The sequence below is a fragment of the Pseudomonas sp. GD04158 genome, from assembly GCF_029834875.1.
Lineage (GTDB): Bacteria > Pseudomonadota > Gammaproteobacteria > Pseudomonadales > Pseudomonadaceae > Aquipseudomonas > Aquipseudomonas hydrolytica.
On record NZ_JAODYT010000015.1, the window covers coordinates 1 to 82,729 of the forward strand.

Below are 82,729 nucleotides of genomic sequence, written 5' to 3' on the forward strand. Positions count from 1 at the left end.
AAACGCCGGCACGCCGGTACAGCGCCCCGGATTGCATCCGGGCTACAAAAGATATCCGCCGCGTCGGAGCACCCGGGCGGCACAGACAACCGTAGCCCGGATGCAATCCGGGGAATGAACACCACTGCGCTCAATACGAACGCAGTAACAGGAGCGCCGATGGCCCTGCCCCGCATCACATCGCCCCACGCCAAGGGCAGCAACCGTACCCAGCAGGTCATGCTGCAGGTGCTGCTGGCCACCGTGCCGGGCATCCTCGCGCTGACCTGGCTGTTCGGCGCCGGCACCCTGTTCAACCTGCTCTGGGCCAGCCTCTGCGCGCTGGGCTTCGAGGCCGCGCTGCTGGCCGCACGCAAGCGCCCGGTGGCCTTCTTCCTCAAGGACTACAGCGCCCTGGTCACCGCCGTGCTGTTGGCCCTGGCCCTGCCGCCCTACTCGCCCTGGTGGCTGACCCTGATCGCCTGCGGCTTCGCCATCGGCTTCGGCAAGCAGCTCTATGGTGGCCTCGGGCAGAACCCCTTCAACCCGGCCATGCTCGGCTATGTGGTGGTGCTGATCTCCTTCCCGGTGGAGATGACCAGTTGGCCCGCGCCGCACGGCGTCGCTGCGCTGGACGGCATCAAGCACATACTCGGTATCGCCAGCCTGCCCGATGGCTGGGCCCAGGCCACCGCGCTGGACGCGCTGAAAGTGAACAAGAGCCTGACCATCGACGAGCTGCGCGCCGCCAATCCGGCCTTCGGCCATTTCGGCGGTGCCGGCAGCGAGGCGGTCAACCTGGCGTTCCTCGCCGGCGGCCTGTACCTGCTGCACAAACGCCTGATCACCTGGCACGCGCCGGTGGGCATGCTCGCTGCGCTGTTCGTCATGAGCCTGCTGTTCTGGAATGGTAGCGGCTCGGACTCCAACGGCTCGCCGCTGTTCCACCTGCTTACCGGCGCCACCATGCTCGGCGCCTTCTTCATCGTCACCGACCCGGTTTCCGGCGCGACCAGCAATCGCGGGCGTCTGGTGTTCGGCATCGGCGTCGGCGTACTGGTCTACGTGATCCGCGCCTGGGGCGGCTACCCGGACGCGGTGGCCTTCGCCGTGCTGCTGATGAACCTCGCGGCGCCGACCATCGATTACTACACCCGGCCGCGCAGCTACGGCCATCGCAAGCCCAACAGCGGCTTCAAGCTGGGAGAATGAGCATGCTGCCGGAAATCAGCCGCTCGATGCTGAAGAACGCCCTGGTGCTCGGCCTGTTCGCCATTGGCACCGTCGGCAGCGTGGCCCTGCTGCAACAGGGCACCGCCACGCGTATCGCCGCCGCCGAGCGCGAAGCGCAGGTGCGCGCCCTGGCCGAAATCCTGCCGGCAGGCAGCTACGACAACCACCTGCTGGACAACCGCATCGAACTCAATGCCCCCGAGCTGGGCCACCGCAGCCCGCAGTCGGCCTACCTGGCATTGAAGGGCGAGCAGCCCAGCGCGCTGATTCTGCCGGTGACCGCACCGGACGGTTACAGCGGCGCCATCCACCTGCTGGTGGGCATCTTCGCCGACGGCCGTCTGGCCGGCGTGCGTGTGCTTGGCCACCGGGAAACCCCGGGCCTGGGCGACAAGATCGAACTGGCCAAGAGCGACTGGGTGCGCAGCTTCGAGGGCAAGTCCCTGAACAACCCTGGCGAAGACGGCTGGGCGGTGAAGAAGGATCGCGGCGAGTTCGACCAGTTCGCCGGCGCCACCATCACCCCGCGCGCCGTGGTCAAGGCCGTGCACGGCGCCCTGCGCTACTTCGACAAGCACCGCGCCCAGTTGCTGGGCCTGGCGGAGGACGAGCAATGACCAGTTATCGCGAAATCAGCTTCAACGGCCTGTGGAAGAACAACCCGGCGCTGGTGCAGCTGCTCGGCCTGTGCCCGCTGCTGGGGGTGAGCAACTCCACGGTCAACGCCCTCGGCCTGGCCCTGGCCAGCGCGGTGGTGCTGGTGTGCTCCAACACCGCCGTGTCGCTGGTGCGCGGCGTGGTCAACACCGCCGTGCGCCTGCCTGCCTTCGTCATGATCATCGCCGCGCTGACCACCTGCATCGAGCTGCTGATGCAGGCCTTCACCTACGAGCTGTACCAGATCCTCGGCATCTTCATCCCGCTGATCACCACCAACTGCGTGATCCTCGGCCGCGCCGACGGCTTCGCCGCCAAGCACGACCCGGCCCGCGCCGCCTATGACGGTCTGATGATGGGGCTGGGCTTCGGCCTGGTGCTGGTCATGATCGGCGCCATCCGCGAGCTGCTCGGCACCGGCGCCCTGTTCGCCAACATGCACCTGCTGTTCGGCCCGATTGCCGCCGAGTGGAAGCTCACCCTGGTACAGGATTACAAGGGCTTTCTGCTGGCCATCCTGCCGCCGGGCGCCTTTATCGTCCTGGGCCTGCTGATCGCCGGCAAGAACCGCATCGACCAGATCGCCGCGGAACGGGCCAAGGCCACCGCGCCCGAAGCCCCTGCACAAAGCCGTCGGGTTCGAGTGACCGGAGTCATCGAATGAACGCCGCCAAACGCCTGGAAATCTTCCGCCGCCTGCACGAGGACAACCCCGAGCCGAAGACCGAGCTGGCCTACAGCACGCCGTTCGAGCTGCTGGTAGCCGTGACGCTATCGGCCCAGGCCACCGACGTCAGCGTCAACAAGGCCACGGCCAAGCTGTTCCCGGTGGCCAATACGCCGGAGGCCATCTACGCCCTGGGCGTCGAGGGACTTTCCGAGTACATCAAGACCATCGGCCTGTACAACAGCAAGGCGAAGAACGTCATCGAGGCCTGCCGCATCCTCATCGAGAAACACGGCAGTCAGGTGCCGGACAACCGCGAGGACCTCGAAGCCCTGCCCGGCGTCGGCCGCAAGACTGCCAACGTGGTGCTCAATACGGCTTTTCGCCAGCTGGCCATGGCCGTGGACACGCACATCTTCCGCGTCAGCAACCGCACCGGCATCGCGCCGGGCAAGAACGTGGTCGAGGTGGAGAAGAAGCTGCTCAAGTTCGTGCCCAAGGATTATCTGCTCGACGCCCACCACTGGCTGATCCTGCACGGACGCTACGTCTGCACCGCACGCAAACCGCGCTGTGGCGCCTGCCGCATCGAGGATCTGTGCGAGTACAAGGCCAAGACTTCCGACGATTGATCGGTCATAGAAAGCAGCGATGCTCTGATTGAAAAAATCTTTTTTACCCGCTCATTTTTTGCCGCTATAAGGTGCGCAAATGGCCCCGGTAACTGGCCTGGAGTGGAATAGATGAGCACTGACAAAGAAGACCTCGAGCTGGACGAAGACTTTGTCGCGGATGAATCGGACGATGCCGAGCCTGCGGTGGAAGTCGCCAAGACCAACCTGACCAAGCGCCGCATCATCGACAACTTCCTCGAAGAGCGTCGCCTGCACAAGCAGCTGGCCGAATACGATTTCGATATCTGATCGCGCCACGCAAGAAGCCCCGCCAACCGCGGGGCTTTTTCGTTTCAGCTCACCGCGCGCAAGGCACGGCGCGCGCACTTGTTGGCGTACATCGCCGCATCGGCCTGGACCAGCAGGCTGTCGAGCCCCTCGTCGGGATTCAGCGACGACTCGCTGACCCCCATGCTCATCGACAGACGCTGCCCGGCGCCGCCCTCTCTGCCACGCAATGCCTGCTCCAGACGCCGCAGCACCTCTTCGCTGTCGCTGTAGTCGCTGGCCAGCACGACGAATTCGTCGCCGCCCAGCCGGGCGATCACGTCGGTGTTGCGGAACTGCGCCTTGAGCACGTCGGCCGCCGCCTTGAGCAAGCGATCCCCGGCGCCGTGGCCGAAGCGATCATTGACCGGCTTGAGCTCGTCGAGGTCGGCATACAGCAGCAGGCAGCGCCCCTTGCGCCGCCGCGCCGCGCGCAGTTCGCGCTCGGCCAGCAGGCGAAAGCCGCGACGGTTGTACAAACCGGTCAGGTCGTCGATCAGCGACAGCTGGCGCACTGCCTGCTCGGCCAGTTGGCGTTCCCGCACCTCTTCCTGCAAGCGTCGATTGGCTTCGGCCAGCTGCGCCGTGCGCTCTTCGACGCGGCGCTCCAGCTCGGCATAGACCTGGACATTCTCCAGAGCCACCGAGGTGGAATCGGCCAACGCCTGTAGCAGTTGCACCTGCTCGTCGGTGGCGTGGCAGTACTCGGCCCAGTAGGTACCGATGGCGCCGATCGGCTCCAGGGTACGGATCGGCACCATGACCAGGCTCTTGACGAAGGTCGGCCGATACGCCTCATGGGGAATGCGCGGGTCGGCGTAGATGTCGGGAATCACGGTAGCACTGCGGTTGAGCATGGCCCAACCGCTGATGCAGGCACTCAAGGGGAAACGTTGGCCTTTCCACAGGGGCGAGATGGCGTCCTCGTCGCGATAGAAGCATTGCAGCCCATCGCGCAGGACGAAGGTGGCGCCGTCGGCACCGGTCAGCTCGCGGGCCGCGCTTCGGACGATCTCCGCTACGCGGTCCACATCCTTCGCCATAGAAAGCTCCTGAACCACACGAACGAGGCGCAGAGCTTGGGAATCGGTCTTCATGGAGGCACCTCGCCAGTCAGCGAATGGCCACTATTTTTGTAAGCATTTACTTACAAAGACCGATGACTGTCAATCGTTTCGCTTGGGCGAGAGCAACTCGATCTTGTAGCCGTCCGGGTCCTCGACAAAGGCCAGGATGCTGTTGCCATGCTTCATCGGGCCTGGCTCGCGGGTGATCTTGCCGCCGCGCGAACGGATGTCCTCGCAGGCCTTGTAGACGTCTTCCACTTCCAGGGCGATATGGCCGTAGCCGGTGCCCAGCTCGTAGCTGTCAACGCCCCAGTTGTGGGTCAGCTCGATCACGCTGTTGTGCGCCTCGTCGCCATAGCCGACGAATGCGAGGGTGAACTGACCGTCCGGGTAGTCCTTGCGGCGCAGCAGGGTCATGCCCAGCACCTCGGTGTAGAAGGCGATGGACTTGTCCAGATCGCCAACGCGCAGCATGGTATGCAGCAGTCTCATCAGTTTTTCCTCTTCTAAAAGCAGAACCCCGGCTTGTGGCCGGGGTTCGTCTCACAAGGCGCTCAGCTTATCAGATCAGCTTGCGGCCCTTGCCGGCAGCGATGCGCATGCGCAGGGCGTTGAGCTTGATGAAGCCCGCCGCGTCCTGCTGGTTGTAGGCGCCGCCGTCTTCCTCGAAGGTGGCGATGTTGGCGTCGAACAGCGAATCGTCGGACTTGCGCCCGGTGACGATGACGTTGCCCTTGTACAGCTTCAGGCGCACCACACCGTTCACGTTGGCCTGGGAGGCGTCGATCATCTGCTGCAGCATCAGACGCTCCGGGCTCCACCAGAAACCGTTGTAGATCAGGCTGGCGTACTTGGGCATCAGCTCGTCTTTCAGGTGGGCCACTTCGCGGTCGAGGGTGATCGACTCGATGGCGCGGTGGGCCTTGAGCATGATGGTGCCGCCGGGGGTCTCGTAGCAGCCGCGCGACTTCATGCCGACGTAGCGGTTCTCGACGATGTCCAGGCGACCGATGCCGTTCTCACCGCCGATGCGGTTCAGCTCGGCCAGCACCTGGGCCGGGGTCATCGCCTTGCCGTCAATGGCGACGATGTCACCGGCCTGGTAGGTCAGCTCGATGTAGGTCGGGGTGTCCGGCGCCGCTTCCGGCGACTTGGTCCAACGCCACATGTCTTCTTCGTGCTCGGTCCAGGTGTCTTCCAGCACACCGCCCTCGTAGGATATGTGCAGCAGGTTGGCGTCCATGGAGTACGGCGACTTCTTCTTGCCGTGGCGCTCGATCGGGATGGCGTGCTTCTCGGCGTAGTCCATCAGCTTCTCGCGCGACAGCAGGTCCCACTCGCGCCAGGGGGCGATGACCTTGACGCCCGGCTTCAGGGCATAGGCGCCCAGCTCGAAACGCACCTGGTCGTTGCCCTTGCCGGTGGCGCCGTGGGAGATGGCGTCAGCGCCGGTCTCGTTGGCGATCTCGATCAGGCGCTTGGCGATCAGCGGACGGGCGATGGAGGTACCCAGCAGGTACTCGCCTTCGTAGATGGTGTTGGCGCGGAACATCGGGTAGACGAAATCGCGGACGAACTCTTCGCGCAGGTCGTCGATGTAGATTTCCTTGACGCCCAGGGCCTGAGCCTTGGCGCGGGCCGGCTCGACCTCCTCGCCCTGGCCGAGATCGGCGGTGAAGGTCACCACTTCGCAGTTATAGGTATCTTGCAGCCACTTGAGGATCACCGAGGTGTCCAGGCCACCGGAATAGGCCAGAACTACCTTTTTGACGTCCGCCATGCCATCACTCCACGGGTTGTACGGTAAAACCGGTGATTCTACTGACCCCGCGGGCCAATTTACAGTGGCGCGACAGCTTGTGACGATGAAGCGACCAAAGCTGCGCTCCGAAGGGTCAGGACGGCGTGCTGCCAGCCGGGTCGGCCGGCGCGGTCGGGGCAGGGTCTGCGGGAGCGCTGGGCGGCGCGACTTCGGCCGGCGCCGCGCGGTCCAGACGCAGGGTGGCACGGCGGTTCTTGGCGCGGTTGGCCTCGTTGTTGTTGGGCACCAGCGGGTAGCGCTCGCCATGAAAACGGACGGTAATCTGCTCCGTCGGCACACCGCCGGCCACCAGATACTCCTGCACGGCCAATGCGCGGCGGCGGGACAGGTCGCGATTGGTCAGGCGATTGCCGCTGTTGTCGGCGTGACCGTCGATCTGGAAGCTGTTGATGCTGGGGTCGGCCTTGACGAAGTCCAGAATGATGTCGAGCTTGGCCTTGGCCATGGCATCCAGTTCGATCCCGCCGCCGGGAAAGCCGATCTGCGCCTGGCGAATCTGCTCGAAGTTGACCGGCAGCAGCTTGGCGGTGCACGCCTGGTATTCCTCGTAGGCCTTGTGGAACTTCACCGGCAGCAGGCGCACCTCGAGGTTGTCGCCGCCATTGAGGGTGCGGTGACGCACCAGCGGGCTACGCCCTTCCAGCAGACCGGTGAGCAGCCGCGCACCCTGCTCCTGCGAGCTATTGAACGGCACCTCGCCGTTGCCAACACTGACCACGCCGAGATTGATGTCACCACGCCCCGGTTGCCAGGGCGCCGCTGCCGCCAGCAAGGTCGCCGAGCCGGCGCCCATCCAGCGCTCGCGCGCCTTGAGACGGAAGGTCACCTGCTCACCGGCACGGCGCACGAACTCGCCGCTGCCGAAGTTGCTGATCGACTGACTGAGGCGGCACTCGAACTGATCGCCCTCTACCTTCCATTCCACCTGCTCGATCCGCGTCTGGAAACTGATGGCGTGCGCCGACAGGCACAGAGGCATGCTCGCCAGCAGGCTGATGAGAAGAGATTGGGGCGCACGCACGGTCGGCTCCAGGAAAACGTCGTTCGCTTTGCTATCGGTACGAGCGCGGAAAACTGTAGGGGCGAATTCGTTCGGGAAAGCGCAGAACTCAGCGCAGCGCCAAGGCGAACAAATTGCCTGGCGCACCCTCACAGCGCATTTTCCGACGGTTTCCGGTAGCATTCCGCTCACGTTTTACCCGCCTGGAAACCCCCATGTCCGACCGCCTGACTCTCCTGCGTCCCGATGACTGGCACATTCACCTGCGCGATGGTGCGGTGCTGCCACACACCGTCGGCGATGCCGCGCGCACTTTCGGCCGCGCCATCATCATGCCCAACCTGGTTCCGCCGGTACGCAATGCCGCCGAGGCCGACGCCTATCGCCAGCGCATTCTCGCTGCGCGCCCGGCCGGCAGCCGCTTCGAGCCGCTGATGGTGCTCTACCTCACCGACAACACCAGCCCCGAGGACGTCCGCGCGGCCAAGGCCAGCGGCTTCGTGCATGCGGCCAAGCTCTATCCGGCCGGTGCCACCACCAACTCCGACTCGGGCGTCACCAGCATCGACAAGATCTTCCCGGCGCTGGAAGCCATGGCCGAAGTCGGCATGCTGCTGCTGGTGCATGGCGAGGTGACCCGCGCCGAGATCGACGTGTTCGACCGCGAAAAGGCCTTCATCGACGAGCATCTGACCCGCGTGGTCGAGCGCTTCCCCACGCTGAAAGTGGTGTTCGAGCACATCACCACCCGTGACGCGGTGCAGTTCGTCGAGGCGGCCTCGGCCAACGTCGGCGCCACCATCACCGCGCACCACCTGCTGTACAACCGCAACCACATGCTAGTTGGCGGTATTCGCCCGCACTTCTACTGCCTGCCGATCCTCAAGCGCAACGTGCACCAGGAAGCCCTGCTCGACGCGGCCACCAGCGGCAACGTCAAGTTCTTCCTCGGCACCGACTCGGCTCCGCACGCCAAGCACGCCAAGGAAGCCGCCTGCGGCTGCGCCGGCTGCTACACCGCCTTCGCCGCCATCGAGCTGTACGCCGAGGCGTTCGAACAGCGCAAGGCGCTGGACAAGCTGGAAGCCTTTGCCAGCTTCCACGGCCCGGACTTCTACGGCCTGCCGCGCAACAGCGACAGCATCACCCTGGCGCGTGAGGAATGGACCGTGCCGGCCAGCCTGCCGCTGGGCGACAACAGCGTGGTACCGCTGCGTGCCGGCGAAACCCTGCGCTGGAAGCTGCTGGAGGGCCAGGCGTGAGCGAAGACAGCTACGACGACGAGCTCGAACCCAGCCTGCCTGCCGGCCCGCGCACCCCGATGGCCGCGCGCTTTCGCGGCTACCTGCCGGTGGTAGTGGACGTCGAGACCGGTGGCTTCAATTGCGCCACCGACGCCCTGCTGGAAATCGCCGCGACCACCATCGCCATGGACGAGGGCGGCTTTCTCTATCCGGATCACACGCACTTCTTCCGCATCGAGCCCTTCGAGGGCGCCAATATCGAGGCGGCAGCGCTGGAGTTCACCGGCATCAAGCTCGATCACCCGCTGCGCATGGCGGTGAGCGAGGAGCATGCCCTGGGCGAGATCTTCAAGGGCCTGCGCAAGTCGATCAAATCGGCCGGCTGCAAGCGCGCCATCCTGGTGGGCCACAACAGCAGCTTCGATCTGGGCTTTCTCAACGCCGCGGTGGCGCGTTGCGGAATCAAGCGCAACCCCTTCCATCCCTTCTCCAGTTTCGATACCGCCACCCTGGCCGGCCTCGCCTACGGCCAGACCGTGCTTGCCAAGGCCTGCCAGGCCGCCGGCATCGAGTTCGATGGCAAGGAGGCGCACTCGGCGCGCTACGACACCGAAAAGACGGCCGAGCTGTTCTGCGGCATCGTCAACCGCTGGAAGGAAATGGGCGGCTGGGACGAGTTCGATCAGTAGGGGCAACCCGCTCATGAAAAAACCGGCGCACGCCGGTTTTTTCATATCAGGCCTGGGGCCTGCACCGTTCGTCAGGAGATGCGAGCATTCGCAATCGATCTTTGACAAGCATTCTCATTAACATTAGTATCCGACCCATCGAACAGAACTACCAAGACGAGCCTTGCTTATGTACGTCTGCCTCTGTGAAGGTGTCACCGATACGCAAATCCGCGACGCGGTCTATGAAGGCTGCTGCAGCTACCGTGAAGTCCGCGGCACCCTGGGCATCGCCAGCCAGTGCGGCAAGTGCGCCTGCCTGGCCAAGCAGGTGGTACGCGAGACCATCGCCGAAGTGCAGAGCAGCCAGGCCAGCCTGGCCTACCCCGCCGGTTTCGCGGCCGCCTGATAGATGAATGAAACAAAAAACCGGATCGAATGATCCGGTTTTTTTTCGCCCGAACGTTGGTCGCGCGCGAAGGCTACAGGCCGTCGCGCTCCACATGGTCGAGGTTCACCGCCTCGCCCGGCTTGGCGTGCAGCTTGGCGCGGATGTCCTCGAAGATCGCGTCATACTCCTTGTGCGCACGCATGATCGGGCTGTTGTTGGGGTGCAGACCATGCTTGGCCACCAGCCGGGATATCACGCTGGCGAAGTTGAAGGCTGTATCGCGGTGCATCTCGAAGACTTCCTCGAAGGCCTTGCCGTCGATCTCGCCCACCAGGCGCCCATGCAGCATGGGACCCTCCGGGGAGTCCTTGCGGACCTCGTAGTAGAAATCGATGCTGTACGCCGGCTGCCCGCCCAGGCCAGGCGGATTGCTGCGGTGCAGATGGCCAGGTTCGAACATGGTCCCCTCCTTTGAAACTGCGCGTCTGGAACTCCCTGACGGGAGCGTTCGCAGAGTCTAGACCGATCGCCGCTGCGCTGCTGCGCCCTCGTTCAGTGCAGCGTCCCGTCCCCTGCCCTTTCCTGCACCAGCACCCAGGGCGCCACCACCACGGCCCAGAGCTGCGGATCGCGCGTCAGCAGATCTTCGGCACGCGCATCCTCGAGGCGGCCCACCAGCCCCTCGCTCATCCACTGCGCGACACGTGCCTGATCGTTCTCGGCCACGGCCTGCGCGACCGCGACCAGATCCTGATTGCCCTCGACCCAGAGCAACGCGCCACGGGCGAAGAAAGGCTGCAATTCCTGCCAGCGAATCGGCGCGGTTTCGCCAAGCAGCTTGGCATAGAGGGTGCTAGATTGATCCGTCATGGTGTGGCCTGTGTCGATGGCGTGAATGAGGGCGCGCAATGATAGCGTCAGCAGCCCCTCTGGCAACCGCACGACGCTCGCCAACCGACTGAAGCCACGCCGTTTTTCTATACATTCCTTGCAATTACGCGACACCCCCGTGTTTCGCCTCCAGCTACCGGCTTTTCAAGGCGCAAATTCGCGCTCTAAACTGCTCCGGTACAGTTGCCGGAGGCTTTACCGGGATAATGGACCCGGTTCTGCAGCTTCGGCCGCAAGAACTACAACAACGATAAACACAAGAGTGGAGCACTCATGAACAAGGCTACTAAGCAGATTTCCAAGCTGTTCGCGGCAATGGCACTGGCGGGGGCGGCCAGCTATTCGATGGCGGCCGACAACATCAAGATCGGCCTGGCCGGTCCGGTGACCGGTGCCGTCGCTCAGTACGGTGAGATGCAATTCATCGGCGCCAAGATGGCCATCGAGCAGATCAACAAGGCTGGCGGCGTGAACGGCGCCCAGCTCGAAGGCGTGGTCTATGACGACGCTTGCGATCCGAAGCAGGCCGTGGCCGTTGCCAACAAGATCGTCAACGACGGCGTCAAGTTCGTGGTTGGCCACCTGTGCTCCAGCTCCACTCAACCGGCTTCCGACATCTACGAAGATGAAGGCATCCTGATGATCACCGCGGCTTCCACCAGCCCGGACATCACCGCTCGTGGCTACGAGCTGGTGTTCCGCACCATCGGTCTGGACAGCCTGCAGGGCCCGACCGCCGGTAACTTCATCGCCGACCACGTCAAGCCGAAGAACGTTGCCGTCATCCACGACAAGCAGCAGTACGGCGAAGGCATCGCCACCGCGGTCAAGCAGACCCTGGAAGGCAAAGGCGTGAAGGTTTCCCTGTTCGAAGGCATCAACGCCGGCGACAAGGACTTCTCCGCTCTGATCGCCAAGCTGAATCAGGCTGGCGTCGACTTCGTCTACTACGGCGGCTACCACCCGGAACTGGGCCTGCTGCTGCGCCAGACCAAGGAGCGTGGCCTGAACGTCAAGTTCATGGGTCCGGAAGGCGTGGGTAACAAGGAAATCTCCGCCATCGCAGGTCCCGCCTCCGAAGGTCTGCTGGTGACCCTGCCGAAGTCCTTCGACCAGGATCCGAAGAACCAGGCGCTGGTCGAGGCCTTCAAGGCCAAGAACGAAGACCCGAGCGGTCCGTTCGTGTTCCCAGCCTACGCTGCCGTTCAGGTCATCGCTGAAGGCATCGAGAAAGCCGGCGATACCGACACCGCCAAAGTGGCCGCAGCCCTGCGCGCCAACAGCTTCGACACCCCCACCGGCACCCTGGCCTTCGACGAGAAGGGCGATCTGAAGGACTTCAGCTTCGTGGTGTACGAGTGGCACCAGGACGGCACCAAGTCCGAAGCCAAGTAAGCTTCCTGTCTGAGCCAAAGCCCACTGCCTCCAGCAGTGGGCTTTGTTTATTAGAAGAATTCCGGCCTCGCGCTGCGCCACAAGCGCCGCTTTACGCAAGCGCCCAGGAGTTAGGCAATGCCTGATCTTTATCACTACCTGCAACAGCTGCTCAATGGGCTGACCATTGGCAGCACCTATGCCCTGATCGCCATCGGCTACACCATGGTCTACGGCATCATCGGCATGATCAACTTCGCCCATGGCGAGGTTTACATGATTGGCTCGTACGTAGCCTTCACCGTGATCGCCGGCCTCGCCATGTTCGGCCTGGAAGCCGTGCCCTTCGTGATGATCGCGGCGTTCGCCGCCACCATGATCGTCACCAGTGCCTACGGTTACAGCATCGAACGGGTGGCCTACCGCCCACTGCGCGGCGGCAACCGTCTCATCCCGCTGATCTCCGCGATCGGCATGTCGATCTTCCTGCAAAACGCCGTGTTGCTTTCACAGGACTCCAAGGACAAGGCCATCCCCAGCCTGCTGCCTGGCAATTTCATCCTCGGTGAAAGCGCCGCCAACGGCGTGGTGGTGTCCTACATGCAGGTGCTGATCTTCATCGTGACCTTCGTCGCCATGATCGGTCTGACCCTGTTCATCTCCCGTTCGCGCCTGGGCCGCGCCTGCCGCGCCTGCGCCGAAGACCTGAAGATGGCCAACCTGCTCGGCATCAACACCAACAACATCATTGCCCTGACCTTCGTCATCGGCGCGGCGCTGGCCGCCATCGCCTCGGTGCTGCTGGGCATGAACTACGGCGTGATCAACCCGCACCTGGGCTTCCTCGCCGGCATCAAGGCCTTCACCGCCGCGGTACTCGGCGGTATCGGCAGCATTCCGGGCGCGGTGCTCGGCGGCTTGCTGCTGGGTGTGGCCGAAGCCTTCGGCGCCGATATCTTCGGCGATCAATACAAGGACGTGGTGGCGTTCAGCCTGCTGGTGCTGGTGCTGCTGTTCCGTCCCACCGGCATCCTTGGCCGCCCGGAGGTGGAAAAGGTATGAGCCTCACCACCATCAAGAGCCTCAAATCCGCGATTTTCAGCGCCCTGCTGGTGCTGATCATCTCCTACCCGGTCCTGGGCCTGAAGCTGACCACCGTGGGCATCAGCCTGCGCGTGGAAGGCGCCACCGCCTTCGAACTCTGGTGCATCGGCGGCGCCGCCGCGCTGATCTTCCTCTGGCAACTGCTGCGTGACCGCATCACCCCGGCCTGGGCCCAACTGCCCAAGCTGCCCAGCGGCTCCGGCCAGATCGGCAACTTCCTCACCCTGCCCTCCACCCAGCGCTGGATCATCCTGGCGATGGTCATGGTGGCACTGGTGTGGCCGTTCTTCGCCAGCCGCGGCGCGGTGGACATCGCCACGCTGATCCTGATCTACGTGATGCTCGGCCTCGGCCTGAACATCGTCGTGGGCCTGGCCGGTCTGCTCGACCTGGGCTACGTCGGTTTCTACGCCGTCGGCGCCTACAGCTACGCGATCCTGGCGCACTACTTCGGTCTGGGCTTCTGGATCTGCCTGCCGCTGGCCGGCATGATGGCGGCGCTGTTCGGCTTCCTGCTGGGCTTCCCGGTGCTGCGCCTGCGCGGTGACTACCTGGCCATCGTCACCCTCGGTTTCGGCGAGATCATCCGCATCCTGCTGCGCAACATGACCGAGTACACCGGTGGCCCCAACGGTCTGAGCATCGCCAACGAAAACAAGCCGACCCTGTTCGGTCTGTCCTTCGAGCGCCGCGTGCCGGCGGACATGCCGACCTTCCATGGCTTCTTCGAGATCGCCTACAACTCGCAGTACAAGGTGATCTTCCTCTACCTGATCGCCCTGCTGCTGGTGCTGCTGACCCTGTTCCTGGTCAACCGCCTGCTGCGCATGCCGATCGGTCGCGCCTGGGAAGCCCTGCGCGAGGACGAGATCGCCTGCCGTGCACTGGGTCTGAACCCGACCGTGATCAAGCTCTCGGCCTTCACCATCGGCGCCAGCCTGGCAGGTTTCGCCGGCAGCTTCTTCGCCGCGCGTCAGGGCCTAGTGACGCCGGAGTCGTTCACCTTCATCGAGTCGGCGATGATCCTCGCCATCGTGGTACTCGGCGGCATGGGCTCGCAGCTGGGCGTGATCCTCGCTGCCATCGTCATGGTGATGCTGCAGGAAATGCGGGAACTGAGTGAGTACCGCATGCTGTTCTTCGGTCTGGTCATGATCTTCATGATGATCTGGCGCCCGCAAGGGTTGCTGCCGATGCAACGTCCCCACCTGGAGCTGAAGCGATGAGCCGCACGATTCTCGAAGTAAGCGGCCTGACCATGCGTTTCGGCGGCCTGCTGGCCGTCAACGAGGTGGGCCTCAACGTCAAGGAAAAGCAGGTGGTCTCGATGATCGGCCCGAACGGCGCCGGCAAGACCACCGTGTTCAACTGCCTGACCGGCTTCTACCAGCCGACCTCCGGCAGCATCCGCCTGAACGGCGAGTCGATCGAAGGCCTGCCGGGCCACAAGATCGCGCGCAAGGGCGTGGTGCGGACCTTCCAGAACGTGCGTCTGTTCAAGGACATGACCGCGGTGGAAAACCTGCTGGTGGCCCAGCATCGCCACCTCAACACCAGCTACCTGGCCGGCCTGTTCAAGACCCCGGGCTTTCGCCGCAGCGAACGCGAGGCCATGGATTTTGCCGCCTACTGGCTGGAGCAGGTCAACCTGGTGGACTTCGCCAACCGCAGTGCCGGTACCCTGGCCTACGGTCAGCAGCGTCGCCTGGAAATCGCCCGCTGCATGATGACGCGCCCGAGCATCCTGATGCTCGACGAGCCGGCCGCCGGCCTCAACCCGCGCGAGACCGAAGACCTCAAGGCGCTGATCGGCGTGCTGCGTGACGAACACAACGTCACCGTGCTGCTGATCGAGCACGACATGAAGCTGGTGATGAGCATTTCCGACCACATCTACGTGATCAACCAGGGCACTCCCCTGGCCGACGGCACGCCGGACGACATCCGCAACAACCCGGACGTGATCAAAGCCTATCTGGGGGAGGCGTAATCCATGCTGAGCTTCAACAACGTCTCAACCTTCTACGGCAAGATCCAGGCGCTGCACGATGTCAGCATCGAAGTGCAGAAAGGCGAGATCGTCACCCTGATCGGTGCCAACGGCGCCGGCAAGTCGACCCTGCTGATGACCCTGTGCGGCAACCCGCGCGCCACCAGCGGCAGCATCCGTTACCTGGGTGAAGAGCTGGTGGGCATGGATACCCCGGAGATCATGCGCAAGAGCATCGCCATCGTGCCGGAAGGCCGTCGCGTGTTCGCCCGCCTGACCGTCGAGGAAAACCTGGCCATGGGCGGCTTCTTCGGCGACAAGGCGGAGAATCAGGCGCAACTGGACAAGGTCCTGCACCTGTTCCCGCGCCTGAAGGAGCGCTTCGCCCAGCGTGCCGGCACCATGAGCGGTGGCGAGCAGCAGATGCTCGCCATCGGCCGTGCCTTGATGAGCAAGCCCAACCTGCTGCTGCTCGACGAGCCGTCGCTGGGTCTGGCGCCGATCATCATCCAGCAGATCTTCGACATCATCGAGCAACTGCGCAAAGACGGCGTGACCATCTTCCTGGTCGAGCAGAACGCCAACCAGGCGCTGAAGCTGGCCGATCGTGGCTATGTGCTGGAGAACGGCCACATCGTCATGCAAGGTAGCGGCGAAGAGCTGCTCAACGACCCGAAGGTACGCGACGCCTACCTCGGTGGCTGAGCGCAACCTGCGACATGGAAACCGCCCTTCGGGGCGGTTTTTTTATTTTCCGGGATGCATTTGGACGACGCCTGGCTGGTGCGCGGGGCGTAGCCAACGAAACGGCAAAGTCTTAAGCGAATATTTCCGCCCCCTTGCACCCTCCTCCCCGGGGATTAGGCTCAGGGTCTCAAGCCTTGCGAGACCACGCCCATGCGCAAATCCCTGCTCCTGCTACTGGTCCTCAGCCTGCTGCTCGGTGCCTGCAGCCGCATCGACCTGGCCTACCGCAATCTGGACCGGCTGATTCCCTGGAAGCTCGGCGACTACGTGGCCCTGAACAGCGAACAGAAGGCCTGGCTCAAACCGCAGCTGCAGGAGCACCTGAGCTGGCACTGCAGCGTGGAGTTGCCGCGCTATGTGGATTGGCTGGAGCGTAGCCGGCAAGCGCTGAGCAGCCGCGACAGCCAGGCTCTGGCCGGCCAGCTGGAAGCCTTCGACAGCGCCATGCAGCGCATCGCCGTGGAGATCACCCCGAGCGCCACCGAGCTGCTGCGCGGCCTGAGCCCGCGCCAGGTGGAGCAACTGTTCGCCGCCCTCGACGAGCAGAACGCCGAACTGCGCGAAGAGTTTCTCGAACCGCCGCTGGAGCAGCAGATCGCCCGCCGCGCCGAGCGCATGAGCGAGCGCCTGCAGCCCTGGTTCGGCAAGCTCAACGCGGCGCAGCGCCAACGGGTCGACGACTGGGCCGAGGGCCTGGGCGCGCAGAATCGGGTGTGGCTGGACAACCGCCTGGCCTGGCAGCAGGCCCTGCGCGAAGCGCTCGAGGCACGCCGCGGCGATGACTTCGACGCACGCATGGCGGCGCTGCTGCAGGAGCGCGAACGGTTCTACACCGACGCCTACAAGGCCAGCTACCAGGCCAATCGCCAGGCCATGGCCGAGATGATCGTCGACCTCATCGCGCAGGCCGACGACTCGCAGCTCAGACGGGCACAGCAGCGCCTGAGCAGCCTGCAGGCCGACCTGGCCGCGCAGCAGTGCCAAGCGGGCGAGTCGGTAGCCAGCCGTTGAAACGACGGGCGCGCGCAGCCTGCCCCTGAGCCATAGGCTGCAATCGCGGCTATAGCGCCGGCAGACGCCAGTCGATGGGGCTCATGCCGTTCTGTGCGAGGAACTGGTTGCAGCGGCTGAAATGACCGTTGCCGATGAAACCGCGATGGGCGGACAACGGCGATGGATGCGGCGAACGCAGCACCAGATGCTTGGTCGGGTCGATCAGGCGCTGCTTGCTCTGCGCATGGCTGCCCCAGAGCAGGAACACCACCTTGGGCTGATGCTCGCTGACCACCTCGATCACCCGGTCGGTGAACGGCTGCCAGCCCTTGGCCGCGTGCGAGCCGGCATTGCCGCGCTCCACCGTCAGCGAGGTGTTGAGCAGCAGCACGCCCTGATCGGCCCAGCTCTGCAGGTAGCCGTGGGCGGGGATGTCGAGATTGAGGTCGCGCTTGAGTTCCTTGTAGATGTTCACCAGCGACGGCGGCGTCTGCACGCCCGGCTGCACCGAGAAGCACAGCCCGTGCGCCTGACCCGGCCCGTGGTATGGATCCTGGCCGATGATCACCACCTTGACCTGGTCCAGCGGCGTGGAATTGAGGGCGTTGAAGATCAGCGGGCCCGGCGGATAGATCTCCTTGCCGGCGGCCTTCTCCGCCCGCAGGAACTCGCGCAGCTCCTTCATGTAGGGCTTGTCGAACTCCTCGCGCAGCGCGTGTTTCCAGCTGGCTTCGAGCTTGATGCGATCTTCGGTCATGACAGTTCCTGCAGCGACAAAACGAGTGCAGGCACGCTAGAGAAGGGGGGGATGCAAGTCAAGAAAGCGCTTGCCGGCGCCACGCAGGATGCTTTGCTAGCCTTTCCGGCATCGCCTCAACCGATGAACCCAAGCCGATGCCCACCTCTACCGATACCCTGCGCATGGCGTTGCTCAACCGCTTCCTCAAGGGCGAAGCCAGGATTCCGCAGATGCCTGAAGCCGCCGTTCGCATCCGCAAGCTGCTGGATGACCCGCGAACCTCCCTGGAACAGCTGACCCGGGTGATCACCGGCGACCCGCCGCTGGCCGCGTACCTGATGCAGTTTTCCAACACGCCCCTGCTGCGTGGCGACCGCGCCTGCAGCTCGCTGCGCGAACTGCTGAGCCGCCTGGGCACCCGCCAGCTGGCCGATCTGGTGCTGGGCTTCAGCCTGCAGCATCTGTTCACCAGTACCGAACCGGCCCTGCAGCAGGCCTTTCGCACGCGCTGGCGCAGCGCCCGAGAGCGCGCCGCCCACTGCGCGGTCCTGGCCCAGCGCACCGGCCTGTCGCTGGACGACGCCATGCTCGGCGGCCTGCTGCAGGACATCGGCAGCCTGCCGCTGCTCTCGGAGCTGGAGCACTGGCCGAACGTGCCGCGCGAGAGCGATACGCTGCACGAGCTGTGCGACCAGCTGTCCGGTGACCTCGGCGCTCTGATTCTGACGCGCTGGCAGCTGCCCTCGGCAGTGATCGAATCCACGCGCCTCTTTGGCCAATGGCAACGCCAGCATGACGGCGCTGCCGACCTGGCGGATCTGGTACTGCTGGCCAGCGCTCTGCAGAGCAACCGGTCGCTGCCCGAGCCGCTGCCGGCGCAGGCGAAGCTGGGTCTGGAGCAACCGCTCGGCGAACTGAGACAGGAGCTCGCCGACGAGCTGAACCTGTGGAAGCGCCTGCTCGCCTGAAGCCTCTGCTATGCAGCCTCATCAGGCAACTGGATGCAGCTTGCCCATGCCCACGCGGCGGTCGAGACTCTCTCGCACAGCCCGCGCAGGAGGTCACATGAGCGACTCCATCGGCATCAGCCGCGAGCGTCTGGAACAGGCGCTCGCCCACTCCACCTTCGCCCAACTGCTCGGCGCCGAGCTGCTCGACTTCGCGCCGGGCCGGGTCAGCCTGCAGGTACGCAGCCGCCCCGACCTGTGCCAGCACCATGGCTACATGCACGGCGCGGTGGTCGGTTTCATGGTCGACAGCGGTTGCGCCTGGGCCGCGGCGTCGATGGTCGGCGACGTGGTCACCAGCGAATACAAACTCAACCTGCTTGCCCCGGCGCTCGGCGAACGCCTGCTGTGCCGCGCCGAAGTGCTCAAGGCCGGGCAGCGCCAGGCAGTCTGCCGGGCCGATGTGTTCGCCCTGAAAGATGGCCAGGAGAAGCTGGTGGCCACCGGCCTGGCGACCATCGCGCGGGTGTAGCGGACGCGCGACTAGCAGGCCGTTGAAAAACGTAGGCGAGGCAGCCAGTGCAATACCGATGGCGGCCCCGCAAAAACAGCCGAAAAACGACCGGGGTCGCGTCCGACTTTACGTGTTGTAAATGAGCATTTTGATGGGGGCGCCTAGCTCGGACTCGCGCACGAGGCTGTTTTTAACGCAGCAATGGCAACGCAGGTAGTTTTCAACAGCCTGCTAGCCCTGATGCAGCGCCCGGTAATGGCTGGGCGCCATGCCCACCACCTTGCGAAACAGCCGCGAGAAGTAATAGGGGTCCTCGTAACCCAGCTGCTCGGCGACCTGACGCACCTCGATATCGCCACGGTCGAGCAGACGGCAGGCCAGCGCCATCTTCAGCTGGATGAAGTCCTGGATCGGCGCATGGCCGGTCAGCGCGCGGTAGGTCTTGGCGAAGTGAAAGCGCGAGAGCTTGAACTGCGCCGCCAGTTCGTCGAGGTTGAGGTTGCCGTGCAGGTGGGCGCGCATCACCGCCTGCACCGCTTCGATATCCAGCACCCGCCCGGATTTCAGACTGACCCGCGCCGGCAGCACCGCCAGGGAGCTGAGCATCGCCTGCAGGCGGTGCGCAGCATGGATGAAGGGCAAGGCGTTGAGGCCCTGCCGCTGCAGACCCAGCAGCGCCTCGAAGTCGCCGAGCAAACGCGGCTGCACACCGATGCGCCGCAGCGTCTGCGCGCCCAGCAGACGCAGGAAGTCCTCGCTGAGGCTGCCGTCGAAGTGCACCCAATAGATCGTCCAGGGGCTTTGCCCATCGGCGCCATAGGCATGCGGCACGTCCTTGGGCAGCAGCAGCAGATCGCCAGCAGCAACCTCGAATCGTCCATCCGTCGCTTCCAGCCAGCCCCTGCCGGAGCGGCAATAGATCAGTAGGTGATCGTCCGGCTGCAGGCGCCGCATCTGGTGTCCGGCCGCGTCAGGGTAGAAGCCCATGGCCAGGGGATAGCAGCCCGAGCTGAGCGGATGGCGTACCAGCAGGCGGCGCAGGCGCGGCGGCGTGATGAAGCGCTGCCCGCCGAGTGGCAGCGGCCAGTTGGAGGTTTCCACCCGCAGGCCCATGACGATCATTCCTTGCAAACGCTCATGAATGACAAGATCGTCCATCCGCAGGCCAAGATCGTCAATCCACAAGGCGGCGTCGAGTGGCTATAAAGAGACGGTACAAGAACAAAGGAGGCGAGCATGCCCCGTACCCTGCCGCAACTGATCGACGGTCAATGGCGCGCCAGCCAGGCTCACGAACTGATCGAAGTCACTGACCCGGCCACCCAGGAGGTGCTCGCCCTCGCCCCCAAGGCCACCGCCGAGGAAATCGAGGCGGCCGTGGCCAGCGCCCAGCAGGCCTTTCTCGCCTGGCGCGAGGTGCCGGTATCGGAGCGGGCCCGCTTGATGCTGCGCTACCAGCATCTGCTCAAGGAACATCACGACGAGTTGGCGGAGATTCTCGCCGCGGAAACCGGCAAGACCTTCGCCGATGCCAAGGGCGATGTGTGGCGCGGCATCGAAGTGGCCGAGCATGCCGCCAACATCGCCAGCCTGGTGATGGGCGAGACGGTGGAGAACGTCGCTCGCGAGATCGACACCGCCAGCTGGATTCAGCCGCTGGGCGTGTGCGTCGGCATCACCCCGTTCAATTTCCCGGCGATGATCCCGCTGTGGATGTTTCCGCTGGCCATCGCCTGCGGCAATACCTTCATCCTCAAGCCGTCGGAACAGGACCCGATGACGCCCAACCGTCTGGCCGAACTCTTCCTCGAGGCCGGCGCGCCGGCCGGGGTGCTGCAGGTGCTGCATGGCGGTCGCGAGCAGGTCGACGCCCTGCTGGTGCACCCGGCGGTACGCGCGGTGTCCTTCGTCGGCTCGGTAACGGTGGGCCAGCACGTCTACCGCACCGGCACCCAGCACCTGAAACGGGTGCAGGCCTTCGCCGGAGCCAAGAACCATATGGTGATCATGCCGGACGCGCCGAAGGATCAGGTGCTCAGCAACCTGCTCGGCGCCAGTTGCGGCGCCGCCGGGCAGCGCTGCATGGCGATCAGCGTGGCGGTGTTCGTCGGCGAGGCAAAACAGTGGATCGACGAGTTGGCGACGCAGATGGCCGCACTGCGCCCCGGTCACTGGCAGGATGGCGGCGCCGCCTACGGCCCGCTGATCAGCCCGCAGGCACGCCAGCGCGTGCTGCGCCTGATCGATGAAGGCAAGGCCGAGGGCGCCGAGTGCCTGCTCGACGGTTCGCAGTGCACGGTGGAGGGCTACCCGGACGGCAACTGGGTCGGGCCGACCCTGTTCCGCGGCGTGACGTCGAAGATGGGCCTGTACCGCGAGGAGATCTTCGGCCCGGTGCTGGTGTGCATGGAGGTGGACAGCCTGGAAGAGGCCATCGAACTGGTCAACGCCAGCCCCTACGGCAACGGCACCAGCCTGTTCACCCGCTCCGGCGGCGCCGCGCGGCACTTCCAGCACGCGGTGGAGGTCGGCCAGGTCGGCATCAACGTGCCGATTCCGGTGCCGCTGCCGTTCTTTTCCTTCACCGGCTGGAAGGGTTCGTTCTACGGCGACCTGCACGCCTACGGCAAGCAGGCGGTGCGTTTCTACACCGAAACCAAGACGGTCACGACCCGCTGGTTCGACGACAAGCCACTCGGCGAGGGTCCGAACATGACTATCCAGCTGAAATGAGAACTGGGTGATGCTTTCTTAGACTAATAGACGATCACCCGAACTGGACGAGCGGCGTAAAACGGTTCTCTGCAGAACAAAAACAAGGAGAACTGCAATGCGCCAACTCACAGCCATCCTGGCCCTGTGGGCCGGGGTTACCGCCTGCGTGCAAGCTGCCGAGCCGATCACCCTCGGGCTCAACTACCCGCGCACAGGACCATACAAGGAGGAGGGATTGGCGCAGATGCGTGGAGCCCTGCTGGCCATCGACGAGATCAATGCCGCTGGCGGCGTGCTGGGAAGGCCCCTGCGCCTGTCCAGCAAGGACACCGCCTCGCGCCCGGCCAAGGCGGAAAAGAACGTCGACAAGCTGGCCGCCGAAGGCGCGGTGATGCTCTTCGGCGGTGCCTCCAGCGCCGTGGCCATCGCCGCCGGCAAACGCGCCAAGCAGCATGGCCTGCTGTATTTCGGCACCCTCACCTACTCCAACGACACCACCGGCAAGGACGGCCACCGCTACATGTTCCGCGAGTGCAACAACGCCTGGATGAGCGCCAAGGTGCTCGGCCAGTACCTGAGCAAGACCTTGCCGAACAAGCGCTACTTCTACGTCACGGCCGATTACACCTGGGGCCATACCAGCGAGGCTTCGTTGCGCCAGGCCACTTCGAGCGACAACGCCGCCCAGCACGCCGGCGTGCGCGTCCCCTTCCCTGGCGCGCGCCTGGCCGATTATCAGGATGCCCTGACCCAGGCCGCCGCGAGCAAGGCCGACATCCTCGCCCTGGTGCTGTTCGGCGAGGACCTGGTGCGCGCCATGCGCATCGCCAAGGACCTGGGCCTGACCGAGCGCATGCAGATCGTCGCCCCCAACCTCACCCAGAGCATGGTCGAACAAGCCGGCCCGGACCTGATGCAGGGCGTGATCGGCACCGAACCCTGGACCTGGCGCGTGCCGGCGCTGGAGAAGTCCGCGCGTGGCGAAGCCTTCGTCCAGGCCTTCAAGACCCGCTACCAGATGTACCCCTCCAGCTCCGCCGCTTCGGCCTACAGCATCGTCCAGCAGTGGGCCGATGCCGCCAAGCGCGCCAACAGCCTCGATAGCGAAGCGCTGATCAAGGCGCTGGAGGGCCACCGCTACAGCCTGCTGAAGGGCGAGCAGCAATGGCGCGCCTTCGATCACCAGAACCTGCAGACGGTCTACGCGGTGAAAGTGAAGCCGCGCGACGAGGTGCTCAAGGACCCGCTCAAGCAGGACTACTTCGAAATCGTCGACCGCCTCGACGCCAGCACGGCGCTGCCCAGCCTCGCCGACTGGCAGGCCGAGCGCCGGGCCGGCGGCCAACCCCTGACCTTGCAATGAGATGCCATGGACTTCGAACTCAATGACGAGCAACGCCTGCTGACCGACAGTGCCCGCGCCTTTGCCACGCGGGAACTGGCGCCCCATGCCGCGGACTGGGACCGCGACCACCACTTCCCCCTGGAGGTGATCCGCCGCGCCGCCGAGCAGGGCTATCTGGCCCTCTATCTGAAGGAGGAGGATGGCGGGCTGGGGCTGTCACGGCTGTCCAGTTCATTGATCTTCGAACAGCTGGCGGCCGGTTGCGTAGCCACCACCGCCTACCTGACCATCCACAACATGGCCACCTGGATGCTCGCCAGCTTCGCCAGTGCCGAGCTCAAGGACGCCTGGCTACCGGGCCTGGCCTCCGGCCAGTTGCTCGCCTCCTACTGCCTGACCGAGCCGGATGCCGGCTCGGACGCCGCCAACCTGCGCACCCGCGCGCGGCGTGACGGCGACGATTACGTCATCGATGGCAGCAAATGCTTCATCTCCGGCGCGGGTTCGACCGATGTGCTGATCGTCATGGCGCGCACCGGCGAGGACGGCGCCAAGGGCATCTCCTGCTTCCTGGTGCCGGCCGATGCCCCTGGCGTGCGCTACGGACGCAACGAGGACAAGATGGGCTGGAAGGCGCAGCCGACCCGCACCATCACCTTCGACGGCGTGCGCATCCCCGCCAGCCACCGCATCGGCCCCGAGGGCGAAGGCTTCGTCTACGCCATGAAGGGCCTCGACGGCGGGCGTCTGAATATCGCCAGCTGCTCGCTCGGCGCGGCCCAGGCGGCGCTGCAGCAGAGCCTGCGCTACGTCGAGGAACGCAAACAGTTCGGCAAGCCCCTCAGCGAATTCCAGGCGCTGCAGTTCAAGCTCGCCGACATGCTCACCGACCTCACCGCCAGCCGGCAGATGGTGCGCCTGGCCGCGCACAAGCTCGACCGCGGCCATGGCGAGGCCAGCCTCTACTGCGCCATGGCCAAGCGCTTCGCCACCGATCACTGCTTCAGCGTCTGCAACGAAGCCCTGCAACTGCACGGCGGCTACGGCTATCTGAATGACTATCCACTGGAACGCTGGGTACGCGATGCCCGTGTACACCAGATACTGGAAGGCACCAACGAGATCATGCGGGTGATCGTCGCGCGCCGCCTGCTGCAGCAGGGCGGCATGCTCGATCGCCTGCTCTGAACCAGACAGCGCACCCGCAGGCGCCGGTGGCCGGCGATCTCGACGAGGTCGCCAACACCTGGGCTCCTACAATGAAGCCATAACGGGGAATCTCATGACTACCGCACTGGAAACCTACAAATCCGGCATCTTCGACCTGACCCACAAGCTGACCGTGGAAAAGCACGGCCATACCGCGCTGATCACCATCAACCATCCGCCGGCCAACACCTGGGACCGCGACTCGCTGATCGGCCTCAAGCAGGTGGTCGAGCACCTCAACCGTGACGACGAGGTCTACGCCCTGGTGGTGACCGGCCAGGGACCGAAGTTCTTCTCCGCCGGCGCCGACCTGAACATGTTCGCCGACGGCGACAAGGCGCGCGCCCGCGAGATGGCCCGACGCTTCGGCGAAGCCTTCGAGACCCTGCGCGATTTCCGCGGCGTGTCCATCGCCGCGATCAACGGCTACGCCATGGGCGGCGGCCTGGAATGCGCCCTGGCCTGCGACATCCGCATCGCCGAACGCCAGGCGCAGATGGCCCTGCCGGAAGCGGCCGTGGGCCTGCTGCCGTGCGCCGGCGGCACCCAGGCGCTACCCTGGCTGGTGGGTGAAGGCTGGGCCAAGCGCATGATCCTCTGCGGCGAGCGTATCGACGCCGAAACCGCCCTGCGCATCGGCCTGGTCGAGCAGGTGGTGGATACCGGCGAGGCGCGCGGCAGCGCCCTGCTGCTGGCCGCCAAGGTGGCGCGGCAGAGCCCGGTGGCGGTGCGCACCATCAAGCCGCTGATCCAGGGCGCGCGCGAGCGCGGCCCGAACACCTGGCTGCCGGAAGAGCGCGAGCGCTTCGTCGACCTGTTCGACGCCGACGATACCCGCGAGGGCGTCAACGCCTTCCTGGAAAAACGCGACCCGCAGTGGCGCAACAAATGAGTCGCGGCTCCGTAGGGTGCCGCGGGGCCGCCCAGGCCGTGCGCACCACAATCGGCAACCCAATAACCGCACGGTGGATGGATAAAGTGTCATCCGCCCTACGCTGGAAACCCCTATGAACCTGCAATTCGAAGAACGCCCCAGCCTGCATGGCTACCGCATCGGCATCGCCAGCCTGGACGCCGAGAAGAGCCTCAACGCTCTCACCCTGCCGATGATCCAGGCGCTCGATGCGCGCCTGCAAGCCTGGGCCGAAGACCCGACCATCGCCTGCGTGATGCTGCGCGGCAACGGCCCGAAAGCCTTCTGCGCCGGCGGCGACGTGGTGCAGCTGGTGCAGCGGTGCCGCGAACACCCCGGTGAGGTGCCGCCGCTGGCGCGGCGCTTCTTCGCCGACGAATACCGCCTCGACCACCGCATCCACAGCTATCCCAAACCCTTCATCTGCTGGGCCCACGGCCACGTGCTGGGCGGCGGCATGGGCCTGATGCAGGGCGCCGGCGTCCGCATCGTCACGCCGAGCAGCCGACTGGGCATGCCGGAAATCAATATCGGCCTGTATCCGGATGTCGGCGGCAGCTGGTTCCTTGCCCGTCTGCCGGGGCGTCTGGGCCTGTTTCTCGGCCTCACCGCCGCCAGCATCAACGCCCGCGATGCGCTGGACCTGAACCTGGCCGACCACTTTCTGCGCGACGACCAGCAGGATGCCCTGCTCGAAGGCCTGGTGCAGCTGAACTGGCGCGAGCAGCCGGCCGCGCAACTGCACAGCCTGCTGCGCGCACTGGAGAACGAGGCGCGCGGCGAACTGCCGGCGGCCCAGTGGCTGCCGCGCCGCGAGCGTATCGACGAGCTGCTCGATGTCGCCGACCTGCCGGCGGCGGTTCAGGCCATCAGCGCCCTGCAGCAGGATGACGACGCCCTGCTCGCCCGCGCCGCCAAGACCCTGGCCCATGGCTGCCCGCTGACCGCGCACCTGGTCTGGCAGCAGATCCGCCGCGCGCGGCACCTGTCGCCGGCCGAGGTGTTCCGCATGGAATACGCCATGAGCCTGAATTGCTGCCGCCACCCGGACTTCCCCGAAGGCGTGCGCGCTCGCCTGATCGACAAGGACCAGACGCCGCACTGGCATTGGCCGGACGTGGCCGCGATTCCCGAGGCGGTGATCGAAGCGCACTTCGCGCCGGCCTGGGAGGGTGAACATCCGTTGGCGGATCTGTAGGAACCTGCGCCGACTCGGTGCGCACGGCGCACCCTACATATGCCCCGTAGCCCGAGTGCAATCCGGGGTATCGGTCACGGAGCGAATTCATTCGCGATAGAGCAGACACGACGCCCTCAGAGGAGTACCGGCATGGACGACAAGCAGTTGCAAAAAGCCCTGACCTTCCGGGCCCTGCATCAACGCGACGAGCTGCTGGTACTGCCCAACCCCTGGGATGCCGGCTCGGCGAAGATACTCGCGGCCCTGGGTTTCGAAGCCCTGGCCACCACCAGCGCCGGCCTGGCCTTTGCGCTTGGCCGCCCCGATGGCGAAGGTCTGATCAGCCGCGAGGAAACCCTGGCCAATGCTCGCGCCATCGTGGCCGCCACGCCCTTGCCGGTGGCAGCCGACCTGGAGAACGGCTTCGCCGACGACCCGTCAGGCTGTGCGGACACCCTGCTGCAGGCCGCCGCCTGCGGACTGGTGGGCGGCTCCATCGAAGATGCCAGCGGACGTGTGGATGCGCCCATCTATCCCCTGGAGCTGGCGGTGGAACGCATCCGCGCCTCGGTGGCCGCGGCGCGCAGCCTGCCCTTTCCTTTCACCCTCTGCGCCCGCGCGGAGAACTTCCTGCACGGGCGCCAGGACCTGCGCGACACCCTCAAGCGGCTCGAGGCCTATGCTGAAGCCGGAGCGGACGTGCTCTATGCGCCAGGGCTGACCACGCGCGAGCAGATCGACGCCGTGGTGCGCGCCGTTGCGCCACGGCCGGTCAACGTACTGATGGGCCTGCCCGGGATCGCGCTGACCCTGGATGACCTGAGTGAGCTGGGCGTACGCCGGGTCAGCGTCGGCTCCAGCCTGGCACGCACAGCCCTGGGCGGCTTCCTGCGCGCCGCGCGAGAGCTGCGGCGCGGCAACTGCGACTTCGCCAGGGATGCCACCTCCTTCGCCGAACTCAACGACCTGTTCAAAGCCGGGCAATAGCTGGCAAAAACACGAAAGGAGAACCGAGATGACCCAGATCGCCTTTATCGGCCTCGGCCATATGGGCCTGCCCATGGCCCGAAACCTGCTCAAGGCGGGTTATCCGCTGAAAGTCTTCGACCTGGTGCGCAGCGCCGTCGACACCCTGGCCGGCGAAGGCGCGGTGGCAGCCGAGAGCGCCGCCGAGGCCAGCGATCAGGCACAGGTGGTGATCAGCATGCTGCCGGCCAGCCGCCATGTGGAAGGCCTGTACCTGGGCGAAGACGGCCTGCTCGCGCGGCTGCCCGCCGACACGCTGGTGATCGAGTGCTCGACCATCGCCCCGGAGTCCGCGCGCAAGGTACATGCCGCTGCCCGTGAGCGCGGCGTCGCCCTGCTCGATGCGCCGGTGTCCGGCGGCACGGCTGGCGCTGCCGCCGGCACCCTGACCTTCATGGTCGGCGGCGAGGCCCAGGCGCTGGAGAAAGCCCGGCCGATCCTCGCCACCATGGGCAGAAACATCTTCCATGCCGGCCCGGACGGCGCCGGCCAGGTGGCCAAGGTGTGCAACAACCAGGTGCTCGCCGTGCAGATGATCGCCACTGCCGAAGCCATGGCCATGGGCGTGGCCAATGGCCTGGAGCCGGCGGTGCTGGCCGAGATCATGCGGCAGAGCTCCGGCGGCAACTGGACACTGGAGAAGTACAACCCCTGGCCCGGGGTGATGGAGAACGTCCCGGCGTCCAAGGGCTACAGCGGCGGCTTCATGGCCGAGCTGATGGCCAAGGACCTCGGCCTGGCCCAGGAAACCGCCAGCCACAGCGGCAACAGCACGCCCATGGGCGCTTTGGCGCTGCAGCTGTATCGCCTGCTGCTCAAACAGGGCAAGGGCAAGCAGGATTTCTCGGTGGTGCAGCAGCTGTTCGTGCAATAGCGCCCGTAGGGTGCGCTGCGCGCACCGTAGCGTTTCCCGGTAGAGCTGGTGCGCACGGCGCACCCTACGGAGCCGCCCCCATCGTAGGGTGCGCTGTGCGCACCGGGGCGTTTCCCGGTAGAGCTGGTGCGCATGGCGCACCCTACGGAAGCCGCGCCCTCCTCGTAGGGTGCGCTGCGCGCACCATGGCGTTTCCCGGTAGAGCTGGTGCGCATGGCGCACCCTACGGGAGCCGAGCCCCATCGTAGGGTGCGCTGCGCGCACCATGGCGTTTCCCGGTAGAGCTGGTGCGCATGGCGCACCCTACGGGGCCGCCCCATCGTAGGGTGCGCTGCGCGCACCAGGACCATCGGAGCTCAACGCAGCGTCTGCAAATGCAAAACACCAAACAGCAGCACCTGCAGGCGCTGCCACCACAACAGCGGCAGGCCCCGCAGGCGCGAGCCGAACAGCACCAGCTCGCCCACATGCGCCAGCAGCACCGCCAGGGCGGCCCAGTTGACCCAGCCGCCCAGCGGCGCGGCGAAGGGGTAGAAGAGATTGAGCAGCGCCACCAGCCAGAACATGGCCAGGGCGCCCTTGGCGAAAGACAGCAGGTTCATCGTCAGCCTCCGAATGGATGAACCTGCAGTGTGCCCAGCCGAACGGCAGCACACCGCCCTTCTTTCGACTGGCGCGCCCTAGCGCAGCGTCAATCCGAACGCCTCGTCGGCGAAGTCGAAGCAGGCGAGGAAACGACGAATCTCCAGCAGGTTGCCATCGACTTTCACATCGCCCAGCAGCCCCCCCTTGACCAGGCCGCCCTCGCCGGTCAGCAGGGTTTCCATGAAGCGCTTGTCCATGCTCAGGCGCAGCTCGGTGCCTTCGGGAATACCCTTGTGCAGCTGCGCGACGCCGCGCCGAACCTCCAGCGCCCACTGCTCGTCCACATCGGGAAAGCTGAAGCCCAGGGTCAGTTCCAGATCGCCGGCCTTCTGCGGGTCGATGCGGGTCACCCAGTTCTGCAGGAAGCTCTGCGGGGTGAAGCTGCGCACCATGTCCGGCGAGAGGAACACCTTGCGCATTTCCAGCGAGCGCTGACGGATGGCGTCGCCGTCGAGCTTGCCCTCCAGTTCCATGGCGCTCATCAGGTACCAGTTGCGCCAGTTGATGTTCATGCTGGCGTAACCCAGCTTGCGAAAGCTGCGCGCCTTGATTTCGCGCGCCAGCTTGTCGTCGTGGTCGACGCGGATGGCGTAGCCGGCCAGCTCGGCGGCCCACTGATAGTCGCCCTTCAGATAGGCGTTGCCGGCCTCCAGCAACAGCTTTTCACGACCGCCGGCCAGGGCGATCAGCCGCTCGGCCTGCAGCCGCGGCGGGGTCGGGTCGAGGGCCACCGGGTCGCCCTGGAACCAGCCCAGGTAGCCGTTGTAGATCTGCCGTACGCTGTGCTTCACCGTGCCGTAGTACTCGCGCAGATAAGGCGTGTAGCCGGCCAGGTGCGGCGGCAGCTTGACCTGCTCAACCAGCTCGTCCGGGGTCAGGCCCTTGTTCATCCAGCGCACGGTCTGGTCATGGATGTAGGCGATACCGTCGCGGGTCATGCGTAGCACTTCCTCGACCCTGTCCTGGCCGCTGACCGGGCGACCATGCAGCGGCACCATATGCTCGGCCCGGTAGGCGCGCAGCTTGTCCAGGCTCTCGACCCACTGCACCGGGTCGCGGAACCTGGTGCCGCGCAGCGTATGGATGTTCGGCAGGGTCGGCCCCTGATCGACCTCGGCACTGATCAGCACGCGGTTGTCCGGCAGGTACAGGATGATCTCATCCGGCGCCTCGCTGGGGACGTGCAGAAACTGCACGTCGAGACCGGCGATCCTGGTGTCCAGGCGTTCGCCAAAGGTCACGGTCGGAGCGATGAACGACGACGGCTCGGCCTTGGCCAGCGGACCGATACCGGCGTTCATCCCCTCCTGATCGCTGGCCGGCAGGAACGAGCCGAAGCTGTAGGCCGAGCGCACGCCGAGGATCGGCCCGACCAGCGCGCCCTGCGCCACCACGTTCTGCAGCAGCGTCTCGTGGGCATAGATCTGCACCTCGCCGCGCTCGACCTGCTCGCGGCTGACGAACGCCTGCACGCCGTTGATGTGATCCGGGTGGAAGTGGGTGTAGACCACCGCCTTGATCGGCTTGTCGCTGAGCTTGCGGAACTCGGCCATGATCTTACGCGACTCGCTGACCGACTCGCCGGTGTCGACGATGATCAGCCCCTCGGGCGCCTCGATCATTACCACGTTGCCCAACTGCCAGCCGACCGCCGAATAGACATTGCCCGCGACGCGGTAGATCTGCTGGGCGAAGTGCCTGGTGTGCGCGGCCAGCTCGGCGTGAATGCTCGGCTCGATACGCTCGGCCGGCAGTTCGGCCTGTGCGCCCAGGGGCAAGGCAGCGGCCAGCAGCAGGCCGCCAAAGCGAGAGAAGGTGCTCATGGCGATAGGACGTCTTGTTGTTGAAGTACTGGCAGGTTGGCAAAGGCCAGCTGATAATTCCAATGCATTCGAACCCAAGAACCAATGCAGAGCACGCATGAACGACCTACGCCAGCTTCGTCACTTCGTGGCCCTCGCCGAACACGGTCACTTCGCCCGTGCCGCCGAGGCCGTGCACCTCAGCCAGCCGGCGTTGAGCCGCAGCATCCAGGCCCTGGAGGCGCAGCTCGGCTGCAGCCTGGTGGACCGCCATAGCCGCGGCATCAGCCTGACCGCCCACGGCCAACTGGTGCTGGAACATGCCCGCCGCCTGTTGGCCGGCAGCCTGGCGTTGAGCAATGCGGTCAACCAGCTGGGCAATCTTGAAGCCGGCGAGCTGCGCCTCGGCGCCGGCCCCTACCCGGCCGCGCGGTTGATACCGCAGGCCCTCGGGCAATTGCTGCAGCGGTATCCGCGGGTGCAGGTGAAGCTGGACATCGGCAACTGGCTGGAACTGCGCGACAGCCTGCTGGACTCGGCCATCGAGCTGTTCGTCGCCGATATCCGCGAGCTGCAGGGTGATACGCAGCTGCAGATCGAACCGCTGCGCGTGCATCGGGGCGTGCTGTTCTGCCGCCCGGCGCACCCGTTACTGCAGCGGCGCGATCTGCAACCGCGCGACCTGCTGGACTTTCCCCTGGCCGGCACGCAGTTGCCGCAGGCGGTCGAGCGCAGCCTGGGTCACGCCAGCGGACGCGCGCAACCCTTGAGCGTGCAGTGCGACAACTTTCTCGTGCTCAAGCGCCTGGTGGCCGACAGCGACGTGCTGAGCATGGCGCCTTGGGACGTGATCGCCGAAGAGGTCGCAGCCGGCCAACTGAGCCTGCTGCCGCTGGCCCCGGCGAGCCTGCAGCAGCAGTCGGCCTATGGCCTGGTCAGCCGCGCCGGACACAGCCTGTCGCCGGCGGCGCAGGCCATGGTCGAGGAGATTCGTCAGCTGGATGCAGCGACTCCGCGCGTGGCGGGTTGAGCCTCACCAGCGCCGCTCGCCGCTACGCTGCTGGCGCTCATTGGCGCGTCCGTTGGAAAACTGCAGCTGGGTGCTGCGGCTGGTGCCCCAACTGCGCTGCGTCTGCTGATTGCGATGTTCCTGGCGACGCTGGTCGCGGCGGTAGTCGTGGCGCGGCGGCTGGTGGTACTTGTGGCCGTCGCGATGACGATGATCGTGGCCATAGTGATGACGCGGCGGCGGTGCCGGCACATAACGCTTGGAATCGTGGCGATGACGGTCGTACCGGCGGTCGTCGTAATAGTAGTAACGCGGCGTGACATAGACCGGCGGCGAGTAATCGCGGCGGTAGCCGTCGTAATAGTGGTGCGAGTGATGATGGCCGCGGTAGCCACGGTCGTAGCCGTCACCGTACACGGTGCAGCCACTGAGCGGGATGAACAGCAAGGCAGCGATCAGGGTTCTGTAGGACATGAAAGCCTCCGCAGGGGAAGCGGGGGACGCGCACCGCGCCCCCGAGGGAAGAGGCCGGACCGCCAGGCCCGGGACTGGATCAGCAACGACCTTTCTTGGCCTGCCCCGGCGGACAGTGGGGAGGCCCACCGCCGCCATCGCCGATATCGATGCCAATACCCGGCAGCCTCACACTGCAGCCGGAAAGACCGAAAGCCAGGCTCATCGCCAGCAGCAACATGCCGAAGGTTTTCATCAGCAGCGCCCCTGCATGCGCAGCCCCGGCGGACAGAAGTGACCGCCGCCGTGGTAGCCGCGGCCACCCACGTCGACACGAATCACATCGGGATCGCCGACCCGGGCATGCACGCCCGGGGCACTGAAACTACAACCGCCCAGCAACAACGCCAGCGCCATCACAGTCAAACCACGCATTTGGAATACTCCTCGAATTTCCAGTATCTGCTGGACGCCCGACCACCGCAGCCGGCATGGCTCCATCAGCATGCTCGTTCGACAATCTGCGCTGGATCACGTTCCGTGCAGCCGAGTGACGGCGATCACGGGCTCGTCACGGTCACTGGCACGCTCCTCGCTTGGCAAGGCGCCGCAGCGGGAAGGCGATCAGTGCTGCTAACAGAAATGGCCGACTAGGGTTCCGGCCCACCCGCACGGGTGGGTGACTGGTCCGAGAGTGGGCGACCTCGGAGCGGCGGGAAGCCGCGGGGTTACACGGCGGGATAAAAGCCCGGGAGAACGCGCAGCACGGCTGCCCGCCTTCCCGCTTTCGTCCATAACCCGAGGTTTTCCATGTCCATTCGCTCCCTGCTCACCGCCCTGCTCTGCGCCTGTCTGCTCGGCGCTCCAACGGCCCAGGCCGCGCCCAAGACCTTCAAGCTGTGCTGGTCGATCTTCGCCGGCTGGATGCCCTGGGGCTATGCCGCCGAACAGGGCATCGTGAAGAAGTGGGCAGACAAGTACGGCATCGACATTCAGGTGCAGGAAGTGCCGGATTACGTCGGTTCCATCGAGCGCTACAGCGCCGGCCAGTTCGACGCCTGCACCATGACCAACATGGATGCCCTGACCATTCCCGCCGCCGCCGGCAAGGACAGCACCGCGCTGATCATCGGCGACTTCTCCAACGGCGCCGACGGCCTGCTGCTGCGCGGCAGCGGCCTGCGAATCCAGGACCTCAAGGGCAAGAGCGTGCTGCTGGTGGAGAACTCGGTGTCGCATTACCTGCTCAGCCGCGCGCTGGAGTGGGCCCTGCTCGAGGAGAGCGACGTGACCATCATCAACGTCTCCGACACCGAAATCGCCGAGGCCTTCCTCGCCGGCAAGGGCGACGCGGTGATCACCTGGAACCCGATCCTCTCCGAGATCCGCCGCAAGGCCGAGGTCAGCCAGGTGTTCAGCTCCAATCTGATTCCCGGTGAAATCCTCGACCTCACCGTGGTCGACAGCCAGACCCTGGCGCAGCACCCGGAGTTCGGCCGCGCACTGACCGGCGCCTGGTTCGAGACCCAGCGCCTGCTCGGCCTGCCCACCCCGGCCGGGCGCGAGGCCCGGGCCAGAATGGCGGCCGCTGCCGACACCACCGCAGAAGATTTCGAGGCCCAGTTGGGCACCCTGCGCTCGTTCTACTCGCCGCGCACCGCGCTGAACTTCGCGCGCACCGGCAAGCTGCCGGATCTGATGCAACGGGTGGCGCGCTTCGCCGATGCCCACGGCCTGCTGGGCAAGAGCGGCTTGGGGCTGACCAATCTGGGGATCGCCTTTAGCGGCGAACGGACTTTGGGTAACCCACAGCGCATCCTGCTGCGTTTCAATCACGACTACATGCAGTTGGCCGCCGACGGCGCACTCTGACGCCCCAGCAGGCAGCACGACCCGAGCCCAATGCACCAGCAGAGCGCATCGCATGCCCCGACGCCAGCCGAGCGAGCGCCGCCTGCTGCGCTTCGCGGTGCATGGCACGATGTTCGCTAAGAACAGCCCGTGCAGGAACAACCCGGCTCGCCGGGATCGCGGCACCACAATTTGCCAATAGCCGGCTAGGGTTCCGGCTCGCCACCCGCGAGCGACTGGTCCGAGAGCTGGCGACCTCCAGCGAGGTTACACGGCGGGACAAAAGCCCGGGAGAACGCGCCCCATCCGTGGGGAACCGCCGCGCACTCCTGCCCGCCCCTGTCCAACTGGAGGTTCACCATGGGTATGCCCCACTCGTTTCAGCGGCCATCGGCCACCCATCCCAAAGGCCCGATGCCCGCACGCCCTTGCGCCCGCTAGCGGCGCAGGCATTTCGCTCCAGGCCCGACGAGGACTCCCCATGCGCCTGATCAATCGCCACCCGGATCGCAGCGGCCGCCTGCTGCTGATCCTGCTGCCCTTCGCCCTGCTGCTGTTCGTCTACTTCAGTGCCTCGACCACCCGCCTGGCCGAAAACCCCAACGACAAGCTGCTGCCCAGCGCCAGCCAGATGGTCGATGCCATCGACCGCCTGGCCTTCACCGAGGACAAACGCAGCGGCCAGTACCTGTTCTGGCAGGACACCGCCTCCAGCCTGCAACGCCTGGGCATGGGCCTGGGCATCGCCGCGCTGCTGGGCCTGGTGCTGGGCATCGCCGCCGGCAGCATCCCGCTGTTCGGCGCACCGCTGTCACCGCTGCTCACGGTGCTGTCGATGATTCCGCCACTGGCCATCCTGCCGATCCTGTTCATCGTCTTCGGCCTGGGCGAGCTGTCCAAGGTGATGCTGATCGCCATCGGCATCACCCCCTGCATCGCCCGCGATATCGAACAGCGCGCCCGCGAGATTCCCGGCGAGCTGCTGATCAAGGCGCAGACCCTCGGCGCCAACACCTGGACGCTGATCCTGCGCCTGGTGCTGCCGCAGCTGCTGCCGCGCCTGCTGATCTCGCTGCGCCTGATGCTCGGCTCGGCCTGGCTGTTTCTGATCGCCGCCGAGGCCATCGCCTCGACCGACGGCCTCGGCTATCGCATCTTCCTGGTGCGCCGCTACATGGCCATGGACGTGATCCTGCCCTACGTGGTGTGGATCACCCTGCTGGCCTGGCTGATGGACCTGGGCCTGCGTCAGGTGCTGCGCCTGTGCTTCCCCTGGCATGAAGGAGGCAAGGCATGACCCTGTTCAGCCAACATATCGTCCCGCTGAGGGAACCTGCCATGAGCGAATCCAGCGCTACGGCCGCGAGCCCGGCGACAACCGCCTTTATCGAAGCGCGCAACCTGTGGCAGGAGTACGGCGACCAGGTCGTGCTCGAACGCCTCAACCTCAAGGTGAATGAAGGCGAATTCTGCACCCTGGTCGGCGCCTCCGGCTGTGGCAAGTCCACCTTCCTGCGCATGCTCCTCGGCCAGGAACGCCCGAGCCGCGGCGAACTGCTGCTGCGTGGTCAGGTGCTGCCCAACGAGCCCGATCCGAGCCGGGGTGTGGTGTTCCAGCGTTACTCGGTATTTCCGCATCTGAGCGTGCTGGACAACGTCGCCCTCGGTCTGGAGCTGCCGAAGTCGAAGCTGCTGGGCCGGCTGTTCGGTGCCGCCAAGCGCGAGGCCCGCGAGCGCGCTGCGGAAATCCTCACCAAGGTCGGCCTCGGCCATGCCCTGAACAGATACCCCAGCGCACTCTCCGGTGGCATGCAGCAACGCCTGGCCATCGCCCAGGCGCTGGTGATGCAACCGCGCATGCTGCTGCTCGACGAGCCCTTCGGCGCCCTCGACCCCGGCATCCGCAAGGACATGCACGCACTGCTGCTGGAGCTGTGGCAGGAAACCCGCCTGACCGTGTTCATGGTCACCCACGACCTGTCCGAAGGCTTCAGCCTCGGCACCCGCCTGCTGGTGTTCGACAAGGTACGCCACGACCCGCAGGCGCCCGGTGCATACGGGGCGCGGATCACCTATGACATTCCGCTGAACGCGGCGCGCCGGGCGCAGGTGCAACTGCCCAGCGAGCTGGCCGAGCGTATCGCCGCGCGCAACGAACCGTAGCCCGGATGAAATCCGGGGATAGCCGGCACCTTTTCCCCGGATTGCATCCGGGCTACGGAGCGGCCAGCCTGGTGCGCACAGCGCACCCTACGAAGCGCACACCGCGTTGCAGAACGTAGGGTGCGCCGTGCGCACCACCTGTGCCTCCGGCAAGGAAGCTCCCCTAGCTCAACACCTCGAGATAGCGCGCCAGCGTTTCCCCCTCCGTGGCAAACCAGCGCTGCGCCTCGTCGGTACAGGGCGTGGCGAGATCGGCGCGCCAGTCCGGCTCCAGCGTATCGATAAGGAAGGTGCGCACCACCGCACGGCCGTCCGGCCTTTGCAGGTGCTGGCACACGCGCCCGGCCGCCGGGATCTCGTAGCCTTCCAGCGAAACGCGCTGCCCGACCCGCGCCGGCTGGGTGGACAGCACCACCCGATACCGGCCCGGCTGATCGGCATAGGCCAGCGAGGTTTCGCAGTCGAATAGCGCGGCCAGGGCCTGTCCATCACCCTGCGCCCGCTCCGCTCGCTCGCGCAGCTGCAGCGCTGACTCACCCGGCTCCACCGCCCGCCCGTGCATCCAGCCAAGCCGGTCGCCGCAGAGAATCAGGCCACCGCCGCGCTGCAGCACCTGGCCGGTTTCGGCATCGCACTCCTCCAGCAGACGCAGGCTGATCAACGGCCCGCCGCTGGCCTGCAGGCGCCAGTCCTCGACATAGGCACCACTGGTGCCGAACTCGATCATGCAGTTGCCGATGCGCTGCAACTGCGCCGGCTCCGGCCAGCGGTTGTGCAGTTGCAGGGACACCCCGCCGCGCCAGCTCAAGTAGCCGTTCTCCCAGATACTGTCAGCCACCCAGCCCTCATGATTGGCAAGCTGGCGCAGCTCGGCGGCATCGTAGTCCTGCCAGGCCCGCACCGGCAGCGCGGGTGCGTCCGGCAGGCGCAGGTCGATGGTGAAGCTGCGGCTCTGCAGCCAGTGCACCTGGGTGCGCTCATCGCTGCGGCCATCGGCGAAGCTGATGGTGCGCCGACGAAAGTGCCCGAGCATCCAGTCCGGCACACCGCCCTCGGCGCGCTGCGGGTAACGTGCAGCCAGTTCCAGCAGGTTCATGCCGTCACCTCCCGGCCGCCTTGACCAAAGCTGGACAAACCCGCCGCACCATCCGGCAATTGCAGTGAGCCGTCCTCCAGCCGCTCTCGCAGATAGCGGAAGGTCTGCGCCGTCTGCGCGAACAGGTGGTCGCCACAGCTCACCGGCGCGTACACCCGCTCACCGCGCGGCGGCAGACCGGGGATCGGCGCGATGCGCGTCGGGTAGTCGCAGGCGCAGAACAGTGGGAAGGCGAAGCGCTCCTCGCTGACCTTGCGCACGCGGTGCGAGGTGGCGACGAAATGGCCGTTGCTGAGCACCTCCAGCATGTCGCCGATATTGATCACGAAGGCGTCCTCCACCAGCGGCACGTCGATCCACTGCCCGTCGCCGTTGAGCACCTGCAAACCTTCGGCGGTGGGTAGCAGGATGGTGAAGCATTCGTAGTCGGTGTGCGCGCCGATACCGGGACGGTCGGCCACCGGATCGGGGGCGAGCGGGTAATGGATCATGCGCAGCTGGCTGGTGGGCTGCCGGGTGATGCCGGCGAAGGTGTCCTCGGCCAGCCCCAGCGCCAGGGCGAAGCCGCGAAACAGCGTGTCGCCCAGCGCCAGCGCGGCGCGGTAGTAGGCACTGACCTCGCGCTTGAAGTCCGCCGAGTCCGGCCACTGCGTCGGGCCCAGCAGCGGATAGACCTGAGCCGCCTCGGTGTAGTCGTAATTGACGTCGTAGGCCTCTTTCAGATCCTTGCTGCCGCCGACAAACTGCTCCTCGCCCTCCGGCACGTAGCCGCTGTGGTTGCTCGACTGGCCGATGTAAAAGCGCATCTTCTCCTCCAGCGGGCGTGCGAAGAAGCGGCGCGCCTGGTCGACCAAACCGTCGCGCAGCTCACGCGCAATGCCGTGCCCGGTGATCTGCAGAAAGCCGACCTCGCGCGCGGCACGGCCCAGCTCATCGGCTACGAGCCGGCGCTCGGCAGGATGCTCGCTATACAAGCCCGAGACGTCGATCAGGGGAATCGAGGTGAAATGGGTATGCGCCATGGCAATCTCCCTTGAACAAGTGAGTTACCTGGTCGTCCAGACGAGCAGCGGGTCGGGTCGTCCCGAGGGCGGCAGCAAGGCCGCCCCTGCAACGGGGTCGATAGCGATTTCCATGCCACCGCCATCATGCCGCCAAGGCGCGGTGCTTTGAGCCGAATTGCCCCCGAACGGTGCAATGAACACCGCCCAGGCCCCATCAGGCAGCACGCAAACCGCGAGCAGCATCACCCAAGCGCGCAGTCACGGGCTCCGGCGAGCTGGCACGCTATTCGCTAAAGCTCAGGTGTGCAGGTTACAACCGGGTTTTCCCGGAATCGCGGCACCACAATTTGCGAAATGGATGACTAGGGTTCCGATCCGCGCAGGCGGGTGACTGGTCCGAGAGTCATCGACCTCCAGTGAGGTTACACGGCGGGATAAAAGCCCGGGAGAACGCGCCTTTCGAACCATTCGAAACGTGCCGCGACTCCTGCCCGTACTCAACAAGACTGGAGGTTCCAATGCGCAAGTACCGTCTGCTCTCCTTCGCCGCTGCCGGTCTGGCCGCGCTGCTCAGCTTCAGCGCCCACGCCGAGAAGAAAGACAGCTTCAGTGTCTGCTGGACGCTCTACGCCGGCTGGATGCCCTGGGGCTATGCCAGCACCTCCGGCATCATCGACAAATGGGCGAAGAAGTACGGCATCGACATCGATGTCGTGCAGCTCAACGACTACGTGGAATCCATCAACCAGTACAGCGTCGGCCAGTTCGACGGCTGCACCATGACCAACATGGACGCCCTGACCATTCCCGCCGCCGGCGGCGTGGACAGCACCGCGCTGATCGTCGGCGATTACTCCAACGGCAACGACGGCCTGCTGATCAAGGGCGAAGGCAAGACCCTGGCCGACCTCAAGGGCATGCAGGTCAACCTGGTGGAGCTGTCGGTATCCCACTACTTCCTCGCCCGCGCGCTGGAAAGCGCCGGCATGAGCGAGCGCGACGTGAGCGTGGTGAACACCTCCGACGCCGACATCATCGCCGCCTTCTCCACCCCCAGCGTGCAGGCCGCCGCCACCTGGAACCCGATGCTCGCCGAGATCAAGGCCCAGCCGGGCAGCACCGAGGTGTTCGACTCCTCGAAGATCCCCGGTGAAATCCTCGACATGATGGTGGTCAACACCCAGACGCTGAAGGACAACCCGGACTTCGGCAAAGCCCTGGTCGGCGCCTGGTTCGAGATTCTCGACCTGATGCAGTCCGGCACCCCGCAAGCCACCGAAGCGCTGACCGAAATGGCCAAGGCCTCCGGTACCGACCTGGCCGGATTCCAGGCCCAGCTGGCGACTACCAAGCTGTTCTACACACCCAAGGAAACCCTGGACTTCGTCACCAGCCCGGCCCTGCCGGAGACCATGACCAAGGTCGCCAACTTCAGCTTCGAGCACGGCATCCTCGGTGAAGGCGCGCGCAGCGCTGACGCCATCGGCATGACCTTCGCGGGCGACGTGACTACCGGCGACAGCGCCAACATCAAGCTGCGCTTCGACCCGAGCTACATACAGATGGCCGTCGACGGCAAGCTCTGACCCTCACGCCCCTCACAACGATGATCAGGCGCCACTGCCGGCGCCTGACGATACGGCTTTGATCCCGAGGTACCCATGACAACTGCCCTCACCCTCCGCCCTACCCTCTATGAGGAAACTGTCCCCGGCGGCGGCCACACGTCCTTCGTGCTCAAGCGCGGCCAGTTGCTGCGCATCACCGATATCGAAGGCGGCGCCAACGTCAGCCTGCTGCTGTTCAACGCCCTCGAGAAAAGCGAGCGGCTGAACCTGCCCGATACCTTGAAATGCCAGCACACCGCCAAACTCACCGCCGGCCACTGCCTGTATTCGGACATGGGCCGCGTGCTGGCCGCCATCACCGCGGATACCTGTGGCTGGCACGACAGCTTCGGTGGAGTGCTATCGGCCTCCGAAGTGCTGGAGAAATACGGCCAGGGCCGCTATCAGGAACTGCGCAACGGCTTCTTCCGCAACGGCATGGACAACCTGCTGGTGGAAATGGGCAAGTGGGACCTCAACCTGCAAGACCTGTTGATGAACCTCAACCTGTTCAGCCGCGTGGACGTCGACGCCGATGGCGTATTCCACTTCCAGCCGAACAACTCCAAGGCCGGCGACCATATCGAGCTGTATGCGCCGATGGACACGCTGGTGGTGCTCACCGCCCTGCAGCACCCGATGGACCCCAACCCGCAGTACGCGCCCAAGCCGGTGCAATTGACCTGGAGCAAGGTCGCCAGCGACGGCATCACCCTGCTCTGCCGCACCTCGCGCCCGGAGAACGGCCGCGGCTTTCACAACACCGAACGTCAGTATCTCTGAGGGCGCACACATGAGCCTGACCGCAAGCAACCTGCATCCCGAGACCGCCAGCTTCCGCCACACCATCCCGGCGGGCGAGCCCTACCTGTTCGAGGTCAAGGCCGGGCAGACCCTGCGCCTGCATGACCTGGAAGGCAACCAGGCGATCGACACCCTGTTCTTCGCCGCGAAGAACCCGCGCGAACGCTTCGACCCGCAGCGCACCCTGCGCAAGCAGAACAAGGTTTACCTCACCACCGGCACGGTGCTCTACTCCAACCTCGGCAAACCGCTGCTGACCATAGTCGCCGACACCTGCGGCCGCCACGACACCCTCGGCGGCGCCTGCGCGCAGGAGAGCAACACCGTCAGGTATGCACTCGAGAAGCGCTATATGCACAGCTGCCGCGACAACTTCCTGCGCGCCAGCCTGCACGACGGCCGTCTGAGCAAGCGCGACCTCGGCGCCAATATCAATTTCTTCATGAACGTGCCGGTAACGCCGGAAGGCGGCCTGACCTTCGAGGACGGCCTCTCCGCGCCCGGCAAGTACGTGGAGCTCAAGGCCGAGACCGATGTCATCGTGCTGATCTCCAACTGCCCGCAACTGAACAACCCCTGCAACGGCTGGAACCCGACCCCGGCCGAAGTGCTGGTGTGGAACTGACGCAGGGCGGGTGAAACCCGCCAAGGCCCGGCGGGTTTTCACCCGCCCTGCAAAATTTGTCCCCAGCACGCGCAACACGCATCACCCGGATTTCCACCACGGACGACCGTGGCACATGACGAATGACGGCGGGACGGCCCGCCACGCCCTTCGAGGGTCAATGAAGATGTTCGACAAACTCCTGATCGCCAACCGTGGCGCCATTGCCTGCCGCATCCTGCGCACCCTGCGTCAACTGAACGTCAGCGGCGTAGCCGTGTATGCCGAGGCAGACGCTGCCAGCCTGCATATCCAGCAGGCCGATGAAGCCTTCTGCCTCGGCGACGGCCCCGCCGCGCAGACCTACCTGGTGGTCGACAAGATTCTCGCCGCGGCCAAGGCCTGCGGCGCGCAGGCCATCCATCCCGGCTACGGCTTTCTCTCCGAGAACGCCGCCTTCGCCGAAGCCTGCGAAGCCGCCGGCATAGCCTTCGTCGGCCCCACGCCCGAGCAACTGCGCGTATTCGGCCTCAAGCACACCGCCCGCGCCCTGGCCAAGCAACATGGCGTGCCCATGCTCGAAGGCACCGAATTGCTGGAAAACCTCGACGCCGCGCTCAAGGCCGGCGAACAGGTCGGCTACCCGGTGATGCTGAAAAGCACTGCCGGCGGTGGCGGCATCGGCATGCGCGTCTGCCGCTCGGCCGCCGAACTCAGCGAAGCCTTCGAGGCGGTCAAGCGCCTGGGGCAGAACAACTTCAGCGACAGCGGCGTATTTATCGAGAAGTACATCCAGCGCGCCCGCCACCTGGAAGTGCAGGTATTCGGCGACGGCCAGGGCGAGGTGCTCGCCCTCGGCGTGCGCGACTGCTCGGTACAACGGCGCAACCAGAAGGTGCTGGAAGAAACACCGGCACCGAACCTGCCCGCCGGCATGAATGAGGCGCTGTGCGCGGCGGCGATCAAGCTGGCCAAGGCGGTGAATTACCGTAGCGCCGGCACCGTCGAATTCGTCTACGACAGCGAGGCCGAGCGCTTCTACTTCCTCGAAGTGAACACCCGTCTGCAGGTCGAGCACGGCGTCACCGAACAGGTGTGGGGCGTCGACCTGGTGCGCTGGATGATCGAACTGGCGGCCGGCGATCTACCGCCGCTGAGCGAACTGGCCAAAGGCCTGAAGCCCAACGGCCACGCCATCCAGGCACGCCTGTACGCCGAAGATCCGGGCCGGGATTTTCAGCCCAGCCCCGGCCTGCTGACTGCCGTGACCTTCCCGCCCACTGACGGCGAGGCCCTGCGTATCGACACCTGGGTCGAAGCCGGCTGCGAGATTCCGCCCTACTTCGACCCGATGATCGCCAAGCTGATCACCTGGGCGCAAAGCCGCGAAGAAGCCTCCCATGCGCTGGATCAGGCCCTGGCAGGCACCCTGCTCTACGGCGTGGAATGCAACCGCGACTACCTGCGCCAGATCCTTAGCGATGCGCCTTTCGCCAGCGGCCATCCCTGGACCCGCTGCCTGGAAAACCTCGTCTATCAGGCCAGCACCTTCGAAGTGCTCGGCGCCGGCACCCAAACCAGCGTGCAGGACTATCCCGGCCGCCTCGGCTACTGGGCCGTGGGCGTACCGCCGTCCGGGCCGATGGATGATCGCGCCCTGCGCCTGGGCAACCGCCTGCTGGGCAACGCAGAGGGCGCCGCCGGCCTGGAAATCACCATGAGCGGCCCGACCCTGCGCTTCAATACGGACGCCGTGGTCGCCGTCACCGGCGCCGAGATTCCGCTGAGCATCGATGGCTTAGAACAGCCGATGAACACCGCCCTGCTGATCGAGGCCGGCAGCACCCTGACGCTCGGCACCATCGCAGGCAGCGGCGCGCGCAGCTACCTGAGCGTTCGCGGCGGCATTCAGGTGCCGGATTACCTGGGCAGCAAGAGCACCTTTACCCTCGGCCAGTTCGGCGGCCATGGCGGCCGTGCACTGCGCGCCGGCGACGTGCTGCACCTGCTGCCGCTGGCCGATACCGGCAGCGGCGCGCAACTGCCCGCCGAACTCTGCCCATCCCTGCCGGCCGTACGCGAACTGCGCGTGATCTACGGCCCGCACGGCACGCCGGAATACTTCACACCCGCCTATGTCGACAGCTTCCTCGCCACCGAGTGGGAAGTGCACTTCAACTCCAGCCGCACCGGCGTGCGCCTGATCGGGCCGAAACCGGAATGGGTGCGCGACAGCGGCGGCGAAGCCGGCCTGCACCCGTCCAATATTCACGACAACCCCTACGCCATCGGCGCGGTAGATTTTACCGGCGACATGCCGGTGATCCTCGGCCCGGACGGCCCCAGCCTGGGCGGCTTCGTCTGCCTGGTGACTATCATCGAGGCCGACCTGTGGCAGCTCGGCCAGCTCAAGGCCGGCGACAAGGTACGCTTCGTGCCGGTGGATATCGCCACGGCACGGGAGTTGGCCAAAGCCAGTGCCAGCGAATGCACCAGCCTTTGTGGGAGCGGCTTCAGCCGCGATGCAGGCAACACCGAAATCGCGGATAAATCCGCTCCTACAGACGCGACCGTAGCCCGGATGCAATCCGGGGAAAACGCAGCGCCTGAATCCCGGATTGCATCCGGGCTACAAAGCCCCATCGTCCTCGACATCGGCCAGGCCGACACCCGCCTGGTCGCACGCCTGTCCGGCGACACCCACCTGCTGCTGGAAATTGGCCAGCCGGAACTGGACCTGGTGCTGCGCTTCCGTGGCCACGCGCTGATGCAGGCGCTGGAGGCCAAGCGGCTCGCCGGCGTGATCGACCTCACCCCCGGCATTCGCTCGCTGCAGGTGCACTACCAGCCGGAAACCCTGCCGCTGCAGCGCCTGCTCGACCTAGTCGCCGGCGAGTGGGACGCGGTATGCGCCGCCAAGGATCTGAAGGTGCCGTCGCGCATCGTCCACCTGCCGCTGTCCTGGGACGACCCGGCCTGCCAGCTGGCCATCGAGAAATACATGACCACCGTGCGCAAGGACGCCCCCTGGTGCCCGAGCAACCTGGAGTTCATCCGCCGCATCAACGACCTGCCGAACCTCGACGAGGTGTACCGCACCGTGTTCGACGCCAGCTACCTGGTGATGGGCCTGGGCGACGTCTATCTCGGCGCGCCGGTGGCCACGCCGCTGGACCCGCGCCATCGCCTGGTCACCACCAAGTACAACCCGGCGCGCACCTGGACGGCGGAGAACTCCGTCGGCATCGGCGGCGCCTATATGTGCGTGTACGGCATGGAAGGCCCCGGCGGCTATCAGTTCGTCGGCCGTACCCTGCAGATGTGGAACCGCTACCGCGAGGTCGAGGCCTTCGACGGCAAGCCCTGGCTGCTGCGCTTCTTCGACCAGATCCGCTTCTACCCGGTGAGTGCCGACGAACTGCTGCGCATCCGCCGCGACTTCCCACTGGGCCGCTACCCGCTGCGCATCGAGCACAGCGAACTGGCCCTGGCCGACTACCAGCAGTTTCTCGATGAAGAAGCAGAGGGCATCGCCGCCTTCCGCCAGCAGCAGCGCGCGGCTTTCGATGCCGAGCGCCAGCGATGGATCGAATCGGGTCAGGCGCATTTCGAAGTCGAGGAAGTGGCCGCCGAGCTTGGCGATGATGCGCCGCTGGGGGCCGGTCAGCACGGCATCGACAGCCATATCGCCGGCAACCTCTGGCAGGTGCAGGTGGAAGCCGGCGCACAGGTGCAGGCCGGCGACGTGCTGGTGATTCTCGAATCGATGAAGATGGAGATTCCGCTGACCGCACCGGTGGCCGGCACCGTGCGCGAGGTGCGTGTGCAGCCCGGCTCGCCGGTACGCGCCGGGCAGCGCGTGGTGGTGCTGGAAGAGGCCTGAAGCGTAGGCGACAGGTCAACGGAAAATCAGGGCCGCCGGACCGAACCGGTGGCCCTGAAGTACGCAGAAGAGGGTTAATACCAAAGGCAACGATGACGCGTCGGCGACGGCACGCTAGCATTGGGCCACGCAATCAAGGCTCGGACCTCATGCCACTCAGCACTTCCCGCAAGGCCCAGTTCACCCTTCTGCTACTGCTGGGCACCCTGCTGCTGGGGGGCTTTCTCGCCACCAGCCTGGCCAGTTACCACGCCTCGCGCGAAAGCATTCGCCACAACATCGTCAACACCGAGCTGCCGCTGACCTCGGACAACATCTACTCCGAGATCCAGAAAGACCTGATCCGCCCGACGCAGATCGCCTCGATGATGTCGCGCGATACCTTCCTGCGCGACTGGGCGCTGGCCGGCGAGCTCGATCCCGAGCCCATCACCCGCTACCTGCGTGAAATCCAGGACCACTACGGCACCTTCACCAGTTTCTTCATCTCCGAACGCACCCGCACCTACTATCAGGCCAAGGGCGTGCTCAAGCAGGTCCGCGAGGACGAGCCACGCGACGCCTGGTACTTCCGCGTGCGCCAGATGAGCGAACCTTACGAAATCAGCGTCGACCCGGACATGGCCAATGCGGATCAGCTGACCTTCTTCATCAACTTCAAGGTGTTCGACTATGAGGAACGCTTTATCGGCGTGGCCGGCGTCGGCCTCACCGTGGATGCCGTGGTCAAGCTGGTGGACGACTACCAGCGGCGCTACGACCGCAGCATCTTCTTCACCGACCGCAGCGGCCTGCTGGTACTGACCGGTGCCGATGGCGGCCCAATGGGATCTCGCCGTGGCCAGGCGCTCAATACCATCGACGGCCTGGAGAACCTGCTGTTCGAACTGCCGCGCCCCGAGAGCGGCAACTTCAGCTATCAGGAGCACGGCCGCGGCCATTTCCTCAACGTGCGCTACATCCCCGAACTGGACTGGTACCTGTTCGTTGACAAGCACGAGGAAGGCGCCCTGGCCGGCATCCGCAAGAGCCTCTACCTCAACCTGCTGATCTGCACCCTGATCACCCTGGCCGTGCTGCTTCTGGTCTACCTCGCCACACGCCGCTACCAGCGCCGCATCGCCGCCCTGGCCACCACCGACAGCCTCACCGAACTGCCCAACCGCCGCGGCTTCGACATCCTCGCCGCGCAGGCACTGCAGGAGGCCCAGCGAGACAGCAGCCCGCTGTGCGCGGTGCTGCTGGACCTGGACAACTTCAAGGCCCTTAACGACGCCCATGGCCATCTGGCCGGCGACGACGTGCTGCGCCGCTTCGCCCGCCAGCTGCGCGGCAGCCTGCGCCAGGCGGACATCCTCTGCCGCTGGGGCGGCGAGGAATTCATCCTGCTGCTGAAGAACACCGACCGCAACGCCGCCCATGAGCTGGCCGAGAAACTGCGCCAGCAATGCGCCGAGCAGCGCTACCCGGTTGCAGGCGAGGCCCTGCAGGTCACCGTCAGCCTCGGCCTCAGCCAGTGGCAAGAGGGCGAAACCCTGCACGACCTGCTCGGCCGTACCGATCGCGCGCTGTATCGCGCCAAGCAGGCCGGGCGCGACCGCGTCTGCGTCGATCCCTGATGGATAGCCAACACTGCCCGCTGTGCGGCCGCAGCAACCAGTGCAGCCTGGCCAACGGTCGCCAGGACGAACCCTGCAGGTGCTTCGACGTGCAGATCGATCCGGCCGCGCTGCAGCGCCTGACGCCCGAGCAGCGCAACCAGGCCTGCCTGTGCCCGGCCTGCGCCGGCGCAGTGAAAGCCGCCGAGCGCCGCGAGCAGAACTGAGCCATGCGCCTGGATCGCTTTCTCAGCAACTTCCCCCGTTTCAGCCGGCAGGACAGCCGCCTGCTGATCTGCGCCGGGCGCCTGCGCGTGGATGGCGAGACCGTCCGCGACCCGCGTTTCGACGTGCGCGATTTCCAGCGCGTGGAGCTGGACGACGAACTGCTCCAGGCCGGACGCAGCGCGCGCTACTGGATGCTGCACAAACCGGTCGGCGTGGTCAGCGCCACCGCGCATGACGAACACCGCACCGTGCTCGACCTGCTCGACGAACCGGACAAGCACGACCTGCACCTGGCCGGGCGCCTGGACCTCAACACCAGCGGCCTGCTGCTGATCACCAACGACGGTCGCTGGTCGCGGCGTATCACCCAGCCGCAGCAGCGCAAGCCCAAGGTCTACCACGTCAGCACCGAACAGCCGATCACCGCCGAATACGCCGAAGTGTTCGAGCGCGGCCTGTACTTCGCCTTCGAAGACCTCACCACCCTGCCCGCCCGGCTCGAACTGCTGGGCAGCCACAGCGCCCGCCTGACCCTGTTCGAGGGCCGTTACCATCAGGTCAAGCGCATGTTCGGCCACTTCCGCAATCGCGTGGTCGCGCTGCATCGCGAGAGCATGGGCGAGATCGTCCTCGACCCGCGGCTGGCGCCCGGCCAGTACCGCGCGCTGACCGCCGCAGAAATCGCCAGCGTCTGATCGCACAGGCGCCGAACCTTACAACCCGACCAACGGTATCCAGAAACCGCGATAAAGATGTGACTCGCCCTTGCATGGCTGCAAGGCAACTGCTTGAATCGAATCACAAGTCCTGAGATGACCAATCGGTCACTACCGGACATCTAAGCGTTTCTTCGGTTACTGGCGTTCTGCGCCGACTGGATTCCTGCCTGGTAACACCGCCCCCTCTCCGGCCTCCGAAAAGGCTTGGAGCGCTCGCCTGTTTCGATCCTAACTGTTTGAAAATAAAAGAATTCCAAAAATCTCTCGCCTGACATCAGCTTGTCACGTCCAGGCGTTTTCCTGACTGCCCGAAGCTTGCGAACGGCCACCCGCTCGCCTTGACCCATTTGCGCCAGGAGGAAACGACATGAGGCCAGAAACCGCAGTCGTCGAGATCAACAGGAAGCACAAGGTTCACACGGAGTTCTACGGCAACCCGGCAGCAAGCAAGACCGTAATCCTGGTCAACGGCTCCCTGGCCACAACAGCCTCGTTCACCCAGACCGTCAAATACCTGCAACCGCAGTTCAACGTGGTCGCCTTCGACCTGCCCTACGCCGGCCAGTCGAAACCGTACAACAGCGACTTCACCCCCATCAGCAAGGAAGACGAAGCCGCGATCCTGCTCAAGCTGATCGACCACTACGGCGCCAACTACCTGATGTCCTTCTCCTGGGGCGGCGTCGCCTCCATGCTCGCCCTGGCCCAGCGCCCGGCCACCCTGGAACGGGCGGCGATCTGCTCCTTCTCGCCAATCCTCAACGTGCCGATGCTCGACTACCTGCACAAGGGCCTGCGCTTTCTCAACGCGGTGGATCGCGACAACATCGCCCTGCTGGTCAACAGCACCATCGGCAAGCACCTGCCATCGCTGTTCAAGCGCTTCAACCACAAGCACGTCAGCACCCTGGACGAGCACGAATACCGGCAGATGTACGCGCACATCAAGCAGGTCCTGAGCATGGAAGCGCACTGCGGCAAGGAATGCCTGCAGGCCATCGATATCCCGCTGATATTCGTCAACGGCGACCGCGACGAATACACCTCGGTGGAAGACGCCTGCCTGTTCGCCCAGCATATCGAGCACGCCGAATTCGCCGTAATCAACGACGCCGGCCACTTCCTCGACATGGAACACAAGGCTGCCTGGCTGCAGACCCAGCGCGTGCTGCTGGACTTCTTCAACGCCCCCAGCAAGCGCCTGCAACTGCCGACGCGCGGCGAGCTGCAGGAACTGCAGGCCATGGCAGTATGAGCGGCCTCAAGCGCGGAGCGAATGTACCTGTCGCTCTGCTCCGCGCTTCATTTCCGCCGCAGGTTCCGGTATAAAGGCACCCGCTGCGGGTGTCGTATAATGGTAATACCCTAGCTTCCCAAGCTAGAGCCGTGGGTTCGATTCCCATCACCCGCTCCAGCCAAGCAAAAGCCTCGTCATCACTGACGGGGCTTTTTCGTTTCTGGCGTTTGAAGGGCTTGACCGCAAGGGTTCGGGCCGGGAGGGATGGCGCTTTTTTGCGATCACACAAAAAGGCGCTGGAGAGAAAAATAAATCTGTCCCCTTTTCTCACAAATGAGGCAAGACAAGCCAGCCCATGAGAAAAAACCTATCGAAAGCGCTGTAAGACATCGTCAGAAATACCGCAGCCAACGAGACCATCATACTAACGGTGCTTGTCCGTTTCCCGCGTTTGTATTCGGTAAATAAGGTGGATGTCCTCTGGCTCCAACCGATACAGCTCCTCATCCGGTTTAGCACATAGGCTGCAACCGAGTCTTCGATAGAAATCCACCGTGTTCTGCGACGGCGTAGCCGAAACGTAGAGCGCGCTGGCGCCCAGCAGGCGGGCCTGCGCCGCGGCGCGGCGGAAGAGATGAGCACCGAGGCCGCGGCTGCGGTAAGCATGGCTGATATGGAGAAACTTCAGTTGCAGACAGTCGCCGTCTGGGCCGAGACGACGCGTGTCGAGTACCACCGCGCCTATCAGGCGTCCCTGATCGTAGAGGCCCAAAAACCATCCACCGCGGTCGAAGCAATCGAGCAGGATCGGCGTGTAGTGCTCGGCCTCCCCCTGCGGCCAGCCGCGCATGTCGTAAAACTCCGGGCGCAGCACTAGTTGGCCGGCCTCGACGGAATAAAGCTGTTCGATCACTTCGCTACGGTCTATCTCCCAGAGCTGTGGAATTTCTTCACGGCGCAGCAGGCGCTCTTCGCTCATCGTGGTTTCCTTGCAGGGGTATACCCTCGGTGGTAGCTGGAGCCGGTACGGTCCTACATGACGTCAAAGCCGGCCAGGCCCTGAGCTTCATGGGGAATGCTGCAGGCCCAGGTGAAGAATGACTCAGCACCTCCAACCAAAGCCACTCGTTCCCCGGAACTTCTGCCCACCAACGCCACCAGAAACCTATATGTCCTTTTCTGGAGGCCCCTGGCGATGGAACAGTGGAATATCTGGCTTGACCGCGATCTCTGGCTCAACGTGGCAATCGTGGTAGTGGCCACCGCGCTGATCTACAGCGTGCTGCGCACCCTGGTCAGCACCCTGCACAAGCGATTGATGGCCTGGTCGAAGGAACAGGACGGCAGTTGGCCGCACTTCGTGGCGGTGGTGATCGGCCGTACCAGCCGCCTGTTGCTGCTGGCCTTTTCCCTGTTGCTGGCGTTGCGCCTGCCGGAGCTGCCCGGCAGTTGGCAGAGCGCGTTGAGCCATACCTGGTTCGTCGCCCTGGCCTTGCAGGTGGCGCTGTGGGTGGATACCGGCGTGCGCCTGTGGTCGCGCAGCCTGGTGATGAAGAAAGGCGGCACCTACAACCCGGTGATGACCACCATCATCAGCATCATGATCCTGATCGTGGTGTGGTCGGTGATGCTGCTGTCGATCCTGGCCAACCTGGGGGTGGATATCACCGCGCTGGTGGCCAGCCTGGGTGTTGGCGGTATCGCCGTGGCGCTGGCGGTGCAGACGGTGCTCAGCGACGTGTTCGCCTCGCTGTCGATCGGCGTCGACAAGCCCTTCGAGATCGGCGACTTCGTGGTGTTCGGCGAGGTGGCCGGGACCATCGAGCATATCGGCCTGAAGACCACGCGCATCCGCAGCCTCAGCGGTGAACAGGTGGTGTGCGCCAATGCCGACCTGCTGCGGCAGGTGGTGCGCAACTACAAGCGCATGAATACCCGACGCATCGTCTTCAAGTTCGGCATCAACTACGACACGCCCAGCGACAAGGTGCGTCAGGTGGCCGAGAAGGTCGGCGACATCATCCGCGCCACGCCCAAGGCCAGGTTCGACCGCGCGCACTTTCTCGGCTTCGATGAAAGCCAGCTGACCTTCGAGGTGGTGTATATCGTGCTGACCTCGGACTACAACCAGTACATGGACATCCAGCAGGAGATCAACCTGCAACTGCTCGATGCCCTGCGCGAACTGGATGTGCGCTTCGCCCTGCCGCGTCGCGACCTGCGCCTGGTGGGCGAGAAGATGCCGGTACTCAAGGTCGCCGGCCTGCCGCAGCAGTTGGAAAACGAGGGCAGCGACTCGGATCAGCGCCTGCCGAGGTTCAGCTAGGCGCTGGCCACGGATCTGCTCGATCCGTGCAACAGACCTGCCACCCGGGTGCTGTATATCACCGCGCGAGGCAACCTTAGAGTGGGGCGCCCAGGAGACCCCGACCATGGCGCCCCACTCTTTCGAACTGCAGTATTTCTTCGACCCGCTGTGTGGCTGGTGCTATGCCAGCGCCCCCGCGCTGGCAGGTTTGGCCGAGCGCCATGGCGCCGCGCTGCGCATGATGCCGGTGGGCCTGTTCATGCAACCACGCCCGGTGGCGGCCATCGCCGAGCATGCCTGGCACAACGACCAGCGCATCGTCGCGTTGACCGGGCAGCGCTTTACCGAGGCTTATCGCAGCCGGGTGCTGCTGGCAGCGGATGGCGTGTTCGACTCCACCCCGCTGACCCGCGCGCTGGTGGCACTGGGCGCACTGGACACGGCACTGGAGCCACAGCTGCTGCATGTGGCGCAGCTCGCCCGTTACGTCGACGGGATGGATACCTGCACGGTCGATGCCGTCAGCCGCATTACCGCCGATGTCGCGGCCAGCGCCGGCCACGGGCTCGATGCCGATGAACTGGCCGCTCGCCTGCGCGATGACCGCGTGCTGGCCGAGAATACGGCCCGCCGCGTCGCCGCTGCGCGGCAAGCGATGCCGGCCGGCGGTGTGCCACAGCTGCTGTTGCGGGCTGACGGGGTAAATCAGGTGATCGCTGGGCAGGACCTCTACACAGGCCCGCAACGGCTGCTCGCGCGGATCGTTTCCCTGCTCTGAGCGCCCCGATGGCGCTTCATGCTGGCCCGACCGACCCACCATCGAAACAGCCCATAAGGCCTCTGGCCATCATATAAATTATTGATAAAACTGGACTTTTTACCTTCACAGCGGCGATGACCACGGCTAATCTGCCGCCCCATGATTCGACGTCTACTGCCCCTGCTCTGCTGTTTCACAGCCCTTTCCCTGCACGCCGCACCCGCCACTTTCGCCGAGGCCAAGCGCCTGGCCTGGCCGCTGTACGCCAAGCAGTCCACCGAGTTCTATTGCGGCTGCAAGTACAGCGGCAAGCGGGTCGATCTGCGCTCCTGTGGTTACACACCCCGCAAGAACGCCAATCGCGCCCAGCGCATCGAGTGGGAACATATCGTCCCGGCCTGGGTGATCGGCCATCAGCGCCAGTGCTGGCAGAAAGGCGGCCGCAAGAACTGCGCGGCCAACGATGCGCAGTTCCGCAAGGCCGAGGCCGACCTGCACAACCTGGTGCCGAGCATCGGCGAGGTGAACGGCGACCGCAGCAACTACAGCTTCGCCTGGCTGCCGCAGAAACCGCATCAGTACGGGCAATGCGAGACGGTGGTGGACTTCAAGGCGCGCAAGGTGATGCCGCGTCCGGCCATCCGCGGGATGATCGCGCGCACCTACTTCTACATGTCCGACCGCTACCAACTGCGCCTGTCGAAGCAGGATCGCCAGCTCTACGAAGCCTGGAGCAAGGCCTACCCGGTCAAACCCTGGGAGCAGCAGCGCAACCAGCAGGTGGCCTGCGTGATGGGCTGGGGCAATCCGTACGTGAGCAAGGTGGATATGAGCCGGTGCGCGCGGGGGCGTGGCTAACGCAGGGAGCGCCGTGCGCAGCGCATTTCACCCGATATTCCACGATCGCCACCGAATCGCTGAGAGCAGGTGCCCATGGCGCACCCTACGGCAGCAGGTCCCGATAGCGCGCGAGATCGGCGGGGAAAAGAGGCCCGTAGGGTGCGCCGTGCGCACCGACCAAAACGGCAATTGCAGGAGTTGGCCAGCGATCATGGGTCGCGGCTAGAGCCCCTGCCACAGCCTAGGTGCCGGTAGCGGGAAGGGTGTTCGCCGGCAACCGTGGGTCGGTGCGCGCGGCGCACCCTACGAAGAGCTCGTCAACCGCTGCAGCTCGCGCCGCACCATGTTGGCGAACTCCGGCGGGCTGAGCTGGTACAGCTCCTGCGCCACCCAGGGCAGCCAGCGCTCCTGCAGCTCGGCCCTGCGCGCCAGCAGGCGCTGGGCCTCGGCGTCGGCGCGGGCCTGGTGCTCGCGGTGGTAGTCGGCGCGGCTCGGTTTTTCTGTGCTCACGGTGTTGCCCTTTTCCTCATGCGCGGCGGAGCAGGCATAATCGCCGCCTGTTCGCCCATTTCGACCGTCATCAATGCGCATCCACGTCAGTTTCATCGACCGCGTCGGCATCACCCAGGAAGTCCTGGCGCTGCTTGGCGGGCGCAATCTGAACCTCGATGCGGTGGAGATGGTACCGCCAAACGTCTACATCGACGCACCGACCCTGAGCGCCGCGGTGCTCGAGGAGCTGCGCGGCGCGCTGCTGCAGGTGCATGGCGTGCAGAGCGTGGAGGTGGTGGACATTCTGCCCGGCCAGCGTCGCCGCCTGCAGCTCGATGCCCTGCTCGCGGCCATGCCCGACCCGGTGCTGGCGGTGGATGACCGCGCCACCGTGCTGCTGGCCAACCCGGCGCTGGTGGAGCTGTGCGGTCGCACGCCCGAAGGCCTGAGCATCGCCGCGCTGTTCGCCGATGACGCACTGCAGCAATCGCTGCTCGCCGCCGGTTTCCACCAGCCGCTGCGCGAGGTGCATTTCGCCGGCCAGCCGCTGCTGCTCGATGCCCAGCCGATCACCGAAGACGGACGCCTGACCGGCGGCCTGCTCACCCTGTATGCACCAAGCCGCATGGGTCAGCGCCTGGCCGCCCTGCATCATGATCATGCAGAGGGCTTCGACTCGCTGCTCGGCGAGTCCGCTCCGATTCGTGCGCTCAAGGCCCGCGCCCTGCGCGTGGCGTCGCTCGACGCACCGCTCTTGATCCATGGCGAAACCGGTACCGGCAAGGAGCTGGTGGCACGCGCCTGTCATACCGTCAGCGTGCGCCGCAATGCGCCCTTCCTCGCCCTGAACTGCGCCGCCCTGCCGGAGAACCTGGCCGAGAGCGAACTGTTCGGCTACGCCCCCGGCGCCTTTACCGGCGCCCAGCGCGGCGGCAAGCCGGGGCTGTTGGAGCTGGCCAACCAGGGCACGGTGTTTCTCGACGAAATCGGCGAAATGTCGCCCTATCTGCAGGCCAAGTTGCTGCGCTTTTTGAGCGACGGCAGCTTCCGCCGCGTCGGTGGCGACCGCGAGGTGAAGGTGGACGTGCGTATCCTCAGCGCCACCCACCGCGACCTGGAAAAGATGGTGGCCGAAGGCAGCTTCCGCGAAGACCTGTTCTACCGCCTCAATGTGCTCAATCTGGAAGTGCCGCCGCTGCGCGAGCGCGGCCAGGACATCCTGCTGCTGGCCCAGCACTTCATGGCCCAGGCCTGCGCGCAGATCCAGCGCCTGCCCTGCCGCCTGGCGCCGACCACCTTCCCCGCCCTGCTGGCCGGACGCTGGCCGGGCAACGTGCGCCAGTTGCAGAACGTGATCTTCCGCGCCGCCGCGATCTGCGACAGCAACTGGGTGGAGATGGACGATCTGGATATCGCCGGCACCGAAGTGGCGCCGAAGGTGGAAGGGGAAGTCGCCAGCCTGGAACAGGCCATGGACGAGTACGAGAAGGCGCTGCTGGAAAAGCTCTACGACAGCCACCCCTCCAGCCGCCAGTTGGCCGCACGCCTGGGTACATCGCACACCGCCATCGCCAAGCGCCTGCGCAAGTACGGGATTCCGGGCAAGCATTAAGGCCAGGCTTAACAAGCGGGCCACTCGCCCTTGTAGGGAGGGTTAGGCACCTGTCTTAAATACGGAAATCCCGCAGGTTCAGATGCGCCGTAACCCACCATCGGCGCAACGCGGAAGATCGCCCGGTGGGTTACGCGGCGCACCACGACCGCGGCGTCAGATCGTTCATCGGCCAGCGCCGCTAACCCACCCTACGGTTCCGTAGCGTACGCTCACTCTGCGGTAGTCCGAATCTGTAGGGTGGGTTAGGCGCATATCGCAAACACTCGTCATCCCACTGGGCCTGTCGCGCCGTAACCCACCATCGGCGCAACGCGGAGGATCGCACGGTGGGTTACGCGGCGCACCACGACCGCGGCGTCAGATCGTTCATCGGCCAGCGCCGCTACCCCACCCTACGGTTCCCGGCGCTGGATCAGATCGGCGTGGTGCTGGTCGGCACCTTGATCACCCCGCAGGCCACACGCGCCCCGCCGCCGCCCAGCGGCTGCGGATGATCGGCATGGTTGTCGCCGCCAGCGTGAATCATCAGCGAACGATTGTGCAGATCCTGCAGGCTCTTGAGCCGTGGCGCCAGCACCGGCTGGCTGGCCTTGCCGTCCTCGGTCACCAGCAGTGCGGGCAGGTCGCCAAGGTGGGCATTGTCTTCCCAGGGGAAGCCATGACGGCCGGCATTCTGCGGGTCCCAGTGGCCACCTGCTGCGCCGGCCGGCGTCAGCTTGCCATCCACCTCGGCGGCGTTGCAGTTGGGCTCGGTGTGCACGTGAAAGCCATGCACGCCGGGTTCCAGCCCCTGCAGATCAGGGGTGAATACCAGCCCGTAGGCCGACTGGCTGATGGTCACGGTGCCGATGGATGCGCCAGTACCTTTCTCCGTGGCCTGCTCCAGCGTCACGGTAACCGTCTCGCTGGCCTGCAGACTGGTGGCGCCAAGCAGCGCGAATGCCAGGGGAATCAGGGGTTTCATGTCGATCTATCTCCTTGTCGATAAAGCCTCCCCCTTACCGACCCTCGATGCCCCGGAGCGGTTCCAGCTAGTTGCCGTATCGATAACGATCCACCGTAACGATTCAGCAACAATCGCCCGAAAGCCGCGCCGCGCCTCGTGCGACTTCAACTTTTCCATTTGCGACACGCCTATTCGTATCGATATCGTTCCAGACAATCGTATACAGGCCTGGGATATATTAATAACTTATTGATTTTATTTAATATTTTTCCATTGGCACTGGCATTGCAAACGCTTGCCCACCTGCCCGCCACCCAAGAAGCGGACACCTTTACCCCCTGAGGAGTTGACATGAGCGAGTTGCGTTTCACCGCCGATCACGAATGGCTGCGTCTGGACAACGATGGTCTGGTTACCGTCGGCATCACCCATTACGCCCAGGACGCGCTCGGCGACGTGGTGTACGTACAGCTGCCGGAAGTGAAGGCCTACGCCCAGGGCGAAGAGGTGGCGGTGCTGGAGTCAGTGAAGGCTGCCAGCAACATCGTCATGCCGCTGGACGGCGAGATCGTCGAAATCAACGCCGACCTGGAAGGCAGCCCGGAGCTGGTCAACGAATCGCCGCTGGACAAGGCCTGGTTCTTCCGCATGCGCCTGGCCGACAACGCCGTGCTGGCCGACCTGCTGGACAAGGCCGGCTATGATCGTCTGTTGAACGCCAACGCCGACGCCTGAGTGACCGCCATGACCAAGCTCGATACCCAGAACGAATTCATCGCCCGCCACATCGGCCCGCGCGATGCCGACACCGCCGCCATGCTCGAACTGCTCGGCTATGACTCGGTCGACGCGCTGACCAATGCGGTGATCCCCGAGAGCATCAAGGGCACCAGCATCCTCGGTGAGCAGCCGGGCCTGTCGGAAGCCGACGCCCTGGCCAAGATCAAGGCCATCGCCGCGAAGAACCAGCAGTTCAAGAACTACATCGGCCAGGGTTACTACGGCACCCACACGCCGAGCCCGATCCTGCGCAACCTGCTGGAAAACCCGGCCTGGTACACCGCCTACACCCCGTACCAGCCGGAGATTTCCCAGGGCCGCCTGGAAGCGCTGCTGAACTTCCAGACCCTGATCAGCGACCTCACCGGCATGCAGATCGCCAACGCATCCCTGCTCGACGAAGCCACCGCTGCCGCCGAGGCCATGACCTTCTGCAAGCGTCTGTCGAAGAACAAAGCCGCCAACACCTTCTTCGTTTCCCAGCATTGCCACCCGCAGACCCTCGACGTGCTGCGCACCCGTGCCGAGCCGCTGGGCATCGATATCGAAGTCGGCGACGAAGCCACCATTACCGACGCCAGCGCCTACTTCGGCGCGCTGCTGCAGTACCCGGCGAGCAACGGCGACATCTTCGACTACCGCGCCCTGGTCGAGCGTTTCCACGCCGCCAATGCCCTGGTCGCCGTAGCCGCCGACCTGCTGGCCCTGACCCTGCTCACCCCGCCGGGCGAGTTCGGCGCCGACGTCGCCCTGGGCAGCGCCCAGCGCTTCGGAGTGCCGCTGGGCTTCGGTGGCCCGCACGCCGCCTACTTCGCCACCCGCGACGCATTCAAGCGCGACATGCCGGGCCGCCTGGTCGGCATGTCGGTGGACCGCTTCGGCAAGCCGGCCCTGCGCCTGGCCATGCAGACCCGCGAGCAGCACATCCGCCGCGAGAAGGCCACCAGCAACATCTGCACCGCGCAGGTGCTGCTGGCCAACATCGCCAGCATGTACGCCGTGTACCACGGCCCGAAAGGCCTGACCGCCATCGCGCAGCGCGTGCACAGCTTCACCGCCATCCTCGCCCTGGGCCTGACCAAGCTGGGCCACAGCGTCGAGCAGCAGCACTTCTTCGACACCCTGAGCATCAAGACCGGCGCCAAAACCGCCGAGCTGCATGCCAAGGCCCGTGCTGCCGGCATCAATCTGCGCGAGATCGACGCCGAGCGTCTGGGTCTATCGCTGGACGAAACCACCGACCAGGCGGCCGTCGAGGCGCTGCTGGCACTGTTCGCCGGCGATCAGGCCGCCCCTGCCGTCGCCGACCTGGCCGCACAGGTCGCCACCCGCCTGCCGCAGAATCTGCTGCGCCAGTCGGCGATCCTGCAGCACGAAGTGTTCAACCGCTACCACAGCGAAACCGAGCTGATGCGCTACCTGCGCAAGCTGGCCGACAAGGACCTGGCGCTGGACCGCAGCATGATCCCGCTGGGCTCCTGCACCATGAAGCTCAACGCCGCCAGCGAGATGATCCCGGTCACCTGGCCGGAGTTCGGCAACCTGCACCCCTTCGCTCCGGTCGAGCAGGCCGCGGGTTACACCCAGCTGACCACTGAGCTGGAAGCCATGCTCTGCGCCGCCACCGGCTACGACGCCGTGTCGCTGCAGCCCAACGCCGGTTCCCAGGGCGAGTACGCGGGCCTCTTGGCCATCCGTGCCTATCACCTGAGCCGTGGCGACGATCAGCGCGACATCTGCCTGATCCCGCAATCGGCCCACGGCACCAACCCGGCGACCGCCTCCATGGCCGGCATGCGCGTGGTGGTCACCGCCTGTGACGCGCGCGGCAACGTCGACATCGCCGATCTGAAGGCCAAGGCCGAAGAGCACAAGGATCGCCTGGCCGCGATCATGATCACCTACCCGTCCACCCACGGTGTGTTCGAGGAAGGCATCCGCGAGATCTGCCAGATCATCCACGACAACGGCGGCCAGGTTTACATCGACGGCGCCAACATGAACGCCATGGTCGGCCTCTGCGCACCAGGTCAGTTCGGCGGCGACGTCTCCCACCTGAACCTGCACAAGACCTTCTGCATCCCGCACGGCGGTGGCGGCCCGGGCGTCGGCCCGATTGGCGTCAAGTCGCACCTGGCACCGTTCCTGCCGGGTCATGGCCACATGGCCCGCAAGGAAGGCGCAGTGAGCGCCGCGCCGTTCGGCAGCGCCAGCATCCTGCCGATCACCTGGATGTACATCACCATGATGGGCGGCAACGGCCTCAAGCGCGCGTCGCAGATGGCCATTCTCAACGCCAACTACATCGCCCGTCGTCTGGAAGAGCACTACCCGGTGCTGTACTCCGGCGAAGGCGGCCTGGTGGCGCACGAGTGCATCCTCGACATCCGTCCGCTCAAGGACAGCAGCGGCATCAGCGTCGACGACGTGGCCAAGCGCCTGATCGACTTCGGCTTCCACGCCCCGACCATGTCCTTCCCGGTAGCCGGTACCCTGATGATCGAGCCGACCGAGAGCGAGTCCAAGGAAGAGCTGGATCGCTTCTGCGACGCCATGATCGCCATCCGCGAGGAAATCCGCGCGGTCGAGCAGGGCCGTCTGGACAAGGACGACAACCCGCTGAAGAACGCCCCGCACACTGCCCTGGAACTGGTCGGCGAATGGCACCACGCCTACAGCCGCGAGCAGGCCGTGTACCCGGTGGCGAGCCTGATCGAGGCCAAGTACTGGCCGCCGGTTGGCCGCGTGGACAACGTCTACGGCGACCGCAACCTGGTCTGCGCCTGCCCGTCCATCGAGGCGTATCAGGACGCGTAAGCGCCAAGCCGTAGCCCGGATGAAATCCGGGAGCTTTCAACAGCTTCCCCGGATTGCATCCGGGCTACATCCACCCCGATTCCTTTCGGCTCCCCTCACCGGGGCGGGCCGACTGCATCCCGAGAAAAACGATAAAGAGGGCCTCACCATGTTCAGCAAGCACGACCAACTGCAGGGCTATGACGACGCCCTGCTCGCGGCGATCCAGGCCGAGCAGCAGCGCCAGGAAGACCATATCGAGCTGATCGCCTCGGAGAACTACTGCAGCCAGCGCGTGATGCAGGCGCAAGGCAGCGGTCTGACCAACAAGTACGCCGAAGGCTATCCGGGCAAGCGCTACTACGGTGGCTGCGAGCATGTGGATAAGGTCGAGGCGCTGGCCATCGAGCGCGCCAAGCAGCTGTTCGGCGCCGACTACGCCAACGTGCAGCCGCACTCCGGCTCTTCGGCTAACAGCGCCGTCTACCTGGCGCTGCTCAATGCCAGCGATACCATCCTCGGCATGAGCCTGACCCATGGCGGCCACCTGACCCACGGCGCCAAGGTGTCGTCCTCGGGCAAGCTGTACAACGCCGTGCAGTACGGCATCGACGAGAACGGCCTGATCGATTACGACGAGGTCGAGCGTCTGGCCATCGAGCACAAGCCGAAGATGATCGTCGCCGGCTTCTCGGCCTACTCGCGCGTGCTGGACTTCCCGCGTTTTCGCGCCATCGCCGACAAGGTGGACGCTCTGCTGTTCGTCGATATGGCCCATGTGGCGGGGCTCGTGGCCGCCGGCCTGTACCCGAACCCGGTGCCGTTCGCCGACGTGGTCACCACCACCACCCACAAGACCCTGCGCGGCCCACGTGGCGGCCTGATCCTCGCGCGCGGCAACGAAGAGATCGAGAAGAAGCTCAACTCCGCCGTGTTCCCCGGCGCCCAGGGCGGCCCGCTGATGCACGTCATCGCGGCCAAGGCGGTGTGCTTCAAGGAGGCGCTGGAGCCCGGCTTCAAGGCCTACCAGCAGCAGGTGATCGACAACGCCCGCGCCATGGCCGAAGTGTTCGTCGAGCGCGGCTATGACGTGGTCTCCGGCGGCACCGACAACCACCTGATGCTGATCAGCCTGGTCAAGCAGGGCCTGACCGGCAAGGCGGCCGACGCGGCGCTGGGCGATGCCCACATCACGGTGAACAAGAACGCCGTGCCGAACGACCCGCAGTCGCCGTTCGTCACCTCCGGCATCCGCATCGGTACCCCGGCGGTGACCACCCGCGGCTTCAAGGAAGGCGAATGCCGCACCCTGGCCGGCTGGATCTGCGACATCCTGGGCGACCTGGACAACCCGGCCGTGATCGAGCGCGTGCGCAGCCAGGTCGCAGACCTGTGCGCCACCTTCCCGGTCTACGCTGACTGACACCCAACGTACAACGGGCCGCACCGCGGCCCCAACCGGTGCGCGCGGCGCACCCAACAGGAAATCGACATGACCACTGAAACTCTCGCCAAGACTCCGCTGCACGCCCTGCACCTCGAACTCGGCGCGCGCATGGTGCCCTTCGCCGGCTATGACATGCCCGTGCAGTACCCGCTGGGCGTGATGAAGGAGCACATGCACACCCGCGAGGCCGCCGGCCTGTTCGACGTCTCGCACATGGGCCAGATCCTGCTGCGTGGCGAGAACGCCGCGCGCGCCCTGGAAACCCTGGTGCCGGTGGACATCATCGAGCTGCCGGTGGGCCTGCAGCGCTACGCCATGTTCACCGATGCCCAGGGCGGCATCCTCGACGACCTGATGGTCGCCAACCTGGGTGACGACACCCTGTACCTGGTGGTCAACGCCGCCTGCAAGGATCAGGACCTGGCCCACCTGAAGAAGCACATCGGCGAGCAGTGCCAGATCGAGTGCCTGTTCGAGGAGCGCGCCCTGCTCGCCCTCCAAGGCCCGAAAGCGGTCGACGTGCTGGCCCGCCTGGCGCCTGAAGTGAGCAAGATGACCTTCATGCAGGTGGCCCGCGTGCGCCTGCTGGGCAGCGAATGCATCGTCAGCCGCAGCGGCTACACCGGCGAAGACGGTTTCGAGATTTCCGTCGCCGTCGATCAGGCCGAAACCCTGGCGCGCAGCCTGCTGGCCGAAGCGGAAGTCGAGGCCATCGGTCTGGGTGCGCGCGACTCGCTGCGCCTGGAAGCCGGCCTGTGCCTGTACGGCCACGACATGAGCAGCGCCACCACGCCGATCGAAGCCAGCCTGCTGTGGGCCATCTCCAAGGTGCGCCGTGCCGATGGCGAGCGTGCCGGCAACTTCCCGGGCGCCGAGCGCGTATTCGAGCAGCAGCAAAAAGGCGTAGCGCGCAAGCGCGTCGGCCTGCTGCCGCAAGAGCGCGTACCGGTGCGTGAAGGCGCGGAAATCGTCGACGCCGACGGTACCGTGATCGGCCAGGTATGCAGCGGCGGCTTCGGCCCGACCCTCGGCGCACCGGTGGCCATGGGTTACGTCAATGCCAGCCACACCGCCGTCGACAGCGACGTCTGGGCCGTGGTGCGCGGCAAGCGCGTGGCGATGAAAGTGGCCAAGACCCCGTTCGTGCCGCAGCGCTACTACCGCGGCTGATCAGCGCCCGACTCCCCTCTCCCATTTATTGGGGGCACGCCTAGTGGAGAGGGGTTGGGAGAGAGGGCAAAAGTAGGACCGCAGGACCGCAACGTGCGTAGGGCGGGTGAAACCCGCCACATAGCCCTGGCGGGTTGCACCCGCCCTACAGATGACTACTCCGTAGCCCGGATGCAATCCGCGGATGCCCTCAAAAGCTCCCGGCCTGCATCCGGGCTACGTCGTTTCTAACCCCTGATCCGCTCGTAAGGCACCCGCTCGCGCCCGGCGCGCAGCGTCTGCGCCCACCAGTTCAGTTGCACCAGCGTATGCGCCAGCGCCGAGTTGGCGCGTCGCGGCTCGCTCAACCGCCCCTGATCATCGAATTGTTCCCAGGCATTGGTGAAGCTCACCGAGCCGCGCACCGTCATCGCATGCAGCTCCGCCAGCACCTGGCGCAGCTGTTCCACCGCACGCAGCCCGCCGGATACCCCACCATAACTGACGAATCCTACCGGCCGCGCCTCCCAGGATGCCGGCACCTCGTCGATGAATTGCTTGAGCGCCGCCGGATAGCCGTGGTTGTACTCCGGGGTGACGATCAGAAAGGCATCGGCGCGGAGCAGCTGCTGCAGCGACTGATGGCGCTGCTCCGCGATCTCCTGCGGCTCGCCGGGCTGGCGGAACATCACGGCCGGGTCGACCAGGCTCAGCTCGAATTCGCTGCGCTGTTCGATCTGCTCGCGCGCCCAGGCCACCACCTGGTCGCAGAAGCGCTCTTCACGCACGCTGCCGTATATCAGTACCAGTCGAATGCGGTCCTGCATGGAAAAACCCTCGGAGTTGTGTATCAGGGCCTGCGAGGGTAAAACCTCAACTTAACTTAAGGTCAAGAGGGATTTTCCATGTCCATTCACGAACGCCCGCTAAGCGTCGGCCAGGTCGCCGAACGCAGCGGCGTGGCGGTTTCCACACTGCATTTCTACGAAACCAAGGGGCTGATCCACAGCCAGCGCAACGCCGGCAATCAGCGGCGTTACCGGCGCGACGTGCTGCGCCGCGTGGCGATCATCAAGGTGGCGCAGCGCCTGGGCATCCCGCTGGCCGATATCGGCGCGGCGCTGGCCACCCTGCCCTGCGACCACATGCCCACGGCTGCCGACTGGCAACAGCTCTCGGCGCAATGGCAGCGCGATCTGAATGCGCGCATCGAGCAACTGACGCGGCTGCGCGACCAGCTCACCGGCTGTATCGGTTGTGGCTGTCTGTCGATGCAGGACTGCCCGCTGCGCAACCCCCGGGACGAACTCGGCGAACAGGGCGCCGGCGCCCGCCTGCTGGAGACGGATTAATCCTCCTGGCAGTTGCGCCGGTTGCCGAACACCTCACGGCGAATGTCGCGCACGTCCAGGGAGATCGCCGGCACCTGCGGCAGGCGCTGCACCAGCGCCCGCACGATGCGCCGCGACAGCGCGCGCTTGTCGTCATCGCTGCGCCCCGCCAGCAGATAGAAGATCAGGTGCACGAACGGCCCCGCCTCGCCGCCGACGCAGTGGTGCTCGTACAGACTCAGGCGCACCTTGACTTCACCGGGCTGGAACAGGCCAGTGCCTGCCGCCTGATCGTGCACCAACTGCACCAGTGCCTGCGGCGCGATGTACTCGGCCACTTCGCTGGCGGCCTCGATCAAGCAATGCGGCATGGATAGCCCTCGATGTAAGCAAATTTGTCATACGTTATCACACAACAATATCGATACCAGATTAGCTGTCCTACCCTGCACTGCACCTCTTCACAGCGGCCATAGCGCCGTTATACGCGCCATAGCCACTCATACTTTGGTCTAGCCAGGCGTTGACAAGCGCCAAAAAGGCTGTCGATAATCGAGCGAGTTGTATGACGACATATGACATTGATAACAACAATAATCAGGACCAGAGCATGACAATCCTCGCCTCTGCTTCAGCGCAGCCGCTGCGCGCTCGCTCCGCATTCAACGCCACCACAGGCCCTGGAACCGGATTCGCCGGAGGCTGACGCCAGCCACCAGCAATGACCGGTCGCGTTCGGCCGGCCTGCCCCACGGGGCATTCACACCCTCCCGCCATGCAGGCTGCCATCAGGCCAGCAGGGGATGGTTCGTTCAAAAACTGGGAGCACAACAACAATGACCGCACGCAACACCCTTCCCCTGGCCCTGCTCGGCAGCACCGCGCTGGCGCTCGTGATGCCCACCGCCACCCATGCCGCCGGCTTCGTCGAAGACGCCAAGGTCACCCTCGGCCTGCGCAACTACTACTTCAACCGCAACTTCCTCAACCACTCCGGCCCGTCGGTGCAGGGCAGCGATCAGGGCCAGGCGGCCGAGTGGACCCAGAGCTTCATCCTCGATGCCCGCTCCGGTTTCACCCAAGGCACCGTCGGCTTCGGTCTGGACGTACTCGGCCTGTATGCAGTCAAGCTCGATGGCGGCAAGGGCAGCATCAACAGCGGCCTGCTGCCGGTACATGGCACGGGCAATGACCGTCATGCCCCCGATGATTACGGTCGCACCGCCGTTGCCGCCAAGGCCAGGTTGTCCAAGACCGAGCTGAAGGTGGGCGAGTGGTTCGCCGTGCTGCCGATCCTGCGCGCGGACGACGGCCGTGCGCTGCCGCAGACCTTCCAGGGCGCACAGATCACCTCCAGTGAAATCGACGGTCTGAACCTGTACGGCGGCCAGTTCTGGAAGAACAGCCAGCGTAACGACGCCAGCCGCGAGGACATGTCGTTCAACGGTATCGAGGGCGATGACTTCAACTTCGGCGGCGGTGAGTACCGCTTCAACGGCAACAACACCATGGTCGGCGCATGGCATGCGCGCCTGGAGGACGTGTACCAGCAGAGCTTCCTGCAGCTGACCCACAGCCAACCGGTCGGCGACTGGGTGCTGGGCGCCAACCTGGGTTACTTCAATGGCAAGGAAGAAGGCGCAGCCAAGGCCGGCAACCTGGACAACAAGGTCTATCAGGGCAGCCTCTCCGCCAAGACCGGCAACAACACCTTCATGGTGGCCTACCAGCGCCTGAGCGGCGATACCAAGTTCCTGCGCATTGACGGCTCCAGCGGCGGCACCCTGGTCAACGACGGCTTCACCGCCAGCTTCGACGCGCCCGAAGAGCGCTCCTGGCAGGTGCGTCACGACTACAATTTCGCCGGCCTCGGCATCCCCGGCCTGACCCTGATGAACCGCTACACCAGCGGCTCCAACATCCACACCGGCGGCCGTACCGATGCCGAGGAATGGGCGCGCGAATCGGAGCTGGCCTACACCATTCAGGAAGGCGGCCTGAAGAACCTGAGCATTCGCTGGCGTAACTCCAACGTCCGCCGTGACGTTGGTCAGGATGCCCACGAGAACCGACTGATCATCAACTACCCGCTGTCGATCCTGTAATTCCAGGCGCGCTCGCGCGTCCGATTGTCTCCATGTGTTTACGGCACTTTACGCCCGTCCTCGTGACGGGCTTTTTTTGCCCGCCAACTTTGACGCTCCCTGCGCGACGTTAACCCGTAGGGTGCGCCGTGCGCACCAGCTCCAATGCCGAACCCTTGGGTGAATGTCGCTTTTTACATCCACCAGAGCGACGGATCGGTAAAGCCTGTCCACCCTGGGCGCCATACGATGGCTCGCGAGGAGCCCCCGGTGCGCGCGGCGCACCCTACCGCAAGCGCCCTACCATCTGCGCCAGCACCGTCAGCACATCCTGCCCCAGCTTTTTCGAGCGCGCGCCATTCCAGCCGGTGCGCGGCTGCGGGTTGTCATCGTGATCCTTGAACGGCATCTCGATGGTGAACGACAGGCAATCGAAGGCCTCGCCCACCGCGTTGCAGGCCAGGGTCAGGTTGGCCTGGCCGGGCTCGTCGCGCGGGTAGCCGAAACGGGTCTGGAACTCGGCGCCGATGCTCACCAGGCGCTGGCGGAAATCTTCCTCCAGCGCGGCCAGGCGCGGCGTATAGCCGGGGTTACCCTCGCAGCCCGCGGTGAATACGTGGGGGATCTCCTCGTCGCCGTGGATATCGAGGAACAGGTCGACGCCGATGCGCTGCATATGCTGCAACGCGAACAGCACCTCGGGGCTGCGCTCGACACTGGCCGACTGCCAGGCGCGATTGAGGTCCTGCCCCGCCAGGTTGGTACGCAGATGGCCGCGGAAGGCACCGTCCGGATTCATGTTCGGTATCAGGTAGAACTCGGCCTGGCTGAGCAGCGCCTGGACCTCGGCGTCATGCGGGTCCTGCAGGCGTTCGATCAGCCCCTCCATGAACCACTCGGCCATATGCTCGCCGGGATGCTGCTGGGCGATGAGCCACAGCTTGCTCGGCGCGGCAGCCTGAGCGCCAATGCGCAGCAGCTGGATATCGCGGCCTTCCAGACTTCGGCCGCAGGCCACCAGTTCGGCCCCCCGCTCCAGGGCCTGGGCGACGAGGCGCTCGTGGCGCGCTCGCGGATAGGGCTCGAAATAGGCGAACCAGGCCTGCTCGCGCTCGGCAAGCAGCTCGAAGTGCAGTTGACCGTCCTCGAAACGGGTGGGCACGCGGAACCAGTCCTGCTGGTCGTAGCTGGCCACGGCCTGGTAGCCGTCCCAGGCCTTGTTGTAGGCCGACTGCCCGGCGTTGGTCAGGCTGAAGGCATGGCGCTGGCCTGGCTGCAGGCCCTCGACCCGGAAATGAAACCACTGGAAGTGATAGCTGTTGAGATCCGGCCGCATGGCCAGCTGCACCCGCAGCGGGTCGCTGGCATCGATGACCTGGATGTTGCCGCTGTCGAAATCCGCGCTGATCTTCATGGCTGCCTCGAGAACGAAATCAGCGCTCAGGATTGCAGCTCACCGCGGCAGTGGGAAGTCACGAGCGCGACAGACAGATAAGGCCAGGCGAACTAAGGTGAGCTAGGCAAGCCTAATAGCGACTTTGCCTCTTGCCCACGGAGTTCAACGCATGCCCAGCCCGACAGCCCCGTTACACACCACCCTGGCCCTGCTCGCCCTGGCGCTGCTGGCCGGATGCGCCGGCCGCGAGCCCACGACCGCTACTCCCTCGCAGACGCCTACGCCGCAACAGAGCGAACAGCCCGCCATCCAGGATGCGCAGAGCCAGCTGCGCCAGCAGGCCCAGCGCGGCGACCTGGACAGCCAGTTCCAGCTCGGCAGCAGCTACTTCGTCGGCCAGCCGGAGAAGAACCTCAAGCAGGCCGAATACTGGTGGAAGCAGGCCGCCGACAAGGGCCACGCCATGGCGGCGGTGAGCCTGGCCTATCTCTATACCGGGCGCGATGCCCCTGAGTTCGCCAACCAGCGCGACATGCTCAAGTACCTCAATCAGTCGGCCGCTGCAGGCAACCCCATGGCCCAGCATGTGCTGGGCAACCTCTACCGTCGCGGTGAAGGCGGCGTACCACGCGACCCTGACCAGGCCCAGCGCCTGTACCAGAGCGCCTGCCAGCAGCGCTACGAGCCTTCCTGCGCGGCGCTGGGTGGTCAGTAAGTCGAATGCCCGTTCCTAGGGTTGAAGGTCAAACAGCGCCTTGCCGCTTTCCATGTCGCTCGGGGCGGAGAAGTGTTCGTGGAAGATCAGCCAGCGGCCACCCTGGCGGCGCAGGCACTGGGTCACGCGCATCCAGCAGGTCTGCAGCTCGCCCTTCTCATTGCTGCCACCGCAGTGCAACAGGTAATGGGTCACGCCGAGATCGCCGCTGGCGGTGTAGGTCGGCTCGTGGGGCTCGAACATACCTGGGCCGCTGCACATCTCCATGCAGGCCTGCCAATGTGCCTGGTATGCCGGGCGCCCCTGGAAGCGCAAGGGGCCCACGGCATCGTAGGACACCACGTCCTCGGCGTAGTGACTCATGATGCGCGCCACGTCCTTGCTGCGGCAGGCTTCGGTCCAGTCGTTCAGAGCATCTTGCAGTTCGTGCTGACTCATGTCGTTCTCCTTCGCTGAAGTCAGGCCTTGTGGCCGCAGCAGTCGTGGGTGGGCGCGCTCTGTTCGTACTCGTCGTGCAGGCGCGTCCAGTTGAGCCCCTTGCCGTCCAGATCGGGCATGCCGTCCCAACCCTCGCCGCGGCCAAAAGGCGTGAAGTCGAGGAAATGGAAGCTGCTCATCAGCATCTCCAGCCCTCGGCCGTAACAGGAATAGGTGTGGTAGATCCGCCCGCCGTCGCGCAGGAACACGCTGACGCCGGGCTGCTCGCCCTGGATGTGATAGGTCAGGCCCAGGCGCTCGAGCTCGTCCTTATCGCGGTAGTTGTATTCGACCGGCGCGACCTGCTCGTCGGTGGTGGCGTGGTAGTCGTAGTTGAAGCGGCTGCCGTAGGAGCTGTACCAGGGCAGGGTCCAGCCCATGCGCCGCTTGAAGGCTTCGAGGTCGGCCAAGGGCGCGCGCGAGACCAGCACAAGATTGGTGTCGCGGGCATGCAGATGGGCCTGGTGGCCGATGTTGTCCACCAGGCAGGAACAGCCGTCGCAGCCCTCGCCGCGATCCATGTGGTACATGAAGTGGTAGACGATCAGCTGGCGGCGCCCGTGGAACAGCGCCTCCAGACCGACCTCGCCCTGCGGGCCGTCGAAGCGGTAATCCTCTTCCACCAGCACCATGGGCAGGGCACGGCGGGCGCGGTTGATTGCGTCGCGCTGACGGGTCAGCACCTTTTCCTGTTCGAGCAGCGCCTTGCGCGCTGCCAGCCACTGCTCACGCGTGGCGACTTCGGGGATATAGCGGCGATCCATGGCGGTTCTCCCGGTTGATCGAGTCTTGCCGGCTCAGTGCTGGCCGGCCTGCAGCTGCGCCGGCTGGATATCCAGCTCGCGCACCGGGCGCACCTCCACGCAGCCGACACGGGCGGCGGGAATGTGTCCGGCGAGCTGGATGGCCTCGTTGAGGTCGCGCGCCTCCACCAGATAGAAGCCGGCCAGTTGCTCCTTGGTTTCGGCGAAGGGGCCGTCGGTGATCGCCAGCTTGCCGCCGCGCATGCGTACGGTGGTGGCGGTCTGCACCGACTGCAGCGCCTCGGCGGCGAGCATGCGCCCGCTCTCCTGTACTGCATTGGCGTAGGCGAAGCACTCGCTGTCATGCGGGCTGTCGGGGGAGCTGTGCAGCTCCTGTTCGTTGGCGTAGACGAGGCAGAGGTATTTCATAGCGCGCTCCAGTTCCTTGGTGGGTGGGTACTGGATAGTCGAATGCGCCGGGAACGTTTCGACAATGGTCGGAAAAATATCGCAGAAGCCGATAAACGGTAGGGTGCGCCATGCGCACCCGCCTCTCCGTATTCCTTGCGCACTGCCTATTAGAAGTCTGCCGGCAACCTCGGCGCGCGCGGTGCCCCCTACTCGGGGACTTCGACGCTGACGTGAATGGCGTCGTGGCGCCAGAACTCCAGGTCGCAGTCGATGATGCGCCCGTGCTGGTCACGGTTGACCCGGGTGATGCGCAGCGCCGGGCTACCGGGCGCCACCTTGAGGCTGGCCGCAGCTTCGGCATGCAGCGCGGTAGGCACCATGTCGAAGCGCACGCGACCGTAGTGAATGCCGTACTCGCTGGCGTAGAGGTCGGTCAGCGAGCGGGTCAGGTCGAAGTCGAGGATGCCGGGGAAATAGGCCGGGTTGAGATAGTGCTCGACGTACAGCACCAGGCGCCCGTCGATGCGCCGCGCGCGGCATACCTGATAGACGCTCGACAGCGCCGGCAGCTCCAGCACCTGGCAGATTTCCGCACTGGCCGGCATCAGCCTGGCGCTCAGCACTTCGGTAGCCGGTACCCGCCCCTGCTCGGCCACCATGGCGTGGAAGTGGGTGCGAACCAGCGGGTTGTAGGCCACCCGCGTCGGTGAAACGAACCAGCCGCGCCGCTCCTCACGATAGACCAGCCCCTGCGCCTCCAGTTGCCCGAGCGCCTCGCGCAGAGTGATGCGCGTGGTATCGAACAGTTCGCTGAGCCTGCGCTCGGCCGGCAGCTTGCTGCCGGAGGGCAACAGGCCCCGGTCTATCTGCTCCTGCAGGGCGCGGCAGATGATGGTGACGGCCCGCGGCGCTTCTTCGCGCATCAATATCTCCCCTTTTGGACTAGTCCAGCCCCATGACAGGGCAAAAGCCTTCGCTAAGACGGGTTACAAGACTAGGCAGTCTAGATGACTGATAGATGACAACTCTGCTGCAAGCACGCCGCATGCCACCGCCATGCTTACTCACAGCCCAGCAAATCAGCCACTTATCCATGGTCTACGCTTGTGAAGCGCACCGGCCCGCTGCACCTAGACATCTGCCACTGGTGGCCGGACATAAAACTGTCATCGAAGGCGCCTAGATTGGCTCGGGTATTGCTGATCTAGACCAACACTCTCACTGCAAAGGAGTTTCCAATGAAACAACTGCTGCTGGCTTCACTGATGGGCTCGGCCATCGCCCTGGCGACCTCCGCCATGGCCGAAGGCACCGACTTGCAGGCACTGGAAAAGGCCGCACGCGCCGAAGGCGCGGTGAATAGCGTGGGTATGCCCGACAGCTGGGCCAACTGGAAAGACACCTGGGCCGATCTGGCCAAGCTTTACGGCCTCAAGCACCAGGACACCGACATGAGCTCGGCGCAGGAAATCGCCAAGTTCGCCGCCGAGAAGGAAAACGCCACCGCCGATATCGGTGACGTCGGCGCCGCCTTCGGCCCCATCGCCGTGCAGCAGGGCGTGACCCAGCCGTACAAGCCGAGCACCTGGGAGCAGATTCCGGACTGGGCCAAGGACAAGGACGGCCACTGGATGCTGGCCTACACCGGCTCCATCGCCTTCATCGTCAACAAGCAACTGGTCAAGGATATTCCGCGTTCCTGGGCCGACCTGAAAACCGGCACCTACAAGGTCGCCGCCGGTGACGTCAGCACCGCCGCGCAGGCCACCAACGGCGTGCTGGCCGCGGCCATCGCCCTGGGTGGCAACGAGAGCAACATCCAGCCGGCGCTGGACCTGTACGCCGACCTGGCCAAGCAGCGCCGCCTGTCGCTGGCCAACCCGACCATCCAGACCCTGGAGAAGGGTGAAGTGGAAGTCGGCGTGGTCTGGGACTTCAACGGCCTGTCCTACCGCGACCAGATCGACCCCGAGCGCTTCGAGGTGCTGATCCCGTCCGACGGTTCGGTGATCTCCGGCTACAGCACCATCATCAACAAGTGGGCGAAGAACCCCAACGCCGCCAAACTGACCCGCGAATACATCCTCAGCGATGCCGGGCAGATCAATCTGGCCAAGGGCCACGCCCGTCCGATCCGCGCCGAGCACATCGACCTGCCGGCCGAGGTACAGGCCAAGCTGCTGCCGCAAGAGCAGTACGCCAAGGTCCAGCCGATCAAGGATGCCGCCGCCTGGGAAGCCACCTCCAAGGCACTGCCGCGGCTGTGGCAGGAGCACGTGATCATCAATATGAATTGATGCAGCCGCGACACCATTGATCCGTAGCCCGGATGAAATCCGGGGCAATCGCCAAGTACGCCCCCGGATTGCATCCGGGCTACGACCGAACGAGAGAAACCCATGAAGCACAACGTCATCCTGGTGGTACTGGATGGCCTGAGCTATCAGGTGGCCCAGCATGCGCTGGGCCACCTGTTGGCTTACTGCCAGGCCGGGCGCGCTGCGCTGTACAAGCTCGACTGCGCACTGCCGGCACTGTCCCGCCCGCTCTACGAATGCATCCTCACCGGCGTGGCGCCCATCGACAGCGGCATCGTGCACAACGATGTGGTACGCCTGTCGAATCAGCGCAGCATCTTTCACTACGCCCGTGACGCCGGCCTGAGCACCGCCGCCGCGGCCTATCACTGGGTCAGCGAGCTTTACAACCGCGCGCCCTTCCAGGCCGCCCGCGACCGCCACACCAGCGATGAGTCGCTGCCGATCCAGTACGGCCACTTCTATTACGCCGACCATTACCCGGATTCGCACCTGCTGGCCGATGCCGACAGCCTGCGCCAGCTTCACGCGCCGAACCTGCTGCTGGTGCACCCGATGAACATCGACGACGCCGGCCACAAGCACGGCCTCGACAGTTCGCAGTACCGCAACGCCGCGCGCATGGCCGACGTGCTGCTGGCCGAATATATCCAGACCTGGCTCGACGCCGGTTACCAGATTCTGGTGACTGCCGACCACGGCATGAACAACGACCGCAGCCACAACGGCGTGCTGCCGGAAGAGCGCGAAGTGCCGCTGATCGTTCTCGGCAGCGCCTTCAGCCTCGATCCTGCAGCCCGCCCACAACAGACCGAGCTGTGCGGCACCATCTGCCAGCTGCTCGGCGCGGCCCACGACAAACCCTGGTGCAGGGAATTGCTTGCATGAAATCCACCATCTCCAGCAAGGGCTGGGCATTGCTGTGCCTGGTGCCCTTCGCGCTGTTCTTCTTCGCCTTCCAGATCGCACCACTGGCCTGGGTGGCGAGCAACAGCCTGAACACCGCCGACGGCTGGGGCCTGGGCAATTTCCAGCAGGCCTTCTCCTCGGCGTTCTACCGCCAGGCCATGCGCCACAGTCTGGAGGTCGCCTTCTGGTCGAGCCTGTTCGGCATCGTCGTCGCCATCATCGGCAGCTATTCGCTGCGCCAGGTCAGCAGCCGCCTGCGCGATTTCGTCATGGCGTTTTCCAACATGACCAGCAACTTCTCCGGGGTGCCGCTGGCCTTCGCCTTCATCATCCTGCTCGGCTTCAACGGCGCGCTGACCATCCTGCTCAAGCAGATGGGGGTGATCGAGGACTTCAACCTCTACTCCAAGACCGGCCTGATCGTGCTTTACACCTACTTCCAGATCCCCCTCGGCGTGCTGCTGCTCTACCCGGCCTTCGACGCCCTGCGCGAGGACTGGCGCGAGTCGGCCGAACTGCTCGGCGCCAATACCTGGCAGTTCTGGCGGCATATCGGCCTGCCGGTGCTGACCCCGGCGCTGCTCGGTACCTTCGTCATCCTCCTGGCCAATGCCCTGGGCGCCTACGCCACGGTGTACGCGCTGACCACCGGCAACTTCAACATCCTGCCGATCCGTATCGCGTCGATGGTTTCCGGCGACATCTTCCTTGACCCGAACATGGCCAGCGCGCTGGCGATGGTGCTGGTCGGCCTGATGACCCTGATCACCATCGTCCACCAATGGCTGCTGCGCCGGAGCTACCATGTCGCCCGCTGAAAAACGCTCGCCGCTGTTCCACCAACTGGTGGTCTACCTGCTGTTTCTGATCCTGCTGTTGCCGTTGCTCGGCACGCTGGTGTACTCACTGTCCACAAGTTGGTCGGCGACCATCCTGCCCAGCGGCTTCACCTTCAAGTGGTACGTGGCGCTGTGGAGCGATGCGCGCTTTCTCGCCGCCTTCGGCCGCTCGCTGCTGGTGTGCTTCGGCGCCCTGGCGTTGTCGCTGCTGCTGATCCTGCCGCTGCTGTTCGTGGTCAACTACCACTTCCCCAAGCTGGACGCGCTGATGAACGTGCTGATCCTGCTGCCGTTCGCCATTCCGCCGGTGGTGTCCTCGGTGGGCCTGATGCAGCTGTTCGCGTCCGGCCCGCTGCCGATCCTCGGCACGCCGTGGATCCTGATCGGCTGCTACTTCACCATCGCCCTGCCCTTTATGTACCGCGCCATCACCAACAACCTGCAGGCGATCAACCTGCGCGACCTGATGGACGCTGCCCACCTGCTCGGCGCCAGCACCTGGCGCGCAGCGTTCCTGGTGGTGCTGCCCAATCTGCGCAAGGGTTTGATGGTTTCGGTGTTCCTGTCCTTCAGCTTCCTGTTCGGCGAGTTCGTCTTCGCCAACCTGCTGGTGGGCAGCCGCTATGAAACGCTGCAGGTGTACCTGTACAACATGCGCAACGACAGCGGCCATTTCACCAGCGCTCTGGTGATCTCCTATTTCATGTTCGTGCTGCTGATGACCTGGGCAGCCAACCGTCTGAACAAGGACAAATCATGAGTTACCTGAATATCCGCGGCCTGCATAAAAGCTACGGTGCAACGCCCATCTTCACCGACATCAACATCGAGATCGGCCAGGGCCAGTTCATCACCCTGCTCGGCCCGTCCGGCTGCGGCAAGTCCACCCTGCTGCGCTGCATCGCCGGCCTGACCGCGGTCGACGGCGGGCAGATCCTGCTGGACGGCGAGGACCTGGTGCCCATGCCGCCGCAAAAACGCGGCATCGGCATGGTGTTCCAGAGCTATGCGCTGTTCCCCAACATGACCGTGCAACAGAACGTCGCCTTCGGCCTGCGTATGCAGAAGGTCCCAGCCGCCGAGGCCAGCAAGCGCGTCGCCGAGGTGCTGGAGCTGGTGGAACTGAGCGACTACGCCAATCGTTACCCGCAACAGCTCTCCGGCGGCCAGTGCCAGCGTGTGGCCCTGGCCCGCTCGCTGGTCACTCGTCCGCGCCTGCTGCTGCTCGACGAACCACTGTCGGCGCTGGATGCGCGCATCCGCAAGCACCTGCGCGAGCAGATCCGCGCGATCCAGCGCGAGCTGGGCCTGACCACCATCTTCGTCACCCACGATCAGGAAGAGGCGCTGGTGTTGTCCGACCGCATCGTGCTGATGAACGGCGGACAGATCGTCCAGAGCGGCGACGCCGAAACCCTCTACACTGCGCCGGCCGATGCCTTCGCCGCCGGTTTTATCGGCAACTACAACCTGCTCGACGCCGAGGCCGCCAGCCGCCTGCTCGGCCAGCCGATCGGCAGCCGCGTGGCGATTCGCCCGGAAGCCATCCACTTCGCCGACGGCGGCATCGAGGCGCAGATTCGCAGCCACAGCCTACTCGGCAACGTGATCCGCTACCGCGTCGAAGCACGCGGCGTGGAATTGCTGGTAGACGTGCTCAACCGCTCCGCCGCCGACCTGCACCACGACGGCCAGAGCGTCAGCCTGGCCATAGGCGCCGATGCGATCCGGGAGGTGGCGTGATGGCCCTGGCAATCTTCGATCTCGACGAAACCCTGATCCACGGCGACTGCGCCAGTCTGTGGGCAGTGGAAATGACCAAGCTGGGCTGGGCCGATGGCGAAGCCTTCATCGCCCGCGAACAGGAGCTGATGCACCTGTATGCGGCGGGCGAGCTGGCCATGGAGGACTACATGGCCTTCACCCTGGCGCCACTGGTGGGGCGCACACCCGAGGAGGTCGCCCATGTGGTCGAGCCCTTCGTCGAGGATGTGATCGAGCCGATCTTCTACAGCGACGCCAGCCGCACCCTGGCCGCGCACCGCGAAGCCGGCGATCGCCTGCTGGTGATCTCCGCCTCGGCGCATTTTCTGGTCAGCGCCATCGCCGAGCGCTTCGGCATCGACGAGGTATTGGCCATCGACCTGGAGCAGCAGCACGGCTTCTACAGCGGCCGCACCCAGGGCGTACTGACCTACCGCGAAGGCAAGGTGACACGGCTACAGGCCTGGCTCGCCGAGCAGAACGAGAACCTGGCCGGCGCCAGCTTCTATTCCGACTCGCGCAACGACCTGCCGCTGCTGCAACTGGTGGACAGGCCATTCGCGGTCAACCCCGACCCGACCCTGCGCGCCCACGCCGAACAGGCCGGCTGGCCGATTCTCAACTGGCGCTGATTCGGCCCGTAGGGTGCGCCGTGCGCACCGGGGTCCTCTGATGCGTGCGGTCCACCATCGCGCCCGCTGTTTCAAGGTGCGCCTGGCGCACCCTACAAGGGTGCGCTAGGCCACCGGGCGTTCAGCGACTCACTCAACGTGCCGAGCTGAGCATCTCGATTTCACGAAGCTCGACATCACGGCGCAGGTAATCCATGCGCCTTTCGTGAAACTCGCGCATGTGCGGCAGCGCCATGTGCTCGGCCAGCGCCTCCCGCGATGCCCATACCTCGTAGAAGATGAACAGGGTCGGGTCCTGCACGTCGCGCAGCATGTGGTATTCGATGCAGCCGGGCTCGGCGCGGCTGGGTTCGACGTAAGCCCGGAACAGCCGCTCGAAGGCTTCGGCCTGTTCGGGTCGGGTGTGGGCGTGGAGGATAAAGGCATACATCGGGAAGGCTCCGGATAAGGAATACCTCCTCACCTTAACGCAGGCTTCAGCTCGCATTTCATGACTTTCAGTCAACAATAATTTGACCGCTGCGGGGTATTTCACGCGCGCAGGGCCCGATAACCTGCCGCCACATTTTCCGGAGACCCCCGATGAAAAAGATCCTCCTGCTCAATGGCGGCAAACAGTTCGCCCATTCCAACGGCCAGTACAACACCACCCTGCACGACGCTGCCGTGGCCTTTCTCGACCGCGCCGGTTTCGATATCAAGACCACCTTCATCGACGGCGGCTACGACGTCGAGGACGAGGTACAGAAATTCCTCTGGGCCGACGTGGTGATCTATCAGATGCCCGGCTGGTGGATGGGCGCCCCCTGGACGGTGAAGAAGTATCTGGACGAGGTGTTCACCACCGGCCACGGCAGCCTCTACGCCAACGACGGCCGCACCCGCTCCGACGCCTCGCAGAAGTACGGTAGCGGCGGGCTGATCCAGGGCAAGCAGTACATGCTGTCGCTGACCTGGAACGCCCCGGTGCAGGCCTTCGAGGACCCGACCGACTTCTTCGAAGGCAAGGGCGTGGACGCGGTGTACTTCCCCTTCCACAAGGCCAACGAATTCCTCGGCATGAGCGCCCTGCCCACCTTCATCTGCAACGACGTGATGAAGGTGCCGAACATCGAGCGCGACGTGGCGCGCTACGAACAGCACCTGGCTCAGGTGTTCGGCGTCGCCTGAGGCAGCTCAGCGTCCGCCGAACAGCGCGGTCCAGTAGATGCCGGCGTCGCTTTGCGGGTCGCTGCCGTAGGCGGCGCCGAGTTCCTCGAACTGTGGGTTCATCAGGTTGGCGCAATGAGCCGGGCTGGCCAGCCAGCCTTCGACCACCTTGTCAGCCGTGTCCAATGCAGCGGCGATGTTCTCGCCAATGCGCCCACCGCCATAGCCGGCCAGCTCCGCACGATCCCCCGGAGTCCGGCCGTCGCGGCCCTGGTGAGCGAAGAAGTTGTCATTGGCCATGGCGCGGCTATGCGACTCGGCTGCCGTGGCCAGCTCCGCGCTCCAGGTCAGCGGTGCGGCTGCGGCGAACTGCTGAGCGCCGCACTGGCGCGCCTGGGCGCGGGCGGCGTTGATGCGCTGCAGCAGGTTCTGTCCTTCGGCCTGCCAGTCGCCGAGGCGGCCACTGAGCAGTGGGCGCGCCAGGACGATGCGCCAGTCGCGGTCCATGCGGCTGACGCCGATGTCGATGAACTGCGGGTCGAGCAGCACCCGGCAGAAGCTCTCCGCCAGCGCCTGCATCGCCGCCTGCGCATCGCGCGGACCGGACAGGCTGATGGCCTGCACATTGACCAGCGGATAGCCCGACGCACTCAGCGCCTGCTGCAGGTCACCGGTGCCGGCCGCCGGCAGCAGCAGACGCGTATCGCTGCTCAACGGCGGCAGTGGCTCGGAAACCTGCACGCCGCAGCGCTGCACCTCGCCGCGGTAGGCATTGATGGCTTCGATCAGCCGCGCCTCGTCCGCTGCCTGCGCCGTGACGGCGAACAGACCCAGCGTCAGAACGACGGCGAAAAAGGGCAAGCGCATAGGACTCTCCTTGCAAACCGACCGTGCAGATGATGCGCGATGGGGCGCCTTTGGCCTAGTGGGTGGTGGGTCAGACCTTCGTTTACTGGGGAAAGTGCTGCACCGACTGCACCAGAGGCGACCGATCATCCAGAAGCCTGCGCAGCCATTCGCGTCTGGCGCCAGGCGGCGTATGGTGAAAGCTCCACTCCATTGAGGAGAAATCGCCATGTTCAAGGTAACCCGCAGCGGCGATCAGCGCATCGACGTGGATTTCACCGGCAAGCTGGACAGCGAGGCCATGCGTGTCGCCCTCGACGAATTGATTCAGGCCGCCGAAGGCATAGAGCACGGCAAGATGTTCTATCGCGTCGGCAGTTTCGAATGGCCAACGCTCGGTGCGGTGGGCGTCGAGCTCAAGCGCATTCCGCAGCTGCTGCGCCTGATTCGCCAGTTCGACCGGGTGGCGGTGGTGGCCGATCAGCAGTGGCTGCGCACCGCCAGCGAGGTGGAGGGCGCACTGATTCCGGGCCTGACCATCAAGGCCTTCGATTCGATCCACGAAGCGCAGGCCGAAGCCTGGTTGCAGCAATGAGGCAAGCGCGCTGCCGAGCGCCTCGGCAGCGCCTCGTTGCGTTGTCGCACATGGGGGACGACGAGCCGGACGCAACCCGACGCCCGCCGGCCCCGTATGCTTGGCGAGTCGATTGCGCTAGGCTCTGCACCTCAATCGAAAGGAGATACTCCCATGGCTCGCGCCACTGCCCGTCACATCCTGGTTGCCAGCGAAGACAAGTGCAACGAACTGAAAGCCGCCATCGAAGGTGGCGCCGACTTTGCCCAGCTGGCGAAGGACAACTCCAGCTGCCCGTCCGGCCGTAACGGCGGCGACCTGGGCTCGTTCGGCCCCGGCCAGATGGTCAAGGAATTCGACACCGTGGTGTTCAGCGCACCGGTCGGCGTGGTCCAGGGCCCGGTCAAGACCCAGTTCGGTTATCACCTGCTGGAAGTCACCAGCCGCCAGGACTGATGATGCCAAGGGCGCGGCCGCCACGGCGGCCCGCCCTCGTTCCCGCCTTTTCACCGCCCCTCCCCCTGGGTTTCAGCCATGAAGCGCGGCATTCGGCTAGCCTCCTTTCTGCTGGTGTTCATCTGCCTGTCTCTGGCCCTGCTGACGGCATGGCAAATCTGGTTCTCCCGCGAGCGCGCAATACGCGAGCTGAACGTGGCCAACCTCAATCTGGTTCAGGCGCTGGACAACTACACCGAGGGCGTGATTCGCCAGTCCGAACTGGTGCTGAACGACCTGAGCGAGCGCGTGCAAGGGGCTGACTTCTCCCCGCAGGAGCAGGAGCGAATCAGGAGACTGCTGCAACAGCAGACCCAGGTACTCGGCCTGGCCAACGCCATCGTCATTTACGATACCCAGGGCGACCGGCTGCTGGCCTCCAGCAGCGCCCCCCAGTCCGGCCTCAACGCGGCCGACCGCGCCTTCTTCATTCATCACCGCGACGATCCCTCGACGGATATTTTCATCGGCCCCACCATCAAGAGCCGCATTACCGGCGACTGGGTCTTCACCGTCAGCCGCCGGCTTAACGATGCCGATGGCGGCTTCGCCGGAGCGGTGGCCGTCACCCTGGGTGTCGAGCATTTCCTGCATTTCTATGGCGGTCTCGACCTCGGCGAACATGGCTCGATGAGCCTGTCGAGCAGCGCCGGCCTGCTGCTGTTTCGCCAACCCTTTCGTGAGCAGGATGTAGGCCTCGACTGGTCCGACTCGCCGGTGCTGCAAATCCTGCGCGAGAAGCACGAAGGCACCTCCATCCAGACGTCGCGCATCGACGGCATCGAGCGCCTCTATGCGTTTCGCCGCAATGAGCGCCTGCCGCTGATCACCGTGATCGCGGTCGGCCGTGCCGAGGCCCTGGCGGCCTGGCGCCGCGATGCCGAGCTGTTCGCCGCGCTGATTCTGCTTCTGCTGCTGGCCATCGGCGTCATCGGCCAACGCCTGATTCTCGATATCCGCCGCCGCTCGCGCATGGAGCAGCAATTGCTGAGCGCGAGGGAGGAGCTGCTCGATGCCAATGCCCGGCTGGAGGTGCTGGCGTCGCAGGATGCCCTGACCGGCCTGGCCAACCGACGCAGCTTCGACCAGACCCTCGAGGTGGAGATTCGCCGCGCCCAGCGTCGTGGTTCGCCGCTGTCGCTGATGCTGCTGGATATCGACCTGTTCAAGCGCTACAACGACCGCTACGGCCATGTGGCCGGCGATGCCTGCCTGCGCGCAGTGGCCGATGTGCTCAGACAATGCATGCGGCGCCCCGGCGACCTGGCGGCGCGCTACGGTGGCGAGGAACTGGCGGTGATCCTACCCAACGTCGACAGCGAAGGTGCCCAGACCGTGGCCCGAACCTTCCTGCAGGCCCTAGAACAGCGCCACCTCGCCCATCAGGGCAGCCCCTTTCAGCGAGTCACGGTGAGCGCTGGCCTGGCCAGCCTGATCCCCAGCGCCGAGGACAGCAGCGCCCAGGCCGTTGCCCTGATCCGCAGCGCCGACCAGGCCCTGTATCGCGCCAAGAGCAATGGCCGTAACCGCCTGGAGTGCGCCGAAGCACCGAGACGAGACGCCAGCGGCGGCGACTCGGCCAGTCATCCGGGCTGAATGCGGGCCGTCCGAAAAACGCTAGAGCGCCCGCACGGTGCGCTGGCGCCAGCTATCGAGCAGCCGGCCGCCCCAGACGTTGAGCAGCAGCCCGGCCATCACCAGAATGGCGCCGACCACCTGCAGCGAACCCAGGCGTTCGCCCAGCAGCAACGCCGACGAGCTGATGCCCACCACCGGCACCAGCAGGGAGAACGGTGCCACCTGGCTGGCCGGATAGCGCGACAGCAGGCGGCTCCACAGGCCATAACCGAGCAGCGTGGCGCCGAACGCCAGATAGGCCAGCACCGCCAGCGATTGCAGGCCGATGCCGCGCAGCGACGCGCCGATCAGCGCCGGCCCCTCCAGCCACAGCGACAGCGCCAGAAACGGCAGCGGCGGTATCAGACTGCCCCAGACCACTAGCCCCAGCAGATTGACCTTGCCCAGTTTGCGCGTGACCACATTGCCCAGTGCCCACATCGAGGCCGCGGCGATGGTCAGGACGAAACCGGCCAGGGTCATCGCCTGGCCGCTCTGCAGGCCGATCAGCGCCAGGCCGCAAGCGGCCACCAGCAAACCGAACAGGTTGCTGCCGCGCAGGCGCTCGCCGAGAAACAGGGCGGCGAAGAACAGGGTGAAGAACGCCTGCGACTGCAGCACCAGCGAGGCCAGCCCGGCCGGCATGCCGACATGCATGGCGTAGAAAAGAAAGGCGAACTGCCCGACCGAGATGGTCATGCCATAGGCCAGCAGCCAGCGCAGCGGCACCTGCGGCCGACGTACCAACAGAATGGCGGGAAAAGCGGCGAGCATGAAGCGCAGCGCGCCCATCAGCATCGGCGGCATACCCTCGAGCCCGACCTTGATCACCACGAAATTCAGGCCCCAGACGACGATCACCAGCAGAGCCAGCAGCAGATCCTTGGGCGACATGGGACGGTCCTCGGGAAGGGAGCGTCCATTAGAGCAACGCCAGCCACGCCGCGGCAGACACAGTGCCCGACGGAAAACGCCACACAGTGAGCAGATCGTCCAACCTCGGCGAGAACATTCTGTCACCTCGCGCCCTTTGCTACCCTGCGCCCTCCGCCTGACCAGAGCACGCCATGACGCTGCACGACTTCCTTCTATTCGCCCTACCGGCGGTGTTTCTCACCGGGCTGTCCAAAGGTGGTTTTGGCGGCGCGCTGGGCGGCATTGCCGTGCCGCTGCTGGCACTGGCCACCTCGCCGAAACAGGCCGTGGCAGTGATGCTGCCGATTCTCTGTCTGGCCGATATGGTCGGGCTGAAGGCCTACTGGCGCAGGTGGGATACGGCCAACCTCAAGGTCATGCTGCCGGGCGCGGTAATTGGTATCGCCATCGGGTCGCTGACCTTCGGTTTCTTCGACGAACGCGCCATCGGTCTGCTGATCGGGGTCATCGCCGTGAGCTTCGTCGGCCTCGGCCTGCTGCTCGCCAACCAGGCGCCGAGGCCGCTGCACAAGGGCCGTGGCCTGCTGCTGTCGAGCCTGGCCGGCTTCACCAGCTTCGTGGCCCACGCCGGCGGCCCACCGGTGATGATGCACCTGCTGCCGCAGCAGCTGGAAAAACTGCGCTTCGTAGCCACCATCAACCTGTTCTTCCTGCTGACCAACGCGGCCAAGCTATTCCCCTACGCGGCCTTGGGTCAGTTCAGCCGGGACAACCTGCTGCTCAGCCTGATGCTCGCGCCCATCGTGCCGCTGGGGGTATGGAGCGGGTTGTGGCTGCAATCGCGGGTCAACCACCAGTGGTTCTACCGCATCGCCCGGTTGGGCATCCTGCTGGCCGGGCTGCAGCTGATCTGGCGCAATCTTTAGGGTGCGAAATCGACCAGACCGTAGGGGGTGGCTGTATCCATAGAAGCCGGTGCGCATGGCGCACCCTACGCGCAACGGTCCGTAGGGTGCGCCGTGCGCACCAGAGCCCCGCTTGCCCCTCTATTGCTCAGGGCTCGATCACCCGCCACAACTCGGGCCACTCGCCGGGATTGCCCCCCGCGCAGCGGTTCATGAGGCTGAATGAGGCCAACTGGAAGCGCTCGCCATCGAACCGCCAACTGCCCGACTCGCCGCAATCGGCGATGCCGCGCCCCTTGTACAAATAGGCCAGCTCGCCCTTCTCCGGCTGGTAGCTGACCCAGCCGGACAACCCGTCGTGGTCCAACGGCAGCGGATCGAGCCGCATGTCCTGCGCGGCATAGGGTGGCTGACGGCTGACGCGATAAACGGCGAAATCGCAGTTGTAGGCCGCGCACCAGGTGCGGATCAGCACCAGCGCCTCGTGCTCGTTGAGGGCGAAGGCCTCGGCCTCCGGGGTGCTGTCCATCTCCTCCTCGACCCATGCGCTGCGCGTGGCCGCCATCACCGCCTCGGCGATGG

The 82,729-nt window shown here is 65.3% G+C and carries 86 protein-coding genes, 1 tRNA gene and 3 riboswitches; of the genes, 58 read left to right on the forward strand and 29 right to left on the reverse strand.

Annotated features, from left to right (window positions below; genetic code table 11):
* The first annotated feature begins 159 nt into the window (after positions 1-159).
* The 5 genes from N7333_RS08310 (at position 160) to N7333_RS08330 (ending at position 3,459) form a co-directional block, all read left to right on the forward strand.
* A complete protein-coding gene (locus N7333_RS08310) occupies positions 160-1,191 on the forward strand; it encodes an RnfABCDGE type electron transport complex subunit D (RefSeq protein WP_129481557.1) in 1,032 nt (343 codons plus the stop codon).
* 2 nt (positions 1,192-1,193) lie between these two features.
* Entirely contained in the window at positions 1,194-1,829 is a 636-nt protein-coding gene (rsxG, locus tag N7333_RS08315; protein WP_129481558.1) for an electron transport complex subunit RsxG, read from the forward strand.
* Entirely contained in the window at positions 1,826-2,533 is a 708-nt protein-coding gene (locus tag N7333_RS08320; RefSeq protein ID WP_129481559.1) for an electron transport complex subunit E, read from the forward strand. Before rsxG ends, N7333_RS08320 begins: the two co-directional genes overlap by 4 nt.
* Complete coding sequence (nth, locus tag N7333_RS08325) at positions 2,530-3,168, forward strand: endonuclease III (protein WP_003245598.1); 639 nt, start codon at positions 2,530-2,532, stop codon at positions 3,166-3,168. Before N7333_RS08320 ends, nth begins: the two co-directional genes overlap by 4 nt.
* Positions 3,169-3,279: 111 nt before the next feature.
* On the forward strand, positions 3,280-3,459 hold the full coding sequence (locus N7333_RS08330; RefSeq protein ID WP_003245600.1) for a hypothetical protein: 180 nt from the start codon (positions 3,280-3,282) through the stop codon (positions 3,457-3,459).
* Positions 3,460-3,503: 44 nt separating this feature from the next.
* Here the strand turns inward: N7333_RS08330 and N7333_RS08335 are convergent, their stop codons facing one another.
* From N7333_RS08335 to N7333_RS08350, 4 genes are all read right to left on the reverse strand, one after another.
* Positions 3,504-4,520, reverse strand: a complete 1,017-nt coding sequence (locus N7333_RS08335; protein ID WP_003245602.1) for a sensor domain-containing diguanylate cyclase — start codon at positions 4,518-4,520, stop codon at positions 3,504-3,506.
* Positions 4,521-4,643: 123 nt separating this feature from the next.
* The gene (gene gloA, locus N7333_RS08340; RefSeq protein WP_003245604.1) at positions 4,644-5,036 is read right to left on the reverse strand and encodes a lactoylglutathione lyase; all 393 of its coding nucleotides are present in this window, start codon (positions 5,034-5,036) and stop codon (positions 4,644-4,646) included.
* A 70-nt stretch (positions 5,037-5,106) separates the two neighbouring features.
* A complete protein-coding gene (locus N7333_RS08345; protein WP_003245607.1) occupies positions 5,107-6,324 on the reverse strand; it encodes an argininosuccinate synthase in 1,218 nt (405 codons plus the stop codon).
* Positions 6,325-6,439: 115 nt separating this feature from the next.
* A complete protein-coding gene (locus N7333_RS08350; protein WP_129481560.1) occupies positions 6,440-7,387 on the reverse strand; it encodes an OmpA family protein in 948 nt (315 codons plus the stop codon).
* Between the two features lie 194 nt (positions 7,388-7,581).
* Here N7333_RS08350 and pyrC point away from each other — a divergent pair, with 194 nt between their 5' ends.
* From pyrC to N7333_RS08365, 3 genes are all read left to right on the forward strand, one after another.
* On the forward strand, positions 7,582-8,628 hold the full coding sequence (gene pyrC / locus N7333_RS08355) for a dihydroorotase (protein ID WP_129481561.1): 1,047 nt from the start codon (positions 7,582-7,584) through the stop codon (positions 8,626-8,628).
* Complete coding sequence (rnt, locus tag N7333_RS08360) at positions 8,625-9,299, forward strand: ribonuclease T (protein WP_003245612.1); 675 nt, start codon at positions 8,625-8,627, stop codon at positions 9,297-9,299. The genes pyrC and rnt overlap by 4 nt, the downstream gene beginning before the upstream one ends.
* A gap of 169 nt (positions 9,300-9,468) precedes the next feature.
* Complete coding sequence (locus N7333_RS08365) at positions 9,469-9,687, forward strand: bacterioferritin-associated ferredoxin (RefSeq protein ID WP_003245614.1); 219 nt, start codon at positions 9,469-9,471, stop codon at positions 9,685-9,687.
* Positions 9,688-9,760: 73 nt separating this feature from the next.
* Here N7333_RS08365 and N7333_RS08370 read toward each other — a convergent pair whose 3' ends face one another.
* Positions 9,761-10,129 (reverse strand): DUF5064 family protein, encoded by a 369-nt coding sequence (locus tag N7333_RS08370; RefSeq protein ID WP_003245616.1) that lies wholly within the window; start codon positions 10,127-10,129, stop codon positions 9,761-9,763.
* 92 nt (positions 10,130-10,221) lie between these two features.
* Positions 10,222-10,539 (reverse strand): DUF2288 domain-containing protein, encoded by a 318-nt coding sequence (locus N7333_RS08375; RefSeq protein ID WP_012017981.1) that lies wholly within the window; start codon positions 10,537-10,539, stop codon positions 10,222-10,224.
* A gap of 294 nt (positions 10,540-10,833) precedes the next feature.
* Here N7333_RS08375 and N7333_RS08380 point away from each other — a divergent pair, with 294 nt between their 5' ends.
* From N7333_RS08380 to N7333_RS08405, 6 genes are all read left to right on the forward strand, one after another.
* On the forward strand, positions 10,834-11,955 hold the full coding sequence (locus N7333_RS08380; protein ID WP_012017980.1) for a branched-chain amino acid ABC transporter substrate-binding protein: 1,122 nt from the start codon (positions 10,834-10,836) through the stop codon (positions 11,953-11,955).
* Between the two features lie 117 nt (positions 11,956-12,072).
* Positions 12,073-12,996 carry a high-affinity branched-chain amino acid ABC transporter permease LivH gene (livH, locus tag N7333_RS08385; protein WP_003245622.1) on the forward strand — a complete coding sequence of 308 codons (924 nt, stop codon included), beginning with the start codon at positions 12,073-12,075 and terminating at the stop codon, positions 12,994-12,996.
* Positions 12,993-14,264, forward strand: a complete 1,272-nt coding sequence (locus N7333_RS08390) for a high-affinity branched-chain amino acid ABC transporter permease LivM (RefSeq protein ID WP_129481562.1) — start codon at positions 12,993-12,995, stop codon at positions 14,262-14,264. Before livH ends, N7333_RS08390 begins: the two co-directional genes overlap by 4 nt.
* Positions 14,261-15,028: a high-affinity branched-chain amino acid ABC transporter ATP-binding protein LivG gene (gene livG / locus N7333_RS08395; protein WP_003245625.1), complete on the forward strand. Its 768-nt coding sequence runs from the start codon at positions 14,261-14,263 to the stop codon at positions 15,026-15,028. Before N7333_RS08390 ends, livG begins: the two co-directional genes overlap by 4 nt.
* Before the next feature lie 3 nt (positions 15,029-15,031).
* Entirely contained in the window at positions 15,032-15,733 is a 702-nt protein-coding gene (locus N7333_RS08400) for an ATP-binding cassette domain-containing protein (protein WP_003245626.1), read from the forward strand.
* A gap of 192 nt (positions 15,734-15,925) precedes the next feature.
* A complete protein-coding gene (locus N7333_RS08405; protein ID WP_129481563.1) occupies positions 15,926-16,786 on the forward strand; it encodes a DUF6279 family lipoprotein in 861 nt (286 codons plus the stop codon).
* A gap of 49 nt (positions 16,787-16,835) precedes the next feature.
* On the opposite strand, the gene ung is transcribed toward N7333_RS08405, so the two are convergent.
* Positions 16,836-17,525 (reverse strand): uracil-DNA glycosylase, encoded by a 690-nt coding sequence (gene ung, locus N7333_RS08410; protein WP_012017976.1) that lies wholly within the window; start codon positions 17,523-17,525, stop codon positions 16,836-16,838.
* A 137-nt stretch (positions 17,526-17,662) separates the two neighbouring features.
* On the opposite strand from ung, the gene N7333_RS08415 reads away from it, so the two are divergent.
* On the forward strand, positions 17,663-18,475 hold the full coding sequence (locus tag N7333_RS08415; RefSeq protein ID WP_129481564.1) for an HDOD domain-containing protein: 813 nt from the start codon (positions 17,663-17,665) through the stop codon (positions 18,473-18,475).
* Positions 18,476-18,572: 97 nt separating this feature from the next.
* Entirely contained in the window at positions 18,573-18,986 is a 414-nt protein-coding gene (locus tag N7333_RS08420) for a PaaI family thioesterase (protein ID WP_003245635.1), read from the forward strand.
* Between the two features lie 213 nt (positions 18,987-19,199).
* Here N7333_RS08420 and N7333_RS08425 read toward each other — a convergent pair whose 3' ends face one another.
* Complete coding sequence (locus N7333_RS08425) at positions 19,200-20,081, reverse strand: AraC family transcriptional regulator (RefSeq protein ID WP_003245638.1); 882 nt, start codon at positions 20,079-20,081, stop codon at positions 19,200-19,202.
* Between the two features lie 123 nt (positions 20,082-20,204).
* Between N7333_RS08425 and N7333_RS08430 the strand changes: the two genes are divergently transcribed.
* From N7333_RS08430 to mmsB, 7 genes are all read left to right on the forward strand, one after another.
* The gene (locus N7333_RS08430; RefSeq protein ID WP_129481565.1) at positions 20,205-21,701 is read left to right on the forward strand and encodes a CoA-acylating methylmalonate-semialdehyde dehydrogenase; all 1,497 of its coding nucleotides are present in this window, start codon (positions 20,205-20,207) and stop codon (positions 21,699-21,701) included.
* Positions 21,702-21,798: 97 nt separating this feature from the next.
* A complete protein-coding gene (locus N7333_RS08435; protein ID WP_003245642.1) occupies positions 21,799-23,046 on the forward strand; it encodes a substrate-binding protein in 1,248 nt (415 codons plus the stop codon).
* 6 nt (positions 23,047-23,052) lie between these two features.
* Positions 23,053-24,216, forward strand: coding sequence for an acyl-CoA dehydrogenase family protein (locus N7333_RS08440; protein WP_003245644.1), 1,164 nt, complete (start codon positions 23,053-23,055; stop codon positions 24,214-24,216).
* A 94-nt stretch (positions 24,217-24,310) separates the two neighbouring features.
* Positions 24,311-25,129: an enoyl-CoA hydratase gene (locus tag N7333_RS08445; protein ID WP_003245646.1), complete on the forward strand. Its 819-nt coding sequence runs from the start codon at positions 24,311-24,313 to the stop codon at positions 25,127-25,129.
* A 115-nt stretch (positions 25,130-25,244) separates the two neighbouring features.
* Complete coding sequence (locus N7333_RS08450; protein ID WP_279858683.1) at positions 25,245-26,348, forward strand: enoyl-CoA hydratase/isomerase family protein; 1,104 nt, start codon at positions 25,245-25,247, stop codon at positions 26,346-26,348.
* Positions 26,349-26,480: 132 nt separating this feature from the next.
* Positions 26,481-27,317, forward strand: coding sequence for an isocitrate lyase/phosphoenolpyruvate mutase family protein (locus N7333_RS08455; RefSeq protein WP_129481567.1), 837 nt, complete (start codon positions 26,481-26,483; stop codon positions 27,315-27,317).
* Between the two features lie 28 nt (positions 27,318-27,345).
* Positions 27,346-28,230, forward strand: a complete 885-nt coding sequence (gene mmsB / locus N7333_RS08460) for a 3-hydroxyisobutyrate dehydrogenase (protein ID WP_129481568.1) — start codon at positions 27,346-27,348, stop codon at positions 28,228-28,230.
* 356 nt (positions 28,231-28,586) lie between these two features.
* Here the strand turns inward: mmsB and N7333_RS08465 are convergent, their stop codons facing one another.
* Both N7333_RS08465 and N7333_RS08470 read right to left on the reverse strand, forming a co-directional pair.
* Positions 28,587-28,832, reverse strand: coding sequence for a DUF1145 domain-containing protein (locus N7333_RS08465; RefSeq protein WP_003245652.1), 246 nt, complete (start codon positions 28,830-28,832; stop codon positions 28,587-28,589).
* Positions 28,833-28,910: 78 nt separating this feature from the next.
* Positions 28,911-30,698 (reverse strand): alkyl sulfatase dimerization domain-containing protein, encoded by a 1,788-nt coding sequence (locus tag N7333_RS08470; protein ID WP_129481569.1) that lies wholly within the window; start codon positions 30,696-30,698, stop codon positions 28,911-28,913.
* Between the two features lie 97 nt (positions 30,699-30,795).
* Between N7333_RS08470 and N7333_RS08475 the strand changes: the two genes are divergently transcribed.
* Positions 30,796-31,707, forward strand: coding sequence for a LysR family transcriptional regulator (locus N7333_RS08475; protein WP_012017967.1), 912 nt, complete (start codon positions 30,796-30,798; stop codon positions 31,705-31,707).
* Between the two features lie 3 nt (positions 31,708-31,710).
* Here N7333_RS08475 and N7333_RS08480 read toward each other — a convergent pair whose 3' ends face one another.
* The 3 genes from N7333_RS08480 to N7333_RS08490 all read right to left on the reverse strand — a co-directional run bounded on the left by N7333_RS08480 (position 31,711) and on the right by N7333_RS08490 (position 32,574).
* Positions 31,711-32,160 carry a hypothetical protein gene (locus N7333_RS08480; protein WP_129481570.1) on the reverse strand — a complete coding sequence of 150 codons (450 nt, stop codon included), beginning with the start codon at positions 32,158-32,160 and terminating at the stop codon, positions 31,711-31,713.
* Between the two features lie 79 nt (positions 32,161-32,239).
* Entirely contained in the window at positions 32,240-32,395 is a 156-nt protein-coding gene (locus tag N7333_RS08485) for a hypothetical protein (RefSeq protein ID WP_003245659.1), read from the reverse strand.
* Entirely contained in the window at positions 32,395-32,574 is a 180-nt protein-coding gene (locus tag N7333_RS08490; RefSeq protein ID WP_129481571.1) for a hypothetical protein, read from the reverse strand. The genes N7333_RS08485 and N7333_RS08490 overlap by 1 nt, the downstream gene beginning before the upstream one ends.
* Positions 32,575-32,778: 204 nt before the next feature.
* Positions 32,779-32,896: riboswitch (guanidine-I (ykkC/yxkD leader) on the forward strand.
* Positions 32,897-32,949: 53 nt separating this feature from the next.
* On the opposite strand from N7333_RS08490, the gene N7333_RS08495 reads away from it, so the two are divergent.
* The 3 genes from N7333_RS08495 (at position 32,950) to N7333_RS08505 (ending at position 36,153) form a co-directional block, all read left to right on the forward strand.
* A complete protein-coding gene (locus N7333_RS08495) occupies positions 32,950-34,011 on the forward strand; it encodes a putative urea ABC transporter substrate-binding protein (protein ID WP_012017966.1) in 1,062 nt (353 codons plus the stop codon).
* Between the two features lie 174 nt (positions 34,012-34,185).
* Positions 34,186-34,286: riboswitch (guanidine-I (ykkC/yxkD leader) on the forward strand.
* Positions 34,287-34,471: 185 nt separating this feature from the next.
* Entirely contained in the window at positions 34,472-35,287 is an 816-nt protein-coding gene (locus tag N7333_RS08500; protein WP_003245663.1) for an ABC transporter permease, read from the forward strand.
* A 41-nt stretch (positions 35,288-35,328) separates the two neighbouring features.
* Complete coding sequence (locus N7333_RS08505; RefSeq protein WP_129481819.1) at positions 35,329-36,153, forward strand: ABC transporter ATP-binding protein; 825 nt, start codon at positions 35,329-35,331, stop codon at positions 36,151-36,153.
* Positions 36,154-36,316: 163 nt separating this feature from the next.
* Here N7333_RS08505 and N7333_RS08510 read toward each other — a convergent pair whose 3' ends face one another.
* Both N7333_RS08510 and N7333_RS08515 read right to left on the reverse strand, forming a co-directional pair.
* Positions 36,317-37,249, reverse strand: coding sequence for a hypothetical protein (locus N7333_RS08510; RefSeq protein WP_279858684.1), 933 nt, complete (start codon positions 37,247-37,249; stop codon positions 36,317-36,319).
* Entirely contained in the window at positions 37,246-38,271 is a 1,026-nt protein-coding gene (locus N7333_RS08515; RefSeq protein WP_129481573.1) for a 2-oxoglutarate and iron-dependent oxygenase domain-containing protein, read from the reverse strand. Before N7333_RS08515 ends, N7333_RS08510 begins: the two co-directional genes overlap by 4 nt.
* 333 nt (positions 38,272-38,604) lie before the next feature.
* Positions 38,605-38,704: riboswitch (guanidine-I (ykkC/yxkD leader) on the forward strand.
* Positions 38,705-38,771: 67 nt separating this feature from the next.
* Here N7333_RS08515 and N7333_RS08520 point away from each other — a divergent pair.
* From N7333_RS08520 to N7333_RS08560, 9 genes are all read left to right on the forward strand, one after another.
* Positions 38,772-39,839: a putative urea ABC transporter substrate-binding protein gene (locus N7333_RS08520; protein WP_096825975.1), complete on the forward strand. Its 1,068-nt coding sequence runs from the start codon at positions 38,772-38,774 to the stop codon at positions 39,837-39,839.
* Between the two features lie 75 nt (positions 39,840-39,914).
* The gene (locus N7333_RS08525; protein ID WP_279858685.1) at positions 39,915-40,643 is read left to right on the forward strand and encodes an urea amidolyase associated protein UAAP1; all 729 of its coding nucleotides are present in this window, start codon (positions 39,915-39,917) and stop codon (positions 40,641-40,643) included.
* 10 nt (positions 40,644-40,653) lie between these two features.
* Positions 40,654-41,289 (forward strand): urea amidolyase associated protein UAAP2, encoded by a 636-nt coding sequence (locus N7333_RS08530; RefSeq protein ID WP_129481575.1) that lies wholly within the window; start codon positions 40,654-40,656, stop codon positions 41,287-41,289.
* Between the two features lie 166 nt (positions 41,290-41,455).
* Positions 41,456-45,151, forward strand: coding sequence for an urea carboxylase (uca, locus tag N7333_RS08535; protein ID WP_129481576.1), 3,696 nt, complete (start codon positions 41,456-41,458; stop codon positions 45,149-45,151).
* Positions 45,152-45,300: 149 nt separating this feature from the next.
* Entirely contained in the window at positions 45,301-46,770 is a 1,470-nt protein-coding gene (locus N7333_RS08540; RefSeq protein ID WP_129481577.1) for a sensor domain-containing diguanylate cyclase, read from the forward strand.
* Positions 46,770-46,976 carry a cysteine-rich CWC family protein gene (locus N7333_RS08545; protein ID WP_129481578.1) on the forward strand — a complete coding sequence of 69 codons (207 nt, stop codon included), beginning with the start codon at positions 46,770-46,772 and terminating at the stop codon, positions 46,974-46,976. The genes N7333_RS08540 and N7333_RS08545 overlap by 1 nt, the downstream gene beginning before the upstream one ends.
* 3 nt (positions 46,977-46,979) lie before the next feature.
* A complete protein-coding gene (locus N7333_RS08550) occupies positions 46,980-47,672 on the forward strand; it encodes a pseudouridine synthase (protein WP_129481579.1) in 693 nt (230 codons plus the stop codon).
* A gap of 391 nt (positions 47,673-48,063) precedes the next feature.
* Positions 48,064-48,951 carry an alpha/beta hydrolase gene (locus N7333_RS08555; RefSeq protein ID WP_003245680.1) on the forward strand — a complete coding sequence of 296 codons (888 nt, stop codon included), beginning with the start codon at positions 48,064-48,066 and terminating at the stop codon, positions 48,949-48,951.
* Positions 48,952-49,036: 85 nt separating this feature from the next.
* Positions 49,037-49,110, forward strand: a tRNA-Gly gene (locus N7333_RS08560).
* A gap of 247 nt (positions 49,111-49,357) precedes the next feature.
* Here the strand turns inward: N7333_RS08560 and N7333_RS08565 are convergent.
* Positions 49,358-49,912, reverse strand: coding sequence for an N-acetyltransferase (locus N7333_RS08565; RefSeq protein ID WP_129481580.1), 555 nt, complete (start codon positions 49,910-49,912; stop codon positions 49,358-49,360).
* A gap of 216 nt (positions 49,913-50,128) precedes the next feature.
* Between N7333_RS08565 and N7333_RS08570 the strand changes: the two genes are divergently transcribed.
* From N7333_RS08570 to N7333_RS08580, 3 genes are all read left to right on the forward strand, one after another.
* Positions 50,129-51,259 (forward strand): mechanosensitive ion channel family protein, encoded by a 1,131-nt coding sequence (locus N7333_RS08570; RefSeq protein ID WP_003245709.1) that lies wholly within the window; start codon positions 50,129-50,131, stop codon positions 51,257-51,259.
* Between the two features lie 106 nt (positions 51,260-51,365).
* Complete coding sequence (locus tag N7333_RS08575) at positions 51,366-52,019, forward strand: DsbA family protein (RefSeq protein WP_129481581.1); 654 nt, start codon at positions 51,366-51,368, stop codon at positions 52,017-52,019.
* A gap of 141 nt (positions 52,020-52,160) precedes the next feature.
* On the forward strand, positions 52,161-52,859 hold the full coding sequence (locus N7333_RS08580; protein WP_129481582.1) for an endonuclease I family protein: 699 nt from the start codon (positions 52,161-52,163) through the stop codon (positions 52,857-52,859).
* Positions 52,860-53,144: 285 nt separating this feature from the next.
* Here the strand turns inward: N7333_RS08580 and N7333_RS08585 are convergent, their stop codons facing one another.
* On the reverse strand, positions 53,145-53,351 hold the full coding sequence (locus N7333_RS08585; RefSeq protein WP_096825968.1) for a hypothetical protein: 207 nt from the start codon (positions 53,349-53,351) through the stop codon (positions 53,145-53,147).
* Positions 53,352-53,424: 73 nt separating this feature from the next.
* On the opposite strand from N7333_RS08585, the gene N7333_RS08590 reads away from it, so the two are divergent.
* Complete coding sequence (locus N7333_RS08590) at positions 53,425-54,945, forward strand: sigma-54-dependent transcriptional regulator (protein WP_012017952.1); 1,521 nt, start codon at positions 53,425-53,427, stop codon at positions 54,943-54,945.
* Positions 54,946-55,360: 415 nt separating this feature from the next.
* Here the strand turns inward: N7333_RS08590 and sodC are convergent, their stop codons facing one another.
* Entirely contained in the window at positions 55,361-55,912 is a 552-nt protein-coding gene (gene sodC, locus N7333_RS08595) for a superoxide dismutase family protein (protein ID WP_090426815.1), read from the reverse strand.
* Between the two features lie 333 nt (positions 55,913-56,245).
* On the opposite strand from sodC, the gene gcvH reads away from it, so the two are divergent.
* The 4 genes from gcvH (at position 56,246) to gcvT (ending at position 62,087) form a co-directional block, all read left to right on the forward strand.
* A complete protein-coding gene (gene gcvH / locus N7333_RS08600) occupies positions 56,246-56,629 on the forward strand; it encodes a glycine cleavage system protein GcvH (RefSeq protein WP_003245719.1) in 384 nt (127 codons plus the stop codon).
* 9 nt (positions 56,630-56,638) lie between these two features.
* Positions 56,639-59,491: an aminomethyl-transferring glycine dehydrogenase gene (gcvP, locus tag N7333_RS08605; protein ID WP_279858687.1), complete on the forward strand. Its 2,853-nt coding sequence runs from the start codon at positions 56,639-56,641 to the stop codon at positions 59,489-59,491.
* A gap of 148 nt (positions 59,492-59,639) precedes the next feature.
* Positions 59,640-60,893 (forward strand): serine hydroxymethyltransferase, encoded by a 1,254-nt coding sequence (gene glyA, locus N7333_RS08610; protein ID WP_279858688.1) that lies wholly within the window; start codon positions 59,640-59,642, stop codon positions 60,891-60,893.
* 69 nt (positions 60,894-60,962) lie between these two features.
* On the forward strand, positions 60,963-62,087 hold the full coding sequence (gcvT, locus tag N7333_RS08615) for a glycine cleavage system aminomethyltransferase GcvT (RefSeq protein ID WP_279858689.1): 1,125 nt from the start codon (positions 60,963-60,965) through the stop codon (positions 62,085-62,087).
* Positions 62,088-62,314: 227 nt separating this feature from the next.
* Here gcvT and N7333_RS08620 read toward each other — a convergent pair whose 3' ends face one another.
* Positions 62,315-62,893, reverse strand: a complete 579-nt coding sequence (locus tag N7333_RS08620) for an NAD(P)H-dependent oxidoreductase (RefSeq protein WP_129481586.1) — start codon at positions 62,891-62,893, stop codon at positions 62,315-62,317.
* Between the two features lie 78 nt (positions 62,894-62,971).
* Between N7333_RS08620 and soxR the strand changes: the two genes are divergently transcribed.
* Positions 62,972-63,418 (forward strand): redox-sensitive transcriptional activator SoxR, encoded by a 447-nt coding sequence (soxR, locus tag N7333_RS08625; RefSeq protein ID WP_012017946.1) that lies wholly within the window; start codon positions 62,972-62,974, stop codon positions 63,416-63,418.
* Here soxR and N7333_RS08630 read toward each other — a convergent pair.
* A complete protein-coding gene (locus N7333_RS08630) occupies positions 63,415-63,768 on the reverse strand; it encodes a 5-carboxymethyl-2-hydroxymuconate isomerase (protein WP_096825962.1) in 354 nt (117 codons plus the stop codon). The two genes, soxR and N7333_RS08630, sit on opposite strands and share 4 nt — an antisense overlap.
* 465 nt (positions 63,769-64,233) lie before the next feature.
* Between N7333_RS08630 and N7333_RS08635 the strand changes: the two genes are divergently transcribed.
* Positions 64,234-65,502, forward strand: coding sequence for an OprD family porin (locus N7333_RS08635; protein ID WP_003245733.1), 1,269 nt, complete (start codon positions 64,234-64,236; stop codon positions 65,500-65,502).
* Between the two features lie 265 nt (positions 65,503-65,767).
* On the opposite strand, the gene N7333_RS08640 is transcribed toward N7333_RS08635, so the two are convergent.
* On the reverse strand, positions 65,768-66,895 hold the full coding sequence (locus tag N7333_RS08640) for a M14-type cytosolic carboxypeptidase (RefSeq protein WP_129481587.1): 1,128 nt from the start codon (positions 66,893-66,895) through the stop codon (positions 65,768-65,770).
* 151 nt (positions 66,896-67,046) lie between these two features.
* Between N7333_RS08640 and N7333_RS08645 the strand changes: the two genes are divergently transcribed.
* On the forward strand, positions 67,047-67,592 hold the full coding sequence (locus N7333_RS08645; RefSeq protein WP_003245737.1) for a tetratricopeptide repeat protein: 546 nt from the start codon (positions 67,047-67,049) through the stop codon (positions 67,590-67,592).
* Between the two features lie 15 nt (positions 67,593-67,607).
* Here N7333_RS08645 and N7333_RS08650 read toward each other — a convergent pair whose 3' ends face one another.
* The 4 genes from N7333_RS08650 to N7333_RS08665 form a co-directional block, all read right to left on the reverse strand.
* Positions 67,608-68,030 (reverse strand): nuclear transport factor 2 family protein, encoded by a 423-nt coding sequence (locus tag N7333_RS08650; protein ID WP_129481588.1) that lies wholly within the window; start codon positions 68,028-68,030, stop codon positions 67,608-67,610.
* Between the two features lie 20 nt (positions 68,031-68,050).
* Entirely contained in the window at positions 68,051-68,833 is a 783-nt protein-coding gene (locus tag N7333_RS08655) for a DUF899 domain-containing protein (RefSeq protein WP_129481589.1), read from the reverse strand.
* 33 nt (positions 68,834-68,866) lie between these two features.
* The gene (locus tag N7333_RS08660; RefSeq protein ID WP_012017940.1) at positions 68,867-69,241 is read right to left on the reverse strand and encodes a YciI family protein; all 375 of its coding nucleotides are present in this window, start codon (positions 69,239-69,241) and stop codon (positions 68,867-68,869) included.
* 188 nt (positions 69,242-69,429) lie between these two features.
* Positions 69,430-70,146 carry a UTRA domain-containing protein gene (locus tag N7333_RS08665; RefSeq protein WP_003245744.1) on the reverse strand — a complete coding sequence of 239 codons (717 nt, stop codon included), beginning with the start codon at positions 70,144-70,146 and terminating at the stop codon, positions 69,430-69,432.
* A 315-nt stretch (positions 70,147-70,461) separates the two neighbouring features.
* Between N7333_RS08665 and N7333_RS08670 the strand changes: the two genes are divergently transcribed.
* The 6 genes from N7333_RS08670 to N7333_RS08695 all read left to right on the forward strand — a co-directional run bounded on the left by N7333_RS08670 (position 70,462) and on the right by N7333_RS08695 (position 75,685).
* Positions 70,462-71,520, forward strand: coding sequence for an ABC transporter substrate-binding protein (locus N7333_RS08670; RefSeq protein WP_003245746.1), 1,059 nt, complete (start codon positions 70,462-70,464; stop codon positions 71,518-71,520).
* A gap of 102 nt (positions 71,521-71,622) precedes the next feature.
* Positions 71,623-72,429 carry an alkaline phosphatase family protein gene (locus N7333_RS08675; protein WP_129481590.1) on the forward strand — a complete coding sequence of 269 codons (807 nt, stop codon included), beginning with the start codon at positions 71,623-71,625 and terminating at the stop codon, positions 72,427-72,429.
* On the forward strand, positions 72,426-73,268 hold the full coding sequence (locus tag N7333_RS08680) for an ABC transporter permease subunit (protein WP_096825957.1): 843 nt from the start codon (positions 72,426-72,428) through the stop codon (positions 73,266-73,268). The genes N7333_RS08675 and N7333_RS08680 overlap by 4 nt, the downstream gene beginning before the upstream one ends.
* The gene (locus N7333_RS08685; protein WP_003245751.1) at positions 73,255-74,049 is read left to right on the forward strand and encodes an ABC transporter permease; all 795 of its coding nucleotides are present in this window, start codon (positions 73,255-73,257) and stop codon (positions 74,047-74,049) included. Before N7333_RS08680 ends, N7333_RS08685 begins: the two co-directional genes overlap by 14 nt.
* Positions 74,046-75,032: an ABC transporter ATP-binding protein gene (locus N7333_RS08690; protein ID WP_129481591.1), complete on the forward strand. Its 987-nt coding sequence runs from the start codon at positions 74,046-74,048 to the stop codon at positions 75,030-75,032. Before N7333_RS08685 ends, N7333_RS08690 begins: the two co-directional genes overlap by 4 nt.
* Positions 75,032-75,685: an HAD family hydrolase gene (locus N7333_RS08695; RefSeq protein ID WP_129481592.1), complete on the forward strand. Its 654-nt coding sequence runs from the start codon at positions 75,032-75,034 to the stop codon at positions 75,683-75,685. Before N7333_RS08690 ends, N7333_RS08695 begins: the two co-directional genes overlap by 1 nt.
* Before the next feature lie 133 nt (positions 75,686-75,818).
* On the opposite strand, the gene N7333_RS08700 is transcribed toward N7333_RS08695, so the two are convergent.
* Positions 75,819-76,115 (reverse strand): putative quinol monooxygenase, encoded by a 297-nt coding sequence (locus tag N7333_RS08700; protein ID WP_129481593.1) that lies wholly within the window; start codon positions 76,113-76,115, stop codon positions 75,819-75,821.
* 152 nt (positions 76,116-76,267) lie between these two features.
* Here N7333_RS08700 and N7333_RS08705 point away from each other — a divergent pair, with 152 nt between their 5' ends.
* The gene (locus N7333_RS08705) at positions 76,268-76,855 is read left to right on the forward strand and encodes an NAD(P)H-dependent oxidoreductase (protein ID WP_129481594.1); all 588 of its coding nucleotides are present in this window, start codon (positions 76,268-76,270) and stop codon (positions 76,853-76,855) included.
* 6 nt (positions 76,856-76,861) lie between these two features.
* On the opposite strand, the gene N7333_RS08710 is transcribed toward N7333_RS08705, so the two are convergent.
* Positions 76,862-77,701, reverse strand: coding sequence for a CAP domain-containing protein (locus tag N7333_RS08710; protein WP_129481595.1), 840 nt, complete (start codon positions 77,699-77,701; stop codon positions 76,862-76,864).
* A 208-nt stretch (positions 77,702-77,909) separates the two neighbouring features.
* Between N7333_RS08710 and N7333_RS08715 the strand changes: the two genes are divergently transcribed.
* The 3 genes from N7333_RS08715 (at position 77,910) to N7333_RS08725 (ending at position 80,345) form a co-directional block, all read left to right on the forward strand.
* A complete protein-coding gene (locus N7333_RS08715) occupies positions 77,910-78,275 on the forward strand; it encodes an STAS/SEC14 domain-containing protein (RefSeq protein WP_003245762.1) in 366 nt (121 codons plus the stop codon).
* A 153-nt stretch (positions 78,276-78,428) separates the two neighbouring features.
* A complete protein-coding gene (locus N7333_RS08720) occupies positions 78,429-78,710 on the forward strand; it encodes a peptidylprolyl isomerase (protein WP_012019284.1) in 282 nt (93 codons plus the stop codon).
* Positions 78,711-78,788: 78 nt separating this feature from the next.
* Positions 78,789-80,345: a sensor domain-containing diguanylate cyclase gene (locus N7333_RS08725; RefSeq protein WP_129481596.1), complete on the forward strand. Its 1,557-nt coding sequence runs from the start codon at positions 78,789-78,791 to the stop codon at positions 80,343-80,345.
* Positions 80,346-80,366: 21 nt separating this feature from the next.
* Here N7333_RS08725 and N7333_RS08730 read toward each other — a convergent pair whose 3' ends face one another.
* The gene (locus N7333_RS08730; protein ID WP_129481597.1) at positions 80,367-81,260 is read right to left on the reverse strand and encodes an EamA family transporter; all 894 of its coding nucleotides are present in this window, start codon (positions 81,258-81,260) and stop codon (positions 80,367-80,369) included.
* Between the two features lie 173 nt (positions 81,261-81,433).
* Here N7333_RS08730 and N7333_RS08735 point away from each other — a divergent pair, with 173 nt between their 5' ends.
* Positions 81,434-82,168 carry a sulfite exporter TauE/SafE family protein gene (locus N7333_RS08735; protein WP_129481598.1) on the forward strand — a complete coding sequence of 245 codons (735 nt, stop codon included), beginning with the start codon at positions 81,434-81,436 and terminating at the stop codon, positions 82,166-82,168.
* 127 nt (positions 82,169-82,295) lie between these two features.
* Here N7333_RS08735 and N7333_RS08740 read toward each other — a convergent pair.
* On the reverse strand, positions 82,296-82,729 hold a 434-nt coding region (locus N7333_RS08740; RefSeq protein ID WP_279858691.1), incomplete at its 5' end, for a DUF1176 domain-containing protein.

Excerpts from the sequence above, each read along its gene's own strand:
- N7333_RS08310 (WP_129481557.1), top strand. The coding sequence starts at position 160 with ATGGCCCTGCCCCGCATCACATCGCCCCACGCCAAGGGCAGCAACCGT.
- rsxG (WP_129481558.1), top strand. The coding sequence starts at position 1,194 with ATGCTGCCGGAAATCAGCCGCTCGATGCTGAAGAACGCCCTGGTGCTC.
- N7333_RS08320 (WP_129481559.1), top strand. The coding sequence starts at position 1,826 with ATGACCAGTTATCGCGAAATCAGCTTCAACGGCCTGTGGAAGAACAAC.
- nth (WP_003245598.1), top strand. The coding sequence starts at position 2,530 with ATGAACGCCGCCAAACGCCTGGAAATCTTCCGCCGCCTGCACGAGGAC.
- N7333_RS08330 (WP_003245600.1), top strand. The coding sequence starts at position 3,280 with ATGAGCACTGACAAAGAAGACCTCGAGCTGGACGAAGACTTTGTCGCG.
- N7333_RS08335 (WP_003245602.1), bottom strand. The coding sequence starts at position 4,520 with ATGGCGAAGGATGTGGACCGCGTAGCGGAGATCGTCCGAAGCGCGGCC.
- gloA (WP_003245604.1), bottom strand. The coding sequence starts at position 5,036 with ATGAGACTGCTGCATACCATGCTGCGCGTTGGCGATCTGGACAAGTCC.
- N7333_RS08345 (WP_003245607.1), bottom strand. The coding sequence starts at position 6,324 with ATGGCGGACGTCAAAAAGGTAGTTCTGGCCTATTCCGGTGGCCTGGAC.
- pyrC (WP_129481561.1), top strand. The coding sequence starts at position 7,582 with ATGTCCGACCGCCTGACTCTCCTGCGTCCCGATGACTGGCACATTCAC.
- N7333_RS08365 (WP_003245614.1), top strand. The coding sequence starts at position 9,469 with ATGTACGTCTGCCTCTGTGAAGGTGTCACCGATACGCAAATCCGCGAC.
- N7333_RS08370 (WP_003245616.1), bottom strand. The coding sequence starts at position 10,129 with ATGTTCGAACCTGGCCATCTGCACCGCAGCAATCCGCCTGGCCTGGGC.
- N7333_RS08375 (WP_012017981.1), bottom strand. The coding sequence starts at position 10,539 with ATGACGGATCAATCTAGCACCCTCTATGCCAAGCTGCTTGGCGAAACC.
- N7333_RS08380 (WP_012017980.1), top strand. The coding sequence starts at position 10,834 with ATGAACAAGGCTACTAAGCAGATTTCCAAGCTGTTCGCGGCAATGGCA.
- livH (WP_003245622.1), top strand. The coding sequence starts at position 12,073 with ATGCCTGATCTTTATCACTACCTGCAACAGCTGCTCAATGGGCTGACC.
- N7333_RS08390 (WP_129481562.1), top strand. The coding sequence starts at position 12,993 with ATGAGCCTCACCACCATCAAGAGCCTCAAATCCGCGATTTTCAGCGCC.
- livG (WP_003245625.1), top strand. The coding sequence starts at position 14,261 with ATGAGCCGCACGATTCTCGAAGTAAGCGGCCTGACCATGCGTTTCGGC.
- N7333_RS08400 (WP_003245626.1), top strand. The coding sequence starts at position 15,032 with ATGCTGAGCTTCAACAACGTCTCAACCTTCTACGGCAAGATCCAGGCG.
- N7333_RS08405 (WP_129481563.1), top strand. The coding sequence starts at position 15,926 with ATGCGCAAATCCCTGCTCCTGCTACTGGTCCTCAGCCTGCTGCTCGGT.
- ung (WP_012017976.1), bottom strand. The coding sequence starts at position 17,525 with ATGACCGAAGATCGCATCAAGCTCGAAGCCAGCTGGAAACACGCGCTG.
- N7333_RS08415 (WP_129481564.1), top strand. The coding sequence starts at position 17,663 with ATGCCCACCTCTACCGATACCCTGCGCATGGCGTTGCTCAACCGCTTC.
- N7333_RS08420 (WP_003245635.1), top strand. The coding sequence starts at position 18,573 with ATGAGCGACTCCATCGGCATCAGCCGCGAGCGTCTGGAACAGGCGCTC.
- N7333_RS08425 (WP_003245638.1), bottom strand. The coding sequence starts at position 20,081 with ATGGGCCTGCGGGTGGAAACCTCCAACTGGCCGCTGCCACTCGGCGGG.
- N7333_RS08430 (WP_129481565.1), top strand. The coding sequence starts at position 20,205 with ATGCCCCGTACCCTGCCGCAACTGATCGACGGTCAATGGCGCGCCAGC.
- N7333_RS08435 (WP_003245642.1), top strand. The coding sequence starts at position 21,799 with ATGCGCCAACTCACAGCCATCCTGGCCCTGTGGGCCGGGGTTACCGCC.
- N7333_RS08440 (WP_003245644.1), top strand. The coding sequence starts at position 23,053 with ATGGACTTCGAACTCAATGACGAGCAACGCCTGCTGACCGACAGTGCC.
- N7333_RS08445 (WP_003245646.1), top strand. The coding sequence starts at position 24,311 with ATGACTACCGCACTGGAAACCTACAAATCCGGCATCTTCGACCTGACC.
- N7333_RS08450 (WP_279858683.1), top strand. The coding sequence starts at position 25,245 with ATGAACCTGCAATTCGAAGAACGCCCCAGCCTGCATGGCTACCGCATC.
- N7333_RS08455 (WP_129481567.1), top strand. The coding sequence starts at position 26,481 with ATGGACGACAAGCAGTTGCAAAAAGCCCTGACCTTCCGGGCCCTGCAT.
- mmsB (WP_129481568.1), top strand. The coding sequence starts at position 27,346 with ATGACCCAGATCGCCTTTATCGGCCTCGGCCATATGGGCCTGCCCATG.
- N7333_RS08465 (WP_003245652.1), bottom strand. The coding sequence starts at position 28,832 with ATGAACCTGCTGTCTTTCGCCAAGGGCGCCCTGGCCATGTTCTGGCTG.
- N7333_RS08470 (WP_129481569.1), bottom strand. The coding sequence starts at position 30,698 with ATGAGCACCTTCTCTCGCTTTGGCGGCCTGCTGCTGGCCGCTGCCTTG.
- N7333_RS08475 (WP_012017967.1), top strand. The coding sequence starts at position 30,796 with ATGAACGACCTACGCCAGCTTCGTCACTTCGTGGCCCTCGCCGAACAC.
- N7333_RS08480 (WP_129481570.1), bottom strand. The coding sequence starts at position 32,160 with ATGTCCTACAGAACCCTGATCGCTGCCTTGCTGTTCATCCCGCTCAGT.
- N7333_RS08485 (WP_003245659.1), bottom strand. The coding sequence starts at position 32,395 with ATGAAAACCTTCGGCATGTTGCTGCTGGCGATGAGCCTGGCTTTCGGT.
- N7333_RS08490 (WP_129481571.1), bottom strand. The coding sequence starts at position 32,574 with ATGCGTGGTTTGACTGTGATGGCGCTGGCGTTGTTGCTGGGCGGTTGT.
- N7333_RS08495 (WP_012017966.1), top strand. The coding sequence starts at position 32,950 with ATGTCCATTCGCTCCCTGCTCACCGCCCTGCTCTGCGCCTGTCTGCTC.
- N7333_RS08500 (WP_003245663.1), top strand. The coding sequence starts at position 34,472 with ATGCGCCTGATCAATCGCCACCCGGATCGCAGCGGCCGCCTGCTGCTG.
- N7333_RS08505 (WP_129481819.1), top strand. The coding sequence starts at position 35,329 with ATGAGCGAATCCAGCGCTACGGCCGCGAGCCCGGCGACAACCGCCTTT.
- N7333_RS08510 (WP_279858684.1), bottom strand. The coding sequence starts at position 37,249 with ATGAACCTGCTGGAACTGGCTGCACGTTACCCGCAGCGCGCCGAGGGC.
- N7333_RS08515 (WP_129481573.1), bottom strand. The coding sequence starts at position 38,271 with ATGGCGCATACCCATTTCACCTCGATTCCCCTGATCGACGTCTCGGGC.
- N7333_RS08520 (WP_096825975.1), top strand. The coding sequence starts at position 38,772 with ATGCGCAAGTACCGTCTGCTCTCCTTCGCCGCTGCCGGTCTGGCCGCG.
- N7333_RS08525 (WP_279858685.1), top strand. The coding sequence starts at position 39,915 with ATGACAACTGCCCTCACCCTCCGCCCTACCCTCTATGAGGAAACTGTC.
- N7333_RS08530 (WP_129481575.1), top strand. The coding sequence starts at position 40,654 with ATGAGCCTGACCGCAAGCAACCTGCATCCCGAGACCGCCAGCTTCCGC.
- uca (WP_129481576.1), top strand. The coding sequence starts at position 41,456 with ATGTTCGACAAACTCCTGATCGCCAACCGTGGCGCCATTGCCTGCCGC.
- N7333_RS08540 (WP_129481577.1), top strand. The coding sequence starts at position 45,301 with ATGCCACTCAGCACTTCCCGCAAGGCCCAGTTCACCCTTCTGCTACTG.
- N7333_RS08545 (WP_129481578.1), top strand. The coding sequence starts at position 46,770 with ATGGATAGCCAACACTGCCCGCTGTGCGGCCGCAGCAACCAGTGCAGC.
- N7333_RS08550 (WP_129481579.1), top strand. The coding sequence starts at position 46,980 with ATGCGCCTGGATCGCTTTCTCAGCAACTTCCCCCGTTTCAGCCGGCAG.
- N7333_RS08555 (WP_003245680.1), top strand. The coding sequence starts at position 48,064 with ATGAGGCCAGAAACCGCAGTCGTCGAGATCAACAGGAAGCACAAGGTT.
- N7333_RS08565 (WP_129481580.1), bottom strand. The coding sequence starts at position 49,912 with ATGAGCGAAGAGCGCCTGCTGCGCCGTGAAGAAATTCCACAGCTCTGG.
- N7333_RS08570 (WP_003245709.1), top strand. The coding sequence starts at position 50,129 with ATGGAACAGTGGAATATCTGGCTTGACCGCGATCTCTGGCTCAACGTG.
- N7333_RS08575 (WP_129481581.1), top strand. The coding sequence starts at position 51,366 with ATGGCGCCCCACTCTTTCGAACTGCAGTATTTCTTCGACCCGCTGTGT.
- N7333_RS08580 (WP_129481582.1), top strand. The coding sequence starts at position 52,161 with ATGATTCGACGTCTACTGCCCCTGCTCTGCTGTTTCACAGCCCTTTCC.
- N7333_RS08590 (WP_012017952.1), top strand. The coding sequence starts at position 53,425 with ATGCGCATCCACGTCAGTTTCATCGACCGCGTCGGCATCACCCAGGAA.
- sodC (WP_090426815.1), bottom strand. The coding sequence starts at position 55,912 with ATGAAACCCCTGATTCCCCTGGCATTCGCGCTGCTTGGCGCCACCAGT.
- gcvH (WP_003245719.1), top strand. The coding sequence starts at position 56,246 with ATGAGCGAGTTGCGTTTCACCGCCGATCACGAATGGCTGCGTCTGGAC.
- gcvP (WP_279858687.1), top strand. The coding sequence starts at position 56,639 with ATGACCAAGCTCGATACCCAGAACGAATTCATCGCCCGCCACATCGGC.
- glyA (WP_279858688.1), top strand. The coding sequence starts at position 59,640 with ATGTTCAGCAAGCACGACCAACTGCAGGGCTATGACGACGCCCTGCTC.
- gcvT (WP_279858689.1), top strand. The coding sequence starts at position 60,963 with ATGACCACTGAAACTCTCGCCAAGACTCCGCTGCACGCCCTGCACCTC.
- N7333_RS08620 (WP_129481586.1), bottom strand. The coding sequence starts at position 62,893 with ATGCAGGACCGCATTCGACTGGTACTGATATACGGCAGCGTGCGTGAA.
- soxR (WP_012017946.1), top strand. The coding sequence starts at position 62,972 with ATGTCCATTCACGAACGCCCGCTAAGCGTCGGCCAGGTCGCCGAACGC.
- N7333_RS08630 (WP_096825962.1), bottom strand. The coding sequence starts at position 63,768 with ATGCCGCATTGCTTGATCGAGGCCGCCAGCGAAGTGGCCGAGTACATC.
- N7333_RS08635 (WP_003245733.1), top strand. The coding sequence starts at position 64,234 with ATGACCGCACGCAACACCCTTCCCCTGGCCCTGCTCGGCAGCACCGCG.
- N7333_RS08640 (WP_129481587.1), bottom strand. The coding sequence starts at position 66,895 with ATGAAGATCAGCGCGGATTTCGACAGCGGCAACATCCAGGTCATCGAT.
- N7333_RS08645 (WP_003245737.1), top strand. The coding sequence starts at position 67,047 with ATGCCCAGCCCGACAGCCCCGTTACACACCACCCTGGCCCTGCTCGCC.
- N7333_RS08650 (WP_129481588.1), bottom strand. The coding sequence starts at position 68,030 with ATGAGTCAGCACGAACTGCAAGATGCTCTGAACGACTGGACCGAAGCC.
- N7333_RS08655 (WP_129481589.1), bottom strand. The coding sequence starts at position 68,833 with ATGGATCGCCGCTATATCCCCGAAGTCGCCACGCGTGAGCAGTGGCTG.
- N7333_RS08660 (WP_012017940.1), bottom strand. The coding sequence starts at position 69,241 with ATGAAATACCTCTGCCTCGTCTACGCCAACGAACAGGAGCTGCACAGC.
- N7333_RS08665 (WP_003245744.1), bottom strand. The coding sequence starts at position 70,146 with ATGCGCGAAGAAGCGCCGCGGGCCGTCACCATCATCTGCCGCGCCCTG.
- N7333_RS08670 (WP_003245746.1), top strand. The coding sequence starts at position 70,462 with ATGAAACAACTGCTGCTGGCTTCACTGATGGGCTCGGCCATCGCCCTG.
- N7333_RS08675 (WP_129481590.1), top strand. The coding sequence starts at position 71,623 with ATGAAGCACAACGTCATCCTGGTGGTACTGGATGGCCTGAGCTATCAG.
- N7333_RS08680 (WP_096825957.1), top strand. The coding sequence starts at position 72,426 with ATGAAATCCACCATCTCCAGCAAGGGCTGGGCATTGCTGTGCCTGGTG.
- N7333_RS08685 (WP_003245751.1), top strand. The coding sequence starts at position 73,255 with ATGTCGCCCGCTGAAAAACGCTCGCCGCTGTTCCACCAACTGGTGGTC.
- N7333_RS08690 (WP_129481591.1), top strand. The coding sequence starts at position 74,046 with ATGAGTTACCTGAATATCCGCGGCCTGCATAAAAGCTACGGTGCAACG.
- N7333_RS08695 (WP_129481592.1), top strand. The coding sequence starts at position 75,032 with ATGGCCCTGGCAATCTTCGATCTCGACGAAACCCTGATCCACGGCGAC.
- N7333_RS08700 (WP_129481593.1), bottom strand. The coding sequence starts at position 76,115 with ATGTATGCCTTTATCCTCCACGCCCACACCCGACCCGAACAGGCCGAA.
- N7333_RS08705 (WP_129481594.1), top strand. The coding sequence starts at position 76,268 with ATGAAAAAGATCCTCCTGCTCAATGGCGGCAAACAGTTCGCCCATTCC.
- N7333_RS08710 (WP_129481595.1), bottom strand. The coding sequence starts at position 77,701 with ATGCGCTTGCCCTTTTTCGCCGTCGTTCTGACGCTGGGTCTGTTCGCC.
- N7333_RS08715 (WP_003245762.1), top strand. The coding sequence starts at position 77,910 with ATGTTCAAGGTAACCCGCAGCGGCGATCAGCGCATCGACGTGGATTTC.
- N7333_RS08720 (WP_012019284.1), top strand. The coding sequence starts at position 78,429 with ATGGCTCGCGCCACTGCCCGTCACATCCTGGTTGCCAGCGAAGACAAG.
- N7333_RS08725 (WP_129481596.1), top strand. The coding sequence starts at position 78,789 with ATGAAGCGCGGCATTCGGCTAGCCTCCTTTCTGCTGGTGTTCATCTGC.
- N7333_RS08730 (WP_129481597.1), bottom strand. The coding sequence starts at position 81,260 with ATGTCGCCCAAGGATCTGCTGCTGGCTCTGCTGGTGATCGTCGTCTGG.
- N7333_RS08735 (WP_129481598.1), top strand. The coding sequence starts at position 81,434 with ATGACGCTGCACGACTTCCTTCTATTCGCCCTACCGGCGGTGTTTCTC.